Genomic DNA, 88,511 nt, shown 5'->3' with positions numbered 1-88,511 from the left:
TTACCACCGCACTTACCATCACAAGGGATCAGATCGCAGGACTTGGAAAAGGTTCAACTGATTTAGGCAACAACGCCCAACGGATGGGAAACGCTATCAGTGCAGGCCATTTCCGAACAGTCAGTGGTGTAATTTCGGTGGTGCTTATGCTCCGGGAACGGGTTGGGCTGCTTCAGATGCCTGGCTGACACTGTAATATATGTGAGTGAAAGTTGTTTCGAACCGTCTGTAAAATCAAGGCATCCGATGAGAAAGATGCCTTAACTTTTTTGTAAGTACTACGGGGCGGTGCACTGAGGGCGTTTTGCAACCGAAGGCGGTAAGCGTTTGATTTCTGCCTTCAGGTCATCAATTCGGGTGGCGTGTGAAGGGTGGGTTGATAAAATCTCCGGTGGCTGTGAACCGCCGCTTGCTTTATTCATATTTTGCCAGAGCGCGATACTCTGGTTCGGGTCGAAACCGGCCTGTGACATCATCCGAAGCCCGATAATATCTGATTCTGATTCCTGAGCCCGGCCATACGGCATCAGGATACCGTACTGAACCCCCAGCCCCAGACCTGCCATGGCCATTTCCTGATATTCGGTTCCACCTAACGCGACGCTGGAGAGTTGTAAGCCAAGGTTGGCGAGTTGGGTGCGTGACAGCCGCTCGTTACTGTGTTTTGCCAGAACATGCCCAATTTCATGTCCAATGACTGCAGCCAGCTGATCCTGATTGGTCGCTACACCGAGTAGTCCTGTATAAACCCCGATTTTACCTCCGGGAAGGGCAAAGGCATTGATCTGATCGCTGTCAAAAACCACGACTTCCCAGCCCGGACGATTGGGTTGGCTGCCTAACTGCGTGGTGAGTGCCCGGGTCACGCACTGGACGTAACTGTTGATTTTAGGATCTGTGCTAATTTTTTCCTTCTCTTTCATTTGCTCGAAGGATTGGACACCGAGCTGGGACATGTCCTGTTCAGAAAACAGCAATACCTGTTGCCTGCCAGTTGGTGAGTTACTGCAGGCGGAGATAAAAAGTGCACTTGCCAGCATGCTCGTCAGGCGAAGTGAATGGAACAATCTCATAGCGCTCACTCCTTTGTCTTATGAGTATATGTCATGTGATTCGCCGCTTATCAGCCAAATTCAGAGATGCTATGCTGAGGCGTCGAAAATGATTGTAAGGAACGTCAATGTCGATTTGGCAAAAGAAATTTGACCTGAATGATTTAAATCAAACGTCTAAAAACACCCTGGTTGAACATATCGGCATTGAGTATTGTGCCTTTGATGACAATAGCTTAACGGCTATCATGCCAGTAGATGCAAGAACTCACCAGCCTTTTGGAATGTTGCACGGTGGTGCTTCAGTTGTCCTGGCCGAAACCCTTGGATCTATTGCGGCCAATATGTGTGTCAGTGAGGATAAATATTGTGTTGGTCTGGATATCAACGCCAATCATATCCGGGTTGTTCGCACTGGTTTCGTGACAGGTAAAGCGGAGCCGATTCACCTGGGGGCAACGACTCAGGTCTGGCAAATCACGATTACAGATGAACGGGGCAATTTGGTCTGTACCAGTCGTCTGACGATGGCTGTTCTTCGCGACAAGAAAACGGAGCGCTCATGAATCTGACTTTCAGCCAGGGAAGAATCATCGCGAATCATCACGAACTGGTCATTCGGCTTGACGGAAGCGCCCGGGTTACCCTGCAGGCCAGTGCAGAAGATGTCCGGTTAATTCAGCAGCCGCAGTTAATCATCGCGACCGGAAGTGGCGTTCAGTGGTCTATTCATTTAGATAACAGCGAACAGCTCAAAGAATTATCCGAATGTCTGGGAATTGCTATCGATAAAATGTAAAAAGGAAGAGGTGCTTAAAATGAAGACAGGCACCTTTTTTGTTTTGAGGGTTATATCGCGAAGTGAAGCTTTGTGGTTGAGAATGGACCTGACTTTGTCACAGAATCACTCAGCTTCACCTCAATATTATTGACAATATTATAAAGAGTTTGCTTTTTTGCTGTGGTTGTTCACGGCGATAGAAAAGGATATCTATGCAAGAGCATCATCTGAACCGAATTGCCATCAAGGCATTTCGAACCCTGTTTGCAGGGCCTCCCGATTTTTGCAACTTACAGACAACATTTTATGGTTGGGTTGCGTTCTTATCTTCTGGTAAGCAGCGTGCAGTCATCAAGTTTTGTCGTCAGGTTGGCAGATTAAGTAAGGAAATTCATGCATTAAAGCGGCTGGACACATATATAGACTGTAAAGTGCCGGAAGTCTTATTTTTTGGCTATGAAGAGGGGTGCGAATATATTGTCATGGAATGGGTTGAGGGTATACCGGCACATGAGTTACCCAAAGAACAGAATGCAATCCATGTGTTTTCAGAACACTTCACTGATTTATTGATTCAAATGCATGAGCAGCCGCAGCACAATGGATTTGAAATCATAGAAAATAAATATACCTCTCACTTAATTCCTGCATTTGATGAATGGATGACACCGGTTCTGAGATATTTAACAAGCAGTGCTTCCCCGTTTTCGACCGAATTAAAGAAAAACTATGAACGAATGTGGGAGGAGCGGCATGCACTGCTGGCGCCGATCAATACTGAACCTTCTTTTGTGCATGATGACTGCCATTTAGGGAATGTTCTGTTCGACCCGGACACATACAAAGTGGTGGTTGTATTGGATCCCGCGGATGCGGGTGTTAAACACCGGGAATTTGATTTATTCCACTTAAATGATATCCGGCCAGAGTTGGATCTGATTACACGTTATGCTGAAAAGTCTCCGCTGGCTGAAGGATACGAAGTCCGTCGCTGGTATCTGAGTTTGTGGGATGATGCAAAGCACGCTTCTAATATCGGGTGGTATGATGAACAGCATTTGCTTCATAAAATGCGTCAGTATCAGCGTGTCTCAGCGCGCCGGTCGCGTTCCTGATATGTTCTGATCGTGAATTTTGAGATGTTCAAGTGTCCGCACAATTTGAGTTTGTGGTGAAGTCAGTATGAAGAAGTTGTTTCCATTGCTTTTTGTCAGTCTCTTTTCCGGCTGTGTGTCGACAAAAATGACCCGGACAACGACGTCGGAAGTGTCCAAGTCGCCTGAACCGGTTCGGGTCGGGCAGGCAAGTCTCCAGTCAGAAACTTTGCCTGCGGCTCAGAGGGCCACTCAGTCCGTGAAAACATCGGCAGTGCAGGCGGGAAAGTCAGCGAAAGCCACTTTGGTGCAGCCTGAGCCAGCAAAACCCGTGACAAAAACCAAAGACGGCAAATTGATCCTGGGGCATCAGGAGTGGGTGTGGTTTAACCCGGCGAAGCAATTTGTACGTGCTCATGTTGTTCAGACACAATCGGTCTCGACTTTAGGTGTCAATGCCATAGTGCCTTTCGAACGTGACGGACGCCCGTGGGTCAAGTTTAAAGTTTTGGGGAAGGCACTGGAAATGCCGGTTGATCGCTGGCAGGAAAGTGATGAACAGGAGCTTGCTGTCATCCAGGTGAGGACTGTCCTGGGGGAACTGAATGAGATGACTGACTTTGTGCTTGTGGAGGGTCAGGATGTCCGGTTGGGTGCAGATTTTATTCGGGACGTTGCTGTTGTTGATACGTCCAGAAAGTACGTTCAGCCAAAGACGAAAATGAACTGATCTGATGAAGTAATCGCCTTCAATATTCGTCGATAATCAGGCCGCACCAGGATGCGGCCTGATTTTTTCAATGATTTAAGGTGTTTGTACCGTTACTTCGTAGCTGGTGAATTTTCGAATGTTTATCACACCAGTATCGAAAATCAGATATTGCCCTTTGATACCCAGAAGAACCCCTTCAACGACGGCTTCCTTATCAAAATTGTGTGAAGTGATTTTGGTTGGATACTGACTGACCGGGTAGGCAATCTGTACGATTTCTTCATCCAGTCGTTCAATGGCATCGACGCCAAACTGTAAAAGCAGATCCTGAAGTCTGGATTCGATTGCCGGAAGCAGATGGTGGGCTTCGGCTTTTAAATCGAGAGCGTCTGAATCACCTTTTAGCATTGCACGCCAGTTGGTTTTGTCCGCAATAAATTCTGCCAGAGCCACTTCGACTAAGCCGGAAAGGTGGCGATTTTTAACTCTCAGTATCGGTAAAGCCTGTGTTGCCCCCTGATCAATCCAGCGGGTCGGGATTTGAGTGTGCCGGGTAATTCCGACTTTCAGCCCAGATGTGTTCGACAGGTAGACATAGTGCGGCACCATACAATGTGTATCGCCCCACTCAGGCTCCCGGCAGGTGCCCTGCGCATAATGGCAGGTTTCAGGCTTCATCACGCACATATCGCAACGAGCCAGTTTTTTCATACAGGGAAAACAGTGTCCTTGTGAGTAGCTTTTTTTCGTTTTCTTACCGCAGGCATCGCAGTAAATATTGCCGGTAAAAGTCAGCCGGAGCGGCTTGCCGATCAGCGGATTCAGGTCGAGGGTTTCATCGCCGACCAGAAGTTGGTAGTTCACAACATCGCCAAGCGATGAACGCATTTTGCTCAGTGTACCTTGCATGTGTGCTCTCTGTTACATTGCTTCAGTTGGGATCTGTGTCCCTTTGCGGTCCAGTGTATCATCTGGCGCCAGTAAGAAAAAACCGGCCACGCGGGCCGGTTATGCTGACTTCAGTCTTGATTTAGCGGTTTTCCAGCCTGTTGTAATCCAGCAGGCCGGATTCGACAGGGTGGTTGATTCTGTAAATCTGATTTAACTGATCACTGAATGCCCAAAAGTTCGGGTCTGTTCTCCGAACCGCGACTTTATCCAGCAGGGCCTGGTAATCTTCCTCGCTGTAAATTCGCTTGGCCTGTTTGACGACATCAGCCAGGTCAGATTCCCGAATTTGCCAGAAAACACTCGGGTAACTGCCCAGTAAGCCATGGACCAGCGTCAGGTTATCCTGAGATGGTTCCCGGTTCTTTTCTTCCTCAAACAGGCTGGAAATATTTTTATGCGCGCTGTTACGGGCTAGTGTCAGTAGTTGCGGCTGAACTTTCGGGTCATTCGGTTCAATCATGATGAACGTCAGTTCAGGATATAAGGTTGCCTGGCGGCCCTGAATACGGGCGAGCGCACGAAGCTGGTTGATACTGTCTTTGCTTAGTTTCAGGTTGTCCAGCGCATATCGTGTCTTATCCTGATCAACACCGGCCAACTTCTTCTTCAGCATCTGCATCAGTTCCGCTTTCGGATGATCTGTCTGATAACGGATCCCCGATGGCTGAGAGAAATCATTGATATCACCCTGCAGGAAGTTCTGCAGCGGCTGATTGGCATCCTGATACCAGTCGGCCAGTTCGGCGTGTCGTGTGTTGGGTGGCAACAGCGACAGGAAGTTAGATTCACCTTCCATCCGCAGGAAGTCCATGTACATGCGGGTTAGCAGCTGATGACCAAAGTTTCCGTAAACATCAAATCCTGCGACAAGAAGATAGTGAATTCGCTCAATGAGTGAATAATCGAGAACCCAAGCTGTTTTCGGAGGAGTGCCCACTAAACCTTTCACCACAGTTGCGCTGTCAAAGTGACGGAAGATCGTCAGGGCTGCATTATCGTTAAAACCGTCACCATCCCAAATTAAGTCAGTGGTCAGATGCTCACCATTCTTGAAGGTCCGGTTCATGAATTCATTTTTCGCGCGCAGGAAACGGCCTTGCTGTTTGGAGTAGGTGACCCAGTTGTGTAACGGCAGGGCAGTACTGTTTTTTTCAGCCGGCAAGCGCAGGCTATCTGCCTGTGAGGCATAAAAGGCAGCCACTTCAGGAATATCTGCCATATCCGGGTCGACAAAGACGACCCAGAATCTGTCATTGATGACATTCAGTGCCAGCTGACCACGGCAGACCGGTCCTTTGATGAAACCCATGATGGTATGCTGGGAATTGTCGATCATATACCGGTATCGGGCACTGACAGGAAGCTGTTCAAAAGCCAGTAATGGGTTCGCAGCCAGTTCAGGCGTATACCCCGGCAAGGCACTGATAGTGTATTCAGGTTGAATGAAATGTTCGTTTAAACGGGCCAGACGCTCGTCATTCAGTACAAACGGCATATGGGTTTTATCGACAATCGTTTCGCGCACCGGAAGAATACGGTAATAAACCCGTGATACACCCGGATCGTCGAACGGGCGTCGTGTTGCGATCAGATCAACCGGTTCTCCCGGCGCTGTGCGGGAACGCACAATGCGGAAAAACGCTGTCTTTCCATCTGATGACTGAACACCAGAGAAGTAGAGATGGGATACAAACCAGTGCTCAAACAGGTACCGGGCGGTGAGCTGATGTTTGAAATCATTCTGGTTCAGGAATGTTTCCCATTTGTTTATTTCGTCTCTGGCTTCCGGTGAGACTGTATTTTGACTAGTCATGGGGGCGCCTGCAGCAACCCAGTCCATCAGAAGCTGGTGTTCATTTTCTGCCAATTTGGGCAGCCCGTAAGGCATCCCCCAAAGCGGGTAAGATTGCTCAAAGGCAGACATTTCTTCAATCGTCGGGCATTGCTGGTTTCTGTCCAGCGAGAAATCCCAGTTGCCGGACAATACTTTTTCATCAGGTAACGGATGAGCCTGTTTCAGGGTCAGCATTCTGGCAATGACACTTAACTGAGTATTGGTTTCCGGGCTTTGCATCCGCTCATTTAAGACCGCATTGAAACCTTTCTGACGCCATTCATCCGTACTGTGCGCATCAATAAACATGCGGGTCGTATTGGCTGCGATCAGCCGTGTTCCCTGATAGACTTTTTCTTTGTTCGCGCCCCGGTCAATCCCTTCTGCTGAGGACATCTTTAACTGGCAGGGAGCATCGTAACAGGCATGACAGACAACACAGCGGTTTTCGACAAGCGGCTTGACTTCGTTCAGGTACCGTTGCGCCAGACTGGCTTCTGCGGGCAGGATTCTTTTCTGGGGTTCTGGCTGACCGTAGAGCTGATCGAGATTGAATCCGGCGTAGGTCGCACAACCTGAAAGGACCAGCACAAAAAACAGCAGCACTGGACGTTTAGTCAGTTTGGAAAAATGAAGGGTCATGAGTCTATCAAAGTCTGCCTGAAAAGCGTTAAGTATAAGTAATCGCAAGGTGATCTCAAGCTGTTTTAAACGATGTTCAATTAACTGGAGGGCGGTTCAGCTGGCAGTCAGATGAGCACTAAAAAACAGGGAGCTGAGTGCTCCCTGAAAGATTACTGATTGAAAATCGACTGGAACTCTTTTTTCATCGGCGGGTGACGACGAGCCTGTTTCAGTTGTTTACACAGATCTTTAACGCAATTACGCAGTACTTTGTCTAAAAGAACAGCTTTGTATTCGCTTTGTTCTTCTTCGCTCATCTGCTCTGGCAGTTGAGCATCCTGCATTTCGCCCAGGAAGTCGACGCCAGCATAGCTTTGACTGAGTGCAACCAGCGCATGAAATTGTTCGAAATTATCCAGTACGTTCTGAGCACTGGCCGGCAGTTCATCCCAGGCTTCCCGGGAAGTCGGTTCTGAGACCTTATACACATTGACCAGCATGTTTAACAGCTCTTCCGGTACCTGCTCAAATTCTACGACCTGGCGCAATTCAGGTGAGCAATCGTCCAGCGTGTACTCAACATTTTCGACCTGATCGAGGTCTTGTTTATCAATCTCAGACATACAAATTCCTAAGGGTGTTTTGAATAAAGGAGGCGAATGCTAATGACATAGCACTAAAAGTCAATATAGATGACTTTCTCTCTTTGAGATTAAGGTTCTTCAGAGAGATTGAAAGAGCTGAAATTAGGGGCTGAAAATTGCTTTCAAAATCGCGAGGTTGAATGCAGAGGTTGTGAACTGGACGGAGTAACGGGCGACACTTTGATATTCACTCTGTGCTATAAATGTTGTTAACGAATACCTAACAGAACAGCGGGATGCCTGAATGGATGCAATGCGAATATTGCTCGTCGATGATGTGCATGTAGAAAGATTACAATTAGCAGTGAGATTACAGCGCCTGGGTCATCATGTAGAAGCTGTGGGTTCGGGAGAAGAAGCGATTATTCGATATCCGAATTTTGAACCTGATCTGGTTTTAATGGATATCAGCATGCCGGAGATGGATGGTGTCGAAGTGGTACGGCAACTGCGTCGTCAGCATTCAGAATGGGTTCCGATCATTTTTCTCAGTGGTCACGATGAACCGGAAATGATTGCGAAGGCCATTGATATGGGCGGGGATGATTACCTGGTAAAGCCGGTTGATAAGATTGTACTGGTCTCCAAGCTCAAAGCCATGCAGCGTATTGCCAATATGCGTCATCAATTGAAAGCCACCTCTGAACAGCTCAGATTTGCAAACGAAAAGTTGTCGGAGCAAGTGAATGAGGATGGGCTGACTAAAATTGCAAACCGGCGTTATCTGGATATCAAACTTGCCGAATTCATATCAATTCATGGGCGCAGCGGAAATCCGCTGACTGTGATAATGATCGACGTTGATCACTTTAAGCCTTACAACGATCATTATGGGCATTTGGAAGGAGATCGCTGCCTGCAAATGGTGGCGAAAGAGTTGAAAGATAACTTCAGCCGGGCGGGAGAACTGGTGGCCCGATATGGCGGTGAAGAGTTTGTGGTCTTGCTGAGTCAATGCGATAAACAAAAAGCCATCAAAGAGTGTCAGCGTCTGAAAAAGTGCATTGAACGACTGGAAATTCCTCATACTCAATCGACGACATCGCATATTGTCACCGTCAGTCAGGGGATGGTTTCATGGGTCCCGACCGGGCTGGAAACGCCTGAGCACATCTACCAGATTGTCGATAAAGTGCTTTATCAGGCAAAAGAACATGGGAGAAACTGCTTTATTGCTGCAGAAGTCACCTGATTCTTGATTCATTACTGTGTATCCCCATCATTGATGGACTTTCCGCTTGTCGGATTCTTTGACCATGATAATCTCTTTTCAGGTCATGGATGGCGGTGTTTATCGCCATCCAACAGAAAACGATAAGAAAAAGGATCAATTTGTATGGAGATAACTCTTAGCCCTCTTGAAGCGAGAATCATTGGCTGTCTGCTGGAAAAAGAAGTGACCACGCCGGATCAGTATCCCCTTACTCTGAACTCACTGACAACTGCCTGTAATCAAAAAAGTAACCGCGATCCCGTGATGTCACTGGATGAAGCGACGGTGATGGATACGCTGGAAAGTCTGAAATCTAAGCGCCTGATTCAGGAAGTGACCGGCTTTGGCAGTCGTGTCACCAAATATCAGCACCGTTTTTGCAATACTGAATTCAGTACACTTCAGTTCTCTGAACAGGAAAAAGGCATTCTTTGTGTCTTACTGCTCCGAGGCCCGCAAACGGCAGGTGAAATTCGTACCAGAACGAACCGCCTGTGCACATTTGCGGATGTGAAAGAAGCAGAGACTGTGCTTGCTTCCATGGCAGAAGACAGCAAAGGACCTTTGGTGGTCAAGCTTCCCCGTGAATCCGGTAAACGTGACAGTCGCTATATGCATTTGTTTGGTGATGAAGACATCGCGCAAATGTCCTCAACGCAGAGTCAGTCTCAGTTCAGTGTTTCCGGTGGTCATGATGAGGAGACAGAGGAACGTCTGGCATTGCTCGAAGATGAAGTTGCATCGTTAAAAGAAGAAATTTTGATGCTGAAAGATAAAATCAGAGAGTTAAGTGAATAAGCGTGATCCTGTACCAATCTGGTTTGTCTATTTAATACGTACACGCTGTAATCGCCTATATTGTGGAGTAACGACGGATGTGAACCGTCGTTTCTCTGAACACCAGTCTGGTCAGAAAGGGGCCCGTTCTTTGAGAGGAAAAGGGCCTCTGAATCTGGCATGGAGTATCAGGATTGGGGATAAACGCAAGGCGATGCAGCTGGAATATAAAATTAAACAACTGCCTAAATCTGTCAAAGAGGCACTGGCTGCCAAACAAATCACGCTTGCCGAATTATTCCCCACCTGTTTTTAAGCTGCCTCTGAAAAATCTCAGTGTGCGGTGACGACTTTCAGTTTGTGTAGAAGTGGGGACGATTGTGAATAGATCATGGATATCTCGGCAAGTCATGGCGATTGGCCTGTTTGCTGCATTTTCTGCAACATCTGTGCAGGCAGCAGGCATTACCAGTCACCCTCAACCCGGCCAGCCCCTGAGTGAAAATGCGAAAAGACTGGTCAATCTGTATACGACATACATGCTCAAGGATGCAGTGCTTCAGGCTTGTACCAGGAGTATGGATGAAACCCGCCGACAGGTGAATGATCAATACATTGAATACTCCCGGCTCGCACTTGAATACATACAGGCGGGCCGGTTTGTTGTCAAAGAGCAGCTGCCAAAAGTGGATTTAATTGCCTGGCAGTCGAAATTAGCCCATTCGCAAGATTATTATGCAAATGGCTTTAGTGAATTTTCAGATGAGCGTGTAACATTGGAATGTCAACACGTTGCAAATGCGCTGGAAGCAATGAATCAGCGTTTTGCAGCTTTACGGCGGCAATAATTAATTTTTACTGATGATCTGGAAACTCAATTATGGCTCTGAAAGCCACCATTTATAAAGCGCAAATGAATGTCGCTGATCTGGACAGGGATTGTTACCTTGACGGGTCACATACACTGGCTTGTCATCCGTCGGAGACACTGCAGCGGCTCATGTTACGGGTGTTGGCCTGGGGGCTGAATGCCGATCAGGATCTGGCCTTTACCAAAGGGCTCTGTGATACCGATGAGCCTGATTTGTGGAAAAAGAATCTGAGCGATGAGATCGAGCTGTGGGTTGAGCTGGGTCTGCCTGATGAAAAAAGGGTGAAACGCGCGGCCCAAAAAGCCGATCGCGTGGTGATTTATGCTTATGGTGATAATGCTGCGCCAATCTGGTGGCAGTCCATGAAATCAAAAGCTTCACAATATAAAAATGTTTCGGTTGTGTTCATCGAAGATGAAGCACTTGCATGCCTTGAGGGCATGGTTGAACGGACAATGCAACTGCAACTGACGATCGAAGGCGAGCACGCCTGGTTGTCCGGCAATACCGGCAATTGTACGGTCATCCCGCAGTGGTGGCAGCGCTCTGCTTAAGTACGATTCAATCTGAAAAGAGTGGCCTCCCGGCCACTCTTTTTGGCTCATTTCATGCTGTGACTATTTGGCGTACGCGCCGTATAGAGATCAATCATCCAAATTCCTTCTGTTGTTTTTTACCGGGATACTGAAGCGCGGGTGCTGACTTTTTGAAGCCAGGCCTGAAGGTGAGGGAGTGACTCATCAACCTCGACGTTCAGATTTTTCATGAAATTGCACATCACAACGGCGGTAATGTCTGCCACAGAGAATTTCTCGCCAGCGATATAGGGCGACTTCGAGAGCTGTTGGTCCAGTTCCGGCAGAAATGCCACAAGGCGGTCCCGTGAGACTTCTCCCCATGCTTCAATACAGGTTTCACGGTCCTGATAAATACCGGTCAGATTCCTGAATGCCTGCATCGCAACCAATAAACCTTTCAATTCAACAATGCGTTGCCACATTTCAATCTGTGCTTTTTCAATCGGCGAATTGCCGAACAAAGACTTATCGGAAGGGTAACATTCGTCAAAATACCGGCAGATTGCGATGGATTCACAGATCGTAGTACCGTCATCCAGCTCCAGTACCGGAATTAAGTGGTTCGCGCTCTTGATCTGAAATGCTTCCGTTAGATTTTCGCCACTGCGGATATCAACGGAAACCCGTTCAACGTCGATGCCCATTTCGGCCAGAAAGATACTCACACGTCTTGCACTTGGGGAGGGGGCGAGCTCATAGATTTTCATCATGCACCTTTATCGGAATGAACGTTTAGATTAAAATCTAAGGGAATAAACAGCCTTACGTCAAGTACGTAACATGAAAAAAGATCCCAGTGAGAATCAATATGGCCAGAACCAAAAATTTTGACAGAGAAGAAAAGCTTATCCAGGCAATGGAACTGTTCTGGCAAAAAGGCTATGCCGACACTTCAGTGTCGGATTTGGTCGAACATCTGGAGATCAACCGATTCAGTCTTTACAACACTTATACGGATAAAGCCTCTCTTTTCAGTGAAGCGCTGGATTATTACTTGCAACAGGTGTCGTTTCCGCCATTGCGAAAAATTTTGCACGATGAATCGGGTTACTCCGATATTCTGGCTTATCTGAAACGTTTTGTTGCCCTACAGCGCGATCAGAAATGTGGGTGTTTCATGCAAAATGCTTTGCTCGAACGGGCCCACTGTGATGAAAGTGTGCTGGCATCGGGTGGTTTACTCTTCGAAACCCTGGCTGCACGTTATCAACAGGCAATCCGGAATGCACAGGCAAGCGGTGAATGGGATAAAGCAACGGATCCGGTTCAGTTCAGCCGCTTTCTGGTCATGCAAATGCAGGGAATCCGGGTACTCGGTAAAGCGCGGCAATATGAAATGCTGGAAGATGGCGTGGGTATCCTGCTGAATATGCTGGAGAACTTACACCTGGCCGGGAAATAATTTGCGGGTACAGGGGAAGAAGCACATTCTGAGATGAGGCTGGTGCTGGGGAAAGGGCCAGATCTCAGTCTGGCCCTTTGTAAATGGCTTATCAGATCCGGTATTTATGATGCTTCGGCTGCAGTCAGTCCCTGTTGCCAGAACGCAACTTCCATTCGTGTCGCTGTCCTGAAGATGTTGATGAGCTGCTGACCTCTCGGACTGTGTACAGAGATTTCTTCCAGCAGACTGTTCAGATAATGGATGCTGTTCTGTACATCGTGTTGGAAGGATTCGCCACCATACAGCGTAATCCAGCTGCTGTATGGGTTATTGGTTAAGTTGGTTTCAGTGGCATGAATCAGTCTTTCACCGATCATGGCATAACCAATCGCACAAGGTGCGAGGGCCGTAAAGAGATCAGCCATGTCGCCAGCCATGCCCGTATCAAGCACATAACGGGTGTAAGCCACAGTGCCGACATCTTCGGCTTCCGCCTCCATATCTGACTCAGTGAGTCCCCATTGTTCACAATAACTGACGTGATGATGCATCTCGCTGCCAATCAACGCTTGTAACCCCGGGAGAGGGCGTCGCATTTCGTCTAAAGTCCGCGCTTTAAAAATAGCCAGGGCGTAAGCACGGGCGTAATGTTTCAGGAACAAAAAATCCTGTTTCAGATAGTGCAGGTAAGCCCCCGGGTTCAGTTCCCCACTGGCGAGTTGCTGCACAAAGATGTGGTGGGTGTAGTCATGCCAGTCATTTTGACATGCATTGATCAAATCCAGATGATTCATGTGTATTCCCTGAAATGTGTGTTTCTTGTGTTCTGACCTGGCTTAAAAAGCCGGGACAAAATCTTTCGCTTTGGGGGCGTTATTGATGATCTTGTGTTGATACATAAAATCAGAGAATTGATCGTAGCGGGCCTGATCAACCGCTGCCGGACGGAGAGCAAAGCGCGGCAAGGTATCTCGCCAAGCCATTTTGTTCAGCTCATTGTCCAGGGTATCGGGTGAATATGAGATGAAGGTTTTCCAGGCTTGATCCGGGTGATTCACAATGTACTGCGTTGCTTTTTCCAGTGCCTTGTTGAATTTTTTGAGGACTTCAGCGTTGTACTGTTTTTTATTGGCGACCACGACCAGTTCGTCATAAGGCGGTACACCGTGCTCCTCAGGGAAGAACGCTTTTGCCTGATAGCCTTCCAGTGCCAGCTGGTTTGACTCGAAGTTACGCAGGCCACCCCAGATGGCGTCAACTTTTCCGGATGCCAGCGAAGAAGAGAGTGCCCAGCCAACATTCACGATTTTGACCTCGGAGAAATCAACACCGGCTGTTTTCAGCATGGTACCAATAGTCGCTTCTTCATTTCCTGCAATGGCGATTCCAATGGTTTTTCCTTTCAGATCAGCCAGTGATTCAATCCCTTTTTTATCCAGGACCATCAAGGTGTTGAGCGGCGTTGCAATCAGGGTGGAAGCCCGAATCAACGGAAGACCTGCCGCCACATCAATTGTCAGGCTGGTCTGGTAAGAAATGGCTAAATCAGTTTTGCCTGCGGCAACCAGTTTGGCGGGCATGGACGGGTCGGCTGGTTCCTGAATTTTAATGTCCAGCCCTTGCTCCTGAAACAGGCCATTTTTCTGAGCAATGATGATCGGGCCGTGATTAGGGTTAACAAACCAGTCCAGCATCAAAGTGAGTTCTTTCGCTTGTGCCTGGAATGTCACAGCTGTCACTGCGACAGCGATCGCGGTACGGGTGGGGAAGTGAATCATAAGCGTATCCTTGGTTAAATCATGATTGTGACTGACTGTTTTCAGGCAGCCATGGAATTGCGCGTTTCAGCAGAAAGTCGGTCCCGAAATAAAGAGCAACAGAGAGGCTGGCCAATATAAAAAGAGCTGCAAACATCTCGTCGATCATCATTCGGGCATTGGCCTGTAACATCAGGTAGCCCAGCCCTTCGCTGGCACCGACCCACTCACCGACAACGGCACCAATCGGTGCGACGACAACAGCCACACGGATTCCGGATGCCAGTGCCGGTAATGCAGCCGGCAGCCGGATGTGGCGCAGGATTTGCCAGCGAGTTGCATGAAGTGTTTTTGCCAGATCAAGATATCCTTGTGGTGTATGGCGAAGACCGTCATAGCAGCAGGTCGTCACCGGAAAGAAAATGATGATGGCAGCCATCACAACTTTGGAGGCGATACCGTACCCCAGCCAGAGCATCAGAATTGGGGCGAGTGCGAAAACAGGAATCGCTTGACTGGCTATCAGCAGGGGCAAGATCCAGCGTCTGACAGGGGTAAAAAGCAGCATCAACAATGCACAAAAGAGTCCGAACCCTAACCCTGTGACCAGACCCAGCATGATTTCACAGGTTGTGACCCAGGCATGGCGAAGCAGTACATCGTGGCGCTGAATCAGTTTATTGAGTACAGCCAGTGGTTCCGGCAGGATAAAACCGGGCAATTGAAACACTGTGACCACAGCCTGCCAGCCGAGGGCCAGAACACCAAGACTGATCACCAGCCGCGCGAGCGGGTGATGGTGAATAGAACGTGTTTTGACAGGCGTGCCAGTTTGCCATTGAGCCAATAATTTAGTCATTGTGTTGGTTTACCAAACTCAGGGCTTTCAGGATCTGCTGCTGACAATTCACAAGACGGGCGTCGATTTCACGCGGAATCGTTCCGTCCGGGGGTGGCAGCGAGTTGATTTTTGCGGGCTGGCCTTGCATCAGGAACACAGAGTGTCCCAGACGGAGTGCTTCCTGAGGGTCATGTGTAATGAGCAGTACGGTTCGGTTTTCCAGCAGTTCTGCAGCTAGATCCTGCAATTTGTATCGTGTGACAGCATCCAGTGCTGAAAAAGGTTCATCCATTAATACGAGTGGCTGGTCCTGCATCAGGGTTCGGGCGAGTGAAACCCGCTGACGCATTCCGCCAGAGAGCCTTGATGGGGGGGCAGAGATGTATTTTTTTAAGCCGACGCGTTCTAACAGTTCAATCGCTTGTGACTGATGCGTCTCACTGACTTTTCCGTGTTTGAGCTGAACACCAAAGCAAACATTATCCAGCACATTCAGCCAGGGAAGCAGTAAATCCTGCTGAGCCATATAGGCAATCTGTGCATTCACAGGTTGGTTGCTGCTGGTTTTAATGCTCCCTTGCCAATGGACGTCGGCAGGTAATAATCCGGCTAGTAGCCTGAGTAATGTGGTTTTACCGCATCCGCTTTGCCCGAGAATGCAATGCCACTGGCCTGGGATTAAACTGAGATTCAGCTGTCTGAATAATGGCATTTCCTGATCAGGGTAATGCAGACGAATATTATTCAACTGAACCCCCAAGCCTGCCTGCCGGTCAGTCATGTGGTTTTCTTCCTGACGAGTGATGATTTGCTCAGGCACCTGCTTCTCCTTAACGCGGCTGGAGTGAATAGAAGTGATGAACCGGGCCATGACCTTGGCCAATCCGAAGTTGATCCGCATGTAACAGGGCTTGCGTCAGATAGGCTTTCCCGCGTGTCACGGCTTCTGTGAGGCTGTATCCCTGAGCCAGATAAGAAGCAATCGCTGCAGACAGCGTGCATCCCGTGCCATGCGTGTTCTGCGTCTGAACTCGCGAAGCAGTTAGGGTGACGGTGTCACTTTCTAGGATGAGATAGTCCGTGCTTTGTGCTTCCTGTTCCCAATGTCCCCCTTTCAGCAAAACAGCTTCAGTGTTGAGTTGTTTCAACTGCTCAATCAGCGCTTCTTTTTCTTCTGTTTCTTTTGTGTGTACAACAGGTGAAATTGTGCCAGAAAGGGATGGATTTCGGGTTAAAGCGACTGCCTCTGGCAGATTTGGCGTGATCAGTGTTGCCAGAGGAAGAAGTTCTGATTTCAGGGTGGAAATGGCATCGGCTTCCAGTAATAAGTCACCGCTGGTTGCGACCATCACCGGGTCGAGAACGATGAATTTCGGCCGGTATTGACGCAGTTTTTTAGCAACAGCACGAATGATAGTCGCATCACTCAGCATGCCTATTTTTACCGATTGGATATCAAGGTCGCTGAAGACAGCATCCAGCTGTTGTTCAACAAACGCCGGGCTGACCGGAAAAATACCCGTTACGCTCTGTGTATTTTGAGCCGTCAGTGCCGTGATAACCGAACAGGCATAGCCGCCAGTTGCCGAAATGGCTTTGATATCAGCCTGTATCCCGGCACCACCACCACTGTCTGAACCTGCAATTGTCAGTGTAATCGGGGTTTTAATTTCTGGGGAAAGTTCATTGTGAGCTGACTTGTTCATTTTCATCCCTTGGCATCAATATCATGATTCATGATGGGGCAGGGATGACGAACAGTCGCGATGGTCACTGAGCCGTCAGGAACTGGCGCTTAGTGGCAGGCAAGTCTGCTAGTTCCCTACGCCAGTATGAGCTGGATCAGGTTCAACGGGTCCCACAGCGTGGTCTCAGCCTTTCGACTCCCCGACTAACGTTTAATCATTCTGTATGTTCAACCGAAGCTTGTTGTCTTCAGTATCATTTTGCGTTGGCATTCTAACCCTGTTTTTTTGAAGAAAGCAAAAGAATTCCAGAAAATCTGTGCGGGCTCCGGACAGAGGCGTTATAGACAGCCTATGATATCGTTACCGTCAATAATTCTGGAGACATTCAGTGAAACAGCATCATCAGATTAATTACGTTGAATTTCCTGCAAGTAACCTGCCGGCAACAAAAGCTTTTTTTGAATCCGCTTTTGGCTGGTCATTTACAGATTATGGTGATGAATATACAGCTTTTTCGGATCAGGGGCTGGATGGGGGATTTTATGCGGCGCCCCTGAAATCTGAATCAGAAAAAGGTGCGGCTTTAATTGTGCTGTACAGTGATAATTTAGAAGCGACAGAGCAAAAAGTCATCGAAGCGGGCGGCAAAATTGTGAAACCGATTTTTGCGTTTCCCGGAGGCCGCCGGTTCCACTTTACAGAACCGAGTGGTAATGAACTTGCTGTCTGGGCTGATCCCGAGTAGTAAAGCACCCGATTGATGAATGAAAAGAGCTCCTGACGGAGCTCTTTATCGTTCGGGCAATGATGTTGCTTAATTCACTGTTGTAACCCGGCTGCTTCGGTCACCAGACACTGTTCGCAGCTGGACACCACTCGCCGCTGCTGGTGGATTGAGGCGATCATAAGCCTGCCAACTTGCGCCCTGATCGACTGAGTACTCAATGGTCAGGCCAGGGAAGGTGGAGTTCGCCTTCAGGACACCATTTTCGAGGACGCCGCCAGGGACAGGCAGGTTGAACGTAATGCCGCTTTGCTCCAGTTTCGGCAGCACTTTCTGGCCCAGGAGGTTTGCGAAGCGGTTGTAGTCCGTATTACGGGCTGCCTTGTCTACAGGGGTGCCAGCGTTGTCATTGGCTTCCCAGCCCGCCGTATGCCATGCACGCTCGGCCAGACCCAGAACACGCGGGAAAGTCATCCCTTCGAACTGAGCTTCAGTACGGACTGTTTCAGCCCACAGCGAACCCTGAATACCCAATACATTTTCAGGTTTCAGGAGTTTTTTCACACCAGCACCGGCAACCACGTCTTCTTTCGTAATTGGTGCACCGGCACGGGTGAAGTCGGCATTTGCGAACACATCATCCGGCATGTAACCAAAGGTCTTCCGGGTGTCGGTGAAACGTGGCGCCCAATAGTAACCGCGTTCGTTTGGATCCGGCTCGTATGGATGGTCGAAATACAGGTGGCTGGCATGGTTGTAAACAACTTTATAGTCGTTGTTTGCCAGATTATAGGCACGGTCAGCAACACCCCATTCCCAGATATTCTGCCAGGCGTTACCCCAGAGCTGACTGTTGGCCATTTCAGAGCGGGGGTAGACTTGTCCGCTGTGCATCAGACCGTCTTCCCAGCCTGCCATATCCAGACCATAGTTCGCTGTAATGACAGAGATACGCTCGACAAAGTAACGGCTCAGGTCAGAAACACTGTTGACGCCATCTGTGTTGTTGGCAATAAATGCCTGACAGACAGGAGAGTTAACCCATGCACCGGCAATCTCATCGCCACCAAAGTGGAAGGTTTTCAGTGGCTGAACTCCCTGATGCAGGTTCACCAGACCTTTGACCACAGCATCAACGAAATTGTAGGTTGAATCCATACAAACGTTGATAGCATTGTCTGTAAACATCTGAACAGAAAGATATTCTGTTGTGTCGCTGAAATCTGTCAGCAGGTATTTGCTGGCTTCTTCCAGATTTCCCTGAGCGGCAAAGTGGTCATAGCGCGCTTCCATGGCTTTAATCGCAGCGTGCGCATGGCCAGGAATATCAATTTCCGGAACTACTTCAATGCTCAGCGAAGCCGCATGCTGAAGGATGTCCCGGTAATCTTCTGCCGTATAGTATCCATTTGATTCAGCACTACCGTCCGGACCGGCACCCAGGAATGGCAGCAGACAGGATTTTTCTTCCGGATCATGACAACGTTTTGAACTGACATCTGTCAGTTCTGGGAGTCCTGTAATTTCAATTCGCCAGCCTTCATCGTCAGCAAGACGGAGATGGAGTTTGTTCAGCTTAAACGCCGCCATCTGGTCAAGCAGCTGAATGATTGAGTCTTTGCTGCGGAAGTTGCGCACCGAATCAACGGACAGGCCGCGATACGCAAAACGCGGTGCATCCGCGATATCAACCGCGGGGATCTGGTTACCATCGACCAATTGAAGTAATGACTGAGAGGCATACAGTGCACCTGCGCCATCCGCAGCACCGATCGAAATGATTTCGTTTTGCGGGTTAACATTCAGGTTATAGGCTTCATCCCATTTTTGAATGCCATTGACATTGACCTGGCTCCAGCCAATGTTGATACGTTTTTTCGTGGCCGGTGACCATGGTACGGCCGTCAGGCCTAACTGATTGGCAAGGAAGGTCGCCTGGCCTTCGTAGCCATTGTCATAAACAACAACCCAGCTTGAATCAATACTGACGCTGCCACTGCCGAGAGTGAACTGGGCTGGGGATGGGATGACACCCACAGGGTTTTCCAGAGTACTCAGATCGGCATTACGCTGATAACGATCTTGCGCGGTGAAGGGATCGTAGTAATCCGTGATCGCAGCACTGCCGTAACGTTTCCATTGCTGTGGCGATGTAAAATCAGCAACAAACGGCAGTTCTTCAGAAGGTTTGGTTGGCACGGCACCATTGATGTGGTTGCTGGTACTGGTGATGAGAGATGTAATGGTGTTGCCATTGTCTTCAGAAACAAAATACCAGTTCGGCATAATGTCCGTTTTCGCAGCCTGCCAGTCGGAAGCATCAAACTCAATGGTCAGTGATTGGCCGGGTGCCAGAGGAACGAACTTGTCCGTTGGTTCCAGTTTGAAAATATCGCCGTTAACATGTGTGATTTTGACTTGTTCATTCAGAACATCTTTCACCATACGGATATGGCTAAAGTAAATACTCCAGCCAATTGCAGGCAGGGTTTTGGCGCTCTGGTTCGTAAAATCAAGTCTGGCCCGGAAAGAGACCCAGTCTTGCTGGGTGTTATCTACAACCGTGTAGGTCACATCCAATCCCTGACCAAGCTGATCCAGATCTGCTGCCGGGATTGCCAGCGCCGGGCCAGCAATAACAGCCGATAAGGCTAACGCTAATACAGATGTTTTCATCATGGTTCCTTATTTCGATAAGTAAAAAATCATTAGCTGTAGCCTAACGATCTGAATGAATTAATAAAAACATCAATAAGTGATTGGGCAAGAGGAAATACTAAAAATGCTGTTGCGGCCAAGAAAATCATACAAACTGTTGATTATTTCACCATTTATTCGTGATTGAGGTTAAGTTTTGGCGTGGAATTTTCAATGAATAGAGGATGTTATGCTAAGTCAGGTCAATTCCTCTACGACATAGCGTGCCTTCGATTGGTGGGGACCAGGAGAGGGAAAAATTCTAAAAATTTTGATTGATAATTATTGTCACGTAAGAAGTTTGCCCACATTGGGACATAAGATTGCGGAAAAAGCAAATTTGTTCAAATTTATGCATATAGTTGATTTAAAATGAATGCTATCAGTTTTGAAATTCGAAAAAGCACATCAGATAGCATTGCGGATAAATGTGGGTGAAAAATAAGCAAATTTGAGCCGAAAACAGAACAATTGAAGAAAATGGCAGCCAGCTATCAGTTTTATGTCTGGAAGTGGAATTCTGCTTTTTGGTAGAAGATACTCACCCTGCAACACTCATAAATACAAAGGATAGAAAAATGACAAGAGCAGCAGTGATTCTTTGCTCACTCCTGGCCCTGGCTGGCTGTGATGAAGAGACAGTAAAAGATTTGTTAGAGGGCAAAGTTGAAGTATTTACGCTTTACAGCGCGAATACTCAAGGTATTACAGGTGTACCGGATGGATACCATACCTGGACAGAACTGCAGGGCTATAATGTGGGTCTGCCTGATAATGCACCTTTTGGCTCGCGGGATGATCTGGTGAATGCAGTCGGTTCGGTAACGGATGTCGGTTGTGCCAAAATTCCAGATACAGCGGGTATGTGCTTTGAAGAAGGGGACGCTAACAGCTGCTTACCAAACGAACTGACCGAGGTTGGCCTGAAAACTTATAAAATTGACCTTTCTGACCTTGAAGCAGCCATTAATGTCGGTTTTTATCCAACGGCGGTTCAATACCTTGCTGAATATAAATTTAACTCGAATCTGAGTATCGAAAGCGCTGAATGTTCAGCGATTCAGTAAGCTGAAAGCTTGAGATAACGGTTGAATCGGGCCAGACATCGTCTGGCCTTTTTCGTATGTGCTCAGAAATTAACGATATTACTTCATGGAGAAAGAGAAGATATCTTTTGGTTTTCGTTATCCACAAAAGCTGTGCATAACTCTGTGGGAAATGCTCGGACTCCAGATTCCATGTCGTATTTGCCAAAGTCAAGCACTGGGCCAGCAGATTTCTATGGTATTTTTTTGCTTTGTGAGTCTGAGTAAAATTTGTTCTAAGTGCCTGTATTTCATTTAAAGATAAACAAAAATTATGTGACTCTGTCACTTTAACCTTGAGGAGCCGTCTTCGTCTCAATTTTCAGCAAGTTTGAAGGGCTTCCTTGCAGAGCAGCGGCGCGAAAGCGAAATGATGACAGCTCAGGATGCTGCTGATAAAGCAACGCCTTGTCTTGTTTTTCTGCATAAGTATGAGTCAGGTAGCCGCGCCCATTCGGGTATTCGGTATTCCACAACGGGCTTTTGGACACCTGGCTGCTTGCAATAAACTGTCCCAGATAGGTAACTTCGCCGGCGATGATATGAAAACTGATATTCAAAGGTTTGTCAGATTGCGTTTGCACCGTTTTCCTGCCATCCGTTCCTTTAAAGGTGACCGTATCCAGCTGGTAAGTTCCCGCGGGCAAGGGCAGGGTGAATAATGAACCGGATACACGTGTTGTCTTGAAATCACTGTCATTATTATCATTTGAGACACTGAAGCGATCGTTCGACTCCGTGCTTCGGAAAATCAGTGTTGTTTGCAGGTTTTCGCCGGTTGAGGGCCAGATTGTTGTGGCGCCCAGGCTGCCGACGAGAAAGCCTTGGCTGGCTTTATCGGCAGTTTGAAAATCTTCAGGAATAGAGATCAATACACCGCTACTGCATCCGGTCAGGAGTAAACTGAACAGACTGAAAACCAAGGGTTTCATGCATTGCCTTCCTATTACTTATTGATAATTAAAAAGAGAGTCTTCTCTTATATGAGTGTTGTATTACAAAGCACATTTATGCCACAGAAATCGCGAAATCTCATGGTGTAAGCGTAAAAAGTAAGACAAATGAAAGAACTTTGAGCATGAGCTCAAGTTTTTAGTGGAAAATGATTGAAGAAAGTGCACTGGCTTTGACTGACTCTGGCCAGAGTCAGTCATGCGATTCAGCTTTAGTTCGCGGCAATGATGTTTTTGAATTTACTTTTTTTGCTGAGGAGATAATCCAAATCCGGCGGGAAATCTTTATTCGATTTCGCGTGTTTCATCATATCAAACACAGTGAATTCGGTTAAAACAGCAAACTGATACGGTTCAAAGTTCCCGTTCGCTTGTAAAGTTGGGTCAAAATATTGGTCTCCGACACGGATAATCGCGTGATCAACAATCGGATCTTCACAGCGGAATCCCAGAATGTAACGCTCTCCCTTACCATAGATAACGTTCATATAACTGTTGTAAAAGCATTCATCCTGCTGGGCAGTACACGCTTCCAGTTGTTCAGGTGACATGGCTGAGACGGTGACGAAGCGCATATTCTCAGGCCGAAACCCTAAGTCGTTGAGCTGTCGTTGAATGATTTCAAGAGGGAGGTTGGTCACTTTATATTCCGAATTACTGATTTGCCGCACATTATAGCTTTCCCTAGGCGACTGGTCACTGGGTTCACCCGATCGTTTTGTCCGAGAATTTAGTTGATTCTCATGTAAACGGCGGAAAGAAATTTTCCGGATTTATAGTTTAAATGAGATTTGTTTTCAACTAAGATGTGTGACCAGTAGCTCAGATAACTGAGTATCATAACAGTTGTAGAAAGCGAACATCGGGTTTGACTTTCTGAACCGGATGCTAAGGTAACTGCTCCAAATGAACAAAGTGAAATTCAGCCTGGCCATGATAGCCATCGGTCTCAGTGTGAACGCAGCAGCCACCAGCCTTGATTCTGCTCGCGTTATCGAAACGAAAATGAATCAATCTGCAGCGCAAAGCCAACAGAAGATCGATACGAGTGCGGAACACGTTCTGTCGATGAAGGCAGACATCGAAGCGCTTCAGGAAGAAGTCAAGAATCTGACCATTTACCGGGATCACCTGGCCCGACTGGTTGACAGTCAGGAAAATGAAAAAGCCAGTCTAAATGAACAAATTACCGGAATTCAGGAAACCCGTCAGGGCGTTGTGCCGTTGATGTATCAGATGATCGACGGCCTGAAAACCCTGGTTGAAGAAGACCGACCGATCAAACGCGATCAGCGTTTAGCACGGGTTTCCAAGCTGGAACTCATGATGGCGCAGGCAGATGTCAGTGATGCGGAAAAGTATCGCCGTATTCTGGAAGCCTATCAGATTGAAATGGACTACGGCACCAAGATGGGTCTGTATCAGGGGAAAGTGACCTTGTCACCGACAGAAAGCATTGAAGCTGACTTGCTGTATCTGGGACGACTAGCTTTTGTCGCACGTAGTCTGGATGGACAACGTTACTGGGGCTGGAATGAACAGGACGCCAAGTGGCAGTTACTGGAATCGCAGGTGGGTTCTGAGCTGGATAAAGCCTATGCGATGGCAGCGAAACAAATTGCACCCGGACTGATTTCACTGCCGGTGTCAGCTCACGTGGAGGTTCAATAGGATGAAACTGAAAACGTTGGCTTTAGCACTGTCACTCGTATCTTTATCTGGTTCGGTACTGGCCGTGGATGGGTTAGTAGAAAAAACACGTCAGGAACAGAAATCAGAGCAAGTCCATCAGCAAGCTCGAGAAGCTGGTTTCCAGCAAACTGAGGCCGAGATTCGCGCCCAGCGGAACGCTCTTCTTGCGGAGAGAAAAAAGCTGAACGAAGAAACGGATCGTCTGAGTCATACTTTCAGCAACAATGAAAAGTCTCTGGCGCAACTTGAAGAAACCCTGCGACTGGAATCAGGCAGTCTGGGGGAGCTCTTTGGGGTGGTTCGTCAGACAGCCAAAGACTTAGACGTTGAAATGGATACTTCAGTGACGGCTGCAGATCGTCAGCAGCATGCCAAGGTTGTGCAAGAGATTGTCGCTGCGAAGGCACTGCCTTCCCTGAAGCAACTCCGTGGGTTATGGCAGGGAATGACTGAGCAGATCAAAGCGAGCTCAGAAATGCGTCAGGTCTCTGTACCTTATATAAATGGCGAAGGCTATGAATCTCATGTGGATGCGTATCGTCTCGGCAGTTTCGGGCTGGTCGGTGAACAAGGGTATCTTGCATGGAATGGTGAGCGTAAGGTTGCAACTCCTTATCTGAAACAACCCGAAAGTGCGCCAGTTTTGAGCCAAATGGCCTCAATGGCTGACTCGGGCATGCAGATGACCGTGATTGATCCGTCTCGTGGAAAAATGCTGGAGCAGCTGGCTCATACACCTTCTTTGATGGAACGTCTGTCTCAGGGCGGGGTAGTCGGTAAGATTATTCTGGGTTTACTGGCCATTGGTGTTGTGATTGCGTTGTACCGCGGCGGGAAGTTGTTCTGGATTCGCCAGCAAATCAAAGCGCAGTTAAAGCAGCCGGAACAACCCGGGAATAACCCATTGGGTCGGGTGCTGAATGTTTACGATAAAGAACAGAATCGTTCTGTTGAAGCGCTGGAATTGCGCCTGCTGGAAACCATCGTCGATGAACAGCAAGGGCTGGAGCGTGGTTTGTCGATGCTGAAATTACTTGCAGCACTGGCGCCGATGCTCGGTCTGCTCGGGACCGTAACCGGTATGATTGAAACCTTTCAGGTGATTACCCAGTTTGGTAACGGGGATCCGAAAGTAATGGCTGGTGGTATTTCGATGGCACTGGTCACCACGGTACTGGGTCTGGTTTCTGCTATGCCGTTGCTGCTTGCTCATAATGTGCTGAGCACTCAGGCTGACGCTATTCGTAACATTCTTGAAAAACAAGGGATCAGCCTGGTTGCTGCTGAGGCTGAAAAATCGGGAAGTCCTGCATAATGGATGTTGCATTGTTCAGTGCTGATTTCGCCGGTCACTGGTGGCTGCCCCTGCAGCAATTTATGCAGCAGGGAGGTCAGGTTCTCTGGTGGCTGGCAGCTATCGTGTTACTTTGCTGGATGCTGGTGACAGAACGACTTCTGTATTTAGCATGTACATATCCGAAAGAGAAACAAAAATGGCTGGATCAATGGCGCGCCAGAGGGGATCAAACTTCCTGGTACGCCCATGCTATCCGTGCCGGCTGGCTGAATGAAGCACACCTCAGCCTTTCTCAGAATCTGAATATCATTAAAGTACTGGTTGCGATTTGTCCGATGCTGGGATTGCTGGGCACCGTCACCGGAATGATCTCTGTCTTTGATGTCATGGCCAGTCAGGGAAGCAGCCAGCCCAAGTTAATGGCCTCTGGTATATCTCTGGCGACCTTGCCCACGATGGCAGGTATGGTTGCCGCACTGGCCGGAATGTTTGTGCATGCCCGACTGGCGAAAGCCTGCAAAATGCGTGAACAAAAACTCGAAAAAATCTTAAGGAGTCAATGATGAGATTAAGTCGTCCATCAGCCGCTCGTGAAGAAGCTCAGATCGATCTGACCTCAATGTTGGATATCGTCTTTATCATGCTGATTTTCTTCATTGTCACCAGTTCGTTTGTCCGTGAATCCGGCGTTGAGGTGAATCGCCCGCAGGCCAGCAATGTGGTCAGTCAGAAAGATGCGGGTATTTTTGTCGCAATCACTTCTGCCAATGATGTTTATATCGATAAACGTGTTGTCGATGTTGAACGGGTTCAGGCGACTCTTGAAACCATGCTGCTTGATCAACCTGAAGCATCGTTAGTGATTCAGGCGGATGAACATGCTTATAGCGGTACCGTGGTGAAAGTCATGGATGCGGCGAAAGGGGCAGGCGTGAAGAATATTGCTTTGGCAGCGGAGAAACGCTGATGTTCAGGCTATTTCTGGCCGCACCGATCGCTATGTTCGTGACGGGCGGCCTGTTCAGTTTTATGGCCTGGATGGTGGATAACGGTCACCATCAATTACCGGAATCCAAAGAGACACTGGCATTTAATATGGTGATGGTCGAGCAGGAATCGGAGATTCAGCGTCGTCAGCGTTCAGTTCCTGAGAAGCCGGAAACCCCGGAGCCGCCACCTGAGTCTGTGCCGAAGCATACGAATGCCAACAGCACAGTGACTCCTTTGACCTCTCCGATAATGCCATCCGTTGCTTTGGATGCATCCGTAACTGGGATGGCGATTCAATTGCCTGCGTTTTCGGATATCGGTAAGGATCAGCAGGTGATGCCGTTATATCGCGTCGAGCCTAAGTATCCGCCCAGAGCACAAAAACGAAGTATTGAAGGTTTTGTCATTCTATCTTTCACGATCGATTCCCGTGGACGTCCCACTGACATTCAAGTGGTCGATGCGCAGCCCAAACGAATTTTTGACCGTGAGGCTATTCGGGCGCTCAAAAGCTGGAAATATCAGCCTAAGCTGGAAAATGGCAAGGCAGTGGCGCAACCTGGGCAGTCTGTAAAAGTGGAATTTAATCTCGATAAATCATGAAGAAACTTGCATTCATTTTGATGCTGTTTTTTACGCCTGTCGTATTTTCAGCGCAGCTTTCACAATATTCTGCTGGTAAAGTCCAACAGGCCCAAAAACTTCAGCAGGAAGATAAGCTGGGCGAAGCCATTGCTTTGTTGAAAGGCATGGATATTTCACGCGCTTATGACCGTGCTTTCATCGATCGGGTTCTGGGCGTGTATTACTGGCAGGCGGAACAACCGGCTCAGTCAATCAAACATCTGACACAGTCTGTTGAAAGTGGTTTGCTGGAAGATGAGCAGGCCCGGTCAACCCAGCGTATGCTGGCCGATATTCTGCTTTCTCAGGCTCAGTATAAGACAGCGCTGAAGCATTACTTCGTATTGAGTCAGGCAATTCCGGCGACTGAAAAAGCGGATGAACTCTGGCTGAGAATTGCTCAGGCCCATTATCAGATAGAAGAATGGCAGGCGGTTCTGAAGGCGCTGAAAAACTATGAAAGCTCTCACCGGAAGGATGAAATTCAGCCGTTATCGTTAAAACTCGGTGCACAATTGCAATTAAGTCAGCTGGCACCTGCTTTGACAACATTAAATCGTCTGATTGCACTGGAACCACAAAAAACACTCTGGTGGCGGCAGATGGCCGGAATTCAGATGCAACTCAGCCGGCATCGCCATGCGCTGGAAACGTTAGCGCTTGCAAAGCGTCAGGATGTTGCACTGTCTCAGCAAGATATCAAAACACTTGGCCAGCTGTATGCGCAGCAAGGTATCCCGGAAAAAGCAGCTCGCACTTTTGCACTGCTGGAAAACAGTGAGACGGATAAAGATTTAATTGTCACTCAAGCCAGATACTGGCAGATGGCGAAAGAATGGGATAAAGCAATGACATTCTGGCGAAAAGCCATCAAGCATGACGCACAGTACCGGTGGCAGCTGGCACAGCTTTTACTGCAGGAAGGGCATTATCAGCTTGCTCTGACTGAACTGAAGCAAATCCATCAAAAGGGGCGAGAAGCAGAGGTCGAGCTGGCGCAAGTTCGTGCGTATTACAAGTTGCAGCAGTTTGAACAGGCGCTGATACATGCAAAGAAAGCTGATCATCTTGAATCGACTGAAACTTCAAGAGGCTGGATTAAATACCTGAATCAAATTCGTGAGATGAAAAGTTAAAGATTTCTTGTACCTTTGGTGTACGGATATTTGTTGATGAACTGACATTCGTGGCAGAATTAGCATGTCTGGCTGGTTTTTAATCAAAACAAACATGAAGAATCTATTAAAGTCATTTTTTCTGATGAATTTACTCGCGGGTGGCGCTGTTTGGGTCGGTTATCGTTTTTCTGAATTGCCGTTTGAAGTGAATCAGGATGTGTTTTTTTATATGTTCGCACTGCAATGGGGAATGGCGGCGCTGGTTTGGCATGGTGGTAGGGAAAGTACAAGAAATGATCACGATGCTGGCGGTATGAAATCGAACACGAAGCTGTCGTCTGAACTGATTGCAACGGATAAGAACAGAGAAATTGCTGCGAATTATGGATTCGGATTGACCTTATTTTTATCCGGTTTATTACCACTGTCAGCCTGTATTTTCTCGCTTTCTGTCTGAAGAAAAAAGCTACCTGTTCAGGGTAGCTTTTTTGTTTGGAGATTAATTTGTGTGGGGAAGATATCCGGTAAAACCACAAATTTTCCAGCCGGCATCTGTTTGTTTCAGATAATAAAGAGTTTGCCACAGCAGCTCATCGGTTTCTCCATCTGCACGTTGAATTTTGCCGTTAAATTGTTTACGCGCAATTGCCCGTCCATTTTCAATTTGAATCTCATTGAGTGTCGTTGCAGCATGGACGGCATCTTCCAGAGGTTCGTTATACATCGTTCCCTGAGCCACTTTTGCTTGTCGGAGCCATTCTTGCTGATACTCAGCCAGCGTAGAGAATGCAAAAGTCCACTTTGCAGGATTGTGTTCCCGGTTGGCATTGATGGCATAAAATTCATCTGCGACAAAGTCATCGGCAACCTGGAGCCAGTCGGCATCACAGTATGCTTTGATATCACGTGTGACCAGCATTTCCCAGATTGCAGCCCGATCGGCGTCAGTTGCAGAAAATGGGTTTGTTTTTTTCATGGTTTCTCTCCCTGTACCTTATTTACGATCATATAAGCGTAATGATCAATAAAGCTGAACAATATCAAACCGGATACAGATCCTGAAATGTCGTGTGATTGTTTGATGCAAAGATCTGATACAGATAAGATTTCAGGAGAATTCAGACAAAAAACTGAAATGATCAGGGGAGGTGTGCCATACCGCTTCAAACTGATATTGAAGCGGCATGGCGAGTGTTTTGATCAGAAATACAAACGGACAACCGATTCAGCAACACAACCAGGACGGCGGCAGCCTTCAATCTCGACTGAAATTTCCTGCACGATTTCCAGACCGCGTTTTATCGGTGAAACCGATTGAATTTTCGTGCGTGCACGAACACGACTGCCTGCTTTCACCGGGTACGGGAAGCGTACCTGATTCAGGCCGTAGTTCACGGTCATTTTTGCTGTCGGAAACTTCTGGTTTTCCGGATCAACGCTGTCTGTCAGTACAGAAAGCAATGACAAAGTTAAAAAGCCATGTGCGATTGTGGTTTTGAATGGCGATTCAACAGCTGCGCGCTCAGGGTCTGTATGAATCCACTGATGGTCTTCAGTGACTGCAGCAAACTGGTTGATTTTATCCTGGTCAACCGTCAGCCATTCTCCGACATGTGTTTCTTCACCCAGCGATGCATTGAGCTCTTCCATCAGCTTTGCTGCTTCAGGATGAATTTCAATGGTTGCAGTTTCTTGTATAGCATCGCCATTCAGTGCAATGCTTTCTGCTTTAGACCAACCGGATACATGGGCTTTGTTTAAAAACTCAATCCAGTAATCCCGGATTGAAGGCGACAACCAATCTTTCAATTCGAATGGGTGCTTGGCCAGAATTTCACTTTTTTGTTTGAGAAAGTCGACCACTTTCATACGTACCAACCTTTATCTTTTTTCTTAGTATGATTGAGGCGGCATATTGAATCTTGGCTGATCAGCGTCAGGATCAAAATGTGCCCTTGATCTCAAAATAACTCATCGGATGAGTCGTCATTATTATAAAACAAACTCATTTCGTCACTGTAAAGTGTGCGTCAAATCATGATTTACCCATTTAATGTGATGGATATCACATTTTATGTGAGGGTGGTATCTGCATGTGCACATGATTTGAACAAGGAACGCTCTGAATTGGATCATGCATCGAACATCATGGGCAATCGCGTGAGTATGTTAACTGATACGTTTGAGTATAGATTGTCGCAGGAAAAAGAAGTGAAAATTGTGAGGTCGATACCTGTTTCAAGCGGAATACGTTATACCTATTTTGAGTGCTCTTGTGAGTTACGGCGAGTCTGGTGGTGTTGTGTGTTGTCGAACCTGGTTGTGGTGCTTTCTCTGTCTGTTTGGTGCTCAAAGCGTCATCGCTGCTCCCGGTGATGATATTGTATTTGCCCTTGATAAATACGTCAGTCAGGCTGTGAAAACGTCGATCCCCGGCGCTGCTCTGGCTGTGATTGTGAATGGGCAAATTCGTTTACTTCGTGGTTACGGTGTCACAAAGGTAGGCGGGAATCAGAAGATTGATTCTGCGACCGTCTTCCCCCTGGCTTCGATTTCAAAGACCTTTGCCTCTGCAGCAACAGCAATACTGGTTGATAAAGGCTTGATCGAGTGGGACACCCATGTCGTTCCTTATCTGGATAATATTGAGTTTAGTGACCCGGCGCTTGGGAAAACAGTGACCTTGCGAAATGTGTTGTCGCATACAACAGGACTGGTCCCTCAAGCTTACTCGGATCTGCTTGAGCATGATGTCAGCTACAAACGCATTTTATCCGTTTTAGACCGCGTGAAGTTTGTCTGTGACCCGGGTGACTGTTACAGCTATCAGAATATTGTTTATAACCTGAGTGCCGATATGATCTCTCTGGCGTCTGGGATGGATTACACCCATTTCGTTACAGAACAGATATTTATTCCTCTGCACATGCAGCATGCAAGTTTTGGGTTAAAAGCTTTTCTGAGCACAGAAAACAGAGTTGAGCCGCATGTCCGTGTGAAATCCGGTTACGCTGCGGTGAAGCCTGCACCTTATTATTATCAGGTTCCAGCGGCGGCTGGCGTCAATGCAAGCGCGCAAGACTTAGCGCAGTGGATGCTGGCTCAATTAGGGCAATATCCGGAGGTGTTGAGTGAAGATAATCTGGTTCTGCTGCATCAGCCCGCGATCCGGGCGAACCAGTACCGGTATCGAGCCAAGCTGAGTAAAGTCTATTATGGGCTTGGCTGGCGCACTTTCGATTATCAGGGGATCCCGGGTTTTGTTCATCATGGCGGATGGGTCAAAGGGATCCGGACAGAAATGCTGTTTAACCCGGCAACTCAGACTGGAATGGTATTTCTGACCAACAGTGAAACGGATATCGCCAGAGAAGCGGTACTGGAATTTTTGAAGCTCTATCAACATTTTATTGAACCGTCTGAGCCAGACTCTGAAGTTGCAACTGTTGAATAAAGTTTTTCGCACAGACACTTGAAATTTGTGTGATCAGGCGTACACTTCGCTTGAAATTTGCCCTTTATATGAACGACAAAGGAGTTAATCATGGCAAAGAAACACGCTGAACAAGCGAAAGAAAGAGTGAACGAGCAGACGTTTTTTGAAACTGAACACGGTCGGGGAGTGATTCAGGATAATGCTCTGAAAGCGGTGGTCACGAGCAAAGTCTTCCGAAGCCGGGTTGAAAAAGCCAAAAAAGGTAAAGGCAGTTTTCAACGGAAAGCAAAACACGGCGGACGAGAGTCCTGGCCAATCGCCGCTTAACTCAGTTGTGATTGTCCAGGACTCTTTTTTTCGTGGGTGCTTTTTTCTGACCTAGTAGTCAGAAAATAATTGTCGGGTATAGTCGTCTCATTTACTATGCCTGTGTGATTGAATTGAAAGGAGTCTGATGATGCGTCTTCGCTGGTGGAAGTGCCTTCCGTTTGTATTTTTACTGTCCCTGCAGCCTGTAAGCGCAAAAGAAAAAGTACTGGTATTTGCTGCGTCTTCTCTGACAAATGCTTTAACAGAGCTGGCCGATCGTTTTGAGAAAAAGACCGGTGATGATGTGATCTTGTCTTTCGCCTCTTCCTCAGCGTTAGCCCGGCAACTGGCTCAGGGCGCCCCTGCAGATCTGTATATTTCTGCAAATACAAAGTGGATGGATTATGTCATTGCGCAAAAAGCGGCGAATGCTGATTCGCGCAAAGATTTACTGCACAATCAATTGGTTTTGATCACGCATATTTCTTCACCGGAAAACTCAATTGAACTGAATGCTCAGTGGGATATTGCCGCTTCGTTGCAAGGGAGCTGGCTGGCAGTGGGTGATCCGGCTCATGTCCCCGCAGGTTTGTATGCGAAACAGGCGCTGGAGGGCTTAGGGCTCTGGCAGCAGGCTGAACCTCGACTGGCCCGTGCGAATAACGTCAGGGCTGCATTATTGCTGGTCGAGCGACAGGAAGCAGAGCTGGGGATCGTCTATCAAACCGATGCTTCCATTGCAGACAACGTCAAAGTGCTGGCCCGCTTTCCTGCCGAAACGCACCAGCCGATCACTTATCCAATGGTGCTGACGAAAAAAGTCCCTTCAGCAGCGGCAAAGGCGTTTTATGCTTATCTGGAATCTGCAGAAGCTGCAACCATATTCAGGAAGTTTGGTTTTTTAACCAACGGGTGATCGAAACACAGAAAACAGCGAATAAACGTCAAGATGGAAGCACTTGTACTGACAGACTATGAATTAACGGCTTTGCAACTGAGTCTGAAAGTCGCATTCACCGCAGTGCTGGCGAGCTTGCCTGTTGGTATCGCCTGTGCCTGGGCGTTAGCCCGGGGAAGATTTTTGGGAAAATCATTACTGGACGGTCTTGTTCACCTGCCTTTAGTGTTGCCGCCTGTTGTGGTGGGTTATTTACTGCTGGTGGTGATGGGACGACAGGGCGTTGTCGGCGCTTATTTATATGACTGGTTAGGTATTTCGTTTGGTTTTAGCTGGCGAGGTGCCGTTCTGGCCGTTTCTGTTGTCGCTTTCCCATTACTGGTTCGTTCTATCAGGTTGGCGCTGGAAAGTGTTGATCCCAAACTTGAGCAGGCTGCCCGTACACTGGGAGCCGGTCCTGCGAAAGTATTCCTGACCATCACCTTACCTTTAATGTTGCCGGGGATTCTTACCGGTACAGTACTCGCATTTGCCCGGGCGCTTGGTGAATTTGGTGCAACCATTACTTTTGTATCAAATATTCCCGGAGAAACTCAGACTCTTCCTCTGGCTATGTTTTCCTTCATTGAAACACCAGGTGCAGAAACGCAGGCCGGGCGTTTGTGTGTGATCGCAATTGTAATTGCATTGCTGTCACTGGTGGTTTCCGAGTGGCTTGCCCGGATTGCAAGACGTCGGCTGGGGGCTTAATGCTTGAACTGAACTTCGAAAAGCAGCTAGGGCAACTCAGACTGGATGTTGATGTGAGATTGCCGGAAACGGGCATCACGGCGTTGTTTGGCCGCTCAGGAGCAGGGAAAACCTCTTTTATCAATATCGTGAGTGGATTAACGCCGCCAGATCACGGGACACTCAAGCTGGGAAGCCGAGTGCTGTGTGATACTTGGCAAGGCATCCATTTACCACCTGAACATCGTAACATTGGCTATGTTTTTCAGGATGCGCGTCTGTTTCCCCATTATCGGGTCCGCGGTAACCTGCGCTATGGCTGCCAGGGAAGATCCAACGATGCATTGTTTGATGAAGTCATTCATCTACTTGATATTGCTCATCTGCTGAATCGTTTTCCGTCTGCTTTATCCGGCGGAGAGAAACAACGGGTTGCCATTGGCAGGGCACTGCTCAGTCAGCCGGATATGCTGTTGATGGATGAACCTTTAGCTTCACTGGATTTACCCCGTAAACAGGAATTGATGCCTTACCTCGAATCACTGGCAAAGAGTGTCAAAATTCCGGTTTTATATGTGTCACATAGTCTGGATGAGATTTTGCGTCTTGCTGACCATATGGTCGTGCTGGAGCAGGGAAAGGTGATTGCTGCCGGGGAACTGACTGATGTCTGGGGATCCTCTGTGATGCGACCCTGGTTGAGTCCAAAAGAACAGAGTGCTGTTTTGCAGCTCAAAGTGACTCAGCATCATGCCATCTATCCATTGAGTCAGCTTGAAATTGCCGCGGGTGTACCGTTATGGGTCAGTCGGGTGCGCAGACCTGAAGGTGAGTTTATTCGGGTTCGGATCCATGCGAATGATGTGTCAGTCACGCGAATTAAACCTGAGCAAACCAGTATCCGTAATGTACTTCCCGCGATTGTCGAAGGTATCGAACAACATCAGTATCATGTTGATATTGTGGTACTTCACCTATTAATTGGCCATTCAAGGCTGACCGCAAATATCACCCCTTGGGCATTGGATGAACTGAAGTTATCAGTCGGAGAGTCCCTCTATGCGCAGATTAAAGGCGTCAGTTTAAGTCAGCAGGACATGGCCTGATCTGAGATCTCTTTGGTGTTCTAACGATACCCGCAGAAGATTTTTGACAGCACAACTGCAGCGAGCGGGTAAGATTAAACCAAATCGATTAAAAATTAACCAGTTTTTGTCAGGTTGATTTTTGAACAATCTTTATTCAAGTTATCTCCTTTGTTATCAGCGATTAAAAGCAATTTCACGCCAGAAAAATGGCAGATCTTTGTGTCAAATGATTGTCAGAAAGTGCATTTTTTAATCATCAACTATTGCTAGTCGATGTTCGCAGTCAGTATATTCCTCTCCCGTTGTTGGCTGATTTGATTGTTGCAACTGTAAAGGTTGCCCGTTACAGAGACATATTCCGATTGAGCTTGTTACATGCCTCTGTCTTAAAAATCAGGATCTTATTATTACGAAGTGGAAGTACCTTATGCGAATTCTTACAGTTTTGATTCTTTCGATGGTGACTCTGGTTGGCTGTGGCGGTTCAGGCAGTGGTTCTGGAAGCAGTGCATCATCGCCTTCTGGTAACACAGTGACAAATGGTGGTTCTTCTGAAAGACCAAGTACCGGCGAAGGGAATCAAACCACTGGCGGTTCAACTAACACAGGTTCTACCGGCGGCAGTTCAAACGGTGGTACAGGCACAAGTGGTTCAGACCAAACCGGTTCAGGCAGCTCAGATCAATCCATGGCTGATGAAATGCTGGCAGCTGTTAACGCAGCACGTGCACAGGCTCGTGACTGTGGAGGAACATGGATGGCTGCAGCAGGACCACTGACATGGGATTATTCTCTGGAGCAGGCAGCGTTTGTTCATTCCAGCAATATGGCAAATTATGATTTCTTCAGTCACACGGGTCTGGATGGTTCAACGCCAAGCAGCCGTGTTACCGCACAGGGTTATGACTGGAGAACTGTCGGCGAAAATATCGCAGCCGGACAAAAGAGTGTGTCTTCTGTGATGCAAGGCTGGCTGGATAGCCCAGGCCACTGTAAAAACATCATGAACGGCAGCTTCACTCAAATGGGCGCAGCTTCAGTTACAAACTCTGGCAGTACGTATGGTATCTACTGGACCCAGGTGTTTGCAGCACCGAAATAATCATTTTTGAATAAAATGAACACCTGATTTTGCATCAAAGTCTGCAAAGTCAGGTGTTTTTCGTTGTGCGGTCAGCTTTTATTTATGCCATTGCTGATAAGCATCGATACAGTGAATATCAGACAGTTTCTGCTTGAATTCATTGTCCATACCTTTCAGGCTGTAATTTTTCAGCTCAACGTTGTATTTGGCGGTGACCAGATCATAGTTCCGTGAGTGAATGATCGTGCCTGCACATTGTCTTTTATACGTATCCCAGTCGCTGTAATACTTCACATAGAGTGTTTGAGTCCACGCCCCGCCAGAACCGCTTTCATCTCCGGTTATCTTCGAATTGAGAATGTTTGCTGCGTAAAATTCCCAACTGCCATCATCAAATATTGTAAATTGGGCCGGATTGTCATATTTAAGCCCTTCACGGAAATAGGCGATGTTGGTGAACTGAAAAACTGTACTTCTTCCGCTCGGCGCTTTGTCTGTCCGTGCGGGCTGATAAACGTTTCTGGTTTGCTCAATCGGAGATACAGCCGGGGTTGTGTTGGTTTCTTCATTCGTGTCGCTGGAGCTGCAGGACTGAAGCATCAGGCATAAACCCGCGAACAGGGCGATTGGAAAACAGGGATGGTTAGTCATGGAATGTCTCCCAGGGGTTGGTAAGCATTGGTGGATCATTGACACGCTGAATCTTAACTTTGAGATTACTGACAAAGTTCATCTTCCGGCGTATCAAGCGTGAGACGAAGGAGCTGAGTCATTTGAGGATGGCCTGTGGGGAAAGCGGTAACCGATCGTTTTTGGTGCTGTCAGCGGATGCTCTGCCAGAAATTCAGCGTTTGCCGGCAGACCCATTCAGGATCATCAAGCGGGAGATCATGCCCGGCACTGGGATGAAGTTGCAGGGGACATTGCCAGTGTTCAGCCAGTTTTTGGCTGCAGGAAACATCGACTAACTCGTCATGCTGAGAGGCCAGCAAGAGTATCGGATGTGCAGGAATGTCCTGATAACGAAAGGTTGCTGCGGCGTTGAGCTGTCTGAAAAGATTCTTTTTATCCATCGGGCATTCTTTGCGCCATTTTGTCCACATTTTCAGAACATCCTGATCATCCGGGTACATATTGGATGTCATCTTGAGGATGATTGCTTCCTGTTCATCCGGCGGGCTGAGCAGTAGCCTGATCAGCTTCGGATACTGCTGCCAGCGCAGTCGTCTGAAAAAAGGCGATTGTTTCCCATTACTGGTATTAAGCAGAACCAGTGATGTGACTTCTTCCGGATACAGCTTTGCCCACTCGACGGCAATCATTCCTCCCATTGATATAGCCAGCAGATCATAGCGACAGGCTTCGGATGGATCCGGCGTTGTGAGTTGCCTGGCGTGCAGAAAGTGTAATTGCTGATGTAAATCATCCACCATTGCACTGACTGTCGAGGGAGATGTTTCGAGAAAACGCTGGCCGTTTCCAGCCAGATCCATCGTGATCACCGAACGATCCGGAAGCTGCATTTTCAACAGGCGGGTAAATTCTCCCCAGTGGCGCTGTTCCCGCAGTAGCCCACGAAGTAAAATGACCGGACGTTGGCATGGTGTCATGATGAAGAATCCTTGTACCAGAGGCTGTGTGCTGCTTGCCAGTCATCACCTTGTGGCTGATGACGGAACCAATTGGTATAAGCTTCGGTCGCATTGATTAAAAAGTCGAATAAAACAAGATGCTTGCGTAAAGTTCGCTCGACTCTGTGTTTTTTCAGGGGATGGAATAATCCAAGCGGATGCCAGAGCTGCAGAGGATTTTTTCTGACCCATAACCAGGATCCCATCTCCAGTGTCAGTGGCAGCAAAGTTTGTCCCTGCGCCGTAATTTCATCATAAAGATAGTCCCAGAGATCGCCATGGCAGGTGTAGTGCTTAGTCTGTGGTTCGAACACATAGTTCTGATGCGGATATGCCTGAAAGAACATCTTGCGCAGATGGTAAATACTGCCCAGATGAGGTACCGGCTGGCGCTTGCTTTTGGCATACGGAAACCAGATACGGTCTTTCACACCAAACCCTGAATGACAATCCAGCGCGATGGTCAAAGGACTGTGTATACATTGTTTTAAAACACGGTCGACCAGGAGCTGCGCTTCCGGCTCCATCGGGGCATCAGCCTCACCACGATACCAAGGCAGGCGCTGGCTGATACGATGTCCGCCAACCAGCCAGGCAGTTTTCTCCTGACTGTCTACCGGCGCATTACGCATCAAATCGACATGCTGGGCATTTGACCGCCATTGCATGGCCATGCCGACAGGATTGAGCAACGGTATCGCGACAATTTGCATCGCCTCCAGCGTACGATGCAAACTGACGTCCCAATTCAGGCGCTCACATAAACTGGAAAGAAAAGACAGTAACACCTGAGTGCCGATACGCTCGAGCCCGTGAACGCCACCCACCAGAAACAGGCAGGGCAGATTTGGATCAGGGTTTCCGAATCTGCATTCATAGACAGGGAAAGTCGTATTTTCGAAAGGGATCCTGAGCAGCTCACTGGCCTGCATATGATAGAGACTGTTGCCCTGATGGTTGTGGATGAGAGATTCTAGTTGTTTCAGCTCAGGTAAACGCTCAGTCATATCCACACCCACTCCTGCTTTTATTGCTGCCATTAGTTATCAGCATGGCTCATCATCCGGAGAAAAGCTGACAATCTGATGGCAAAGGTGTAAATGCTGGGCTTGAGTGTACGATGGTCCTGCGTCAGGCCTTTGATGTGCCTAGTGCCCAGCGAAATGCCTGAGAAAAGATGTGCTTACCATTCGCGGGAATGACTTCTCCGTGAGCAAATAAGATTCGCTCGAAGGGCCAGGTGAGAATTTCCTGAAGGGATTGTCTCAGGCGCGTTTTGTTCTGAAAGCTGTGTCGCCAGTAGAGCGGCATGGCAGGTTTGAAATAACAGCCATTGGCGATCGCCAGAGCAATAGTGGCGGGATGATGGCTGTTGTGGAGCCAGGACAGTGTATCTCCCAGGATCAGCGTCTGCGAGACCGGATCACAAAAGACAACCTCCTCAACTTTATCGCTTCCCCGCATGACGGTTTGCAATAACTGTCCGCGCCATTGTTCCGGGGAATGGGAACCCAAAGCATCATCAAAGACAAGATCAGTGCGTTTCAGTTCGAGTCCCGGAGCTGCATAGAAAGTTGCCTGAGCATAAGCCAGCCACCATTCGGAAAGGAAAAGGTGGTGGTTCAGGTTTGGCGTGACAATGGCCTGAACACGGCCAAGTTTTGACAGTTCAATCTGAATTTTTGTCGTGAGTTGGATGGGGGAATGGATCAGCAGATTGTTATTTTCAAGGCGAATGACCGTCATCCGGCAGCCAACAGGCACACCAAAACGTTTCAATGGCATATCCATATACCAGATTCGGTCCTTACTCCATTCAATCATTGCTTTATTCCTTAAAGCGACCCCTCATTTCCGGCGGAGTGTATCAGAGATTGCAGCCCTCAGGTATACAGGTCTCATGAAAAATTCATCTATTTATTATAGTGGGTTATCAGTTGTGTGTGGTCATCCATCGCTGTGAGACTGCAGTGGTTTCCGTCAGAAAAGAATCAATGAATTCTTGGTGTCATGCATGTGACAATGATTCACAGTTAAATGTAATTTTGTATTTTTTCATCAGAGTTAACATATTCAGATGAATAAAGAAAAAATAAAGAAACTAAGCTTTTTATCTATTCACCCTGTAAGTAAAATGTCCCCCAATATATTTGTCGCTTTTATCAGTAACAGCTCTCTGCTGTTATTCAGTCTCTTATCATAAATTAAAATGAGTCGACTGAAATTGCATTAGACTTGAGTTGTGGTCATTGTGACGTTTCGTCATAAAAAGGAGAACAGGATGAGAGGACTACGTGCCGTGTCCAGGTGGCTGGCCGCAAGACCTTATATTTATGCCATTGTCATTACGCTGGCGATTATTGGCTGGATGCTTTCCGGGCAGGGCGCAGGAGAAAGCCAGTCTGCGCAGAATGACGGACCCGAGAAGCAAGCTTCGCAGGCACCTGTTCCTAAAGTCCGTGTCACGACATTTGAGGCTGAACCGGTATTTCGCAGCCTGACCCTTTATGGCAAAACCGAACCGAATCGTCAGGCCACTGTAAAAGCTGAAGTGGACGGACGAATCATTGAAGTGGTTGCGCAGCGCGGAAGTTATGTGGAAGCAGGGCAGGTTATTGCCAATCTGGCGAAAGATGACAGACCCGATCAGCTGAGACGGGCCAAAGCACTGCTGAAGCAGCGTCAGATAGAATTTGACGGGGCGAAACAGCTTAACTCAAAGGGGTTTCAGGGCCGGGCAAGACTGGCTGAGGCTGAAGCTGCACTGGTTGATGCTCAGACAAATGTTGCTTCATTAACGCTGATGCTGGAAAAAACAACCATTCGCGCACCGCTCAGCGGCATCCTCAATGACCGGATGGTTGAAGTGGGTGACTACGTTCAGCCCGGTGATCCGGTGGGTATGATTGCGGATATAGACCCGCTGATCGTTCGCGCCGATGTCACAGAAAGTGATATCCAGCATATTCGCCTGAATCAGGAAGCGGAAGCCCGTTTGATTGGGAATGAACAGGCATCAGGCAAGGTCCGGTATATTTCGAAAGTCGCGAATGAAGAAACGAATACTTTCCGGATCGAAGTGTCTCTTGCCAATTCCGATCTTCACTTGTTGGCCGGGACCAGTGCTGAATTACAGGTTCCGCTGGAACAAACGGAAGCCATCAAAGTAACGCCAGCGGTATTGGCACTGGATGAAGTCGGTAACCTTGGGGTGAAAACAGTGGTTCAGGATCACGTTGTCTTTACGCCGGTTAAAGTTGTGAAAAGCGATGGTGATGGCACCTGGTTGGGTGGGTTCTCCGGTAAAGTGGATGTGATTACGGTAGGACAGGGTTTTGTCCGCGCGGGTGATCAAGTAGAAGCAATCAAAATGGAGAACTGAGGATGCTTGGGATTATTGATGCAGCATTGCATCGCACCCGCACCATTGTAATGGTTTTGCTGTTGCTTCTGATCAGCGGTTATATGAGTTATCACAGTATTCCGAAAGAAGCGGAACCGGATATTACGATACCTTTTATTTATGTTTCCATTTCTCACAATGGTATTTCTCCGGAAGATGCCGAACGCTTACTGTTAAGACCTATGGAGCAGGAACTGCGTGGGATTGACGGCGTCAAGGAAATGACGTCGACAGCCAGTGAAGGTCATGCCTCAGTCCTGCTTGAGTTTGAAGCGGGCGGCGATCCGAAGGAAGCATTGGCTGATGTTCGGGAAAAAGTGAATTTGGCGAAGGCAAAATTGCCGGATGAGACCGATGAACCGACAGTAAACGAAGTGACGATGGCTTCGGAAAGTCCGGCGGTTACCGTCATGTTGTCCGGTACTGCCCCGGAAAGGGCCTTGATTACTATCGCGCGGGATTTGCAGGACAAGCTTGAAGGCATGCGGGAAGTGCTGGAAGTCGATATTGGCGGTGACCGGGAAGACATGATTGAAATTCTGGTCGATCCGCTGCTGATGGAAAGCTACAACCTGGATCAGGAAGATATCTACAATCTGATTTCCAGAAATAACCGTCTGGTTGCAGCCGGTACGCTGGACAGCGGTCAGGGTCGGTTTCCAATCAAGTTGCCGTCCGTTTTTGACAACATCAAAGATGTGATGGATATGCCGGTGAAAGTATCCGGTGACAAAGTCGTGACCTTTGGTGATGTGGCGACGGTGCGCCGGACTTTTCAGGATGCTCAGTCTTACGCACGGGTGAATGGCCAGCCGGCGGTATCGCTTGAGGTGAAGAAGCGCCCGGGTGAGAACATCATCGAAACGGTTGATAAAGTGAAAGCGCTGATTGAGAGTGAGCGTGAGTTCTGGCCATCTAACATTCAGGTCGACTATACCGGTGATCAGTCAGAGCATGTGAAAACGATGCTCAACGACCTGCAAAACAACGTCCTGTCTGCGATCTTGCTGGTGGTGATCGTCATTATCGCCATTCTTGGCGGACGAACTGCCATGCTGGTGGGTATTGCAATTCCCGGCTCATTTCTTACCGGGATTCTGGCACTCTCTGTGCTGGGCTATACCGTCAATATGGTGGTGTTGTTTGCCCTGATTATGGCAGTGGGGATGCTGGTTGACGGCGCGATTGTGGTGACAGAATACGCCGATCGGGAAATGAGCGAAGGGACGCCCCGAAGCGAAGCCTATAAAAAGGCATCCAAGCGGATGGCATGGCCCATTATCGCTTCAACCGCAACGACGCTGGCAGCATTTGGTCCGCTCTTGTTCTGGCCCGGCATTATGGGCGAGTTCATGAAGTTTCTGCCGCTGACCCTAATCATGACGCTGGTGGCTTCGCTGCTGATGGCCTTGATCTTTGTCCCGACACTGGGAGGTTTGTTTGGCCGACCGCGTCCGATTTCAGTGGAAAAACGTCAGCAACTGATTGAAGCCGAAGAAGGCGATATCGAACATTTGCCCGGGCTGACCGGTGCTTACGTACGTGTGCTGAAAGCAGCAGTCAAACGCCCATGGAAAGTTCTGTTTGGTGCGCTGGCATTTTCTGCTGCGGTGATTGTGCTGTACGGAAAAGCGGGTAACGGCACTGAATTCTTCCCGGAAGTCGAGCCTGAAGGCTTTAATATCGTGGTGCGATCTCAGGGCGATTTATCTATCGAAGAAAAAGATGTTCTGATCAAAGAAGTCGAGTCCCGGATCCTGGATTTGCCTGAGATTGAAACGCTCTATGCCCGTACGGGCGGAGATGACAAAATCGGCATGCTCCGGGTGAATCTGATTGACTGGCAGGACCGTCGTCCGGCCGCTGAAACGGTCGAAGCTATTAAAGCACGGACTGCCGGTTTGGCCGGTCTGGAAATTGAAGTCAAGCAGGATGAATCCGGTCCGCCGACAGGGGATAAAGACGTGAACATTCAGCTCAGTTCTCGTTTCCCGGACTTGCTGAAAGAGACCGTAAGCAAGGTCAGGAAGGAACTTGAGTCCAATCCGGCATTCACCAATATTGATGATACAGGCCCAAAACCCGGTATTGAGTGGCAAATCAAAGTCGATCGCCGTGACGCCGCACGATTCGGTGCTGATGCAACATTGGTGGGTAACAACGTCCAGTTTGTGACCACAGGTCTGACACTGGGCGAGTACCGTGCAGACGACGTCGATGATGAGATGGATATTCGGGTGCGTTTCCCTGAACAATACCGTCACATTACCCGGCTGGAAGAACTGCGTCTGAAAACGGCACAGGGACAGGTTCCCCTGAGCAACTTCAGTACGCTGCAAGCTGCGAATAAGCTCGATACCATCAAGAAAGTCGACGGACGTCAGGCATTGTCGGTCACAGCAGATATGGCACCGGGTTATAACCTGAGTAAAGTGCTGCCAGAGGTGATGGCACGTCTGCCGGAGTTGGGACTGGATCCAAGAGTGCAGATCACACTGCGGGGTGAGAATGAGGAACAGGAGAAAGCCTCTGCGTTTCTCAGCAAAGCATTCATGGTCGCGATGGCAGTTATGGCGATTATTCTGGTAACACAGTTTAATTCCTTCTATCAGGCATTTTTGATCCTGTCGGCCGTACTGTTTTCGACTGTTGGCGTTCTGTTGGGCATGCTGGTGTTCAACCAGCCGTTTGGGATCGTCATGTCCGGGATCGGGATTATTTCGCTGGCCGGGATTGTGGTGAATAACAATATCGTTCTGATCGATACCTATAACGTCCTGCGCAATCAGGGAATGGAAGCGATTGAAGCGATTCTCCGGACTGGTGCCCAGCGTCTGCGTCCTGTGCTGATGACCACAGTGACCACGATTCTCGGCTTGATGCCGATGGTTATGATGGTCAACGTGGATCTGATTCAGCGTAAAGTGGAGTTCGGAGCGCCATCGACCCAGATGTGGGCACAGCTCGCGACTGCGGTTGCAGGTGGTCTGGCTTTCGCAACCGTTCTGACACTGGTGATTACCCCTTGCATGCTGGCACTGGGGATTCACCGGCAGCAGCGAAAAGCCGAGAAACACAGGAACCAAAATTCGCCACACCTGATTGACGAAGCGGAAAAGGATCAGACTGAATCTGAACTGAAAGCGCTGGAGCGTGTCAGCTGATCATCTGACTGAAGCTGCTCATATAAGGAAACCGCCACCTTTTCAGGTGGCGGTTTTTTCTTGGGCTGATCGAGTTACTCGTGATCAGGCAATCGCAAAGAAAAACACGGCGGTTGCAACAATACCAATCAGTGCATAAGGAATTTGCGTCAGGGCGTGCTGCATGGCGGTACAACCGCTGCCTTGCGCAGACAGGACAGTGGAGTCACTGAAGAAACATGAGTGACTACCAGCTGCAGAGGCCGACAGCAGGGCACCAATCGTAATTGAGACTGGCACACCTAAATGTGCACCCAGCGGGAATACAATCGGCATTGCAACCGCAAACAGTCCCCAGGAGGATGCAGTGGCGAAAACCAATGCTGCCATCACCAGGAAAATCACAGCCGGGAACATCTTGGCTGACAACCAGGGCGCAACCGTTTCGATGACATACTGTGTCAGACCCAGCTGGTCGTTGACGTTTTTCAGCATGAAACCGGCAATAACAGTCGCCAGTGGCAGCATCATGATTTTGATACCATCGTAAACGGCTTCAAACATGGTGTTGGCCGGCATCAGACGCTGTACGCCGTACAGGCACATGGTGAAAATCATGGCAACGAAAACTCCTGCCAGCAGGTCGATATCGAAGTACCAGCTTGCCGCGACCAGCACGACCATCGGCAGGACAAAGTTCAGTACGCCAATGGTTGAATTCGGATGTGGTTTCACATCTGCGCCCAGTGCGATATCGATACCACCTTCAGGTTGAACCTGACCATTCTGCGCACGCTTTTCTGCCGCTTTCATGGCTCCGAGATCCGGAATCTTACCCAGAGCGACCAGCAGGACCACCAGCAGGGTTACCCAGCCGTACGCCATATACGGAATTGCCTCAATATAAGCAGTGATGCCTTTTCCTGAAGAAGCAACATTATTGTCTTCAAGCAGCGAGCTGAAGAAAATCGCCCAGGTTGAAATCGGCAGCAGGATACAAACCGGCGCTGCAGTGGAATCAACCAGATAGGCCAGCTTCTCACGGGAGATCTGGTAACTGTCGGTGATGCGCTTCATGGAAGAAGAGATCGCAATGGCATTGAGGTAATCATCAATGAATACCAGAATACCCAGCACGAACGTCAGAATCATTGACTGTCGTTTGCTTTTGACTTTGGTCACCAGTGCTTCACTGAAGCTCAGGATACTGCCGCCTTTTTCCAGAATGGTGATTAAGCCGCCCATGAGGCCACAGACCAGAATCAGCCAGGCAATGGTTTCATCCATCATGACATCCATGGACATGCTGACGACGTTGCCGACGATCTGCTGCGGATCAATCATGATCAGGCCGGCCAGTGCGCCACTGAACAGGGCTTCGACCGTTCGGTGCGTCAGTAACGCTACGGCCAGAACAAAAAGTGTCGGCAACAGGCTGTACCAGCCATAAGCGGTTCCGGCCTCATGGGTATTACCAATCATGGTGAAGGTTCCGATGATGCCGGCAATCGCCAGAATCGCCGACATGCTTTTTACACTCGGCTTTTGTGGCGCATCGATTGTGGGTGTTTTCACTGTCATACAAGAATTCCTTTCTTATCTTTCAGTTATGCTGAATGAAGCATCCAGTCAACTTCCAGTGGCGTGACGGTTTTTTCAAAGTCCGCCAGTTCACGTTGCTTGCATGCTAGATAAAGCGAGATAAAGGGTTGCGGTAGGTACATCGACATTAGCTCGCTTGATGCAAGCTTTATGAGTGCGTCCGGCATGCGCAGAGGTAACTCTACCGCATTGTCGGCCAGTTGTGGTGGGCATTGCTCAAAAGTAAAACGTTCGCTGGCAAGCAGGCCAGCCAGAATCACTGATGCCAGAACGTAAGGGTTGACATCTGCGCCAGCGATACGATGTTCAATGCGGCGGTTATTGCTGTCACTCATGGGAATCCTGAGTGCAACCCCGCGGTGGTTTTCCCCCCAGTTTGCATGGGTTGGGGTATACATTGAAGCGGAGAATCTTCGGTATGAGTTCACACTCGGACACAGCAGTGCCATCGAATCAGGCATCATCGCCAGCATGGCGGCCAGAGTCTGATAATAGAAGGGGCTGGCTTGTCCTTGCGGATCGGAGAATAGGTTATTGCCTTCCGGATCAATCACGCTCAGGTGCATGTGTTTACCGTTACCGGCTTCATCGGCAAAAGGTTTCGCCATGAAGGTCACATCAAAATCATGTGCCTGGGCGACCTGACGAATCAGGCGCTTGGCCAGAATCACCTGATCACAGGCATCGACGACATCCTGCTGATGATTGAAGTTGATTTCAAATTGTCCGGGAGCAGATTCAGACAGCGCACCGGAAGTGTTCAGGCCCTGCTGGACGGCGGCGTCATTCAGATCACTCAGAAATGAAGAATAATCATCAAGATTTTCAACATTATAAACGTCAGAACGGTGTTCTCTGTCGTGGTGGACCGGGTTCAGCGGTGGCTGAATCCCACCCAAAGCATCCCGCTGTTTATCCAGCAGATAAAACTCCAGCTCGATTGCAACAACCGGGTACTGGCCTTTCTGATGGAGCTGGTCCAGCAGGTTCATCAGGACATTCCTTATGGAGAGCTCTGTCGGCTTTGTGCCGGACTCATCCATCATGGTCAGCATCACCTGTGCGACTTCAGGATTAAATGTAGGTGTCAGCGTCCCCGGAACCGGATAACAGATATGATCGGGTTCACCCAGTGCTTCTCCTAATCCTGCTTCCTCGACGACGTTACCCTCAATACTCAGTGAAATTGTCGAGAGAGGGAGATAAACCCCTTTTTCAATCTTTTCAACTGCTTCAATCGGAATTCGCTTGCCTCGCGGGGTGGCATTGATGTCTGTAAACAGCAGATCAACAAATTTCACCTCAGGCCATTTTTGTTTAAAATTTTTAACTTCTTCTTTAAATCCGTTCATTCACGAAACACCTCGCGTGGATACATCCTGTAACTTATATTTAACAGATGATCGAGAGATGGCAATAATTGTGCGCAAATTGTTCAAAATATCGAACGTCGATCAAATTTTAGTAACATTCTTGTAAATTACGGGTTGCATTTCATTCGTGCTCTAAGCTAGGTTTGTTCAATAAATCGAACACGAGTTGCAGGAGAGACTGAAAATGAACTCAACACAAACTGGCCCGGTTATTGGCGTTGTCTGCTGTAAAAAATCACTGGAAGGCTATGGCATTCAAAGTGTGAATGAGTTCTATCTCAATGCAGTGAAGCAGTTCGGGGCAAATCCGGTGCTGTTTCCTGCCGGTTCTTCAGCAGCGGAAATCAGGCAGCTGATTTCACTGGTGGATGGTGTGTTGCTGACAGGCAGCCACTCCAATGTCGCGCCGGGCCGTTACGGCGCTGAGCATGATGAGCCCAAAAAAGATGAAGGCCGGGATGCGCTGTCGTTCTCACTGATTGACACCTGCATTCAGCAAGAAGTACCGATTCTGGGGATTTGTCGTGGTTTTCAGGAAATGAATGTGGCGCTTGGCGGCACACTGCATCCGAAAGTTCATGAAGTGGCAGGGTTTCAGGATCATCGGGAAAGCCCTCTGAATGACATGGCAATGAAGTATGCTCCGGCGCATCCGGTAAATATTTCTGACAATGGCACCTTCGCGGAGTGGCTGGCGCCGTTGGATAACATTCAGGTGAATTCTTTGCACGGGCAAGGGGTGCGGCAGTTAGCTCCTGGTCTGACCGTGGAGGCCGTTTCACCGGATGGATTGATTGAAGCCTTTAGTTTAAAGGCACACCCGTTCTTCATTGGTGTGCAGTGGCACCCAGAATGGCAAGCGACGGAAAACCATTTTTCACGAATTTTGTTTGATCAGTTTATGATATCGGCTTCACAGCGAAGGAGCCTTAAAGATGGAATCAGAACTCATTGGTAAAAAAATTGCACAGCTGAGAAAAGAACACAAATTATCGCAGCGTGAACTGGCAGAAAAAGCAGACATTACCCACAGCGCGATCTCATCCATCGAGAACAGCAAAGTGAGTCCGTCCGTCAGTTCACTGCACAAGATTGTGAAGGTGTTCGATATGTCCCTGTCGGAGTTTTTCACGCAGGACCAGAAATTCGAAGAACGTCCTGTGGTGATCAAACCGGATCAGCTGATTGAAATGGGGAATGAACAAGTCTCTATGAAGCTGGTTTGTGATGGTCGGAAAGATCGGCAAATGGGATTTCTGATTGAGGTCTATCAGCCTCATTCAAGCACCGGACTGATTAGCATCAAACACGAAGGTGAGGAAAGCGGTACCGTTTTGGAAGGTGAAATTGAACTGGCACTGGGTGACAAAACTTATGTTATCCGCGAAGGGGAAAGTTACCTGTTCGATACCAGCATTCCGCACAAGTTTACAAACAATACGGACAAACTTTGCCGGATCGTCAGCGCACATACACCGGCGAGTTTCTGACGTCCCAACCTGAAAGGAAGGCGTATGAACACTCAACAGCAATGGACAGCACTGAAAGAGCAGATAGAGATTGAAAGCAGGGCATTCATTCATGGTGAATACCAGGATGCCCAAAGTCGCGACACCTTTGCGGTGATCAACCCGGCCACAGATGAACACCTTGCCGATGTTGCCCGTTGTGATGCAAAGGATGCCGCAGTTGCTGTTGAGATGGCAAAAAGCGCCTTCCAGCGTGGTGACTGGCAGTTCCAGAGTCCGGCTCAGCGAAAAGCGGTGTTACTGGCATTCGCTGACCTGATTGAACAGGACCGTGAGACCCTGGCGCTGCTGGAAACACTGGATACCGGTAAACCCATCAGTCACAGTTTCAGTACAGATATTCCGGGCGCGGCGTCTGCCATTCGCTGGTACGCCGAAGCCATCGATAAAACCTACGGTGAAGTGGCAACCACGGAAGTGAATGTCCACGCGTATATTACCCATCAGCCTATTGGCATCGTTGCCGCCATTGTTCCCTGGAACTTTCCGCTCTGGCTGGCCTGCTGGAAGCTGGGTCCGGCGCTTGCAGCCGGAAACAGTGTAATTCTGAAACCGTCCGAAAAATCACCGCTCACGGCAATTCATCTTGGCAAACTGGCGAATCAGGCTGGGATCCCTGCCGGTGTGTTCCAAGTGCTGCCGGGCTATGGCCATGAAGTTGGCGACGCTCTGGCTCGTCATGAGGATGTCGACTGCATCACTTTCACGGGCTCAACCCGCGTTGCAAGTCAGCTGATGATCTGCTCCGGTGAGTCCAACATGAAGCGTGTCTGGGCTGAAGCCGGCGGGAAAAACGCCAATATCGTTTTTGCGGATTACAAGAATCTGGATAAAGCCGCAGCAGAAACCGCATCAGGCTGTTTTTACAACCAGGGCGAAGTCTGTGTCGCCGCAACCCGGTTGCTGGTTCATGAAAGCATCAAAGATGCGTTCGTCGAGAAAGTCATTGCCGCTTCCAAAGCATTCACACCCAAAGATCCGCTGGATCCGACTTCTGCCATGGGCGCGCTGATCGATCAGGAGCATAAAGCAAAAGTGCTCGGTTATGTCGCGACAGGGGAAGCCGCAGGTGCCCGTGTTTTATGCGGAGGCGATGTTGCCGGTCAGGGCGCATTTGTATCACCAGTAGTGCTGGGCGATGTCAGCAATGATATGGCGGTGGCCCGCGAAGAAATCTTTGGTCCGGTGCTTTGTGTGATTCCGTTCCGCACCGAAGCAGAGGCGATTGCGATAGCCAATGATTCACCGTACGGGCTGGGGGCTGCGCTCTGGACTTCAGATCTGGATCGTGCACACCGGGTGGCGCGTCAGCTTCAGGCAGGATCCGTCTGGATCAATAACTATAACGAAGGCGATATGACAGTGCCGTTTGGCGGCTTTAAACAAAGCGGCAACGGTCGGGATAAATCACTGCATGCGCTGGAGAAGTTCACCGAGGTGAAAACAACCTGGCTTCGTCTTGAGTCGTACTAAAAGGAGTTTACTGTGATTCAACATACTGGTTCTTATTACGCCTCAACGGCGAACTTTACACGCGAATTTCCAACCCTGACAGACAACATTGAATGTGACATCTGTATTGTCGGTGCGGGGTTCAGCGGACTCTCATCCGCGCTGCATCTGGCTCAGAAAGGCTTCAAAGTTGTTGTGCTGGAAAGTGCAAAGGTGGGCTTTGGTGCGACAGGCCGTAACGGCGGTCAGATCGTCAACAGTTACAGCCGTGATGTCGACGTGATTGAAAAACGTTATGACAAAAAAACGTCGGATGCGCTCTGCAACATGATTTTTGAAGGTGGCGATATCATTCGCGGCCTGATTGAAGACCACAACATTGACTGTGATTACAAGCAGGGCGGTCTGTTCACTGCGCTGAACACTAAACAGGTCGAAGGGCTGAAACACCACAAAGCCAACTGGGAACGCTACGGAAATAAAGACCTGAGAATGCTCGACAAAACCGAGCTGCAAACCATGGTCGGCACCGACGTTTATGAAGGTGGTCTGCTGGACATGCGGGGCGGTCATATTCACCCGCTGAAACTGGCGCTGGGCGAAGCCGAAGTGATACTGGGACTCGGCGGTCAGATTTTTGAACAGTCTGCTGTGACGCGTATTGAAAAAGGTGCAAAACCTGTTGCGCATACGGCTCAGGGTTCAGTCAAAGCACAATATCTGGTTTTGGCGGGCAACGCTTATCTGGGCGGACTGGCACCCAATATCAGCAATAAAGCGATTCCTTGCGGCACTCAGGTTGTGACCACAGAACAACTGACTGATGCACTGTGTGACGAACTCTTGCCGCAGCGTTACTGCGTGGAAGACTGCAATTACCTGCTGGATTATTTCCGCATCACTGCGGACAACCGCATGCTCTTTGGTGGCGGTGTGGTTTACGGGGCCCGTGATCCTGAAAACGTGGAAAAACTGATCCGTCCGAAGATGGAAAAGGTCTTCCCGCAACTGAAAGGCGTCAAACTGGACTTTGCCTGGACCGGTAACTTCCTGTTGACCTATTCCCGGATGCCTCAGTTCGGCAGCTTTGCCGACAATATTTATTACCTGCAAGGATACAGCGGCCATGGCGTGACTTGTACGCATCTCGCCGGCAAATTGCTGGCAGAAGCGCTGACCGGACATGCTGAGCGTTTTGATGCATTCGCGTCTCTGCGTCATTACGCCTTCCCGGGCGGGCGTCATTTCCAGGTGCCGTTTACGGCGCTTGGGGCCGCTTACTATAACTTACGCGACAAGCTCGCCATCTAAGGAACGGAAAAGGAAGAGAACCATGTCTAAGACAGTGACTTTTGCTTCAGTGCAGCTTGCGATGTCATGGGATATCGACAATAACCTGAAAAAAATTGGCGACGCAGTCAGAGAAGCGGCTGCAAAGGGTGCCAACGTCGTTGTATTGCAAGAGCTTTTTGCCGCCCCTTACTTCTGTAAAGAGCAGGTTGCCCGGTATTTTGATCTGGCGGAAGAAACCGACAGCAGTCCGTTGATCAATCACATGAGCCAGCTGGCCCGCGAATACAATGTAGTGATCCCTGTCAGTTACTTTGAGAAATCCGGCAACAGCTTTTTTAATTCTCTGGTGATGATCGATGCCGACGGTACCGTCCTGGAAAACTACCGTAAATCCCATATACCGGACGGTCCGGGTTACAGCGAGAAATTCTATTTCAGCCCCGGCGATACCGGCTTCAAAGTGTGGGAGACCCGTTTTGGTAAGTTTGGTGTCGGGATCTGCTGGGATCAGTGGTTCCCTGAGCTGGCGCGTTGTCTTACTTTAGCGGGGGCAGAAGCGATTTTCTATCCGACGGCGATTGGTTCTGAGCCACAGGATCCGACGCTGGATTCCCGTGATCACTGGCAGCGCACCATGCAGGGCCATTCCGCAGCAAACCTTGTCCCTGTGATTGCTGCGAACAGAACCGGTGTTGAAACCGATGACGGGATTGAAACCACTTTCTATGGTTCGTCATTCATTACCGATCACACCGGGAAGAAACTGGCAGAAGCGGGCCGGGATGAAGAAACCATCATCTACGCGACGATCGACCTCGAAGTGACCGCAAAAGCCCGTTACAGCTGGGGATTGTTCCGAGACCGTCGTCCGGATCTGTATGGTCGGATCAACTCACTGACCGGTAAACACTGATCAGTAAAAAATATACACAGAAATGGACAGGAAGTTTGCCATGGAATTACAGGGCACCCCTTCACAAGATGGTTTTTATTTTCCTGCGGAGTTCACGCCGCAGGAACAGGTTTGGCTGGCATGGCCGGAGCGGCCTGACAACTGGCGTGATCATGCGAAGCCAGCGCAGCATGCTTTTGTTCAGGTTGCGACGGCCATCAGCCAACATACGAAAGTATGTGTCGCCGTCAGCACCAACCAGTATCTGAATGCAACCTTGTTGCTGCCAGAAGCAGTCGAGGTGGTTGAAATGCCCTTGAACGACGCCTGGATGCGGGATATCGGTCCGACCGTGGTGATCAATGCTCAGGGTGAGCGCCGGGGGATCAGCTGGCAGTTCAACGCCTGGGGTGGTGAGGTTGATGGTCTGTATGTCCCCTGGGACGATGACGATGCTGTCGCAGTACGTATTTGCGATCATCTCAATATGGATTACTACCGGGCGCCTTTCGTCCTGGAAGGCGGGGCAATTCATACCGATGGGGAAGGTACCCTGTATACCACGGAAGAGTGCCTGTTATCGGCGGGTCGAAATCCGCATCTGTCCAAAGCCGAGATTGAAGCCTGTCTGGCCGATTATTTGTCGATCAGTCAGGTGATCTGGCTGCCTGACGGATTGTTTAATGATGAGACCAACGGCCATATCGATAATCTGTTACACGTGATTGCGCCGGGTGAAGTGGTTCTGAGCTGGTGCGATGATCCGAACGATCCGCAGTATGACATTTCGCGTCGTGCGCTGGCTGTACTGGAAAACAGTACGGATGCCAAAGGCCGTCCGATTCGGGTGCACCGGCTGCCGATTCCGGGACCGCTTTATCTGAGTGAAACAGAAGCTGCGGGGATTGCACCATCTGACGGGATGAAACGCGAAGCCGGAGAACGGTTAGGGGGCTCCTATGCCAACTTTCTGATGTGTAATCAAAAAGTGTTCCTGCCGCTGCTTGATTCAGCCCGTGACCAGCAGGTCATTGATATCCTGCAGGCGGCATTGCCGGATTACGAGATTATTGGTGTTCCGACCCGTGAAGTTTTACTGGGCGGCGGCAATATTCACTGCATTACGCAGCAAATACCGACGGCCAACAATATTTAACGCACTTGCCAGCCCATCACGCTGACAAACCCGATAGAAAGAAAAGGTTTTACTATGCAGCAAATTCAAAATCGTAATTTGCTCGCCTTCCTGTGCGAGCCGTCTGACACTTCGCTGGCTGTGACGAACCCGGCGACCGGTGACGTGCTGTGTCATATCCCGACTCAGAATGAAGCGGAGATTGTTTCTGCAATCGAGCGGGCGCATGTTGCTCAGAAAGCCTGGGCAAAAACCAGTGCCAAGGCACGCTCGGCGATTCTTCGCCGCTGGTTTGAACTGGTGATGGAAAATCAGGCCGACCTGGGTCGTCTGATGACGCTGGAACAGGGCAAGCCGCTGGCAGAAGCCAAAGGTGAAGTCGCTTACGGCGCCAGTTTTATTGAATGGTTTGCTGAAGAAGCCAAACGGACGTATGGCGACAGCATTCCGGGGCCAACGGCCGATAAGCGTATCGTGACGGTGAAACAGCCGATTGGAGTGGCATGTGCCATTACGCCATGGAACTTCCCGATTGCCATGATTACCCGCAAAGCAGCCCCGGCTCTGGCCGCCGGATGCAGCTTTATCTGTAAGCCTGCAAACCAGACGCCGTTGTCTGCTTATGCTGTGGCAGAGCTGGGTTATCAGGCGGGAATACCGCGTGACTTGCTGCAACTGGTAGTGAATGCCTCTTCCAGCTTGGTGGGCCAAGTGTTTACCGACAGTCCGCTGATCCGCAAGTTGTCTTTCACCGGTTCGACCCGTGTGGGCAGTTTGCTGATGAAGCAATGTGCCGACAGTATTAAACGGACTTCGATGGAACTGGGCGGTAATGCACCCTTCATCGTGTTTGACGATGCAGATATTGATCTGGCAGTTACCGGCGCGATGGCGTCGAAGTTCCGCAATGCCGGTCAGACGTGTGTCTGCGCCAACCGTTTCTATGTACACGACCGCGTGTACGATGCTTTTGTCGCGAAATTCAAAGCCGCGGTAGAGACCCTGAAAGTCGGAAACGGACTGGATGAAGGCGTAACGATCGGGCCTGTCATTGATACGTCGGCCAAAGAAAAAATCATGCACCTGACGGATCATACTGTGGCTCAGGGCGCCACTTTGGTGACTGGCGGGCAGCAATTGGAAGGGCTTTTCGTTCAGCCGACGATTCTCGCCAATGTTCGTCATGACATGGATATCGTGCAGGAAGAAATTTTCGGCCCGATTGCACCTGTGATCCGTTTCAGCAGTGATGAAGAACTGATTGAGATGGCGAACGATACCATTTACGGGCTGGCGTCTTACTTCTACAGCCAGAACATCAACCGGATCTGGAAAGTGGCAGAAGCGCTGGAATACGGCATGGTTGGCATCAACGAAGGCATGATCTCAACAGAAGTGGCACCGTTTGGCGGTGTGAAACAGTCCGGCATCGGCCGCGAAGGGGCGAAGCAGGGCATCGACGAATATATGGATATTAAATACCTCTGCTTTGGCGGTATTCAGGCATAAGGAAGGTGAGTGATGAGTAATCAAACTTGGCAAACACGTAAGCAGCAAGTGATCGCACAAGGCATGGGCAATCTGAGTCCGATTTATGTTGAGAAAGCGAAAAACGCTGAAATCTGGGATATCGAAGGGAATCGTTTTATCGATTTCGGTTCTGGTATCGCAGTGAATAATACCGGTCATTCGCATCCGCGTATCGTGGAAGCGGTGAAAGCACAGCTGGATAATTTCTCTCACACCTGTGCCATGGTGACACCATATACCGCTTTTGTGGAACTGGCAGAGCAACTGACCGAACGTGCGCCGGGTGAGTCGGCGAAAAAAGCAGTCTTCCTGACGACCGGGGCGGAAGCGGTTGAAAACGCGATTAAAGTCGCACGTGCGCACACCAAACGCAGCGGTGTGATTGCGTTCAAAGGGGGCTTCCATGGCCGGACCAACATGACGATGGGCCTGACCGGCAAGGTCGCCCCCTATAAAACTGGCTTTGGTCCGTTCCCGGGCGAGATTTACCATGCACCTTATCCGAATGCATTTCATGGCATCAGTATTGAAGACAGCTTGCAGGCCATTGCGGATCTGTTCGCCTGCGATATCGAGCCATCCCGCGTGGCGGCAATTATCTTTGAACCGGTGCAGGGTGAGGGCGGTTTTTATCAGGCGCCGCCGGCCTTTGCGCAGGCACTGCGTGCACTGTGTGACAAACACGGGATCGTTCTGATTGCAGATGAGATCCAGACTGGTTTTGCCCGGACCGGGAAACTGTTTGCAACGGAATATCTGGGGATCGAACCGGATCTGATGACGATGGCAAAAGGTATTGCTGGTGGCTTCCCGATTTCTGCGGTTGTCGGTAAAGCTGAGATCATGGATGCTGCGGGTCCGGGTGGCCTGGGTGGTACTTATGCCGGTTCTCCGCTGGGCTGTGTCGCAGGTCTGGAAGTGCTCAAAATCATTGATGAAGACCAATTGTGCCAGAAAGCGCTGAATATCGGTGAAGTGATGACCAGTCACTTCCGTGCACTTCAGTCAGATTTCCCGGTGATTGGTGATGTGCGAAACCTGGGTGCCATGATTGCGGTGGAATTTGTTGACCCGAAAACTGGTGCGGCGATGGCTGAACTGACCAAGTCGCTGGTGGCACAGGCGCGGGAAGAAGGCGTGATTCTGCTGTCCTGCGGTGTGAAAGGGAACGTGATTCGATTCCTTCCGGCACTGACCATCGAAGATGATGTGATGGCAGAAGGGATTGAGAAAGTGAAAAAAGCGCTGGCTGCTTTGGTTTAATTCATGCGTTTCAGTTGAACGAAAGAAAAGGGCATACGAAGGTGTGCCCTTATTATTCAGGACGAGATAATCGAACATTAATAATTAAAAACATATCGGTGAAAATTGGCAGCTAATCCGATATAAGTGATATTACGCAGGCTTTCATTTTCTCCTGCGATATTCATGACGATTTTATATTGCTCTCCTTCTACTGGCCCCCCATTTCTTACAGTTGCCTGATTGGATGAAATGAATACAACAGGCGGATCATTTTCATCTTCCATCAGCGTACCACTGCCTCCTTCTAATACATTCAGATGCGGCGAACGTTTACTGGTTACCCGAACCAGGTTAAATAAAATTTCTTGCATGAGATTTACCTTTTACACAGATGAATAACTGTTGTTAGAACACGGAAGGAAAGATGTTCACTTCTGTGTCATAACTTTTCTAGCATGGTCTGAGATAACAACGTACACCTTGAATGGCAAACCGACTTTCTTTGTAAAAGGTAATGAATAGAAAATCTGCCGGAAATCGAATGGGTCAACGCATATAAAAAACAGGCATACCGAAGTATGCCTGTTGATGAGAAAAGAATTTGTACTGAGTTGTTTATTTAAACTCAGCTTTCCGCATCCGATTCAGCACTGCCATCACGTCAACTACGCGCGGCTTGGCAAAATCACCATAGTTCGGCATGGTGCGGAACCAGTCCTGATGCAGCATCTTAGCAAAGGCTTTGACCGGTTGTTTTTCCCAGCCTTTCATCATAGCCAGCTGGCACCACAGCCAGCCGATGGCATGTAACTGACTCGCATCGGTAATCTGTTCCAGCGCCTGCAGATCCACAAACTCACGGCCAAAGCGCAGCCCTTGCTTGTTCTTCACCTGAATCCGGAACTTGCCTTCTTCCAGTTGCGCCTGTAACCCGGAGCGGTTCAGCTGACGGGTACGCGGACGCTCAATGGTATCGCTGCCTTCCGGCTGGCGTTGTGTTGGGTGAGACTGCACCACGATCTTTGCTTTAGCTGTGACGTCGACGGCTTCGTAACTGTGCATCTGAATCACGGTATCAGCTACGTCCAGATAGTCACCAGAACCCCCCATGACCAGCATGACAGATGTATTCAGGTGGTTTCTCAGCAGTGCAATACGGTCAACCAATGGTGTAATTGGTTCATCGTCTTTTGCAATCAGCGCCTGCATCCGTTCATCACGGATCATAAAGTTCGATGCAGAGGTGTCTTCATCGATCAGCAGGGTCTGAGCGCCAGCTTCGAGAGATTCCTGCAACCAGGCAGCCTGCGAGGTTGAACCCGAAGCATTTTGGGTGCTGAAACACGTGGTGTCTTTGCCCATTGGCAGATTGCTGATGTAAGGTGACAAATCCACACTGTGCACACAACGGCCATCTTCAGCGCGGATTTTGGTTGCTGTCTCATCGGTCACCACATATTCACGGCCGTCGCCCGGGATATGGTCATACACAGCATTTTCAACCGCATTCAGCAAAGTTGATTTACCGTGGAAGCCGCCACCGACGATCATGGTGATCCCGGTCGGAATACCCATCCCGCGGAGTTTACCTGCATGCGGTGCTTCCAGTTCGACGGCCAGTTCGTCCGGACTTCTGAAGGTGACTGCATCCGGCATGGGCTGATCGCTGTTGCCCGCCAGTCGCGGCAAGACACTGTTATCGGCGACAAAGGCAATCAGGTTCTTGTCTTTCAACTGCGCACGCAGAGCGACCTGATCTTCGACCGTTTCACAGTGACGGCGCAGATCTTCCATCGGCAGCTCACGGGCAATGGTGGCACGACGGATAATTTTCGGCAGGGTAAACGTCAGCAGGTTCAATGTTTTCTTGGCAATGATGGTTCGACCGTCAGCAGGCAGATCAACACGGAAACGCAGCTCAATGGCATCGTCATCGAAAACGACTGCAGTGCGATCCAGGACAGCCTGACCCGGACGGTCAATCTGAATCTCGTTCACTTCTTTTGCCAGTTCAGCAAACTGACGGGCAATAAAATCACGCGCCGCACGCTGATAATCTGCCGACTGTTCTTTCAGCCAGGCCAGATCCGTCAGCGACCATTGTCGGCGTGCACGCACACGGGTTGCCGGTGCGAACGGATCCGATTGCGGGATATCGATAAAGAAATCGTAATCAACAAAGTTGTACTGACCACGCAGGCTGGAGTAGCTGCGGTAATTGCGTCGGTCGATTTTTTTGAGTCTGGCTTCCAGTAAGTCCATAGGGTCTCGATATCACTGGCTAAATACATTGGGGGCAGGAGTTTACACCAAAGTACGCGGATGTGCATGTAATTCAGTGATCTTGGTCTCGCTTTATCGCCTTTGCAACCATGGTCTAATGTTTCCTGTCGTTTTTTTCAGACAAGGTGAACAGCATCATCACAGACATGCACGGGACATGCGTTGAAAGGAGTCAGTATGTTTGAAATTATCGCAAAGACATCGGAATGGGTGCTGCTCACCGTCGGGCTGATCTTGCTCCTGACCAGTATGGTGACTTACGGTCGGCGGACCAAAGACTGGGGTGGGTTAGCCACCATGTTTTTCAAGCGCATCAGCATGACCGCTAAAGAATACAATTTCTACCGTCTGGGTGTCGCCTCGGTAGTGCTGGGCATTCTCATTCGTATGGTCAATCTGACCTTGTGGCCCTGACCCTGCCTTGAGCGAAAACTTGCCAGAGGCTGTGATTTATCGCACACTTGCCGCTCAATTGGTATCCGTAACAAAAAGGCGAGCATCATGGCCTCTACCGCAGCAGCATTGCACATTCTGGTGAAACATAAAGAACAGGCTGACGATATTCTCAATCAGCTAAAGAAAGGCGCCAAGTTCCAGACGCTGGCAAAGAAATATTCTACCTGTCCATCCGGTAAACGCGGTGGTGATCTCGGTGAATTCCGCAAAGGCGCCATGGTCCCGGCATTCGATAAAGCTGTTTTTACCGGCAAAGTGCTTGAGCCGATTGGCCCGGTGAAGACCAAGTTTGGGTATCACGTCATCAAGGTTTTATATCGGACTTAAAAAGCCTTTTAACTTCATTGGCTTATATCTGTTCTGAAAATAGCTGGGGCAGAATTGGGGCAAATTAGCTCATGTTCCGCTTCAGCTCATCAAGCGCACGCCATGCCTTTTCATTTTCAGAACGCGAGCCTTTCTCCATCCATTTACCGTACACTTTTGCAATCATCATGAAGTTTGCGTGACCCATTTGTTCGGCTAAATAGGAGGGATTCACGCCTGCTGTCAGCATCCAAGACGCATATGTGTGCCTCAACTGGTAAACCCTTCGATATCTGATCCCTGCGCGTTTGCAAGCCGTTTGCCAAAGTTTGGTCACAGTGATGCGAGACATGAACGGGTTCTTCGTTGATTTTTGGGTAACATTTGGGCTGAAGACAAAACGCAATCGCTCTGAGATCAGCGTTTTATCACTGAGTTCGACTTCGAAATCTTGTTCAGGTTTTAAAAAGCTGATCTCTTGCTGGCTGCGAAGCGCAGCAATTACGGGCGGTAACATGTTCACCATTCGGCTTTTGTCTGTTTTTGGTGTTTTCAAGCCTCTGCTGTCACTGACTGCCCGACGTACCATGAGTGTGCCAGATGTAAAATCGATGTCCTCCCAGGCAAGCCCACACACTTCACCAATACGTAACCCGGTGTATGCAAGTATTGTGATGATATTGCGATGTTGCTCAAATCGACAGTTGTCTACAGCGCGTTGAAACTCTTCAAAGGAGAATGGATCTGGATCTTGTTCAGGTTGTTTTACCTTATTTAAGCAGGAAGAAAAATCTTCGAATATGTATTCATGTAACAGCAAGTGATTGAGAAACCCTTTCACAACGGAGAGATATGAGTTGATAGTTCTGGCTGTTCGGCCTTTGCTGATTTCGTTTCGCCAAGTCGTCACGCTCAGTTTTGTTAAAGTTGCGGTGGTTCTGTTGCCGCCATACAGCTTTACGCATACTTCAAGACACTTCTCATAACGGACATAAGTTGAAGTCCGAATATCAGTTTTTTTGATACATAAGTACTCATTCGCAAGATCATCGATTCTCGCTAACTTCTTTTTTCCCTGGGCTTTGGATGAATTAGGGAAGTGCTCAGCATAGTTGAAGCTACCAATGGCAATTTCATGCTTGATCGCGGCCAGTTTCCCGGCCGCGAATTTGATATTCTGTTTCGTAGGGCGAAGGTTCAGCGTTTCCCGGCAACGCTGATGGTTGTGAGAAAAGCTGATACGAAGCGATTTGCCGTGAATTTCCACTCCTGACGGTAGTTTTTCATTGCTCATCGTGCACCTTCAATCAAGCGGTCGAATTCATCAAGATTGATGTACCAGCGGCCCATGCGTTTTTCGACAACGCGGCCAACAGGTAAATCACCTCGTTCAATTTTTCTGCGGATTGCTTTCACAGTGTGGCCTGTAAACTCGGCACCTTTGGTGATCAGCATCCATTTACTTCTATGATGGGTCATTGGTCGTTACCTTTGGTTGTGTAGATGAGCCGTTCCAGGCTTTGGTCGTTGTATTCGAAACTTTGCACCTGCTTGAGAGAGTAGGGCGATTGATTAAGTCGCCATGCTCCATAATGGGCGCTTTTAGGTTGCGTGATGTAGGCAATGGCAACTCGAGATAGGTAGTTGACGCAGGGTTTCTTTCGGTAACCTCCATTCAAAGAGGTTATGGGTAATGTTACGATTAAGGAAGGGACTTTGATTCACGCAGCATTTTTTACATGATTACACTTAGGAGAAATCCATAAACATTCCTCTCGCAATTTAGTACCTATAGCTGCAGATGTTTGGCAAACATTGACTTCTTTTCGCCAGTCTTTGAGTATCGTTATAAATATCGAAGTCCTAATCAAGGATAAGCTGTGTTGTTTCTCTTAAAAAATTTATAATTCAGACTTGCATAATATGTTCGTATAGTGATAACTATATGTTTCATTTTTGATTAGCCTAAGTACGATAGAATAATGGGTGAATACAAAAAGTTTTGTTTAAATCTGTAATGTCTAGCTCTTGCTTTTCAAAAGAAGAATAAATGGTAAGTGTATTAGATTTTTTGATTCCAATAACACCAGCAGTAAACCAAACCTTTATAAGCTCCTCAAAATTAATCAACCTATCGGTATGAGCTTCATCATCAGGGTGACTGTTTGGTCTTGCAAGTAGATAGTTTGAAATCGAATCTTTACAGTTTTGAGGAAGTTCAGATAGTGTGAATTCCTTTTGAGTAATATTAGATAAACTATCTAAATAGTCTTTTATATAAGGGTAAATACTCTGCCACTCCTTAACTAATGCATTTTTTCTTTTGGAATAATACTTTTCTTCTGCTTCTAGAACGATATCTTGATTTAGTTCAACTTCCCCGTCACATTCAGATAAGCACGAGTTGACAAAGTCAATTGCATCTCTTGGCCTTAGCATAGTTCTATCAATGATGAACTCATCAGCTTTAATATCATTAACACTAAAATTAAATACATCAGAGAAATTAACAGTTTGAGTTGAGCGGTATTGGTCTTTGATAAGTTGATTAATTCGTAAATCTAAAATCTTCCTAATTTCCATCTTATTCCAAGAGATTGCATATATTAATGATTGATCCTTTTCATCTTGACGAAGATTATTTCGATATATTCCCATTAGAATATCCGTTCTTATTGAAATAAGAATTTTAACAGATTTAACATCTAATAACTCTTTGAATGCTTCTAGCAAGGCATTGATAAAATCATAGCGGATACCACTGGAACTCAGCCAAGACTTATCTAGATCGTCAATACTTATAACTACTCTAATTTGTTGCTTATTGTCTGAAAACTCTTCTCTTATTACTTTGATTAGTTCCTTTTGTTTTCTTATAAGTTCTCGACTTACATAACTCGAAGTCTCTCTTTGGACTTTCTGCATACTTTCATCTGTTACCTTACCCGTGGATTGAAGAAATTCAAAGCTTACTTTTCCTGAAAGTTCACTTTGCATCTTTTCAGTTATCTCAGTTACAACATTATCATTAAAGAAATTGTCTTTGTATGATTCGAGGTATTCCTTTACGATGTCAGGCTTATATGGCTTTTTGCTCGCATTTCCTAATTCGCTAATGTAATCAAAGAAACTGGCATATGAAGAACGATAAAGTTGGTTTATAACTTTCACCAATAAAACATGTAACCAAAGTGATTTGTAAAAAACTCTTAAATCAATGCCATTTTGTACGAGTTCAGAGACAAATCTATTATTGTTAATATGTTCAAAAACGGTATTCTCTGCTTCTATTGTGTCATGAACTTTTACTCCACCGTAGGCAATGATTTGCTTGAGGAGAGCGGTCTTACCACTTCCAGTTCTTCCAACAATTACTCTTCGTGTAAAATCTGGATTTTCATTGCTAGAGTCAAAGTTGACGATCCCTTTAAATACATCTGATTTATAGAAGCATGACTCTAGAAATGAGTCAGTTTCAGCATCTAAATTACCAATGATTGCATTTTTTCTAAACTTGTAAGAGGACATAATTATTAACCATATGTGAATATTTTAAAGTTTAATTATGGAATCGCCTTTTGATGATGGCATAAATATTCACATGGTTGCATGATCACTGTCTCATTCCAGGAAAATATCAAATCAGGCTGAATTTTATTATTAAAGTTAGAAACTATTGATTTGAATTTCTACAAGCTAACGATTCAGACAGGGCAGGCTGATAGCCGGACCACCTCTCAACTCCGGCTTGCTCTAAAGCTGTCAGAATGGCGTCTCGGTTTCGAAGGTAATTGGCTTCTTTGGCCGTGATTTGGACCATCATTTCTGGTCTAGGCTGGCTTATCTGTGGTGTAAGCCCGGCGTTCTGTTCCGCGGTAAAAAGAGCTGCTTTGCCTTTGGTGAGGCTTTCTGCGATCGCATCGCTTTTGTGTCCATCCATCGGTTTATTGGATACAGATTTGGTTGCAGCTTCTCGCTGAATGCGCTCTTGCTCGGCCTTCAGACGTAATTCTTCGTTCGCTTTATGCTGGTTGATGCGCTGATCAACGACTGACTGAAAAGCCAAAGGTTCAAGGAACGCGATTTGCGGCCAGTCGTTAAACAGGAACTGATAATCGCCAACGGTTGATTCCAGATAGCCTTTATTACCCATTGCGCGCTGATGGTGCTGATTGGCTTCAACTTTGGCTTCCGCTACTGCGGCAGCGGCTGCATCTTTCAGACTGGTGACAGTCTTTTTGCCCTTCATTGCATCGGTTACGGAGACAGTGACTTCCGGCTGTTGGGCATTAATCTCTGCAATTAACGCGATCCGGTGTTGGTGTATTTCATCGATGGCTTTCTTCAGGATTTCTTTACGGATTTGTTCTTTGCGCGCTTTTACCTGCTTGTCTGTCGCCAGACGGGCCTGCCGGATTTGCTCGCTGATGAATTTCAGGTCTTTGACGAAAGTGTCTATGTCCTGAACTTCTCCCAATACTTGATCTGCCAGGCTATTGATCTTGTCTTCTGCGCCCTTGAACACTTTTACCATGCTTTCCGCGTTGGCGAAGTCCTGATCGGTTTTGATGGGTTGCTTTGACTTTTCAACGAGTGATTCAGCGGCTTCTTTGAAAACGTTCAGGTTTGAGGTGAGCGACAAGCCATTCATTCGGTAGGAGATAGCCGGTAACTCGCGAATCGCTTCAGCTTCCACTGTTTCCTTTTCTGGTTCTGGCTGATAACTGGCTAAATCAATCATGAATTGCTGCCAGCCAGCAATTAAAGCAGCACGCCTTTCAGTGCGTGATTCATACCAGCAGAAAATGAAATTTTCACCTTCGTCGGGTTCGCTGCCATCTGTTAAATCGGAGCACACGAATATCGCCTTACCAGCACCAGAGACCAGCAGCTGCTGTTCCAACTGCCAGTAATAATGTGGCTCAAGTTTATTGGAGGCGACCGCCAAGGCGAGGTTTTCATTCCAGAGCTTGTGCTCGAATACAACATCATCCAGCATGGTGACACCATCGAAGCTGGCCAGCATCCAGTCATGTTCATCACTGATTGCCGTTGCCGGGAATAGCTCTTCCCCGATGATTATCTCAACATGAGGGCGGGCGGCTTCTTCTGCTGCGTGTCCCTTATCAAAAATACGTTGTTGTGCGGGACTGGCTTCAGGCGCAACACCAGTTGCTTTGATTCGAAGCAGGTCAGCGCGAGACATATATTTGCTCGCGTTCATCATGGCCGGTGCTTCGCTGGCTGTCATTTTAGTTTGGCGTAGGGCATGCCATTCCTGGCTGCCCTGAGTGACGTTGATGACTTTCATGCAGCTTCTCCTTGATCAATGTTCCGGATAGCGGCTTTCTGGCCGTCGGTGAGGGTGCCTTTGCTTTCGATTTTGGTGATCAGCTGTTCAGCATTCATTTTTCCGGCCTCAATGGCTGCCGCCCACTGGGTGAAATTTGCTTCGAAGTGAGCAGCAGGGTATTCAGGCTTATCGGCGATCAGTTGTTTCTCTGGTTTTGGCTGGGTTGGGGTGATATCCCGCTCAAAGTGGATATCTTTGCCTTCCATTTCTTCTGCTGTTGGTTGTTGACCGATTTCTGGCCATGCTTTGCGAAGAGCTTGTGCTTCAGCACATTTAGCTAATTGTGCGAAAGGTCTTTTTTGCCACATTGCATTAGGAGCCTGGCTGTATCGTCCCGAAGTTGCGTAATTCTCCAACCAATATTCCTTTGCTGTAAAAGCAACCGAAAGACCATTCACAACTTTGAAGACAGTGATTTTGCACCATTCTGGATAGGTCGCTGGTACTGGTTTGCCATCTTTGTCTTTGAACTCTGTCGATATCGTTGGACCGAATTCAGGCTCAGTTCCGCCAGCATAGCTCCCACTTCTATCAGCTTGAATTCGGTATAGGCCAATGCCCGGCATGACAACATCACGCCATACGTTGTTGCCAGTTTGAGGATCCTTTACGTTCATCGGTACGATATGAACTGGTTTCTGAAGTGGGTCCAGCTCTCTGGCTTTGCAGTAGTCAATTACCATTAAAACTGAATCATCCTGAGAACCAGGATAAACACTGTTTTTAAGCGCAGACCAGGTTGATTCATCAATACCGCGCTTGGCGACTAAGGGAAATCTTTCTTCAAATGGGACGGTAGGTGTCATGGTCGTTACCTCATAAGCGCCGCTGGTAACGGCGCTTTCGTGAATGTTTGGTCGTTAGGTATTAGGCTGCGGTGCGAGTTTCTGCATCAAAGGCTGTTTTGATTTCTTCAATGCTGTATTCAATGAAACTGTCGAGCGCTTCGAGCATGAAGGCTTGGTGGGCCATAAGGTTTTGAGCGTTGTGGTTTGTGCTGTCTGGTTCATGACAGGCAACAAACTTAATCAGGCCGTCAACGAGACTTTTACCGTGAACAAGATGTTCACCCACGTAGTAATCAACAAAGTCGGAGAAGGAGAGGCCAGCAAATTCCCGGTTGTTGATAATGCGCTTTTTGCCATCGGCGATATATTGGTCAAATGCATTATCACGTTGATCTTGCAGATCAATTTGCGACTGATGTTGGTTTAATTGGCTTGTGAAGTAATTGCCTGTGTTTAGCGTCATGATATAATCCTTTTGTTTGATGGCGTTCTTCATGTTGGTGATGCGTTGGCCAGCATGTTTGATGGCTACACTGTCGGTTTCTTGGTCGTTACTTTCAGTGTTTGCGCCTCAATCCTTCCATGCTTCGCAAAAGTCATGGTTGTTACCTCTGCAGGGGTGGTTCCCTGCTCGGATCGAGTTACTTGGTCGTTACTCGCTCCCCAACAGGCCCCGCTTATGCGGGGCTTTTTGGTATTAAGTGCCCGTCTTTCCGGGCTGTCAGGTTAGCTGCTCGTAAGAGCAGGGTCGTTTTTACCTCTGCAAGTTTCTTGGTCTTCAATAAAGCAGCCTGTACGTAAGCCGCTTTGTTGAACGCTGGTCTTTCCCAGCCGCCACGGCTTTGTTTAATGCCGAACTTCCGTATTGTTAAAGAGCTTATCAAACACATGAGTGCTTAACATGGTTTTAGTATAATCAATTAAACAATGTCAGCAAGTGTTTTTGTATAATAAGTTAAACAAAAATTTAAGTAATATAAAAAAACCTCACGATTGTGAGGTTTGATAATGATTTGAACTGTTGTTAGCTATACAAAGCACAATGCCAGATAACTTTTCCAAGTACATTAGCAGAAGTGGGGCTATCTAAGTGCTCGAGGCCAACAGAACAACGTTCAACAACATAAAGCCCATTAGTATCGTATTCATTGATAGATGTGTTAATGCCTATAAAGTCGCCCTTCTTGAGTCCTTCGTATGATTGATCAAGCTTGGTACAAATCACATCTGCTTCTTCTGGAAAGAGAGGAATCACGTTTAATTTAAAGAAGTTAACCACCTCATTATCATAGTTGATAAGCTCCTTCGCCTTTACTGCTCCCAGATCAGATAAGCTGTTTACGAAGTGAGGTTTCAATTTTGGCGGTTGCTTTTCAAATCTCGTATGACGAACAGAGGCTAAGTCATGTTCATCTTCTTCTCCGCTACCTAACAACCATTCCGGCGATACTTCAAGTAATTGAGCTAACTTGAGAGTATTCTCTCCATTAGGTTTTGTATCTCCGTTTACCCACATTGAAATGGTGGCTTTAGATGAACCTGTATAATTGGCAAGGTCAACCTGCTTTAGGGCTAACTGGTTCATACGCTTGGAAATGCGAGATGCCGTCACGGTACCTTTGGTCATAGCAAAACTGAATACCAGAATACTTTACCTATCACCCTGATATTTTTGGCATTATCCGCGGTGTATAGTTCATCTGGATATTCTCGATCGTTATAGCTTCTGATGCGAAGCCCGCCACCCGGTAATAAGTACAATAACTTTATACGCAGTAGACCATCATGGTTGATGGCATACATGCTTCCATCAATAATCATATTATCTGCAACATTTACGCCAACGACAGAACCGTCTGGTAATACTGGTTCCATGCTAGTCCCTGAAACTTTTACGCATGCAGCGCATTCAGGATCTACACGGGCTTTCTGTAATGTTGACTTTGCGAATCTTAGTTTTGGCCCTTTTCGTTCAAGAACTTCTGTTGCGCCTGTACCGGCCGCTAATTGGACATCCATAAAAAATGGTATTTCTACTTCATCATCGTTTAAAGAGGTGGATTTATCCCAGGTAGAGAAACCACCAACAGGAGTCGCATTTTGCTCGACACTTTGTGTCTTCTCTGGAATTTCTTGAAATTCTCCTCCAAGCAGAGCATCAGGTTCGATTTTCAAAAGCTTGGCAAGATTCAGTAGGTTCTTACCTGCAGGACGAGAATACCCGCTGCGCCAGAATGAGACAGTTCCTCGGGAAACCCCGACGGCTTTAACGATGTCTTTGGGCTTCAAGCCCAGTTCGGCCATGCGCCGATTGATGATTTCTGATATCTCCATGTTTTACATATTATAAAAAAATTTGTTTTATCGTCTGGACAAATTAATGTATCATCAATTAAACAAAGTATAACTCTCTATGCAGGAAATCATATGAAGACCAGTGAGGTGGTTCAATTCTTCGGGAGTAAGTCCAAAGTTGCTAGAGCGCTAAAGGTTCACCGATCCACAGTAACTAACTGGGGTGAAGAAGTACCGGAACTTCAAGCTTACCGAATTGAAAAATTGACCAAAGGTAAACTAAAAGCTGATTTTCCCTTCGCAGCCTGACTTTAGTAAGTCCCAATAAACCAAAGAGATAACGACCATGAAATTACAAGACCAAACCCTGTCGCTGCTTGACCGCGCAGCGACAAACAAACGTGTGGGTAAAGTTGGTTTACCAGCCTGGCAAGTTCGCGATCGCGAAGTAAAAACCCGTTTATCTGAGCCGGATCAGCTGGCTGTGTCTGCCATTGCGGCCAGTGCGGATGCACCAATCAGCGTGTATGCGTACAGCAATATCATTCGTGCTGCCCGTGAAGACCTGGCCGCCAATCCCGAGCTTTGCGCTGCTATTCGTGAACAGTACAAATTACGCAATATCCCCGCACCAGAGTGGCTGCAGGATTTGCTTTAAGACAGGAGGGTATCTAATGGGTCAGTTGTTACGTGAAGTATCACCCGATGATGCCTCTGAACTCGTTGATTTTCTGGAAATCTACCAAGCGGCCGCTGAACAGATCAGCGGCCAGAATCCAGAGAGCAAAGTTGCTATGTCAGTCCCTAATTTCTCTAAAACTCTGACTGACAGTGCTTATCCACGACTTGGAGGTATTACATGCCGTTAAGCAGTTCCTTGGCATGTTCGGCGGCAGCGAAAGCTGCTGCCATCGCCTACCAATGTCAGTTTGAAAGGGGATACCTGTGAGCATTGTTCGCGCAAAACGTAGCAAGAATTTCAGCGTGATTAGCAATGCTGTGTTCTCTGATGGGGTTCTGTCGTTTCAAGCGATGGGGCTGCTTGCCTATCTGCTGTCTAAACCGGACAACTGGAAAATCAGCCCGGCACAGCTTGCAGAAGTCACCAGTGGAACTGCAAAGAAAACAGGCAAAGAGGGTGTTTATAACATTCTGAAAGAATTGAAAAATGCTGGATACATTGAAACGAAGAAACACGCATCAGGCAAGATGGATTACCTGGTGTACGACGAGCCTCAATCACAAAAGCCACATACGGCTAAGCCAGATCAGGCTAAACCGAAACAGGGTAAACCAATTACGGCTAACCCAAATCAGGGTAAGCCTAATCAGGCTGAGCCGCCCCTAATAAATACTGATCTTAAACAAGAACTGAGAAATAGATCTTCTGTCGAGTTCGAATCGAACCCGACGGTATCCGAGCAGGCAAACGAACATCGCCCTGAAGTGACTCAAATTATCGAGAGCCTGAACTCTGTGACCGGTTCACGGTTTCAGGCCAAAGGTTCCAACGCCAAGCTGATTAACGCCCGTTTGGCTGAGGGCCACTCAGTGAGTGACCTGATGGCAGTGATTCATCACAAAGCCCAGGAATGGGGACGGGATGCCAAGATGTGCCAATACCTGCGGCCAGCAACGCTATTCCAGGCAGCAAAGTTTCCCGGCTACTTGCAACAGGCCCAGTCCGTCGCCAGCGGGCATGCGGTTCAGCGAAGCGGCGGCTTTGTGCCAGATAACAACTCGACAGACTGGATCAACGGATTGCATGACGATCCGCTGTACCAGCACTAAACCGAGGTAACGACCATGAAACAAGTAAGCGCAACGGTGACACAGTTGCCGATCGGCCAGACCAAGCCGATGAGCCAGCAAAGTGAATCTGACCAGTTCGCAGCGCGGGTGATCAACCGGATTTTCGAGGAGCTGCAAGCCATTTTCACCGCTTGGCGTTCTGCCATGCCAAACGATAAGGCTGTCGCACTGGCAAAGCGTAACTACGTGAAAGCCATGATGGCAAAAGACGTTTCAACGCCTGAAATGGTGAGTCGTGGGTTAGCCAAAGCACGTGAGTGTGAGAATGATTTCTTTCCTTCGCCCGGCAAGTTCGTGGCGTGGTGTTTAGACGATGGCGAATGGCGAGAAGCATTCAGCCGGTTGGCCCGCCACCAGAAGCCACTGAATACGTTAGAGCGCCTGGTTCGAAATGAAGTCGGCTATGAAATGCGGTTTTTGAATGCTGAGAAGGCTGAAACCCGGTTTCGAATCGCATTTGAAAAATGGAAGGCCAAAGAACGCCGGGGAGAGCTGCCTGAAGAGTTGATTGCTCTACCTGCAAGGAGTTCTGTTTCAGTCACGGACAAAGCAAGGAACGCACACGGCATTGCGGATCCGCAAAAAATGCCGGGAAGGTTTTCGCGATTAATCGCACAACGAGTAGCAACCAAACAAACACGAGGATAACGACCATGGAACAAGTAACGACCAAACCAGTATCAAGAGAAACATTGACTCGAGTATCGTTTGAGTTACGGGGTAACGCTGTAAAGGCAATGATACGTTGTATTGCTTCACGCCAGCCAGGGCAAAACCGAACAAAGCGATACATTCAGGCTAGTAAGCTGATTGCTAAAGCGCTGAATGTTGATGTTGATTTCATCAACAGTTGGGAGGTGATGGGCGTACCAGACCACTTGTTACAGCAAGTGCTTCAGTTTTGCCGGAAAGAAGGTATCCAGCTTTGGCGCCATAGCTTCCGCCCGAACTCTGAAATTGTCACATGCTGGGCAATGGCCGAGCTAAGGGATGCTGCATGATTCGTCCAATTCGAATTCTGAATGCAGACGGTGAAGCCGAGCTTGCCGCTGCTGTTTCGGCAGTAACAGCATACGGTGCACGCACGAAAGTTACTGTGTTCAAAGTGAAATCTCAAGGGAAGCATTACCAGGTTGAATGTCGCGGCAAGAAACAGGTTGTTGTCGAAATAATCAAAGCCGCACGTCCTTTCAAGCTTGTTGGTACACAACACGGGGAGGCTGCATGACAGAGTTTGTGGCAGCCAACCACAACGCAGACGACACCCTGAGAAGGGTGTCTGAAGCAGTCTTCAGCATTGTTCAGTCTGGCGGTGAAGCAAAGGTAAATATCACCCGGCGCAGTAACGGCACGTTGCCGCTATTGCGTCACTGGTACGCATTGATGGGCGAGATTGCTGATATCTACCGTATGAACGGGGCTGAAATGAAGTTTGAAGCAGCAAACGGCAAGGTGTTTTCCCGTCCTTTCAATAAAGACGATGCACACGAGCTATTCACGTATTACCTGATGCCGATCGACCCGCAATCAGGTAAACGCAAATCGTGGAGCCGCGATGGCCGGGACGGCATGACACCGGCATCCACAGGGGAGCGATGTCAGGCCCTGGAAAAACTCTACGCTTATGCATTCGAGCGAGGCTGGAAACTAAGCCGCTTCGCTGACTCCGAATACGAGCAGCTGCAGCAAAGGCAAGTGGCATGACAAAGGACGACAAAATGCACCTTAACAGCGTTCAGGCGCTGGGATGTATCGCTTGTCATTCTCTGGGGTACATCGATACCCCAGCTGAAATACACCACGTAAGAACCGGGCAGGGCATGGCACAACGAGCATCACACAAGAAAGTCTTGCCACTCTGCCCGCATCATCATCGCACCGGTGGTTATGGCGAAGCATTCCATGCTGGCCAGGCAATCTGGGAAAAACGTTTTGGCACTGAGACCGAGCTGCTTGCTCTGGTCGAAGAATGGCTACAAGAAGCCGCGTAGGGGGAAGTATGCGCATCGAAAAAATTCTGAATAAATTCACTATTAAAGGCATCGATTATTCCCCAAGAACAGGCGGAAAGGCGGCAATGACAATCGAAGAGCAGATCGGCGCTGTTGGCCTGTGCTGGAAAGTATCGCCCGCTGGCTGGCTGCTTCTGTTCGTCGAAGTACTGAATGATGAAGTCGCAAAACGACAGCTGATTCAAGTCATGCTGGGTGAAGCAAACCGTATGATGCAGAACTGGCGCGGCACCTATCCGGATAAGGCGTTGCTGGCATTGGCAAACACGGCAATTGCCGAATCTTCACAGCTTTTCGGGGCTATCTGTCCAGAGTGCAATGGCAGCGGGAAAACAACCAACAAGCACCGTATGACGCGGAATTGCCCTGCTTGCAAAGATGGCCGTGTTGCCTGGACCAACGAAACCCGATTTGCACACTTCGCCCAGGTAATGCCAGTACCGTACAGTCGGTTTAACCGTTACAAGCCGATTCTTGAAGAGTTGGTGGGCTGGTTGAGCGATGGACGCTCAGCCGCACTTTTATCAATGCAGGCGCAAGTCGAGCTGGACAAAAGGGAAGCGAGGAAGGTGGCTTGATGTCAAAGAAGGCTTAGTGGGACTAAGCCTTATCTGTATTAGTTTGAACAAAATCTGTCGGTATCGTTTCCTCGATGTGACAAGATCTGACAGGTTACCCTAACTCGGATCTGCCCCAACAAGACGTGTTTAGCGGGAACTTTATTGTGATAACACTGATTAATGAGTTCTTACTACGTTTTAACTCTATCAACAAATGGTGTAACGTTTCTTCTTCCCTCACACCAATGCCACAAAACGTTACAAGTGTAATTGTAATAGTGAATAGTCCAACGCCCTAATTTAGTGTAAAGTACCCGCTTTATTTACTATCAAAATTAGAATTTATAATTATGAACGACGTTTTTAAGACACTATTAAACCTGCGTTCTTTGCGCGCAGTTGCACGAGAAGAATTTACGCTAGAGCAACTTCAAGAATCTCTTGAGAAACTGCAGACAGTGGTTGCTGAGCGTGAAGAAGCTGAAGCAGTATCTCGCCAGGCAGAGAAAGAAAAAGAAGAAAAACTAAAGTCATACCGCGACATGCTGATTGCAGATGGTATCAGCCCAGAAGAGTTGCTAGCAACTCTGGCTAACTCACCTAAAAAATCTAAGCGTTCACCTCGCCCAGCTAAGTATAAATTCACCGTTGATGGTGAAGATCGCACCTGGACGGGCCAAGGACGCATGCCTGCGCCCCTGAAAGAATCTATCGAAAATGAAGGGAAATCACTAGATGATTTTCTGATTTAATCAGTGCAAAGCCCCGATTCTTGGGGCTTTCACTTGAATTCACCCTATGTTTAACAGATAGTTTTCGTTATCACTCAACTGACTTTGTAAGCCTTTTCTGCCCCTTTTTTTCGTTAGTAGTTTTCTCATTCACATTCTGTCAATGTGCTTTTTCCCTACTAAAAGTTATGCAAATTAAGTACATATAAAAATCATGCCTCACTGAACGGTATAACCCCTAACATTGCCACTAACCTATTGATTATACGTTGCAGTGATAAATGAAAGACGGCATTATGTAAGGATTAAAATCGGATATCAGCCGTCTAAGTAGCGTTATGTATCAATAACAAATCAAAAGGTTGGCCTCTAAATGTTAACAACAAAAATTGAAACGGAACGACTAATACTAAGAGCTTTAGTCGAAGATGATGCAAGAGACTTGTTTGGTATATTCTCAGACCATGAAGTCATGAAATATTGGAACTCTAGTCCCTGGGTTTCAATTGATGAGGCTAGATCATTTATAACCAATAGTGCACAGGCAATGAATAGCAATACAGAAATGACTCTAGGTATCTTCCTAAAGAGTACCGGTCAACTTCTGGGTAAGATAATGCTATTTAACTTTGCGAAAGAGTCTAGGCGCGCAGAAATTGGTTTTGGCGTTAGCCGTAATTTTTGGGGTAAAGGTATTGTACTCGAGGCGGGAACTGCACTAATTGAACACGCATTTAAAAACCTGCATTTACGTCGAATCGAAGCTGAGATAGATCCAGACAATATTTCTTCAGGTAAAGCCTTGGAACGGTTAGGTTTTGTAAAAGAAGGCTTTCTAAGGCAGCGGTGGGAAGTTAATGGGATTGTATCAGATTCCTCGATTTACGGGTTACTAGCTAAACCTTTGGAAAGCGCTCTTTGAAATTTATGCTGTGTCTTTGAAAAGGTTCTACATCAAGATTCTGATCTTAAATATACGGACTTTATTGCTGCATGCAGATATAGGCTTCGTGATGAAGAGTAATGAGCAACACATAACAAAGACAGCATCGCCCTGCGGGCTGGACGTGCTAACGCGCGACGCTGTTTTGGGCTTTAGTTTTTTAGGTTAAATTAATAAATATGCAGTTGGTTAATAAAATGGAAAATAGAAACGGTTATATAGGCGTCAATGGCTCAAAGGTTTATTTCGAAGTTTCGGGCAATCCCAATGGGGTGCCATTATTGATGTTACATGGTGGTCTTGGTTCATTAAATGAGCTAAGCAGCATTTACCAATATGTAGCTACTGATTATCAGTTGATAAGTGTCGACTTTCGTGGACATGGAAAATCCTTTTTAGGTGATCGTCCACTTAGTTACATGCAGTACCAAGAAGACATTCAACATGTTCTTAGCTATCTGGGCATTGATAAATATTCAATTTTTGGCTTTAGTGATGGCGGCATTGTGGGCTATCGGCTAGCCGCACAAGAGCCAGAAAGAGTTTCTTGTTTGGTTACACTAGGTTCACAGTGGCGGCTAGAGGCAAATGACCCATCAATAGAATTGTTAAGTGGTTTAACGCCTGATTTTTGGGCTTCAAGATTTGCCGATGATGTTGCTTTTTATGAAGCTTCAAACCCTGAACCGAATTTTCCTAAACTGGTGGATGCTGTAAAAGCAGTTTGGCTTGATACAACAGAATCTGGTTATCCGTATGATCTGGTAGAAAAAATCTGCTGCCCAACATTGATCATGAGGGGCGATAACGACTTCCTATTTTCGTTGGATGAAGCAGTAGCCTTAAAGTTAAAAATTGCAGGTTGTAGCTTTGCCAATGTTCCACTGACAGCTCATTCATCCCATCAAGAATCGCCAGAGTTAGTAGGTGAAATGCTAAAACAGTTTATGTCGCAGCACAAAAACTAACAAACAATTTAAGAGTGATTCACCACGCTTGGCATTTTTTATTTGGGTTAAGTTTAGTGTTTGCGGTGTTCAAATTGAGCTGTGTGTAGCGTGGTTCACACGTTAATTGGGCGTTAACTCATAGAAATTTTAATCTGAAACTAACGAGTTAGAGTTAAGGCTTTAACTCGGAAATGTCCAATTCTGAGTTACGAAACCAGCTTACCGACTGTACGATTTACCCGTGACTTACCTGCAGATGTGTAAGCTCGAGTGTGAGCAACAACACCTTATCTTGATGCCTCTTTTTGAACTGGGCGAATAATGAAATTGGTCTTATTGCCTAATTTTCCGAAGAAAACCGATTGGATCAGTGAAAGGAAACCTTTAAATTTCTGAACAAAATTAGTTGCTCTCGTCAAATTTCCTACTAAGTTTTAGATGTGTTCATATTTTGTTCGAATTGAAATTGTTCGTTTTTTTGAAAGATAGATCGTTACCACATCCAGGACTGACCAAAGGAGCGTGATATGTCCAAAGAACTTGTATTGATGCTTCACCCTATGTTCGGAATACTCGCACTTATCGCTGCAGTATGGGTTTTTGTTGAAACGCTTAATGTCAATGATGCTAATTATGGTCGTATCCGAATTGCGAGTGCATTGGTAGCGATCTTTATGTGGTCGACTTATATCATAGGTGGCTACTGGTATGTTGTTTTCTACGGAGATGATAAAGCAATCATTAAGGCGGGACCTTGGCCTTTCGCGCATTCTTTCTTTATGGAAACGAAAGAACACGTTTTCTTCATGCTATTACTACTCTCAACTTTTCTTCCCATTGCCGTTTTAGATGACATTGTTAAGAAAGCCTCAAGAAGAAAGTTAGTACTATGGACTTCAGCTCTTGTGATTCTCTTGACGCTTGCCATGGAAGGGGCTGGGGCGATTATCAGCATGGGAATTAAAAATGCTTTTCTCGCAACTCAAATATGAGGACTTAGGAAATGCCTGATAACAAAGTAAATCATGATGAGTATGAATCCGTCGGTGCTGGCGTAAGTGCATTTGGAATATCATATGGTATTACTAGCATTTTGAGTGCGCTGTTGGTCATTCTCAAAGAAAGCAGTGAGGCCATCCACAATGTGTTGGTAGTGATTACCGGTCACCATTGGGTGACACACGGATTGTTAGACATAATTATCTTTTTAGTGCTCGGTTTTGTGTTCTATCGAACTTGCGGTAATACACGCTTTTCGGTAAACACTCTCATTATGATAATCGTCGGATCTACTGTCATCAGTGGACTGATAATCGGCGGGTATTTTATGTGAGTATTGATTAGATTGGCTTGATTTAGCCTACAAACATCACAAATCTCTCTATACAGAGAGACCGTCCTTCAGGATGACTGAGCGGTTACTTTTGTTTTTGCACCACCTTCATCAAGCCATTCGTACCAACCGGAGCAGGGCACAATGCAACAATGCGTTTGCATGGCATTGCTCCAGGTGGGATTCTTCAGCATGAAATGAAACAGTCTACCTGTATTGATGAATCCGTTGTTCAGTAAACCTACGGAAATGCCGGTTTAACCGCTATAAGCTGGTTCTGGAAGAGTTAATACGCTGCTTGAACTATGGGAGAACAGCGGCGTTGTTGGCGATAGATGGTCATATTGAGCTAGATTAAAGGGAGATAAAGAAGTTGCATAATAAAAATGGGGCTCAGAATTATCCCATGTGGTGATCAACATTCTGTCTTTAATGTAACTCGGTATTTAGGTTTTGTGACAGTTACATGATGATGAGTGGTGCCATATTCCAGTTTAATTACTTCATAATTATTGTATATTCATTTAAAGCGATTTTAACATCAGGTAATGGATGTTTCAAAAAATCATAATCAAATTGTGTTCCAGCGGTGGAACTGAATGAAAGTACAATAAAAAATGCCACTATGAATAAAATTGATAAGGCTAGTATGAATAAAATTATTTTTGTTCTCATGATTGTCACCTTATGCAATTGTTTTGAGGATGATAGTGGTTTTAATTAACCTTTGAGTGTATCAAGATTAAGAAAGTTTAATTAAGCGTGAATTTGTGTGACTTTCTTTATTTTTCTTTATTTATTTGTTGTGAATTATTTTGGATGTAAGCGAGGGTGACGCATTTGTTAATTTGGGTTGAATAGCCACTAATTTGGTCGGGAGGTAATGGAAAACCTAATCACAATCAGAAAAATAAGACTAGATTGTAACGCATTGTTCTAACTAGTGATTATTTCAAAATTCCAGCTTATAAGTGGGTTTTTGTAACGTATTATTTAACATAATGGTTTTGGTGGCTCACTTTTAGTCAGTGGGTTATATTGTAAAAGTTACGATTTTAAACTAAGGTCTTGTTGGGGTTGAGTAAATGACTCTTAACTATATTGTGAGTTTTTGATTTATAAATCCACCTTTAGCTATTTTTCTTGGATTAATAAATGTTATTTAAAGTTAAATATGAAGGAGGTGAAAAGGTAAAAGTAAGACTGTTAATAATGCAATGTAATTTATAACTTAGAAGGAAAGTTATCATGAGCATGAAAGAGGCATATAAAAAGAAATTGGAAGCACAATTAAAAGAATGGGATGCGGAGATAGACAAATTAAAAGCAAAAGCTGACGAAGCTGAAGCTGATGCACAAATAGAATATTACAAGAAAATTGATGAATTACGAGCCATGCAGGAAACAGCCACTAAAAAACTTAATGAGCTTAAAGAAGCAAGTGATGACGCATGGGAAGAGCTCAAAGCAGGAATCGAGAGTGCTTGGGACACTCTTGGAAACGCTTTAAAATCAGCAAGATCTAAATTCAAGTGATCATACCTTTGACTCATGCCAAAAGTAATCAAGCAATGAGATCACGAATGTAAGCGCAGCTGGGAAACTCAGGCGACAGCAGTCGCTGCCCAGCTGGCTGCAATCTATAAGCCTGGTGTGCGGTATAACAAAATCGGGGTAGGCTTCATTGACCTGCCCAGCGGTAAGCATAAGCAAGAAGAGTTGTTTGATGATTCACCAAGCAACCGGCACTAATGAAGGCATTCAACAAATTGAACCAGAAGTAAAGCTTAATTAGGAATGGAATCATCCCCATAATGATGAGAGCTCGAAATAAGAAGTTGATTAAATTAGTTTAAGAATATTTCACGATAAATATTTTAAGTGATCGTTAATTATTCACTATGTATATATTGATTCTAAACCCTAAATGATGCACACTTCCCATAGTGCAGAACCTCGCCCATTTGGCGGGGTTTTTTTATGCCTGAAATTCACGGAGAAGTGATGCAAGAAAAAGACCCGAACCTTTGGGCGGCATTGCTGACGTGGCTCGCTCACCATTCACCAACAATCTATGGCGCTGTATTAGCCGTGTCTGTGGCTATTGTTCGGGTGATATATGGTCGCGGTTCACGACGGCAGGTTGTTCTTGAAGGGCTGCTGTGTGGCTTATTGAGTCTCACGCTTACCAGTGGCTTGGATTTAATCGGACTGCCAATATCGGCTGCCAGTTTTGTTGGCGGCATGGTTGGTTTCATTGGTACAGAGAAAGTCAGAGAGTTTGCTCTTCGCTGGCTGGGTAAGAAAACAGAGCAGGTCTAATTCAAATCTAATAGGGGGATTCATGTATTTCCTTGGCAAACGAAGCCTTGGCCGTCTCCACCGTTTACACCCTTCACTCGCTGCATGCGTAGCAATCGCCATTACCGAATCTGATGTTGATTTCACGGTTTCGGAAACCGTCCGGACCAAAGAACGACAGCATCAACTCTATTACGGCACACCCAAACGCACCTGGACAATGAACAGCAAGCATCTGGTTCAACAGGATGGTTTTAGCCATGCGGTTGATCTGGTTCCGTTGTTGGGTGGCCAGCCTGCTTGGGATAAATGCCCGATGGTGAAAGAAGCAATGTTCAAAGCAGCTGATCGGGTTGGTGTGAAGTTACGGTGGGGCGGAGACTGGAATCAAAACGGTGATAGCCGGGACGAACACCAGCGGGGCAGCTACGACGGGCCTCATTTCGAGTTGATGAAGTAACCACAGAACTTGCAGCACAATGGGCGGCCTCTGAGCCGCTTTTCTTTTATCTGGAGAAAAGTGGAATGAAACATTTCAAGAAATCCATAGTAGCCATCCTTGCTATGACGGCTTCATTGCCTGTTTTGGCAAGTGAGTCTATTCCCGGGAACGAAGCACCTGCATGGGCGATTGCGACAATTGGTTTTTTCGTCGGCCTCGCAGGTGTTGTGTCTCAGGCGGATGCACAGATGAGTGAAGAGTTTAAACGCAAGTGGCCTTGGTGGTTAAAGCTCACCTGGAACTTACTGGTCGGTAACTATAAGCACTCTCGGAATGTGAATGACGTATGAACACAGCACTGACTGTATTGGCGTTGTTGGTTGAGCAGTTTATCCAAATGAAAAGGCGGGATGATTATGCGGACAAACAAAAGCGGCTTCGCGTTGCAAAGAGTGACCCTGCTGATTACCTCCGCCAGTTTGGCCGGGTGCGGACTACTCAAAGCGCAATGCGTAGCAACACAACCGGTACTGGAGAACACGACGTACAACGAGACGTATCGAGTATTCACAGTCCCTCAGAACGAGATGGCTGAGATAACGACATATATCGAGCAGTTACGGCAGTGTTCGGAGCCGTAATTAACGGTTAATTATTTTGCAGATGGCTTTCGATGAGAGCCATCGACAAAAATGGTTGGTGTTGTAAAAGGTGACCTTTTGGGGCATAAGTTCCCTAGTGTGCAAAATTGCACTTAAATGAGAGCCTCGTTATTAAGCGGGGCTTTTTTGTACTCGGATTTTGAAAAAGCCAGATCCGATTCCTCAAATACTCAATGAAGCTGCTTCCGAAAGGTTGCGGCTTTTTTTATGCCCAAATTTCAACATCAGCCAAAGGCCCGCCTCGTGCGGGCTTTTGCGTTTCTGCGGTCTAGGGTAGCTCCCGAAAAGGGGAGAAACGCCTGCTCCTCCTGGCTGCAAAACAACTCAGGCGACTAGTAAGGCGATAGACATGGAAAATCTAATAAAAGCACCGGTAGCAAATGAATTAACTATGAGCAGTCGTGAGATTGCAGATTTAGTCGAGAGCCGTCATGACAGCGTAAAGCGAACTATCGAAAGATTATCAGAGCGAGGAATTATTTCGATTACACCATTGGTGGAACCGCAGAAAAGGGGCGGTAAACCAGTGACGTCTTACCATGTGAACAAACGGGATTCATACGTTGTTGTTGCACAGTTATCTCCTGAGTTCACAGCTCGGTTAGTTGATCGCTGGCAAGTGCTGGAAGCCAAGAATATTCCGGTTTTGCCCACCAGGACTGAGCTGGCTCTAATGGTCATTGAGGCTGAGAAGGAAAGGGAAGCGGCAAATAAAGAGGTTCACAGACTCCAAGGTGTATGCAACACAATGGCGGCACAATTCGCTTTCGGAATGACAGCGCCGAAGTTCTGCAAGCAGCTCAATGGAGTTAACACTCAGCAAGTGAACAGAAAATTGGTTGAACTCGGAATGCTTCGTAATGAACACGGTGGATTTGTTCCTACTGCATATAGTCGAGACCAATACTTCGCGGAGAAACAGATAGAGAAGAATGGCGGCATTCGCTCAAGTGCTGTTCTTACCTTGAAGGGTGCGAAGTGGCTCTATCGAGCTTACCTAAGCAATAAGCTTCCAATGAAATCAAACTGGGATGGAAAGTGTTCTCATATCATCTTTGAGGATGAAGAAATGAAAGCTGCCTGATGCATGTTATTCGTTATGAGACAGTTGTGTCCCAAATGGGAATAGTGGTTAATTCATATACTTACCGCTCTTTGCAACGCTCAAATAATGTGCCATTTAAACTCTACTCACAGTTATGCATAACAAGGCATCTTTACGAGGGTGTCTGATTATGCAGAGATAGATGTGATGCTTAGCCAAATGACTAAGAGCTAAATGCAACGCACTATCTGTTCTTGCTGAACAATAACGGGTCCTTTCGCGTACCTATGCACCCCACGGGTGCGTAACTCGCAGGAAAGGCCTCGTTGAAAATTTTTTTTGATTTTGAGGGTTTCCGGTTTCCGGTTTTTATCCATGAATGAGCGATCTATTCAATCCCGACAAAAAGTTCACACAGTCGGATATAGGCACGCTCCTTGGTTTGTCAGACAGGCAGGTGCGAAACCTTCAGCAGCAAGGGATCATGCCCGTTGCCAAGGGAAGAAACGGATACGATCCGTTGGCCTGTATTCATGCCTACATCACATATAAATCACAGCAAAAAGTACCTGAAACAAAACCGGAAACCCCGGAAGAAGACCCCGAAGAACGATATGCAAAGCTTGAACGTGAGCTGAAGCTGGAAGAGAAGCGCGAAAACATTGCCATGAAACGGGCAAAGCGTGTCCTTTTTGAAAAATCCTACGCTCCCATTCAGATGATCGTGGACGTCCTTCAACAAGTCGGGTCACGAATGACGTCGCGTATGGATGGCTTGATCCCGAAGATGAAAAGCGCCTGGCCGGATATGCCGCCGGAAGCGGTGGAAGTGTTAGAGGCGGAGATTGCCGCTGCATCAAATGAGTGTGCCGATGTTCAGCCAGACCTCACAGATTACGTTGAAAGCGATCCACTTGGCGGTCCGGAATGGATTGTCGGGGATGCGAAGGACACCGCCGATCAGTGGCAGTGAATGGGCCAACCAGCATTACCGATTAGCGTCGGGTTCTTCACAGGAAGAAGGTGCCTGGGTCACGCTGGCTTTTCAGGTAGCCATCCTCAATATGATGTGCAACCGAAATATTAGGCGATTGGCATTCCAGAAATCGGCCCGTATTGGCTGGTCAAAAATGCTGGTCGCTGCAGTGAGTTGTTTGCTGCACCAGTACAAAACGAACACGGTGATTTACCAGCCCACCGATGATGATGCAAAGAATTTCACCATTGATGAAATTGATGGTGCCTGGGAAGAAATGCCGCTGATGCGGCGGGTATTTCCGTTCCTCTATGCCCGAGACCACAACAACACCACGAAAAAGAAAGTGGGGTTAGGTTGGATACTGGATATTCTTGGCGCAGCGACCCCGAAGAACATGCGGCGGATCACCAAGGCGGCACTGTTTGGGGATGAGGTTGACGGCTGGGACTGGGAGCTGGGTAAAGAAGGCAATCCTATTTCGCTGGCTCGCACCCGGCTTGAAGGGGCCGCGTTCCCGATGGAACGCTGGGGAACGACGCCCACCAATGCCGGTGAATCTCACATCGAAAAATTGATGGCTGAAATGGATCTGACGTTTCGGTTTTATCTGCCGTGCCCTCATTGTGGCCATGAGCAGGTACTGGAGTGGGGAAGCCCGGATACGCCACACGGTTTCAAGTGGGATAACGACCAGCCGTCCATCGAGCTGAAAGCGAAAACCGCGCACTATCGCTGCCTTAAATGTGAGGGAGCGATTTATTACCGGCAGTTGATGAAAATGCAGTTGGCCGGCCGCTGGATAGCAGAAGATTTTACCTGGACGAAAGACGGCATCCATTTCTTTGATAGTGAAGATAAACCGGCGCCTACGCCGGTGAGTGTCGGGATCCACTGCTGGGCGGCGTATAACCCTAAAATGACCGATGGCTGGGTTGGGCTAGTCAGGGAGTTTCTGAAAAAGAAAGATGACCCGTCCAAACTGAAAACCTTCATCAACCTGATACTGGGTGAGCTCTGGCAAGGCGAGTACCGGGACAAGCTGGACTGGGAAGTGCTGAAAGGCCGTCGTGAAATTTGGTGGAAAGGAAACAGGAAAGATAACCCCGTTCCTGAGCGCGCTGTGGTGTTAACGGGCGGAATCGATACCCAGGATGACCGGATTGAAATGTACATCTGGGCCTGGGGAGCTGGTGAAGAGTGCTGGCTGGTCGATCACATCGTCCTACTTGGGGATTTGTCCAGCCAGACACTGAAAGATGCCGCGGGCCGTCAACTCTATAACCGTTATAAAAAACAAAGCGGTGAAGAGATGGATGTGCGGCTGTGGTGCTGGGATGCCATGGGCCATAAAACGGAAGACGTTTACCAGATGAGCCGTGATCACGGCGTGATGTGGGTGATCCCGATTCAGGGTGAAAACCAGTACGGAAAACCTATCCAGAATTTCCCCCGCAAGAAAAACAGCAAACGGGTTTATCTGACCCGTCTGGGTACCGATGGATTGAAAGCCAGGTTGTATGGCCGTTTGGGTTTGTCACCGAAAGGGACAGAGCCGGTACCCGGTTGCGTGCATTTTCCGGTAGATGATGAGATTGCCGGGGATGAGTTTTTCAAACAGCTGTGTTCAGCGACTAAAAAGCTGGAGATCCGCAACGGTCGCAGTGTTTGGCGGTGGATCAAGCAGTTCCACCCGTTTGATGAAGCACTGGATGGCTGGAACTACGCCCACGCGGCGTTGAATATCCTGGTCCAGAAATTTGGCCTGAAGCTGGAAGAGCCCAAAGTGAAAGCCAGTAAAAAACCGGGCCTGAGCATGAAAGAACTGGCCGAGCGCCTGCAAGGTGGATGATGACTTTACAAGAAAGACTGCAAGAAGCGGAAGCGGCCTATCACGCGTTACAGACGGGTCAGATGGTAGCTTCCATCACAAAGGACGGGAGAACGGTTCAGTTCAACCGATCAAATATCCATAGCCTCAAAACCTACATTGATGAGCTGAAGGCTCAACTTGGTATGAGCAACACACGGCGCCGACCACCCGCGGGAGTGAGATTTTAATGAGTAATGTTCTAGTTGCCGCAGACGGCAAAACGCCACTTCGGGAGGCCGTCTTCCGAGGGGGTGGCTCAGGGTTCGGCGGCCAGATGCGTAGCTGGAATGTTCCGTCGCAATCGGTGGATGCGGCGTTATTGCCGGTGATTGAGCAGGCCAATGCCAGAACGGATGATGTGGTACGTAACTCAGGGATTGCCGCTAATGGGGTTCAGCTTCACCAGGACCACATCATTGGTTCTGAATACCGGCTGAGTTACAAGCCGAACTGGCAGCTGCTGGGTTTGAAGCCGGACAAGGGACTGGTGAAAGAGGTCGAGGCCATATTTCGCGATATCGCCGAAGACCCGGCCTGTTTCATTGATGCAGAAGGGAAACGGACGTTCACCATGCTGATGCGTGAGTCTATCGCGACCCATGCCTACAGCGGCGACATTATGGTGAAACCAGAGTGGATTGATCGGGTGCATTCCCCGTTTTCCACCGCTATTCGATTGGTCGCGCCCCGCCGGGTCTGTAATCCTGGCGGGACAATGGATACCAACCAACGCCGGGGCGGCATCGAATTTGACCGCCATGGCGCCCCGATGGCGTACCACGTGGCCGAAGGGGGGGATCAGTTTGGCCGGGGGCAAACCTGGCGCCGCGTTCCCCGCTGGACGGCCAACGGCCGAGCCGGGTTTATCCATGTGTTTGAACCCGTTGAAGGCGGCCAGACACGGGGTATCAACCGCTTCATGTCCAGCCTTGAACAAATCAAGATGCTGGATACGCTGCAAAACACCACGCTGCAGCGCGCCGTGGTGAATGCCATGTACGCGGCCAGCATTGAGTCAGAGCTGGGCAGCGATGAGGCCATGCAGTACCTGTTTGGTGCAGATCCAGAAGGCGCTGTTGAGAAAATGCTCCTGAAATACGGTGATTACTACGCCGCAGCCCCGGTGAAGTTCAACGGTGTGAAACTGCCGCACTTGTTCCCTGGTGACAAAATCAACCTGCACCAGGCAGGTAATGCAGACAACGGCTTTGCGGCTCTGGAAGCGTCGATCCTGCGCTATATCGCCGCAGGTCTGGGGGTGGATTACGCGCAGCTGTCTCGTAACTATAGCCAGATGTCATACAGCACAATCCGCGCGGCTCATAACGATTCCTGGCGCTACTTCATGGGGCGCCGAAAAATTATTGCCAACCGTTTGGCCAGCATGATCTTTGCGCTGATTTTTGAAGAAATGGTGGCGCGCAAGTACATACGTTTACCTGCCAAGGCGCGTTATTCCTTTTATGAGCGTCGCCATGCCTGGACGAAAAGCGACTGGATAGGCGCAGGCCGCCTGGCTATTGATGGTCTCAAAGAGGTCAAAGAGGCGGTGATGCGGATTGAATCCGGCCTTTCCACCTATGAGAAAGAGCTGGCGCAAATGGGGGAGGATTACCAGGAAATCTTCACTCAGCAGGTTGATGAAATGGCCGAACGTAAAGCCGCCGGTTTGCCGCCGCCCAGCTGGGTCAAGGTGCAGGCCATGGCCCCGGATAACCCAAGCGAGAGTCCGAATGAGTAATTTTCAACACTTAATCACCAAGGCGTTTAATCAGCCGTTAGCCATCCAACCCGCCTATGCGCGGGTTTTCTTTTCTGCGCTAAATGCCCGGATGGGGGTGATCAGCAAGTTGGTTGATGTGGATGGCAACGAGCTTGACGCCTCAATGATGCAGCTTGAAGCGTCGTCGTACCGGAAAAATCGGGCATCGGCCACCCGCAGCTATCGCGTGGTCGAAGGCATTGCCGTTGTCCCGGTCAGCGGTTCCCTGGTGCATAAATTAGGTGCGCTGCACCCGTATTCCGGCATGACCGGCTATGACGGCTTGCTGACCAAACTGAACGAAGCGATGGACGATCCGGAAGTGCGGGGTGTCATGCTGGATACCGACTCGCCGGGCGGGATGGTTTCCGGATGTTTTGATCTGGCTGACATCATTGCCCGCTACCGACAGAGTAAACCTATCTGGTCGCTGGGTTACGACATGCACTGCAGTGCGGCGCAAATGATCGCCTCGTCCTGTTCGCGCCGGTTAATCACGCAAACGGGCACGGCGGGCAGTGTCGGGGTCATTATGGCCCATGCCAACATCGAGAAGATGCTGGAGAAACAGGGTACGGAAGTCACCCTGATTTATGCCGGAAAGCACAAGGCTGACGGGAACCCCTATGAAGCACTGCCGAAAGATGTGCGCGAGAAGCTGCAAGGCCAGGTGGATGAAACCCGGCAGCTGTTCGCCAGCAAAGTGGCGGATTACATGGGTAAAGACGTGAACGACATTCTGGCCACTGAAGCGGAATGTTATGAAGGCAAAGCGGCGGTCGATGTCGGATTTGCAGATGAAGTGGTCAACGGCGCCGATGCCGTGGCCATGATGATTGAGCACTTAGATGCTCTGGGTAAAACAACAGTTGATATGGGAGCGTCTATGACCACCAACGCAAACACGAATGCAGTTCCGACGGGACAGCCTGCTGCTGCAACACCGGGTACTGAAACCCAGAATGCAAACACAGAAATCCCTGACATGTCAGCAGCAATGGCAGGCGAGCGCCAGCGCGTGCTGGGTATTTTGGGATTAGAAGAAGCCAAAGGCCGGGAAGCGTTAGCCAACCAGCTGGCAGCGATGCCGTCTATGTCGGTTGAAGAGGCTAAAGGATTACTGGCAGTGGCACCTCCTGCCGTGGCGGAAGAAAACAACTCAGCCCTTGATGCGCTGGCCACTCAGCATGGTGAGGCACTGGATCCGGATGCGAGCACGGACAATGACCTGGGTGATGATGCAAAAGCCGTTGCGTCATTGCTGACTGCATATTTACCACAAAAATAAAGGCACATGATGACTACGACAGAAACCTATACACCGGATGATTTTATCGCTGGAAATCAGCCCTTACAGACAGGCCGTGCTTTTGTTGCTGCCGGGCAGGACTTTCCTCGACTCACTCCGCTGATGCGAAGCGGCACGGACGCCACGCTGTTGGTGAAATGGGATGGCAGTGCCGGGACGGCCGTTGCTATGTCTGCCCGGCCAGTAAGCTCACCAGCTACCGATCAGCTCACCGCTATGTATATCGGTGGCTGCTTTCGCATTAACCATGTGACCTGGCCCGCCGGGGTGGATTCGGATGCCGCCAAACGGGCGGCGTTCTTAGGCACGCCAATCAGTGTAGACGACGAGTAAAGCTCGTCGTTTTTTTTACCCGAAATTCAGAGAATAACTATGGATCATTTTACCCCTCGCCAGTTGTGGCTGGCAGTGACTGAAGCAGGTATCCGCCGGGATAACTTCTTCATGCGGATGTATTTCAACGAGGTCTACACCTTCACCACCGAGAAGGTCGACCTGGACATGGTGCCGAACAAAACCAAAATTGCCGCTTTCTGTTCACCGATGATTGGCGCCCAGGTTGATCGTGCGCAAGGTTTTAAAACTTCGTCGTTTAAACCGGCCTATGTGAAATCAAAGCATGCGGTGAACCCGAACATGACGATCAAGCGTTTGCCTGGTGAAAAATATGCGGAGCTGAAAGGCCCGGCGATGCGTCAACGTGCCCTGGTCATGCAGAATATCAACATGGAAGAGGAAGCGATTCGCGACCGTGAAGAGCTGATGTGTGCCGATATGGTGCTGCGTGGCAAGACGATTGCGGATGGCCCGAACGTTGAAGTGCCGATTGAAATTGATGCCGGACGCCGTCCGGGGAACAACATCACCCTGTCTGGCGCGGCGAAATGGGATGTTCAGGATAAAGCGACCTATGACCCGGTTGCAGACATTGAAGCCTGGGCAAATCAGTCTGACGGTCTGGTTGATCACATCGTGCTGGATAAAAAAGGCTGGGCACTGCTGAACTCGTTCGAGAAGTTCCAGAAGAAGTTGGAAACTCGCCGCGGCTCCACCTCAACCCTGGAAACGGCGCTGAAAGATCTGGGTAAGACAGTCAGCATCAAGGGCATGCTGGGTGATGTGACCATCATCGTGTTGGATGAAGAGTACATCGACCGTGATGGCGTCACCAAAAAAGTCATGCCGGAAAACACTCTGGTTCTGGGGCATACCTCAGCCCGTGGTGTACGTCTGTACGGTGCGATTCAGGATCTGAACGCCCAAAACGAAGGCGTCGATGAGTCAGACCGTTACTACCGTGACTGGATGGAAGGCAATGACCCGGCGGTGCGCTACACCAAAGCGGAATCGGCCCCAGCGATGTTCATGATCGATGTGAACAAATTTGTGGTCGTCACCCTAGCGTGATAGGTGGGGGCGTTAGCCCCTTTTTACGTTTAAAGGTGCGCTGAGAGCACCTTTAAAACTGGTCACACATAGCCGTGCGACCACGGTCGCACGGTCATAAAAGGACAAGAATATGTCACAAAAGGCGGCACTGCAGGCTCACATTGACGGCCTGTGCGAACAGTTAGGGATCAGCGACAAGCCCTACAAAGATGACACCACTATCAAAGATCTAGAAAAGCTGATTGATGAGCTGGAAACCCAGATCCCCGACGATACAGCCGGTGATGGTACTGACGGCGAGGGCACTGATGATACAGACCTAACTGAAATCACCATGGTTGATGAATCAGCGTTACCACCAGGGGCAGTGATTCAGAACGATGTTGAAGGCCCGGAAGTGGTTGTTAACGGAAAAGGCGACTTGCTGATCAAAGCCAAGGTTTCAATCCAGCTACGGTCCCATGGCAAGCCCGTGCTCGTGCTGGCAGGTGAGTCAGCCTATGTGGAAGAGCAGGCTGCAATGGATGCTGTGTCAGAAAAAGTGGCCGTCTTGCTGGCGAAGTAATGCAGCACGACGTTAGAGCAAAGGCGCTTCGGCGCCTTTTTTTATCGTGAGGCAGAGTGATGGCATTTGATTTTGATGCAGTGATGGAAAAGGCCGACAGCCAAATATACGGAACATTGAGTAATGTTGATGTTTTTATAGACAGTATCAAAGTTGGACGTGGCATTTATGATGCCGAAGGGGCGGTTACAGATATACCTGGTGGTGGGAGGATTGAACGAACAGATGCAAAGTTATCGATGAGGGAAATCGATGCAGAAGGGATCAATCGGCGGAGTGTTTTAACCTTGGAAACAAAATCTGGCCATCAACTTGAATACCAAGTCAAAGATAGTTTTCCTCAATATGATGGCGAAATATTTTTTCAACTGTCGAAGGTGAATCGTAGTGATGAACAGTCCACAAAACCTTCTATTCAATATTGACCTGGATGAGCTGGCAGCGATTCAGCAGATAGTCGGTGCCACTGAAAGTCAGGTCAAGGCCGCATATAACCGGGCATTGAGTCGCACGGCACGGACGGTGCGCTCACTGGCGAACAAAAAAATCAGAGATGACCTGCAGGTGAAAAGCCTCAAGGCCATCAGAAAGAGGTTCCAGCAATTTCGGCT

99 protein-coding genes, 1 pseudogene and 1 riboswitch are annotated in these 88,511 nt (G+C 48.1%); of the genes and pseudogenes, 68 read left to right on the top strand and 32 right to left on the bottom strand.

Translation table 11 applies throughout. The features are described 5' to 3' along the window. On the top strand, window positions 1–188 hold a 188-nt coding region (locus ACYP03_RS21120; RefSeq protein ID WP_459782018.1), incomplete at its 5' end, for a hypothetical protein. A gap of 90 nt (window positions 189–278) precedes the next feature. Here the strand turns inward: ACYP03_RS21120 and ACYP03_RS21115 are convergent. Beyond that, the gene (locus ACYP03_RS21115; RefSeq protein WP_459782017.1) at window positions 279–1,073 is read right to left on the bottom strand and encodes a M48 family metallopeptidase; all 795 of its coding nucleotides are present in this window, start codon (window positions 1,071–1,073) and stop codon (window positions 279–281) included. 107 nt (window positions 1,074–1,180) lie between these two features. Here ACYP03_RS21115 and ACYP03_RS21110 point away from each other — a divergent pair, with 107 nt between their 5' ends. The 4 genes from ACYP03_RS21110 to ACYP03_RS21095 all read left to right on the top strand — a co-directional run bounded on the left by ACYP03_RS21110 (window position 1,181) and on the right by ACYP03_RS21095 (window position 3,657). After that, window positions 1,181–1,618, top strand: coding sequence for a hotdog fold thioesterase (locus tag ACYP03_RS21110; RefSeq protein WP_248142205.1), 438 nt, complete (start codon window positions 1,181–1,183; stop codon window positions 1,616–1,618). Beyond that, window positions 1,615–1,851, top strand: coding sequence for a DUF3389 domain-containing protein (locus ACYP03_RS21105; RefSeq protein WP_248142206.1), 237 nt, complete (start codon window positions 1,615–1,617; stop codon window positions 1,849–1,851). Before ACYP03_RS21110 ends, ACYP03_RS21105 begins: the two co-directional genes overlap by 4 nt. A 194-nt stretch (window positions 1,852–2,045) precedes the next feature. Beyond that, window positions 2,046–2,948 (top strand): phosphotransferase, encoded by a 903-nt coding sequence (locus ACYP03_RS21100; RefSeq protein ID WP_459782016.1) that lies wholly within the window; start codon window positions 2,046–2,048, stop codon window positions 2,946–2,948. A gap of 67 nt (window positions 2,949–3,015) precedes the next feature. Further along, the gene (locus tag ACYP03_RS21095) at window positions 3,016–3,657 is read left to right on the top strand and encodes a putative ATP-dependent zinc protease (RefSeq protein WP_459782015.1); all 642 of its coding nucleotides are present in this window, start codon (window positions 3,016–3,018) and stop codon (window positions 3,655–3,657) included. Between the two features lie 75 nt (window positions 3,658–3,732). Here ACYP03_RS21095 and ACYP03_RS21090 read toward each other — a convergent pair whose 3' ends face one another. The 3 genes from ACYP03_RS21090 to ACYP03_RS21080 form a co-directional block, all read right to left on the bottom strand. Beyond that, window positions 3,733–4,548, bottom strand: a complete 816-nt coding sequence (locus ACYP03_RS21090; RefSeq protein WP_248142209.1) for a DUF2797 domain-containing protein — start codon at window positions 4,546–4,548, stop codon at window positions 3,733–3,735. 121 nt (window positions 4,549–4,669) lie between these two features. Then, the gene (locus ACYP03_RS21085; protein WP_459782014.1) at window positions 4,670–7,066 is read right to left on the bottom strand and encodes a fatty acid cis/trans isomerase; all 2,397 of its coding nucleotides are present in this window, start codon (window positions 7,064–7,066) and stop codon (window positions 4,670–4,672) included. Between the two features lie 152 nt (window positions 7,067–7,218). Beyond that, entirely contained in the window at window positions 7,219–7,671 is a 453-nt protein-coding gene (locus ACYP03_RS21080; RefSeq protein ID WP_248142211.1) for a DUF3069 domain-containing protein, read from the bottom strand. Window positions 7,672–7,936: 265 nt separating this feature from the next. Between ACYP03_RS21080 and ACYP03_RS21075 the strand changes: the two genes are divergently transcribed. The 5 genes from ACYP03_RS21075 to ACYP03_RS21055 all read left to right on the top strand — a co-directional run bounded on the left by ACYP03_RS21075 (window position 7,937) and on the right by ACYP03_RS21055 (window position 11,108). Next, window positions 7,937–8,884 (top strand): diguanylate cyclase domain-containing protein, encoded by a 948-nt coding sequence (locus ACYP03_RS21075; protein ID WP_248142212.1) that lies wholly within the window; start codon window positions 7,937–7,939, stop codon window positions 8,882–8,884. 144 nt (window positions 8,885–9,028) lie between these two features. Next, complete coding sequence (locus ACYP03_RS21070) at window positions 9,029–9,703, top strand: YceH family protein (RefSeq protein ID WP_459782013.1); 675 nt, start codon at window positions 9,029–9,031, stop codon at window positions 9,701–9,703. Further along, a complete protein-coding gene (locus tag ACYP03_RS21065) occupies window positions 9,696–9,998 on the top strand; it encodes a GIY-YIG nuclease family protein (RefSeq protein WP_459782012.1) in 303 nt (100 codons plus the stop codon). The genes ACYP03_RS21070 and ACYP03_RS21065 overlap by 8 nt, the downstream gene beginning before the upstream one ends. A 64-nt stretch (window positions 9,999–10,062) precedes the next feature. Beyond that, window positions 10,063–10,530 carry a hypothetical protein gene (locus tag ACYP03_RS21060; RefSeq protein WP_248142215.1) on the top strand — a complete coding sequence of 156 codons (468 nt, stop codon included), beginning with the start codon at window positions 10,063–10,065 and terminating at the stop codon, window positions 10,528–10,530. 32 nt (window positions 10,531–10,562) lie between these two features. Then, window positions 10,563–11,108 (top strand): YaeQ family protein, encoded by a 546-nt coding sequence (locus tag ACYP03_RS21055; RefSeq protein ID WP_248142216.1) that lies wholly within the window; start codon window positions 10,563–10,565, stop codon window positions 11,106–11,108. Between the two features lie 119 nt (window positions 11,109–11,227). Here the strand turns inward: ACYP03_RS21055 and ACYP03_RS21050 are convergent, their stop codons facing one another. Then, window positions 11,228–11,839 (bottom strand): glutathione S-transferase, encoded by a 612-nt coding sequence (locus ACYP03_RS21050; protein ID WP_330960363.1) that lies wholly within the window; start codon window positions 11,837–11,839, stop codon window positions 11,228–11,230. 101 nt (window positions 11,840–11,940) lie between these two features. Here ACYP03_RS21050 and ACYP03_RS21045 point away from each other — a divergent pair, with 101 nt between their 5' ends. After that, window positions 11,941–12,534, top strand: coding sequence for a TetR/AcrR family transcriptional regulator (locus ACYP03_RS21045; RefSeq protein WP_459782011.1), 594 nt, complete (start codon window positions 11,941–11,943; stop codon window positions 12,532–12,534). 104 nt (window positions 12,535–12,638) lie between these two features. Here the strand turns inward: ACYP03_RS21045 and tenA are convergent, their stop codons facing one another. Genes tenA through thiD form a run of 5 tightly spaced genes read right to left on the bottom strand, consistent with a single transcriptional unit; the run spans window position 12,639 to window position 16,820 of the window. Then, window positions 12,639–13,310, bottom strand: coding sequence for a thiaminase II (tenA, locus tag ACYP03_RS21040; protein ID WP_459782010.1), 672 nt, complete (start codon window positions 13,308–13,310; stop codon window positions 12,639–12,641). Window positions 13,311–13,352: 42 nt separating this feature from the next. Beyond that, on the bottom strand, window positions 13,353–14,294 hold the full coding sequence (locus ACYP03_RS21035; RefSeq protein ID WP_459782009.1) for an ABC transporter substrate-binding protein: 942 nt from the start codon (window positions 14,292–14,294) through the stop codon (window positions 13,353–13,355). A 19-nt stretch (window positions 14,295–14,313) separates the two neighbouring features. Then, on the bottom strand, window positions 14,314–15,132 hold the full coding sequence (locus ACYP03_RS21030; protein ID WP_459782008.1) for an ABC transporter permease: 819 nt from the start codon (window positions 15,130–15,132) through the stop codon (window positions 14,314–14,316). Continuing rightward, window positions 15,125–15,895 carry an ABC transporter ATP-binding protein gene (locus ACYP03_RS21025; RefSeq protein ID WP_459782020.1) on the bottom strand — a complete coding sequence of 257 codons (771 nt, stop codon included), beginning with the start codon at window positions 15,893–15,895 and terminating at the stop codon, window positions 15,125–15,127. Before ACYP03_RS21025 ends, ACYP03_RS21030 begins: the two co-directional genes overlap by 8 nt. Window positions 15,896–15,944: 49 nt before the next feature. Continuing rightward, entirely contained in the window at window positions 15,945–16,820 is an 876-nt protein-coding gene (thiD, locus tag ACYP03_RS21020) for a bifunctional hydroxymethylpyrimidine kinase/phosphomethylpyrimidine kinase (protein ID WP_459782007.1), read from the bottom strand. Window positions 16,821–16,916: 96 nt separating this feature from the next. After that, window positions 16,917–17,014: riboswitch (TPP riboswitch) on the bottom strand. Window positions 17,015–17,190: 176 nt separating this feature from the next. On the opposite strand from thiD, the gene ACYP03_RS21015 reads away from it, so the two are divergent. Continuing rightward, window positions 17,191–17,547 (top strand): VOC family protein, encoded by a 357-nt coding sequence (locus tag ACYP03_RS21015; protein WP_330960104.1) that lies wholly within the window; start codon window positions 17,191–17,193, stop codon window positions 17,545–17,547. Window positions 17,548–17,616: 69 nt separating this feature from the next. Here ACYP03_RS21015 and ACYP03_RS21010 read toward each other — a convergent pair whose 3' ends face one another. Next, complete coding sequence (locus ACYP03_RS21010; protein ID WP_459782006.1) at window positions 17,617–20,202, bottom strand: family 20 glycosylhydrolase; 2,586 nt, start codon at window positions 20,200–20,202, stop codon at window positions 17,617–17,619. A 548-nt stretch (window positions 20,203–20,750) separates the two neighbouring features. Here ACYP03_RS21010 and ACYP03_RS21005 point away from each other — a divergent pair. Continuing rightward, window positions 20,751–21,290, top strand: a complete 540-nt coding sequence (locus ACYP03_RS21005) for a hypothetical protein (RefSeq protein WP_248142224.1) — start codon at window positions 20,751–20,753, stop codon at window positions 21,288–21,290. A gap of 308 nt (window positions 21,291–21,598) precedes the next feature. On the opposite strand, the gene ACYP03_RS21000 is transcribed toward ACYP03_RS21005, so the two are convergent. Continuing rightward, window positions 21,599–22,240, bottom strand: a complete 642-nt coding sequence (locus ACYP03_RS21000) for a hypothetical protein (protein WP_330960102.1) — start codon at window positions 22,238–22,240, stop codon at window positions 21,599–21,601. A 233-nt stretch (window positions 22,241–22,473) separates the two neighbouring features. Continuing rightward, entirely contained in the window at window positions 22,474–22,902 is a 429-nt protein-coding gene (locus ACYP03_RS20995) for a hypothetical protein (protein ID WP_459782005.1), read from the bottom strand. 265 nt (window positions 22,903–23,167) lie between these two features. Between ACYP03_RS20995 and ACYP03_RS20990 the strand changes: the two genes are divergently transcribed. The 7 genes from ACYP03_RS20990 (at window position 23,168) to ACYP03_RS20960 (ending at window position 28,439) form a co-directional block, all read left to right on the top strand. Further along, window positions 23,168–23,932 carry a DUF3450 domain-containing protein gene (locus tag ACYP03_RS20990; RefSeq protein ID WP_459782004.1) on the top strand — a complete coding sequence of 255 codons (765 nt, stop codon included), beginning with the start codon at window positions 23,168–23,170 and terminating at the stop codon, window positions 23,930–23,932. 1 nt (window position 23,933) lies between these two features. Further along, entirely contained in the window at window positions 23,934–25,268 is a 1,335-nt protein-coding gene (locus ACYP03_RS20985; protein WP_459782003.1) for a MotA/TolQ/ExbB proton channel family protein, read from the top strand. Then, entirely contained in the window at window positions 25,268–25,813 is a 546-nt protein-coding gene (locus ACYP03_RS20980; RefSeq protein ID WP_459782002.1) for a MotA/TolQ/ExbB proton channel family protein, read from the top strand. Before ACYP03_RS20985 ends, ACYP03_RS20980 begins: the two co-directional genes overlap by 1 nt. Next, window positions 25,813–26,217: an ExbD/TolR family protein gene (locus ACYP03_RS20975; RefSeq protein WP_248143315.1), complete on the top strand. Its 405-nt coding sequence runs from the start codon at window positions 25,813–25,815 to the stop codon at window positions 26,215–26,217. The genes ACYP03_RS20980 and ACYP03_RS20975 overlap by 1 nt, the downstream gene beginning before the upstream one ends. Continuing rightward, window positions 26,217–26,843 (top strand): energy transducer TonB, encoded by a 627-nt coding sequence (locus ACYP03_RS20970; RefSeq protein ID WP_459782001.1) that lies wholly within the window; start codon window positions 26,217–26,219, stop codon window positions 26,841–26,843. The genes ACYP03_RS20975 and ACYP03_RS20970 overlap by 1 nt, the downstream gene beginning before the upstream one ends. Beyond that, window positions 26,840–28,000 (top strand): tetratricopeptide repeat protein, encoded by a 1,161-nt coding sequence (locus ACYP03_RS20965; RefSeq protein WP_459782000.1) that lies wholly within the window; start codon window positions 26,840–26,842, stop codon window positions 27,998–28,000. Before ACYP03_RS20970 ends, ACYP03_RS20965 begins: the two co-directional genes overlap by 4 nt. Before the next feature lie 94 nt (window positions 28,001–28,094). Further along, the gene (locus ACYP03_RS20960) at window positions 28,095–28,439 is read left to right on the top strand and encodes a hypothetical protein (RefSeq protein WP_459781999.1); all 345 of its coding nucleotides are present in this window, start codon (window positions 28,095–28,097) and stop codon (window positions 28,437–28,439) included. 42 nt (window positions 28,440–28,481) lie between these two features. Here the strand turns inward: ACYP03_RS20960 and ACYP03_RS20955 are convergent, their stop codons facing one another. Continuing rightward, a complete protein-coding gene (locus tag ACYP03_RS20955) occupies window positions 28,482–28,958 on the bottom strand; it encodes a hypothetical protein (protein ID WP_459781998.1) in 477 nt (158 codons plus the stop codon). A 224-nt stretch (window positions 28,959–29,182) separates the two neighbouring features. Further along, a complete protein-coding gene (locus ACYP03_RS20950) occupies window positions 29,183–29,851 on the bottom strand; it encodes a MaoC family dehydratase (RefSeq protein ID WP_459781997.1) in 669 nt (222 codons plus the stop codon). Window positions 29,852–30,284: 433 nt separating this feature from the next. Here ACYP03_RS20950 and ACYP03_RS20945 point away from each other — a divergent pair, with 433 nt between their 5' ends. From ACYP03_RS20945 to ACYP03_RS20920, 6 genes are all read left to right on the top strand, one after another. Further along, window positions 30,285–31,436 carry a serine hydrolase domain-containing protein gene (locus ACYP03_RS20945; RefSeq protein WP_459781996.1) on the top strand — a complete coding sequence of 384 codons (1,152 nt, stop codon included), beginning with the start codon at window positions 30,285–30,287 and terminating at the stop codon, window positions 31,434–31,436. 90 nt (window positions 31,437–31,526) lie between these two features. Continuing rightward, the gene (locus ACYP03_RS20940) at window positions 31,527–31,745 is read left to right on the top strand and encodes an alternative ribosome-rescue factor A (RefSeq protein WP_459781995.1); all 219 of its coding nucleotides are present in this window, start codon (window positions 31,527–31,529) and stop codon (window positions 31,743–31,745) included. Between the two features lie 127 nt (window positions 31,746–31,872). Continuing rightward, window positions 31,873–32,643 (top strand): molybdate ABC transporter substrate-binding protein, encoded by a 771-nt coding sequence (gene modA, locus ACYP03_RS20935; RefSeq protein ID WP_459781994.1) that lies wholly within the window; start codon window positions 31,873–31,875, stop codon window positions 32,641–32,643. A 33-nt stretch (window positions 32,644–32,676) separates the two neighbouring features. Then, window positions 32,677–33,375, top strand: coding sequence for a molybdate ABC transporter permease subunit (gene modB / locus ACYP03_RS20930; protein ID WP_459781993.1), 699 nt, complete (start codon window positions 32,677–32,679; stop codon window positions 33,373–33,375). Further along, on the top strand, window positions 33,375–34,460 hold the full coding sequence (gene modC, locus ACYP03_RS20925; protein WP_459781992.1) for a molybdenum ABC transporter ATP-binding protein ModC: 1,086 nt from the start codon (window positions 33,375–33,377) through the stop codon (window positions 34,458–34,460). The genes modB and modC overlap by 1 nt, the downstream gene beginning before the upstream one ends. A 409-nt stretch (window positions 34,461–34,869) precedes the next feature. Continuing rightward, a complete protein-coding gene (locus ACYP03_RS20920) occupies window positions 34,870–35,544 on the top strand; it encodes a CAP domain-containing protein (RefSeq protein ID WP_248142240.1) in 675 nt (224 codons plus the stop codon). 78 nt (window positions 35,545–35,622) lie between these two features. On the opposite strand, the gene ACYP03_RS20915 is transcribed toward ACYP03_RS20920, so the two are convergent. The 4 genes from ACYP03_RS20915 to ACYP03_RS20900 all read right to left on the bottom strand — a co-directional run bounded on the left by ACYP03_RS20915 (window position 35,623) and on the right by ACYP03_RS20900 (window position 38,981). Then, on the bottom strand, window positions 35,623–36,177 hold the full coding sequence (locus tag ACYP03_RS20915; RefSeq protein WP_248142241.1) for a hypothetical protein: 555 nt from the start codon (window positions 36,175–36,177) through the stop codon (window positions 35,623–35,625). A gap of 170 nt (window positions 36,178–36,347) precedes the next feature. Next, a complete protein-coding gene (locus ACYP03_RS20910) occupies window positions 36,348–37,136 on the bottom strand; it encodes an alpha/beta fold hydrolase (protein WP_459781991.1) in 789 nt (262 codons plus the stop codon). Next, window positions 37,133–38,164 carry a M14 family zinc carboxypeptidase gene (locus tag ACYP03_RS20905; RefSeq protein WP_459782019.1) on the bottom strand — a complete coding sequence of 344 codons (1,032 nt, stop codon included), beginning with the start codon at window positions 38,162–38,164 and terminating at the stop codon, window positions 37,133–37,135. Before ACYP03_RS20905 ends, ACYP03_RS20910 begins: the two co-directional genes overlap by 4 nt. A 124-nt stretch (window positions 38,165–38,288) precedes the next feature. Then, window positions 38,289–38,981: a DUF4336 domain-containing protein gene (locus ACYP03_RS20900; protein WP_248142243.1), complete on the bottom strand. Its 693-nt coding sequence runs from the start codon at window positions 38,979–38,981 to the stop codon at window positions 38,289–38,291. Window positions 38,982–39,438: 457 nt separating this feature from the next. Here ACYP03_RS20900 and ACYP03_RS20895 point away from each other — a divergent pair, with 457 nt between their 5' ends. Next, window positions 39,439–40,539, top strand: a complete 1,101-nt coding sequence (locus tag ACYP03_RS20895; RefSeq protein ID WP_459781990.1) for an efflux RND transporter periplasmic adaptor subunit — start codon at window positions 39,439–39,441, stop codon at window positions 40,537–40,539. A 2-nt stretch (window positions 40,540–40,541) separates the two neighbouring features. Then, window positions 40,542–43,724, top strand: a complete 3,183-nt coding sequence (locus tag ACYP03_RS20890) for an efflux RND transporter permease subunit (RefSeq protein ID WP_459781989.1) — start codon at window positions 40,542–40,544, stop codon at window positions 43,722–43,724. Between the two features lie 84 nt (window positions 43,725–43,808). Here ACYP03_RS20890 and ACYP03_RS20885 read toward each other — a convergent pair whose 3' ends face one another. Both ACYP03_RS20885 and ACYP03_RS20880 read right to left on the bottom strand, forming a co-directional pair. Beyond that, complete coding sequence (locus ACYP03_RS20885) at window positions 43,809–45,284, bottom strand: Na+/H+ antiporter NhaC family protein (protein ID WP_459781988.1); 1,476 nt, start codon at window positions 45,282–45,284, stop codon at window positions 43,809–43,811. 26 nt (window positions 45,285–45,310) lie between these two features. After that, window positions 45,311–46,657 (bottom strand): glutamine synthetase family protein, encoded by a 1,347-nt coding sequence (locus tag ACYP03_RS20880; protein ID WP_459781987.1) that lies wholly within the window; start codon window positions 46,655–46,657, stop codon window positions 45,311–45,313. A gap of 205 nt (window positions 46,658–46,862) precedes the next feature. Here ACYP03_RS20880 and ACYP03_RS20875 point away from each other — a divergent pair, with 205 nt between their 5' ends. Genes ACYP03_RS20875 through gabT form a run of 8 tightly spaced genes read left to right on the top strand, consistent with a single transcriptional unit; the run spans window position 46,863 to window position 55,772 of the window. Further along, window positions 46,863–47,636, top strand: a complete 774-nt coding sequence (locus ACYP03_RS20875) for a gamma-glutamyl-gamma-aminobutyrate hydrolase family protein (protein WP_459781986.1) — start codon at window positions 46,863–46,865, stop codon at window positions 47,634–47,636. After that, the gene (gene puuR, locus ACYP03_RS20870) at window positions 47,614–48,168 is read left to right on the top strand and encodes an HTH-type transcriptional regulator PuuR (RefSeq protein ID WP_248142249.1); all 555 of its coding nucleotides are present in this window, start codon (window positions 47,614–47,616) and stop codon (window positions 48,166–48,168) included. Before ACYP03_RS20875 ends, puuR begins: the two co-directional genes overlap by 23 nt. Window positions 48,169–48,192: 24 nt before the next feature. Continuing rightward, window positions 48,193–49,680, top strand: a complete 1,488-nt coding sequence (locus ACYP03_RS20865; protein WP_459781985.1) for an aldehyde dehydrogenase — start codon at window positions 48,193–48,195, stop codon at window positions 49,678–49,680. 12 nt (window positions 49,681–49,692) lie between these two features. Further along, complete coding sequence (locus ACYP03_RS20860; protein WP_459781984.1) at window positions 49,693–50,970, top strand: NAD(P)/FAD-dependent oxidoreductase; 1,278 nt, start codon at window positions 49,693–49,695, stop codon at window positions 50,968–50,970. 22 nt (window positions 50,971–50,992) lie between these two features. Next, window positions 50,993–51,865: an N-carbamoylputrescine amidase gene (gene aguB / locus ACYP03_RS20855; protein ID WP_459781983.1), complete on the top strand. Its 873-nt coding sequence runs from the start codon at window positions 50,993–50,995 to the stop codon at window positions 51,863–51,865. Between the two features lie 40 nt (window positions 51,866–51,905). After that, complete coding sequence (gene aguA / locus ACYP03_RS20850; RefSeq protein ID WP_459781982.1) at window positions 51,906–53,000, top strand: agmatine deiminase; 1,095 nt, start codon at window positions 51,906–51,908, stop codon at window positions 52,998–53,000. A gap of 54 nt (window positions 53,001–53,054) precedes the next feature. Beyond that, window positions 53,055–54,488 carry an NAD-dependent succinate-semialdehyde dehydrogenase gene (locus tag ACYP03_RS20845; RefSeq protein WP_459781981.1) on the top strand — a complete coding sequence of 478 codons (1,434 nt, stop codon included), beginning with the start codon at window positions 53,055–53,057 and terminating at the stop codon, window positions 54,486–54,488. 12 nt (window positions 54,489–54,500) lie between these two features. Continuing rightward, a complete protein-coding gene (gene gabT, locus ACYP03_RS20840; RefSeq protein ID WP_459781980.1) occupies window positions 54,501–55,772 on the top strand; it encodes a 4-aminobutyrate--2-oxoglutarate transaminase in 1,272 nt (423 codons plus the stop codon). Window positions 55,773–55,849: 77 nt separating this feature from the next. Here gabT and ACYP03_RS20835 read toward each other — a convergent pair whose 3' ends face one another. Both ACYP03_RS20835 and ACYP03_RS20830 read right to left on the bottom strand, forming a co-directional pair. Further along, window positions 55,850–56,125 carry a hypothetical protein gene (locus ACYP03_RS20835; protein ID WP_330960075.1) on the bottom strand — a complete coding sequence of 92 codons (276 nt, stop codon included), beginning with the start codon at window positions 56,123–56,125 and terminating at the stop codon, window positions 55,850–55,852. Between the two features lie 244 nt (window positions 56,126–56,369). Next, the gene (locus tag ACYP03_RS20830; RefSeq protein WP_248142257.1) at window positions 56,370–58,016 is read right to left on the bottom strand and encodes an ABC-ATPase domain-containing protein; all 1,647 of its coding nucleotides are present in this window, start codon (window positions 58,014–58,016) and stop codon (window positions 56,370–56,372) included. Between the two features lie 198 nt (window positions 58,017–58,214). Here ACYP03_RS20830 and ACYP03_RS20825 point away from each other — a divergent pair, with 198 nt between their 5' ends. Further along, window positions 58,215–58,451: a hypothetical protein gene (locus ACYP03_RS20825; protein ID WP_330960073.1), complete on the top strand. Its 237-nt coding sequence runs from the start codon at window positions 58,215–58,217 to the stop codon at window positions 58,449–58,451. Window positions 58,452–58,538: 87 nt separating this feature from the next. Continuing rightward, window positions 58,539–58,820 carry a peptidylprolyl isomerase PpiC gene (ppiC, locus tag ACYP03_RS20820; protein WP_248142260.1) on the top strand — a complete coding sequence of 94 codons (282 nt, stop codon included), beginning with the start codon at window positions 58,539–58,541 and terminating at the stop codon, window positions 58,818–58,820. Between the two features lie 64 nt (window positions 58,821–58,884). Here the strand turns inward: ppiC and ACYP03_RS20815 are convergent, their stop codons facing one another. The 8 genes from ACYP03_RS20815 to ACYP03_RS20780 all read right to left on the bottom strand — a co-directional run bounded on the left by ACYP03_RS20815 (window position 58,885) and on the right by ACYP03_RS20780 (window position 67,274). Continuing rightward, window positions 58,885–60,093: a tyrosine-type recombinase/integrase gene (locus ACYP03_RS20815; protein ID WP_459781979.1), complete on the bottom strand. Its 1,209-nt coding sequence runs from the start codon at window positions 60,091–60,093 to the stop codon at window positions 58,885–58,887. After that, on the bottom strand, window positions 60,090–60,278 hold the full coding sequence (locus tag ACYP03_RS20810) for a helix-turn-helix domain-containing protein (RefSeq protein ID WP_303564070.1): 189 nt from the start codon (window positions 60,276–60,278) through the stop codon (window positions 60,090–60,092). Before ACYP03_RS20810 ends, ACYP03_RS20815 begins: the two co-directional genes overlap by 4 nt. A gap of 486 nt (window positions 60,279–60,764) precedes the next feature. Beyond that, window positions 60,765–62,327 carry a P-loop ATPase, Sll1717 family gene (locus tag ACYP03_RS20805; RefSeq protein ID WP_459781978.1) on the bottom strand — a complete coding sequence of 521 codons (1,563 nt, stop codon included), beginning with the start codon at window positions 62,325–62,327 and terminating at the stop codon, window positions 60,765–60,767. Between the two features lie 145 nt (window positions 62,328–62,472). Beyond that, window positions 62,473–64,110 (bottom strand): lambda-exonuclease family protein, encoded by a 1,638-nt coding sequence (locus ACYP03_RS20800; protein ID WP_459781977.1) that lies wholly within the window; start codon window positions 64,108–64,110, stop codon window positions 62,473–62,475. Next, window positions 64,107–64,958, bottom strand: coding sequence for a phage recombination protein Bet (gene bet, locus ACYP03_RS20795; protein WP_459781976.1), 852 nt, complete (start codon window positions 64,956–64,958; stop codon window positions 64,107–64,109). The genes ACYP03_RS20800 and bet overlap by 4 nt, the downstream gene beginning before the upstream one ends. Window positions 64,959–65,019: 61 nt before the next feature. After that, window positions 65,020–65,436 carry a hypothetical protein gene (locus tag ACYP03_RS20790; protein WP_459781975.1) on the bottom strand — a complete coding sequence of 139 codons (417 nt, stop codon included), beginning with the start codon at window positions 65,434–65,436 and terminating at the stop codon, window positions 65,020–65,022. Window positions 65,437–65,964: 528 nt separating this feature from the next. Beyond that, entirely contained in the window at window positions 65,965–66,567 is a 603-nt protein-coding gene (locus ACYP03_RS20785; RefSeq protein ID WP_459781974.1) for a helix-turn-helix domain-containing protein, read from the bottom strand. Beyond that, window positions 66,564–67,274 (bottom strand): S24 family peptidase, encoded by a 711-nt coding sequence (locus tag ACYP03_RS20780; RefSeq protein WP_459781973.1) that lies wholly within the window; start codon window positions 67,272–67,274, stop codon window positions 66,564–66,566. Before ACYP03_RS20780 ends, ACYP03_RS20785 begins: the two co-directional genes overlap by 4 nt. A gap of 93 nt (window positions 67,275–67,367) precedes the next feature. Between ACYP03_RS20780 and ACYP03_RS20775 the strand changes: the two genes are divergently transcribed. From ACYP03_RS20775 to ACYP03_RS20705, 15 genes are all read left to right on the top strand, one after another. Further along, entirely contained in the window at window positions 67,368–67,544 is a 177-nt protein-coding gene (locus ACYP03_RS20775) for a Cro/CI family transcriptional regulator (protein WP_459781972.1), read from the top strand. A 37-nt stretch (window positions 67,545–67,581) separates the two neighbouring features. Then, a complete protein-coding gene (locus ACYP03_RS20770) occupies window positions 67,582–67,893 on the top strand; it encodes a hypothetical protein (RefSeq protein ID WP_303564082.1) in 312 nt (103 codons plus the stop codon). A gap of 16 nt (window positions 67,894–67,909) precedes the next feature. Continuing rightward, window positions 67,910–68,104 (top strand): hypothetical protein, encoded by a 195-nt coding sequence (locus ACYP03_RS20765; RefSeq protein WP_303564084.1) that lies wholly within the window; start codon window positions 67,910–67,912, stop codon window positions 68,102–68,104. A gap of 76 nt (window positions 68,105–68,180) precedes the next feature. Beyond that, window positions 68,181–69,026: a conserved phage C-terminal domain-containing protein gene (locus ACYP03_RS20760; protein WP_459781971.1), complete on the top strand. Its 846-nt coding sequence runs from the start codon at window positions 68,181–68,183 to the stop codon at window positions 69,024–69,026. Window positions 69,027–69,041: 15 nt separating this feature from the next. Continuing rightward, window positions 69,042–69,695, top strand: a complete 654-nt coding sequence (locus ACYP03_RS20755) for a replication protein P (RefSeq protein WP_459781970.1) — start codon at window positions 69,042–69,044, stop codon at window positions 69,693–69,695. Between the two features lie 5 nt (window positions 69,696–69,700). Beyond that, window positions 69,701–70,048 carry a hypothetical protein gene (locus ACYP03_RS20750; RefSeq protein ID WP_459781969.1) on the top strand — a complete coding sequence of 116 codons (348 nt, stop codon included), beginning with the start codon at window positions 69,701–69,703 and terminating at the stop codon, window positions 70,046–70,048. Beyond that, window positions 70,045–70,275 (top strand): hypothetical protein, encoded by a 231-nt coding sequence (locus ACYP03_RS20745; RefSeq protein WP_459781968.1) that lies wholly within the window; start codon window positions 70,045–70,047, stop codon window positions 70,273–70,275. The genes ACYP03_RS20750 and ACYP03_RS20745 overlap by 4 nt, the downstream gene beginning before the upstream one ends. Beyond that, window positions 70,272–70,751, top strand: coding sequence for a NinB/YbcN family protein (locus tag ACYP03_RS20740; protein ID WP_459781967.1), 480 nt, complete (start codon window positions 70,272–70,274; stop codon window positions 70,749–70,751). The genes ACYP03_RS20745 and ACYP03_RS20740 overlap by 4 nt, the downstream gene beginning before the upstream one ends. Then, entirely contained in the window at window positions 70,748–71,038 is a 291-nt protein-coding gene (locus ACYP03_RS20735) for a Ref family recombination enhancement nuclease (RefSeq protein WP_303564092.1), read from the top strand. The genes ACYP03_RS20740 and ACYP03_RS20735 overlap by 4 nt, the downstream gene beginning before the upstream one ends. 8 nt (window positions 71,039–71,046) lie before the next feature. Continuing rightward, on the top strand, window positions 71,047–71,637 hold the full coding sequence (locus ACYP03_RS20730; protein WP_459781966.1) for a hypothetical protein: 591 nt from the start codon (window positions 71,047–71,049) through the stop codon (window positions 71,635–71,637). A 332-nt stretch (window positions 71,638–71,969) separates the two neighbouring features. Further along, on the top strand, window positions 71,970–72,371 hold the full coding sequence (locus ACYP03_RS20725; RefSeq protein WP_459781965.1) for an H-NS family histone-like protein: 402 nt from the start codon (window positions 71,970–71,972) through the stop codon (window positions 72,369–72,371). 352 nt (window positions 72,372–72,723) lie between these two features. Further along, a complete protein-coding gene (locus ACYP03_RS20720; RefSeq protein WP_459781964.1) occupies window positions 72,724–73,272 on the top strand; it encodes a GNAT family N-acetyltransferase in 549 nt (182 codons plus the stop codon). Window positions 73,273–73,490: 218 nt separating this feature from the next. Beyond that, entirely contained in the window at window positions 73,491–74,261 is a 771-nt protein-coding gene (locus tag ACYP03_RS20715) for an alpha/beta fold hydrolase (protein ID WP_459781963.1), read from the top strand. A 509-nt stretch (window positions 74,262–74,770) separates the two neighbouring features. Then, window positions 74,771–75,235 carry a hypothetical protein gene (locus ACYP03_RS20710; protein WP_459781962.1) on the top strand — a complete coding sequence of 155 codons (465 nt, stop codon included), beginning with the start codon at window positions 74,771–74,773 and terminating at the stop codon, window positions 75,233–75,235. Between the two features lie 11 nt (window positions 75,236–75,246). Next, window positions 75,247–75,576: a hypothetical protein gene (locus tag ACYP03_RS20705; protein WP_459781961.1), complete on the top strand. Its 330-nt coding sequence runs from the start codon at window positions 75,247–75,249 to the stop codon at window positions 75,574–75,576. Between the two features lie 68 nt (window positions 75,577–75,644). Here the strand turns inward: ACYP03_RS20705 and ACYP03_RS20700 are convergent, their stop codons facing one another. Beyond that, window positions 75,645–75,770 carry an SOS response-associated peptidase family protein gene (locus tag ACYP03_RS20700; RefSeq protein ID WP_459781960.1) on the bottom strand — a complete coding sequence of 42 codons (126 nt, stop codon included), beginning with the start codon at window positions 75,768–75,770 and terminating at the stop codon, window positions 75,645–75,647. Between the two features lie 1,054 nt (window positions 75,771–76,824). Between ACYP03_RS20700 and ACYP03_RS20695 the strand changes: the two genes are divergently transcribed. The 15 genes and pseudogenes from ACYP03_RS20695 to ACYP03_RS20625 all read left to right on the top strand — a co-directional run. Next, complete coding sequence (locus ACYP03_RS20695) at window positions 76,825–77,112, top strand: sll1863 family stress response protein (RefSeq protein WP_459781959.1); 288 nt, start codon at window positions 76,825–76,827, stop codon at window positions 77,110–77,112. A 468-nt stretch (window positions 77,113–77,580) separates the two neighbouring features. Next, complete coding sequence (locus ACYP03_RS20690) at window positions 77,581–77,898, top strand: phage holin, lambda family (protein WP_459781958.1); 318 nt, start codon at window positions 77,581–77,583, stop codon at window positions 77,896–77,898. A 22-nt stretch (window positions 77,899–77,920) separates the two neighbouring features. Next, on the top strand, window positions 77,921–78,337 hold the full coding sequence (locus ACYP03_RS20685) for a M15 family metallopeptidase (protein ID WP_303564116.1): 417 nt from the start codon (window positions 77,921–77,923) through the stop codon (window positions 78,335–78,337). Between the two features lie 65 nt (window positions 78,338–78,402). Further along, window positions 78,403–78,669 (top strand): hypothetical protein, encoded by a 267-nt coding sequence (locus tag ACYP03_RS20680; protein ID WP_459781957.1) that lies wholly within the window; start codon window positions 78,403–78,405, stop codon window positions 78,667–78,669. Window positions 78,670–79,330: 661 nt separating this feature from the next. Then, window positions 79,331–80,065 carry a Rha family transcriptional regulator gene (locus tag ACYP03_RS20675; RefSeq protein ID WP_459781956.1) on the top strand — a complete coding sequence of 245 codons (735 nt, stop codon included), beginning with the start codon at window positions 79,331–79,333 and terminating at the stop codon, window positions 80,063–80,065. Between the two features lie 340 nt (window positions 80,066–80,405). Then, the gene (locus ACYP03_RS20670) at window positions 80,406–80,999 is read left to right on the top strand and encodes a hypothetical protein (RefSeq protein ID WP_459781955.1); all 594 of its coding nucleotides are present in this window, start codon (window positions 80,406–80,408) and stop codon (window positions 80,997–80,999) included. Beyond that, window positions 80,968–82,854, top strand: coding sequence for a phage terminase large subunit family protein (locus ACYP03_RS20665; RefSeq protein ID WP_459781954.1), 1,887 nt, complete (start codon window positions 80,968–80,970; stop codon window positions 82,852–82,854). Before ACYP03_RS20670 ends, ACYP03_RS20665 begins: the two co-directional genes overlap by 32 nt. Beyond that, complete coding sequence (gpW, locus tag ACYP03_RS20660; RefSeq protein WP_459781953.1) at window positions 82,851–83,063, top strand: gpW family head-tail joining protein; 213 nt, start codon at window positions 82,851–82,853, stop codon at window positions 83,061–83,063. Before ACYP03_RS20665 ends, gpW begins: the two co-directional genes overlap by 4 nt. Continuing rightward, a complete protein-coding gene (locus ACYP03_RS20655; RefSeq protein ID WP_459781952.1) occupies window positions 83,063–84,616 on the top strand; it encodes a phage portal protein in 1,554 nt (517 codons plus the stop codon). The genes gpW and ACYP03_RS20655 overlap by 1 nt, the downstream gene beginning before the upstream one ends. Next, window positions 84,609–85,925 (top strand): S49 family peptidase, encoded by a 1,317-nt coding sequence (locus ACYP03_RS20650; protein WP_459781951.1) that lies wholly within the window; start codon window positions 84,609–84,611, stop codon window positions 85,923–85,925. Before ACYP03_RS20655 ends, ACYP03_RS20650 begins: the two co-directional genes overlap by 8 nt. Before the next feature lie 9 nt (window positions 85,926–85,934). Next, on the top strand, window positions 85,935–86,279 hold the full coding sequence (locus ACYP03_RS20645) for a head decoration protein (protein WP_459781950.1): 345 nt from the start codon (window positions 85,935–85,937) through the stop codon (window positions 86,277–86,279). A gap of 39 nt (window positions 86,280–86,318) precedes the next feature. Beyond that, window positions 86,319–87,353: a major capsid protein gene (locus ACYP03_RS20640; RefSeq protein ID WP_459781949.1), complete on the top strand. Its 1,035-nt coding sequence runs from the start codon at window positions 86,319–86,321 to the stop codon at window positions 87,351–87,353. A gap of 112 nt (window positions 87,354–87,465) precedes the next feature. After that, a complete protein-coding gene (locus ACYP03_RS20635; RefSeq protein WP_459781948.1) occupies window positions 87,466–87,900 on the top strand; it encodes a hypothetical protein in 435 nt (144 codons plus the stop codon). 59 nt (window positions 87,901–87,959) lie between these two features. Continuing rightward, window positions 87,960–88,325, top strand: a complete 366-nt coding sequence (locus tag ACYP03_RS20630; protein WP_459781947.1) for a hypothetical protein — start codon at window positions 87,960–87,962, stop codon at window positions 88,323–88,325. After that, window positions 88,291–88,511 (top strand): annotated as a pseudogene (locus tag ACYP03_RS20625) (phage tail protein); the annotation flags it as partial. The gene ACYP03_RS20630 and the pseudogene ACYP03_RS20625, both read left to right, overlap by 35 nt.

The sequence above is a fragment of the Photobacterium sp. R1 genome (genome assembly GCF_054600795.1).
Note: the sequence above shows the minus strand (reverse complement) of the source record. Positions and strands in the feature narration are given on the sequence as shown.

Excerpts from the sequence above, each read along its gene's own strand:
- ACYP03_RS20960 (WP_459781999.1), top strand. The coding sequence starts at position 28,095 with ATGAAGAATCTATTAAAGTCATTTTTTCTGATGAATTTACTCGCGGGT.
- ACYP03_RS20705 (WP_459781961.1), top strand. The coding sequence starts at position 75,247 with ATGCCTGATAACAAAGTAAATCATGATGAGTATGAATCCGTCGGTGCT.
- ACYP03_RS20845 (WP_459781981.1), top strand. The coding sequence starts at position 53,055 with ATGCAGCAAATTCAAAATCGTAATTTGCTCGCCTTCCTGTGCGAGCCG.
- ACYP03_RS20950 (WP_459781997.1), bottom strand. The coding sequence starts at position 29,851 with ATGAAAGTGGTCGACTTTCTCAAACAAAAAAGTGAAATTCTGGCCAAG.
- ACYP03_RS20780 (WP_459781973.1), bottom strand. The coding sequence starts at position 67,274 with ATGGAGATATCAGAAATCATCAATCGGCGCATGGCCGAACTGGGCTTG.
- puuR (WP_248142249.1), top strand. The coding sequence starts at position 47,614 with ATGGAATCAGAACTCATTGGTAAAAAAATTGCACAGCTGAGAAAAGAA.
- ACYP03_RS20680 (WP_459781957.1), top strand. The coding sequence starts at position 78,403 with ATGAAACATTTCAAGAAATCCATAGTAGCCATCCTTGCTATGACGGCT.
- ACYP03_RS21090 (WP_248142209.1), bottom strand. The coding sequence starts at position 4,548 with ATGCAAGGTACACTGAGCAAAATGCGTTCATCGCTTGGCGATGTTGTG.
- ACYP03_RS20755 (WP_459781970.1), top strand. The coding sequence starts at position 69,042 with ATGAAACAAGTAAGCGCAACGGTGACACAGTTGCCGATCGGCCAGACC.
- ACYP03_RS20765 (WP_303564084.1), top strand. The coding sequence starts at position 67,910 with ATGGGTCAGTTGTTACGTGAAGTATCACCCGATGATGCCTCTGAACTC.
- ACYP03_RS20810 (WP_303564070.1), bottom strand. The coding sequence starts at position 60,278 with ATGACCCATCATAGAAGTAAATGGATGCTGATCACCAAAGGTGCCGAG.
- ppiC (WP_248142260.1), top strand. The coding sequence starts at position 58,539 with ATGGCCTCTACCGCAGCAGCATTGCACATTCTGGTGAAACATAAAGAA.
- ACYP03_RS20900 (WP_248142243.1), bottom strand. The coding sequence starts at position 38,981 with ATGATTGAATGGAGTAAGGACCGAATCTGGTATATGGATATGCCATTG.
- ACYP03_RS21045 (WP_459782011.1), top strand. The coding sequence starts at position 11,941 with ATGGCCAGAACCAAAAATTTTGACAGAGAAGAAAAGCTTATCCAGGCA.
- ACYP03_RS21085 (WP_459782014.1), bottom strand. The coding sequence starts at position 7,066 with ATGACCCTTCATTTTTCCAAACTGACTAAACGTCCAGTGCTGCTGTTT.
- ACYP03_RS21000 (WP_330960102.1), bottom strand. The coding sequence starts at position 22,240 with ATGAAACCCTTGGTTTTCAGTCTGTTCAGTTTACTCCTGACCGGATGC.
- ACYP03_RS20650 (WP_459781951.1), top strand. The coding sequence starts at position 84,609 with ATGAGTAATTTTCAACACTTAATCACCAAGGCGTTTAATCAGCCGTTA.
- gabT (WP_459781980.1), top strand. The coding sequence starts at position 54,501 with ATGAGTAATCAAACTTGGCAAACACGTAAGCAGCAAGTGATCGCACAA.
- ACYP03_RS21075 (WP_248142212.1), top strand. The coding sequence starts at position 7,937 with ATGGATGCAATGCGAATATTGCTCGTCGATGATGTGCATGTAGAAAGA.
- ACYP03_RS20675 (WP_459781956.1), top strand. The coding sequence starts at position 79,331 with ATGGAAAATCTAATAAAAGCACCGGTAGCAAATGAATTAACTATGAGC.
- ACYP03_RS20920 (WP_248142240.1), top strand. The coding sequence starts at position 34,870 with ATGCGAATTCTTACAGTTTTGATTCTTTCGATGGTGACTCTGGTTGGC.
- ACYP03_RS21095 (WP_459782015.1), top strand. The coding sequence starts at position 3,016 with ATGAAGAAGTTGTTTCCATTGCTTTTTGTCAGTCTCTTTTCCGGCTGT.
- ACYP03_RS20700 (WP_459781960.1), bottom strand. The coding sequence starts at position 75,770 with ATGCTGAAGAATCCCACCTGGAGCAATGCCATGCAAACGCATTGTTGC.
- ACYP03_RS21080 (WP_248142211.1), bottom strand. The coding sequence starts at position 7,671 with ATGTCTGAGATTGATAAACAAGACCTCGATCAGGTCGAAAATGTTGAG.
- ACYP03_RS21025 (WP_459782020.1), bottom strand. The coding sequence starts at position 15,895 with ATGACTGACCGGCAGGCAGGCTTGGGGGTTCAGTTGAATAATATTCGT.
- ACYP03_RS21010 (WP_459782006.1), bottom strand. The coding sequence starts at position 20,202 with ATGAAAACATCTGTATTAGCGTTAGCCTTATCGGCTGTTATTGCTGGC.
- ACYP03_RS20715 (WP_459781963.1), top strand. The coding sequence starts at position 73,491 with ATGGAAAATAGAAACGGTTATATAGGCGTCAATGGCTCAAAGGTTTAT.
- ACYP03_RS20875 (WP_459781986.1), top strand. The coding sequence starts at position 46,863 with ATGAACTCAACACAAACTGGCCCGGTTATTGGCGTTGTCTGCTGTAAA.
- ACYP03_RS20955 (WP_459781998.1), bottom strand. The coding sequence starts at position 28,958 with ATGAAAAAAACAAACCCATTTTCTGCAACTGACGCCGATCGGGCTGCA.
- ACYP03_RS21105 (WP_248142206.1), top strand. The coding sequence starts at position 1,615 with ATGAATCTGACTTTCAGCCAGGGAAGAATCATCGCGAATCATCACGAA.
- ACYP03_RS20825 (WP_330960073.1), top strand. The coding sequence starts at position 58,215 with ATGTTTGAAATTATCGCAAAGACATCGGAATGGGTGCTGCTCACCGTC.
- ACYP03_RS20670 (WP_459781955.1), top strand. The coding sequence starts at position 80,406 with ATGAGCGATCTATTCAATCCCGACAAAAAGTTCACACAGTCGGATATA.
- ACYP03_RS20745 (WP_459781968.1), top strand. The coding sequence starts at position 70,045 with ATGATTCGTCCAATTCGAATTCTGAATGCAGACGGTGAAGCCGAGCTT.
- ACYP03_RS20880 (WP_459781987.1), bottom strand. The coding sequence starts at position 46,657 with ATGAACGGATTTAAAGAAGAAGTTAAAAATTTTAAACAAAAATGGCCT.
- modA (WP_459781994.1), top strand. The coding sequence starts at position 31,873 with ATGATGCGTCTTCGCTGGTGGAAGTGCCTTCCGTTTGTATTTTTACTG.
- ACYP03_RS20835 (WP_330960075.1), bottom strand. The coding sequence starts at position 56,125 with ATGCAAGAAATTTTATTTAACCTGGTTCGGGTAACCAGTAAACGTTCG.
- ACYP03_RS20915 (WP_248142241.1), bottom strand. The coding sequence starts at position 36,177 with ATGACTAACCATCCCTGTTTTCCAATCGCCCTGTTCGCGGGTTTATGC.
- ACYP03_RS20695 (WP_459781959.1), top strand. The coding sequence starts at position 76,825 with ATGAGCATGAAAGAGGCATATAAAAAGAAATTGGAAGCACAATTAAAA.
- bet (WP_459781976.1), bottom strand. The coding sequence starts at position 64,958 with ATGACACCTACCGTCCCATTTGAAGAAAGATTTCCCTTAGTCGCCAAG.
- ACYP03_RS20685 (WP_303564116.1), top strand. The coding sequence starts at position 77,921 with ATGTATTTCCTTGGCAAACGAAGCCTTGGCCGTCTCCACCGTTTACAC.
- ACYP03_RS20890 (WP_459781989.1), top strand. The coding sequence starts at position 40,542 with ATGCTTGGGATTATTGATGCAGCATTGCATCGCACCCGCACCATTGTA.
- ACYP03_RS20895 (WP_459781990.1), top strand. The coding sequence starts at position 39,439 with ATGAGAGGACTACGTGCCGTGTCCAGGTGGCTGGCCGCAAGACCTTAT.
- ACYP03_RS20665 (WP_459781954.1), top strand. The coding sequence starts at position 80,968 with ATGCGAAGGACACCGCCGATCAGTGGCAGTGAATGGGCCAACCAGCAT.
- ACYP03_RS20910 (WP_459781991.1), bottom strand. The coding sequence starts at position 37,136 with ATGACACCATGCCAACGTCCGGTCATTTTACTTCGTGGGCTACTGCGG.
- ACYP03_RS20775 (WP_459781972.1), top strand. The coding sequence starts at position 67,368 with ATGAAGACCAGTGAGGTGGTTCAATTCTTCGGGAGTAAGTCCAAAGTT.
- ACYP03_RS20655 (WP_459781952.1), top strand. The coding sequence starts at position 83,063 with ATGAGTAATGTTCTAGTTGCCGCAGACGGCAAAACGCCACTTCGGGAG.
- ACYP03_RS20645 (WP_459781950.1), top strand. The coding sequence starts at position 85,935 with ATGACTACGACAGAAACCTATACACCGGATGATTTTATCGCTGGAAAT.
- aguA (WP_459781982.1), top strand. The coding sequence starts at position 51,906 with ATGGAATTACAGGGCACCCCTTCACAAGATGGTTTTTATTTTCCTGCG.
- ACYP03_RS20830 (WP_248142257.1), bottom strand. The coding sequence starts at position 58,016 with ATGGACTTACTGGAAGCCAGACTCAAAAAAATCGACCGACGCAATTAC.
- ACYP03_RS20990 (WP_459782004.1), top strand. The coding sequence starts at position 23,168 with ATGAACAAAGTGAAATTCAGCCTGGCCATGATAGCCATCGGTCTCAGT.
- thiD (WP_459782007.1), bottom strand. The coding sequence starts at position 16,820 with ATGAACAAGTCAGCTCACAATGAACTTTCCCCAGAAATTAAAACCCCG.
- ACYP03_RS21035 (WP_459782009.1), bottom strand. The coding sequence starts at position 14,294 with ATGATTCACTTCCCCACCCGTACCGCGATCGCTGTCGCAGTGACAGCT.
- ACYP03_RS20815 (WP_459781979.1), bottom strand. The coding sequence starts at position 60,093 with ATGAGCAATGAAAAACTACCGTCAGGAGTGGAAATTCACGGCAAATCG.
- modB (WP_459781993.1), top strand. The coding sequence starts at position 32,677 with ATGGAAGCACTTGTACTGACAGACTATGAATTAACGGCTTTGCAACTG.
- aguB (WP_459781983.1), top strand. The coding sequence starts at position 50,993 with ATGTCTAAGACAGTGACTTTTGCTTCAGTGCAGCTTGCGATGTCATGG.
- ACYP03_RS20970 (WP_459782001.1), top strand. The coding sequence starts at position 26,217 with ATGTTCAGGCTATTTCTGGCCGCACCGATCGCTATGTTCGTGACGGGC.
- ACYP03_RS20735 (WP_303564092.1), top strand. The coding sequence starts at position 70,748 with ATGACAAAGGACGACAAAATGCACCTTAACAGCGTTCAGGCGCTGGGA.
- ACYP03_RS20690 (WP_459781958.1), top strand. The coding sequence starts at position 77,581 with ATGCAAGAAAAAGACCCGAACCTTTGGGCGGCATTGCTGACGTGGCTC.
- ACYP03_RS20885 (WP_459781988.1), bottom strand. The coding sequence starts at position 45,284 with ATGACAGTGAAAACACCCACAATCGATGCGCCACAAAAGCCGAGTGTA.
- ACYP03_RS21115 (WP_459782017.1), bottom strand. The coding sequence starts at position 1,073 with ATGAGATTGTTCCATTCACTTCGCCTGACGAGCATGCTGGCAAGTGCA.
- ACYP03_RS20790 (WP_459781975.1), bottom strand. The coding sequence starts at position 65,436 with ATGAAGAACGCCATCAAACAAAAGGATTATATCATGACGCTAAACACA.
- ACYP03_RS21050 (WP_330960363.1), bottom strand. The coding sequence starts at position 11,839 with ATGAAAATCTATGAGCTCGCCCCCTCCCCAAGTGCAAGACGTGTGAGT.
- ACYP03_RS20805 (WP_459781978.1), bottom strand. The coding sequence starts at position 62,327 with ATGTCCTCTTACAAGTTTAGAAAAAATGCAATCATTGGTAATTTAGAT.
- ACYP03_RS20940 (WP_459781995.1), top strand. The coding sequence starts at position 31,527 with ATGGCAAAGAAACACGCTGAACAAGCGAAAGAAAGAGTGAACGAGCAG.
- ACYP03_RS20770 (WP_303564082.1), top strand. The coding sequence starts at position 67,582 with ATGAAATTACAAGACCAAACCCTGTCGCTGCTTGACCGCGCAGCGACA.
- ACYP03_RS20740 (WP_459781967.1), top strand. The coding sequence starts at position 70,272 with ATGACAGAGTTTGTGGCAGCCAACCACAACGCAGACGACACCCTGAGA.
- ACYP03_RS21070 (WP_459782013.1), top strand. The coding sequence starts at position 9,029 with ATGGAGATAACTCTTAGCCCTCTTGAAGCGAGAATCATTGGCTGTCTG.
- ACYP03_RS20975 (WP_248143315.1), top strand. The coding sequence starts at position 25,813 with ATGAGATTAAGTCGTCCATCAGCCGCTCGTGAAGAAGCTCAGATCGAT.
- ACYP03_RS20725 (WP_459781965.1), top strand. The coding sequence starts at position 71,970 with ATGAACGACGTTTTTAAGACACTATTAAACCTGCGTTCTTTGCGCGCA.
- modC (WP_459781992.1), top strand. The coding sequence starts at position 33,375 with ATGCTTGAACTGAACTTCGAAAAGCAGCTAGGGCAACTCAGACTGGAT.
- ACYP03_RS20640 (WP_459781949.1), top strand. The coding sequence starts at position 86,319 with ATGGATCATTTTACCCCTCGCCAGTTGTGGCTGGCAGTGACTGAAGCA.
- ACYP03_RS20980 (WP_459782002.1), top strand. The coding sequence starts at position 25,268 with ATGGATGTTGCATTGTTCAGTGCTGATTTCGCCGGTCACTGGTGGCTG.
- ACYP03_RS20730 (WP_459781966.1), top strand. The coding sequence starts at position 71,047 with ATGCGCATCGAAAAAATTCTGAATAAATTCACTATTAAAGGCATCGAT.
- ACYP03_RS21100 (WP_459782016.1), top strand. The coding sequence starts at position 2,046 with ATGCAAGAGCATCATCTGAACCGAATTGCCATCAAGGCATTTCGAACC.
- ACYP03_RS20965 (WP_459782000.1), top strand. The coding sequence starts at position 26,840 with ATGAAGAAACTTGCATTCATTTTGATGCTGTTTTTTACGCCTGTCGTA.
- ACYP03_RS21030 (WP_459782008.1), bottom strand. The coding sequence starts at position 15,132 with ATGACTAAATTATTGGCTCAATGGCAAACTGGCACGCCTGTCAAAACA.
- ACYP03_RS20785 (WP_459781974.1), bottom strand. The coding sequence starts at position 66,567 with ATGACCAAAGGTACCGTGACGGCATCTCGCATTTCCAAGCGTATGAAC.
- gpW (WP_459781953.1), top strand. The coding sequence starts at position 82,851 with ATGATGACTTTACAAGAAAGACTGCAAGAAGCGGAAGCGGCCTATCAC.
- ACYP03_RS20865 (WP_459781985.1), top strand. The coding sequence starts at position 48,193 with ATGAACACTCAACAGCAATGGACAGCACTGAAAGAGCAGATAGAGATT.
- tenA (WP_459782010.1), bottom strand. The coding sequence starts at position 13,310 with ATGAATCATCTGGATTTGATCAATGCATGTCAAAATGACTGGCATGAC.
- ACYP03_RS20720 (WP_459781964.1), top strand. The coding sequence starts at position 72,724 with ATGTTAACAACAAAAATTGAAACGGAACGACTAATACTAAGAGCTTTA.
- ACYP03_RS20710 (WP_459781962.1), top strand. The coding sequence starts at position 74,771 with ATGTCCAAAGAACTTGTATTGATGCTTCACCCTATGTTCGGAATACTC.
- ACYP03_RS20750 (WP_459781969.1), top strand. The coding sequence starts at position 69,701 with ATGGAACAAGTAACGACCAAACCAGTATCAAGAGAAACATTGACTCGA.
- ACYP03_RS20630 (WP_459781947.1), top strand. The coding sequence starts at position 87,960 with ATGGCATTTGATTTTGATGCAGTGATGGAAAAGGCCGACAGCCAAATA.
- ACYP03_RS20985 (WP_459782003.1), top strand. The coding sequence starts at position 23,934 with ATGAAACTGAAAACGTTGGCTTTAGCACTGTCACTCGTATCTTTATCT.
- ACYP03_RS21055 (WP_248142216.1), top strand. The coding sequence starts at position 10,563 with ATGGCTCTGAAAGCCACCATTTATAAAGCGCAAATGAATGTCGCTGAT.
- ACYP03_RS21110 (WP_248142205.1), top strand. The coding sequence starts at position 1,181 with ATGTCGATTTGGCAAAAGAAATTTGACCTGAATGATTTAAATCAAACG.
- ACYP03_RS20635 (WP_459781948.1), top strand. The coding sequence starts at position 87,466 with ATGTCACAAAAGGCGGCACTGCAGGCTCACATTGACGGCCTGTGCGAA.
- ACYP03_RS20800 (WP_459781977.1), bottom strand. The coding sequence starts at position 64,110 with ATGAAAGTCATCAACGTCACTCAGGGCAGCCAGGAATGGCATGCCCTA.
- ACYP03_RS20905 (WP_459782019.1), bottom strand. The coding sequence starts at position 38,164 with ATGACTGAGCGTTTACCTGAGCTGAAACAACTAGAATCTCTCATCCAC.